Source organism: Streptomyces sp. NPDC043685, assembly GCF_056436585.1.
In genome coordinates this window covers 803687-917492 of record NZ_JBWKCH010000002.1, presented here as the reverse complement: position 1 = coordinate 917492, position 113806 = coordinate 803687, and the positions used below count along the sequence as shown (strand labels likewise).

Sequence of the window (113806 nt, the reverse complement as noted above, 5' to 3'; positions counted from 1 at the left end):
GCCCGGGCCGGTGAAGCCCTGCTCGTCGCCGTAGTAGACGACGGGGTTGCCGCGGCTGAGGAACATCAGCTCGTTGGCGAGCTTGTCCTTGGCGAGGATCTCGGCGTCCGTGGCCTTGGGGTTGTCCTGCTTCAGGAACGACCCGATGCGGCCCATGTCGTGGTTGCCGAGGAAGGTGACCTGCTCGTAGGCGTTGGCCTTGCCGGTCGTGTACTTGTAGTCGTCGCCGAAGACGCCGGCGAGCTTGCGGGCGCTGCCGCCCTGCGAGGCGTACTGGCGGGCCGCCTCCTGGAAGGGGAAGTCGAGGGTGGCGTCGAGCCGGCCCTGGGTGACGTAGGGCGCGGTGACGTTCGTGTCGGCCGAGTAGACCTCGCCGAACATGAAGAAGTCGTCCCGGCCGCGCTTCGCGGCGTAGGCGTCCAGGGCGGTGGCCCACTGCGTCCAGAACTCCATGTCGACGTGCTTCACGGTGTCGATCCGGAAGCCGTCGACGTCGAAGTCCCGCACCCAGCGCTGGTAGATCTTCTCCATGCCGCTGACGACCTCGGGCCGCTCGGTCCACAGGTCGTCGAGCCCGGAGAAGTCGCCGTGGGTGGAGCTCTCACCGGCGAAGGTGGAGTCGCCGCGGTTGTGGTACATCGTCGGGTCGTTGAGCCACGACGGGACCTTGTTCTTCCTGGTGACGACCGGGGTACGCGGGAAGGAGTCCCGGTCGACCTCCGGGAAGCCGTGCCGCCCGTCGGCGTAGTCGGCGTCGTCGAAGGGCACGCCGTCCTTCGTCAGGTAGGGGAAGGCGCCCTTGGAGAGGTAGTCGTAGGACTTCTCCTCGTAGTCGACGACGTCGGCGGTGTGGTTGGTGATGACGTCGAAGAAGACCTTCATGCCCTTGGCGTGGGCCTTGTCGATGAGGGTCTCGAGGTCCTGATTGGTGCCGAAGTGCGGGTCGACCTGGGTGAAGTCGGTGATCCAGTAACCGTGGTAACCGGCCGAGGCTCCCCCAGTGCTAAACGCCTGGGAGGTACCCCCAGTCCCGGTGCCCTGCACGGGCTGGTTCTTGAAGATCGGGGCCATCCACAGGGCGGTGGTGCCGAGGCCCTTGATGTAGTCGAGCCTCTTGGTCAGGCCCTTGAGGTCGCCGCCCTGGTAGAAGCCCTTGTCGGTGGGGTCGTAGCCGGTCGACAGGCGTGAACCGGTCAGGCCGCCCTTGTCGTTGCGCCGGTCGCCGTTGGCGAACCGGTCCGGCAGGACGAAGTAGAACTGCTCCCGGGTGGCGTCGTGCCGGGCGGGCTGGGCGGCCAGCGCCGCGTCGGAGGGAGGCGCCGGAGGGGTGGCGGCCCCGGCGGCGAGCGGCTGGACGAGTGTGGCGGCCAGCGCGGCGGCGGTGACCGCGGCGACCCGTCCGGCACGGGCGGTTCGGCGCCTGGACGGCACCGGCCATCTCGGTATCACAGATGGGCTCCTAGCGATTGCGGCTCTCTCGGGTCCGACCCCGCGCGACCGTATCGCCGCCGAAACGCTTACAGCAAGAGTCTTGAAAGCATTGGAAAGAACTTTCAACCACCGCGGCGGGTCCGGCGGCCCCGGCCGCCACGGGTCGTGCCGCCGGGGCCGCTTCACACCGTCGGGAGACGGCGCTAACAGCTCGACTTGCCCGCGTGGACCGCCAGGGCCGTGTGCGCGCCCAGGGTGGCCGTGAGCCGGCCGCTCGCGTCGACCGTCACCGGCGTGTTGTTCTGCACGTCGCAGTACGTCCCGGCGGGCAGCGAGGTCTGGTACGTCCGGGTCAGGGAGCCGGACTCGTGGTTGATGGCCACGAAGCCCTTGCCGCCGCGGCCGAAGGCGATGGCGTCACCGCCGTTGTCCCACCAGTCGGTGACGGCCTGGCCGCGGGTGGCGTTGCGGAAGGCGACCATGGACTTGATCTCCGGCCAGTCGTGCTGGCACTTCCAGCCGTCCTGCCAGCAGGCGTCGACCCGGCCCCCGTTCGGCGGCCCGGCGTCGTGGTCGGTGAACTCGTAGCCGGAGTTGACGTCGGGGGCGCCGTAGGGCCAGGCCAGCATGAAGACGTTGGCCAGGGTGTAGGTGGCGCCGTCCTTGTAGCTGAGGGTGGAGCCGTTGCGCTCGGTGTCGTGGTTGTCGACGAAGACACCGGAGACACCGCTGTTCATGTAGCCCCAGCCCTCGCCGTAGTTCTTCAGGTAGGCGAGGTTCTCGTTGGTGAAGACCCGCTTGAGGTCGTAGGCGTAGCGGAACTCCTGGACGTCTCCGTTACTCGTGTATTCAGTGGGCTGGACGGCCTCGCCGGCGCCGAATATGACCTCCTGCTTCCAGTACACCGACGGGTTGCTCAGCCGGGACTTGATGTTCGCGAGGTCGGCGGTGTCGATGTGCTTGGCCGCGTCGACGCGGAAGCCGTCGACGCCGAGGGAGAGCAGGTCGTTCAGGTACCCGGCGATCGCGCCGCGGACGTAGTTCTCGCCCGTGTCCAGGTCGGCCAGGCCGACCAGTTCGCAGTGCTGGACGTTCCAGCGGTCCTGGTAGGTGCTGATCCGGCTCGTGCAGTCGTCGAAGTCGAACGACGAGTACAGGCCGGGGTAGGCGTACTTGCTGTACGAGGAGCCGCCGGTGCCGGTGCCGTCGCCCGCCGCCATGTGGTTGATGACGGTGTCCACGACGACCTTCACACCGGCCGCGTGGCAGGTGTTCACCATGTTCCGGAACGCCGTGCGGTCGCCGAGCCGGCCGGCGATCTTGTAGCTGACCGGCTGGTACGAGGTCCACCACTGCGGTCCCTGTATGTGCTCGGCGGGCGGCGAGACCTGGACGTAGCCGTAGCCGGCGGGCCCGAGGGTGGTGGTGCACTCGCGGGCGACCGAGGCGAAGTTCCACTCGAAGAGGACGGCGGTGACGTCCTTGGTGCCAGGTGGGGAGGCCTGCGCACCAGTCGGGTTCATGACAACCACAGCCGCGGCGAGCGCCACGGCGGAGGCGAGGAATCTGCGTGCCATGCGGGGTTTCCTTCTTCGTTGAAGGTTCTTGCAGCAAGGTTCAGAAACCTTGCGGTGACGCAGATGGTAAAGGCCCGCCGCCCGAAAGGGCAGCGGGCCGTACGAAATTCAAAGGAAAAATCAGGCGCGGGCCTGTGCGGTGGCGGTGGTCCACCACACCGTCGTGTCGGCCGGCACCTTGGTCTCGTCGTCGACCTCGACGATCTCGCCGCTCGCCAGCAGCACCCGGCCGTACGCGGGCATCGCCACCGACTCGCCGGTGGTGTTGGCGACACACACGAACTCTCCGCGCCGGAAGGCCAGCACGCCCTCGGGCGCCCGCAGCCACTGAACGGACGTGCCCGCGCCGAGGTCCGCCTGCTCGCGGCGCACCGCGAGCGCGGCACGGTACAGCTCCAGCGTCGAGCCGGGCTCGCCCGACTGCGCCTCGACACTCAGCTCGCCCCAGCCCTCGGGCTGCGGCAGCCAGCTTCCGCCGTCACCGAAGCCGTACGACGAGCCCGTCCGGGTCCACGGGATCGGCACCCGGCAGCCGTCGCGGAAGCCGTCCTGGCCCGCGCCCCGGAAGTACGCCGGGTCCTGGCGCACCTCGTCGGGCAGGTCGACGACGTCGGGCAGGCCGAGCTCCTCGCCCTGGTAGATGTAGGCCGAGCCGGGCAGCGCGAGCATCAGCAGGGTCGCGGCCCGGGCCCGGCGCAGGCCCAGTTCCCGGTCGCCGGCCAGGCGGATCTGGGTGCCGAGGCCTGGCGGGTTGGCGAAGCGGGTGGCGTGCCGGGTGACGTCGTGGTTGGACAGCACCCAGGTGGCCGGGGCGCCGACCGGGCGCATGGCCTCCAGGGTGCGGTCGATGACCTCGCGCATCTGAGCGGCGTCCCAGTGGGTGCTCAGGTACTGGAAGTTGAAGGCCTGGTGCAGCTCGTCGGGACGGACATAGTTGGCGGTGCGCTCGATGGTCGGGGTCCAGGCCTCCGCCACGAAGATCCTCTCCCCCGCGTACTCGTCGAGGATCAGCCGCCACTGCCGGTAGATCTCGTGCACGCCGTCCTGGTCGAAGAACGGCATGACATCGTTGCCCAGCAGCTTCACCTGATCGTGGGATCCAAGGTCGGGCAGGCCGTCCGCCTTCACCAGGCCGTGCGCCACGTCGATCCGGAAGCCGTCGACGCCCATGTCCAGCCAGAAGCGCAGGATGGAGCGGAACTCGTCGCCGACCGCGGGGTGGGTCCAGTTGAAGTCGGGCTGCTCGGGGGCGAAGAGGTGCAGGTACCACTCGCCGGGCGTGCCGTCGGGCTCGGTGACCCGGGTCCAGGCCGGACCGCCGAAGATCGACTCCCAGTCGTTGGGCGGCAGTTCGCCCGTCTCGCCCTTGCCGGGGCGGAAGTGGTAGCGCTCCCGCAGCGGGGAGCCGGGGCCCTCGGCGACGGCCCGCTTGAACCACTCGTGCTGGTCCGAGGAGTGGTTGGGCACGAGGTCGACGATGATGCGCAGATCCAGCCGGTGGGCGTCGCGGATCAGCGCGTCGGCGTCCAGGAGGTTGCCGAACATGGGGTCGACGGCCCGGTAGTCGGCCACGTCGTAGCCGGCGTCGGCCTGCGGCGAGGCGTAGAAGGGGCTGAGCCACACGGCGTCCACGCCGAGGTCGCGCAGGTACGGCAGACGGGTGCGGACACCCTCCAGGTCGCCCATGCCGTCACCGTTGCTGTCGGCGAAGCTGCGCGGGTACACCTGGTAGATCACCGCGTCACGCCACCAGTCGCGGCGCTTGGCGACGGCCACGGCGGACGCGGCGGTGGGGGCAGGTGCGGCTGAGTGCTGGCTCATGTCGTCCTTGATGCGTAACGAGGTTGTGGTCATGGAGACGTGGGGTGGTGACGAGGCGGCCGCGGTACAGCGGGGTCGGATGGGCACCGCGGCCGCCCCGGGCTTGTGACGTGCCGTCGGGCAGCGCCCCGGGGGGCACCGGTCACCCCTTCGTGCCACCGGCGGTGAGCCCGGTCACCAGGTTCTTCTGCACGAGGTAGAAGAAGACGGCGGCCGGTATCGCGATCAGTACGGCCGTCGCGGCCATCAGATTGCGCTGTGCGTCGTGCTCGCTGACGAACGTCTGCAGACCGACGGCGAAGGTGTACTTGTCGTCGCTGAGCATGAACGTCGAGGCGAACGCGACCTCACCGAAGGCCGTGAGGAAGCTGTAGAACGCCGCGACCGCGAGTCCCGGCTTGGCGAGCGGCAGGATCAGCCGCGCGAACGTGCCGAAGGGGGTCAGCCCGTCGACGCGCCCGGCCTCGTCGATCTCGAACGGGATGGTGTCGAAATAGCCCTTCATCAGCCAGGCGCAGTACGGCACGATCGTGGTGCAGTTGACAAGGATGAGACCAAGGTAGCTGTCGATGAGCTGGAGATCCGACAGGATCTGGTACATCGGCACGATCAGTACCGCGATGGGGAACATCTGGGTGACGAGCAGCACCCACATCAGCTTGCGGTAGCCGGGGAAGCGCATCCGGGAGACGGCGTAGCCGGTGGACGCGGCGACGACGACGCCGATGAGCGTGGTGCCCAGCACGACGACCAGTGTGCTCTTCAGCCAGTCGAAGAAGCTGGTGTCCTGAAGGACGAACGCGTAGTTGTCGAGCGTCATCTTGCCCCAGATGCGCCCGGGGTGGAGGTAGTCGTCCTTGTCCGGTCCGAGGGACAGGAAGAACAGCCAGGCGACCGGGAAGAGCGCGGCCAGGCTGGCGACGATCAGCACGGCGTGCGAGGCGAGGGCGGCCGCGCGGCTCTGCTCGCCACGCCGGCGCGTGCGGGCGGGGGCGTTCGCGGGGCGCCGCCCGGTCGCCGGGGCGGAGTTCTCGACGGTGGTCGTACTCATTTCGGACTCCTGCCTCAGATCGCGAGCTGCTGCTCGTTGCGGTTCAGCCAGCGGCGGTAGAAGGAGGTGAAGACGATCAGGATCGACAGCAGCAGGATCCCGTAGGCGGCGGACTGCGCGTAGTCGCGCGGCTGCTGTCCGAAGCCCAGCTGGTAGGCCCAGGTCACGAGGATCTGCGCGTCGGGGGCGGTGTTGCCGAACAGCAGGAAGATGATGGCGAACTGGTTGAACGTCCAGATGACGCCGAGCAGGACGACCGTGGTGCTGACGGACCTGAGGCCGGGCAGGGTGACGTAGCGGAAGCGCTGCCAGGCGCCCGCGCCGTCCATCTCCGAGGCCTCGTACAGGCTCGCGTCGATGGACTGCAGGCCGCCGAGGAGCGAGACCATCATGAACGGCACACCGCACCAGGTGTTGACCATGATCACGGCGAACCGCTGCCAGAAGGTGTCCTCCAGCCACGACGGTGTCGGCAGGTGCAGGAAGTCCAGGCCGCTGTTGATGATGCCGCCGTCGGCGAGCATGAACCGCCACCCGAAGACGGTGACGAACGTGGGCACCGCCCAGGGCAGCACGAGGATCATGCGGTAGAGGGTGCGGCCACGCAGCTTCTGGTTGAGCAGCAGGGCCAGGCCCAGGCCGATGCCGTAGTGCAGGGCGACACAGGCGGCCGTCCAGAAGACCGTCCACAGGAAGTGCGACCAGAAGCGGTCGTATGAGGTCGGGCCCCACAGGATGTCGGCGTAGTTGTCCAGGCCGATGAACTTGTAGGTGGCGTCGATCTCGTTGACGCCGATCGTACGGGCGGTGTTCAGGCTGGTGGCGTCGGTGAGGGTGAGGTACAGGCCGTACCCCAGCGGGTACAGCACCAGGACCCCGAGGACGACCGCCACCGGGGCGATCATCGCGTAGGCGTACCAGTGCTTGGTGAGTCCGTTCCTCAGCCGCTGCACCGGTCCGGGCCGTGGTTCCCGCTCACCGCGCCGCTTGCCGGTCGCTCGGTCGATGGCGACTGTCATGGTTCGACACCTTCTGCAAGTTCAAGGAGTTCAGGGGGCTGCCCGGGCACAGGCGCGGGCCGGTGGCCGCCGGGTCCCCTCCCCCATGACAGGGGGACCCGGCGGCCACGCGGCGGTCACTTGCTGTAGTCCGGCACCAGCTTGGCGATGGCGGTCTCGGCGTCGCCGAGGCCCTTGTCGAGGGACTCCTTGCCACCGGCGATCTCGATGAGCTCGTCGTCGAGCGGGCCCCACAGGGAGCTGTACTCCGGCAGCGCCGGGCGCGGCTGGGCGGAGGACAGCACGCCCTGGTAACCGGCGATGCCCGGGTCGGCCTTGACCTTCGCGGTGTAGGCGTCCTCGCGCGTGGGGAGGGTGGAGTTCTTCAGCGCGATGGTCTCCTGGGCCTTGGCCGAGGTCATGAACTTCACGAACTTCAGCGAGGCCTCCTGGTGGGCCTTGTCCGAGCCCGCGTACACCGAGAGGTTGTGGCCGCCGGTCGGGGCGCCGGCCTTGCCGCTGGAGCCGGCCGGGACGGTGGCGATGCCGAGGTTGTTCTTGTCCTTGAAGGCCGAGCCCTTGTAGAAGTTCGTGATCTCCCACGGACCCTGGACGATCGAGGCGACCTTGCCGCTGACGAACGCCTCCTGGATGTGGGCGTAGGCGTCGGCGGTGGTGTCGGCCTTGTGCAGGCCCTTGCCCTTGAACAGGCTCTGCCAGGTGCCGTAGGCCTTCTTGGCCTGGGGCGAGGTGACGGTGATCTTCTTGGCGTCGACGTCGACGGTGTCGGTGCCCTCGCCGTAGAGGAAGGTCTGGGCGTAGTAGGCCTGGGTGGAGCCCCAGTAGCCGTCGACGCCGGTCTTCGCCTTGATGGTGGCGGCGGCCTTCTTCAGGTCGTCCCAGGTCTTGGGGGCCTCGACGCCGGCCTTCTTGTACAGGGCCTTGTTGTAGACGAGGGCGAGGGTGTCCGTGGTGAAGGGGACGCCGTAGGTCTTGCCCTCGTACTTGGCCTGCTCGATCAGGCTGGGCTGGAACTTGCCCTGCTCGGCGAGGGCCTCGGTGCCGTCCAGCGGCGCGAAGAAACCCTTCTTGGCGAAGGCGGGGGTCCAGCCGACCTCGGAGCGCAGCACGTCCGGGGCGCCCTTGGAACCGGCGGCGGTGTCGAACTTGTTCTGCGCCTGGTCGAAGGGGACGTTGACGTACTTGACCTTGATGCCCTTGTTGGCGGCCTCGAACTCCTTGACCAGGGCCTGGTACGTCGGCGCCTCGTTGGTCGCGTTGGAGGTGTCCCACCAGGTGATGGTGACCGGGCCGCCGGCCTCGTCGCCGCTGTCGCTTCCGTTGCAGGCCGTCGCCGCCAGGGCGAGGGACGCCACCAGCGCGGTGGCCGCTATGCCACGCCGCATGAGTTCTCCTTGAGGGTGAAGCCCGTTCGTGCTGCCGACTGCGCCGTTGGCGGCCGGGCGTCGGTGAGATTAGCCGCGCTGCAACACCTTGCGAAAGACCTTGCAGCAAAAAGTTGCAAGAGGTGCGGATGGTTACTCCGCCGTGACCTCGTCTCGACCACCCCGAAGCCCGGACTTACCGCTGTTCGGCAGGGAGTCGGACAGCTGTGCAAGACTCTGCAAGCACTTGCCATCCGTGTCCGCCGGGGGAATCATCCGTTGCGGATCGGACGCCGACCACGACTTTCGAGGGACCGCGATGACCAAGCCACCCGCAGTGGGCCGTGCGACGGCGCGCATCAGGCGTCCCGTCGGTGTGCAAGGAGAACCCCGGCCGCTACAGTCCGGTGCTGTGACCACACGGCTTGCGGACATCGCGTTGCAGGCGGGGGTGAGCGAGGCGACCGTCAGCCGCGTCCTCAACGGGAAGCCGGGCGTCGCCGCCACCACCCGCCAGTCCGTGCTGGCCGCCCTCGACGTCCTCGGCTACGAACGTCCGGTGCGGCTGCGCCAGCGCAGCGAGGGCCTGGTCGGCCTGATCACCCCGGAGCTGGAGAACCCGATCTTCCCGGCCCTGGCGCAGGTCATCGGCCAGGCGCTGACGCGGCAGGGCTACACGCCGGTGCTGGCCACGCAGACGCCGGGCGGCTCGACCGAGGACGAACTGACCGAGATGCTCGTCGACCGCGGCGTCGCCGGCATCATCTACGTCTCCGGACTGCACGCCGACACCACCGCCGACATGCAGCGCTACGACCGGCTGCGCGCCCAGGGCGTGCCCTACGTACTGGTCGACGGTTTCTCGCCGAAGGTGCAGGCGCCGTTCATCTCCCCCGACGACCGCGCGGCGATGAGCCTGGCGGTCACGCACCTGGTGTCGCTGGGGCACACCCGGATCGGTCTGGCCCTCGGGCCCAAGCGGTTCGTGCCGGTGCAGCGCAAGATCGAGGGGTTCGTGCGCTGCGTGCAGGACCAGTTGGGCCTGAGCGCCGAGACCGTCGAGACGGAACTGGTGCAGCACTCGCTGTACACCCTGGAGGGCGGCCAGGCCGCGGCCACGGCCCTGATCGGGCGGAACTGCACGGCCGTGGTGTGCGCGAGCGACATGATGGCGCTGGGCGCGATCCGGGCGGCCCGGCAGCTCGGTCTGGACGTGCCCAAGGACATCTCCGTGGTCGGCTTCGACGACTCCCCGTTGATCGCCTTCACCGACCCGCCCCTGACCACGATCCGCAAGCCGGTCCCGGCGATGGGCCAGGCGGCGGTGCGCACGCTGCTGGAGGAGATCGGCGGGACGCCCGCGCCGCACAGCGAGTTCGTGTTCATGCCGGAGCTGGTGGTGCGCGGTTCGACGGCTTCGGCCCCCGGGGAACGCGGTCGCTCCTGAGCCCTGCGGCCTGATCTCGCCGTAGGACATGCGGCCCGCACGGGGCCGCGGGATGATCGGTGGGTAAGTCCTTTTCTGGCAGACTTTGCGCCTATGGGTGAAACGACCGTAACGAAGCCGGAGAGCCTGGAAGCGGCCCTCCCGGACCCCGTTGCGGCCGATCCGGGGCGCGGCACGCTGCGCCGGCTGCGCGCCCCGCGCCGGCCCCGGTTCTGGTTCGAGATCCTGCTGATCGCGGTGAGTTACTGGACGTACTCGCTCGTCCGCAACGCCGTGCCCGAGCAGAAGGCCGAGGCGCTGCGCAACGCCGACTTCATCTGGCGGATCGAGGACCATCTCGGCATCGCCGTCGAGCAGTCGGTCAACCACGCCGTGAACGCGGTGCCTTGGCTCATCGTCGGGATGAACTACTACTACGCGACACTCCACTTCATCGTCACGCTGGGTGTCCTGGTGTGGCTGTACCGTCGCCATCCCGGCCGTTACGCGGCGACCCGCCTGGCACTGTTCGCGACCACGGCCGTCGCCCTGGCCGGTTACTACCTGTACCCCCTGGCGCCCCCGCGGCTGATGAACGGCGGCGGCTTCATCGACACGGTCATGGTCCACCAGACCTGGGGTTCGATGGCGTCAGGCGACCTCAAGCACATGTCCAACCAGTACGCCGCGATGCCGTCGATGCACATCGGCTGGTCCGTGTGGTGCGGGCTGACGGTCTTCGCCCTGGCCACCGTCCCCTGGGCGCGGGTGCTGGGCCTGCTGTACCCGGCGCTGACGCTGGTGGTCATCGTCGCCACGGCCAACCACTTCTGGCTGGACGCGGTCGGCGGTGTGCTGTGCCTGACCTTCGGCTTTACGGTGGCCCGCCTCTGGTACGGCAGGCAGCCGTACGCGCTGCCGCGGGGCGTGCCGGTGTGGGGGCCGAGGGATGCCGGGTCGCGACCGAGGTCGGGCGCGCGGGCGGACTGAGGCCGGTCGGCCGCAGAGGCCCGGCGCGCGGGCTGAGCGAGACCGGCCGACGCCGAGGCCCTGCGCGAGACCGAAGAAGCCGGTCCGCCGCAGAAGCCCCACGCGCAGGCCGGGTGAGGCCGGGAACCGCACCAGGGCCCGGTGCGCAGGCCGGTGAGGCCGGGTCGGCGCCGAGGCCCGGTGCGCAGGCCGGGTGAGGCCGGTCGGCCGCAAGAGGCCCGACGCGCGGGCTGAGCGAGACCAACCGACGCCGAGACCCTGCGCGAGACCGAAGAAGCCGGTCCGCCGCAGCAGCCCGACGCGCAGGCCGGGTAGGGCCGGTCGACGCCGGGGCCCGGTGCGGACCGGGCCGGTGTCAGCGGTCGGCGGCGCCGTAGAACAGTTCGTCCACCACACCGCGCGCCCGGCGCGCCGTCCGCCGGTACGCGTCGAGCATGTCGCCCGCGTGGCCCGGGCCGTATCCCAGGTACCTGCCCACGGCCGACAGTTCCCGGGGCTCCGTCGGGAAGGTGTCGCCGGCCCGGCCGCGTACCAGCATCACCGCGTTGCGGACGCGGGTCGCCAGGACCCAGGCCTCGTCGAGGATCGCCGCGTCCTCGTCCGACATGAGTCCGGCCGCGCGGGCGGCGGCCAGCGCCTCCCGGGTGCGGGTGGTGCGCAGGCCCGGCTGTGTCGAGCCGTGCCGCAGCTGCATGAGCTGCACGGTCCACTCCACGTCGGACAGGCCGCCGGGCCCGAGCTTGGCGTGCAGCTTGGGGTCGGCGCCGCGCGGCAGCCGTTCGGACTCCATCCGGGCCTTCAGCCGCCGGATCTCGCGGACGGCCTCGTCCGTGAGCCCGTCCGCCGGGTAGCGCAGCGGGTCGATCAGCTCGATGAAGCGGCGTCCCAGCTCCTCGTCGCCGGCGACGGGCTCGGCCCGCAGCAGCGCGTGCGACTCCCAGGTCAGGGCCCACCGGCGGTAGTACGCCTCGTACGACTTGAGGGTGCGGACCATCGGGCCGGACTTGCCCTCCGGGCGCAGGTCGGCGTCGATGAGCAGGGGCGGGTCGGCGCTGGGGATCTGAAGCAGGCGGCGCATCTCGGAGACGACCTTGTTGGCCGCCTGGGAGGCTTCCCGCTCGTCGACGCCGTCGCGCGGTTCGTGCACGAACAGGACGTCCGCGTCGGAGCCGTAGCCCAGCTCGTGGCCGCCGAACCGGCCCATGCCGATGATCGCGAACCGGGTGGGCAGCTCGTCGCCCCAGCCGTCGCGCACGACCGCGCGGAGCGTGCCGGCCAGGGTCGCGGCGGTCAGGTCCGACACCGCGCCGCCGACCCGGTCCACCAGGGCGCCCTGGTCGGCCTCGGCGGGCTGCTCCTCGGTGCCGTAGGAGCCGACGATGTCGGCGGCGGCCGTGCGGAACAGCTCGCGGCGGCGCACCCCGCGGGCCGCCGTGACCGCCTGGGCGGCGCCGTCGGCCCGGCGCACGGCGGCGAGTATCTCCTGCTCCAGATGGGCGCGCGGCCGGGGTTCCAGGCCGCCGCCGTCCCCGTCGCCGAGCAGCGCGACCGCCTCCGGGGCGCGCATCAGCAGGTCGGGCGCCAGGCGGCCGGCGGACAGCACCCGGGCGAGGTTCTGCGCGGCGGCGCCCTCGTCGCGCAGCAGCCGCAGGTACCAGGGGGTCTTGCCGAGCGCGTCCGAGACCTTGCGGAAGCCCAGCAGGCCCGCGTCCGGGTCGGCGGAGTCGGCGAACCAGCCGAGGAGCACCGGCAGCAGGGTGCGCTGGATGGCCGCCTTGCGGGTGACGCCGGAGGCCAGGGCCTCCAGGTGCCGCAGGGCGGAGGCCGGGTCGGCGTAGCCCAGGGCGACCATGCGCTCCCGGGCCGCCTCGGTGCTCAGCCGGGCCTCGCCGGTGGCGAGCTGGGCGACGGCGTCCAGCAGCGGCCGGTAGAAGAGCTTCTCGTGCAGACGGCGTACGACGGTGGCGTGCCGCCGCCACTCGCGGTGCAGGTCGGCGACGGGGTCCTTGCGCAGGCCGAGGGAGCGGCCGATGCGGCGCAGCTCGGCCTCGTCCTGCGGGACGAGGTGGGTGCGGCGCAGCCGGAACAGCTGGATGCGGTGCTCCATGGAGCGCAGGAAGCGGTAGGCCTCGTCGAGCTGGGCCGCGTCGGACCGGCCGACGTAGCCGCCGGCGGCGAGCGCCTCCAGCGCGTCCAGGGTCGTGCCGCTGCGCAGGGAGGTGTCGGCACGGCCGTGCACCAGCTGGAGCAGCTGCACGGCGAACTCGACGTCCCTGAGGCCGCCGGGGCCGAGCTTCAGCTGGCGGTCGACCTCGGCGGCGGGGATGTTCTCCACGACCCGGCGGCGCATCTTCTGCACGTCGGGCACGAAGTTCTCGCGTTCGGCGGCCTTCCACACCAGGGGCTGGACGGCGTCGACGTACTCCGCGCCGAGGTCGAGGTCGCCGGCCACCGGGCGGGCCTTGAGCAGCGCCTGGAACTCCCAGGTTTTGGCCCAGCGCTGGTAGTAGGCGAGGTGGCTGGAGAGGGTCCGCACGAGGGGGCCGTTGCGGCCCTCGGGCCGCAGGTTGGCGTCCACGGGCCAGATGGAGCCCTCGACCGTGGTCTCGGAGCAGATCCGCATCATGTGCGAGGCGAGCCGGGTGGCGGCGCGCAGGGCCTTGGTCTCGTCGGTGCCCTCGGTGGCCTCCCCCACGAAGATGACGTCCACGTCCGAGACGTAGTTCAGCTCGTGGCCGCCGCACTTGCCCATCGCGATGACCGCGAGCCGGCACAGGGCGGCGTCCTCGGGGGCGGCCGCCTCGGCGATCCCGAGGGCGGCGCGCAGGGTTGCGGTGGCGAGGTCGGCGAGCTCGGCGGCCGACTCGGCGACGCCGGTGGTGCCGCAGACGTCCCGGGCGGCGATGGACAGCAGGCAGCGCCGGTAGGCGACGCGCAGGGAGACCGGGTCGGTGGCCTGCGCCAGACCGGCCTCGAACTCGGCCACCCCGGGGTGCAGGTCGTACGCCTCGTACATGACGAGCGCCTGCCAGTCGTCCGGGTGCCGGGCGAGGTGGTCGGCGAGGGCGGTGGACGCGCCGAGGACGCCGAGGAGGCGGTCGCGCAGCGGCTTGGACGAGATCAGCGTGTCGAGCAGCTCCCGGCGGGCGCCGGGGCTCTGCTGGGCCTCCAGCAGCCGGACCAGTCCGAGCAGCGCGAGGTCGGGGTCGGCGGTGGCGCCCAGCGCCTCCAGCAGCACCGGGTCGTCGCGCAGCGGCGCGAGCTCCGGGCTGTCCAGAAGCCGCTCGGCGGCGGAGGCGTCGGTGAAGCCGTGCCGCAGCAGTCGTGTGAAGGTACTGCTCCTGCGCCCCGGCGCCGCCGTCATCCGGGCCTCCTTCGCACTGTTCCTCGGACGTCCATCGGATCAAGGCCGTACGGCTTTGAGCCTAACCGCACGGGCCCGGACGAGCGCCGCCGAGTTCGCCTGGCGGACGGGGCGCGGGAGGCACATGTGGCCACCGGGGCAGGCCGCGACGGCGGGCGGGGTACGACGGTTTCGGGAGCCGCGGGAGACGCACGAGGCCATTTCCGTCACGACGCGGGCCGGGCGCCGGTCCACTCGGTGGCGCCGCACGGCGTTTTCGGCTTCGGTGAACAGGAGCCGTTCAGCCGGTTCGCAACCGGACGAGGTGGCGGTTCCCATGAGGCCGGACGAAGGAGTCACGCCGTGGACATCACGCTCGAAGTCATCCCGCTGCCCGTGTCCGACATCGACCGCGCCCGGGACTTCTACCGGGACAAGGTCGGCTTCCATGTCGACATCGACCAGGAGGTCATGCCCGGGATGCGGATCGTCCAGCTGACCCCTCCGGGCTCCGGCTGTTCGATCGCCCTGGGCGAGTCGATCTGGCGGATGACCCCGGGCCCCACCCCGGCCCCGGGCTCGTACCAGGGCCTGCAACTGTGCGTCGCCGACATCAAGGCCGCCCACGCGGAGCTGGTGGCGCGCGGCCTGGACGTCTCGGAACCGGTCCAGTACTCCCCCGACGACGGTGCCACGTTCATGCACTTCCGGGACCCGGACGGCAACGGCTGGGCGGTGCAGGAGTACCGGCGCAGGGCGACGGAGCCGCTGCACCAGCTGCTGGCGGACCTGAAGCGGCGCCGGGCCTGACCAACCGGTCAGGAATCGAGAAGCGGGACGGCCGGGGCGCGCATAGCGTCGTCGTCATGACTTCCATCGCATCCGTCACGCTCGAGGTGGCCGACCGCGCGGCCGCCGACCGCTTCTACTCCACCGCCTTCGGTCTGGACGACCGGCTGCGCCTGGCCGCGTCGGACGCGCCGAGCACCGGCTTCCGCGGGTTCACGCTGTCGCTCGTGGTCGCCCAGCCGGCCGATGTGGACGCCCTCCTGGACGCGGCCGTGCGGGCCGGCGCGACGACGCTGAAGCCCGCCGCCAAGTCGCTCTGGGGCTACGGGGGCGTCGTCCAGGCCCCGGACGGGACGATCTGGCAGCTGGCGTCGTCGTCGAAGAAGAACACCGGCCCGGCGACCGGGCGGGTCGACGAGTTCGTCCTGCTGCTGGGCGTCGAGGACGTGAAGAGCAGCAAGACGTTCTACGTCGAGCACGGTCTGGCCGTGGGCAAGAGCTTCGGCGGCAAGTACGTCGAGTTCGCCACGGGGCCGGTCAAACTGGCCCTGTACAAGCGCCACGGCCTCGCCAAGCTCGTCGGCGTCTCCCCCGACGGCACCGGCTCCCACCGCCTCACCATCGGCAGCGACACACAGCCGTTCACCGACCCGGACGGCTTCGCCTGGACGACGGCTTCGGAGAACGCGTCGGTGTGAGCGCGGCGGGGGGTCCGCCGAGGATGGTCCGGGCGAGCCAGGGCCAGGTGAACGACTGAGGCCGGCGGTCCGATGCCCTCCGGCCTCATTCGCTACATCAGCGGGCAGCCCCTACAGCGCCGGCAGATTCTTCCGCAGCTCGAACGCCGTGACCTCGGACCGGTACTCCTCCCACTCCTGCCGCTTGTTGCGCAGGAAGAAGTCGAAGACGTGCTCGCCGAGCGTCTCGGCGACCAGGTCGCTGCGTTCCATCAGGGTCAGGGCCTCGCCCAGGTTCTGCGGCAGCGGCTCGATGCCCATCGCGCGGCGCTCCGCGTCGGACAGGGCCCAGACGTCGTCCTCGGCGCCCGGCGGGAGTTCGTAGCCCTCCTCGATGCCCTTGAGGCCGGCGGCCAGCAGCACCGCGTAGGCCAGGTAGGGGTTCGCGCCGGAGTCGAGGGAGCGGACCTCGACGCGGGCCGAGCCCGTCTTGCCGGGCTTGTACATGGGCACGCGGACCAGCGCCGAGCGGTTGTTGTGGCCCCAGCAGATGTACGAGGGCGCCTCGCCGCCCGCACCCGCGGTGCGCTCGGCGCCGCCCCAGATGCGCTTGTAGGAGTTGACCCACTGGTTGGTGACCGCGGAGATGTCCGCCGCGTGCCGCAGCAGGCCCGCGATGAAGGAGCGGCCCACCTTGGAGAGCTGGTACTCCGAGCCCGACTCGTAGAAGGCGTTGCGGTCGCCCTCGAAGAGGGAGAGGTGGGTGTGCATGCCGGAGCCCGGGTGCTCGGAGAACGGCTTCGGCATGAACGTGGCGTGCACGCCCTGCTCCAGCGCCACCTGCTTCATCACGAGGCGGAACGTCATGACGTTGTCGGCCGTGGACAGCGCGTCGGCGTAGCGGAGGTCGATCTCCTGCTGGCCGGGCGCGCCCTCGTGGTGGGAGAACTCCACCGAGATGCCCATCGACTCCAGCATGGTGATCGCCTGGCGGCGGAAGTCCATGCCGACGTTGGTGGGGGTGTGGTCGAAGTAGCCGGAGTTGTCGGCCGGAGTGGGACGGGAGCCGTCCAGCGGGCGGTCCTTCAGCAGGAAGAACTCGATCTCCGGGTGCGTGTAGAAGGTGAAGCCCAGGTCGCTCGCGCGGGCCAGGGCACGCTTCAGCACGTAGCGCGGGTCGGCGAAGGACGGGGAGCCGTCCGGCATGAGGATGTCGCAGAACATGCGGGCCGTGCCCGGGGCCTCCGCACGCCAGGGCAGGATCTGGAAGGTCGACGGGTCCGGCTTGGCGATCATGTCGGACTCGTAGACCCGGGCGAAGCCCTCGATCGCGGAGCCGTCGAAGCCGATTCCCTCGTCGAAGGCCTGCTCCAGCTCGGCCGGGGCCACGGCGACGGACTTGAGGAAGCCCAGCACGTCCGTGAACCACAGCCGTACGAACCGGATGTCGCGCTCCTCCAAGGTCCGGAGCACGAACTCCTGCTGCTTGTCCATCTTCCGCTTCCCCATCCTTGCTGGTCAGGCCGCCTGTTCCGTACCACGGGAGGCGGTCGGGCACCTGAGCATCCCACCACACCACCATTTCGTACGCGTTGCGGACCATGATCGCCCGGCCGGCCCGGGGTCGAACGCCTCGCGCACGGCAGTGAACCGCTCCTGCGCCCATAGTGCCTGCTCGCACCGGCATCCGTAACGGCCGGTTCCTCTCGGTGCGCCTCCTTAGAATTTGCATCTTATGTGCAACTTTACGTAGCGTGCCCGCAATCCAGCCCTGGGGAGCCCTGATGCTGACCGGCCGGCGGTGGGTGGAGCGGGCCGGGCCCGACGGGAAACGCCTCGACACCGGCCGGGGTGATCGGGGACGCTTCGCGCGATGACGAAAATCGACGACACACCGCCCGCGTGGGACGAACGCACCCAGCTCACCACATTCCTCGACTACACCCGGGAAACCGCCCGCGCCAAGTGCGACGGCGTCTCGGCGGAGAACGCCCGCAAGGCGCTCCTGCCGGGCTCACCGCTGATGACCATGAGCGGAGTGATCAACCACCTGCGTTGGGTGGAGTACTACTGGTTCCAGGTGATCTTCCTCGGCGAGGAGGACCTGGCCCCCATGACGGACGAGGACCCCGACCGCGAGATGCGTATCGCCGTCGACTTCCCGCTCCCGCAGTTGCTTGACGAGTACGCCGGTCAGAGCGCCCGCTACCGTGAACTGGTCGCCGGGAACGACCTGGACAAGCGGGCCGAGCGAACCATCCGCGACGGCCTCCACGTCGACTTGCGCTGGATCCTCCTCCACCTCACCGAGGAGACGGCCCGCCACAACGGCCACCTGGACATCCTGCGCGAGATGCTCGATGGCACGACCGGCACTTGATTCGGCGGAGATCACGGGGCGGAGCCGCATCGCGGAGCGGACCCGGTGTGATCAGCAGGGCCCGCCGGACAGCCCCGGGTCCTCATGGGCATCGTCGACGGCGCCCCGCGTGATCCCCAGCAGCAGCACCCCGGTCGGCTCCGCCACGATGTCCTGCACGGTGACCAGGTCCAGCGAGGCGAAGAAGGCCTCCTGGGCCCGGCGCAGGGCGCCGCGCAGGCGGCAGGCGGAGTTGAGGGGGCAGGGGGTGGGGCCCTCGCAGTCGACGACGTCTCCGCCGCCCTCGAAGGCGCGGACCACGGCGCCCACCGAGGCCGTGCGGCCCCGCTCGGTGAGGGTGAGGCCGCCGCCCCGGCCGCGGCGGGCGGCGAGCAGGCCCATGTGCTGGAGCTCGGCGACGACCTTCGCCAGGTGGGTGTAGGGCACGTTCATGCCCTCCGCGACGTCCCGGGTCGTCGGGCTCGACCCGCTCGCGACGGCGAGCCGCATCAGGACCCGCAGGGCGAGGTCGGTGGAGCGCAGCAGGCGCATGCGGGCAGCGTAGGTAATGGGAATCCGGGGTTCAAATCATCCGGGGAGGGCCGCCCCGGCCCGGGAAGCTGTCGCCCCGCTGTCGGTGCCGTATCGATTCGGCCCATTCCGGCGGCTGCCCTACGGGGCGCCCCGCCTCCCCCCTTACGATCAGCTCACCCGACCGTCACTTTCCCCCCGAAGGACACCTCATGGGCTCCGCCAACAAGACCGGCACGGACCGCAAGGCGCGCATAGAGGAGATGCGGCGTGCCGAGCAGGCCCGTGAGCGCCGCAACCGGATCCTCACCATCGCGGCCAGTGTGGTGGTCGTCGCCGGTCTCGTCGTCGGCGGCGTCGTGCTCGTACGGTCCCAGGACGACGGCAAGGGCGGTGACGCCGCGGCGGCGAGCGACACCTCGGGCAAGGGCAGGTTCGTGACGGGCAAGGACGGCGTGAAGACCTGGAAGGGGAAGCTGGCCCGCAACCACGTCACCAAGGCCGTGAAGTACGCCTCCGAGCCTCCGGTCGGCGGCGACCACAACCCGGTCTGGATGAACTGCAACGGCGACGTCTACACCGAGAAGATCAACAACACCAACGCCGTGCACTCGCTGGAGCACGGCGCGGTGTGGGTGACGTACAACGCCGACGCGAAGAAGGCGGACGTCGAGGCGCTCGCGGCGAAGGTGAAGAAGACGCCGTACACGCTGATGAGCCCGATGGACGACCAGAAGGACCCGATCATGCTGTCGGCCTGGGGGCACCAGCGCACGGTGACCGGCGCGAGCGACCCGAACGTGGACGCGTTCTTCGAGAAGTTCGTGCAGGGCAAGCAGACCCCCGAGCCCGGCGCCGCCTGCACGAACGGCCTGTCCAAGTGAGGCAGGTCGGCCTGATCGCCGGGGCCGCGGCGGCGGCGCTCGTCGCGGCCGGCGCGATCACCTACGCGGTCGCCGGGGACGACGGCGGCAGCGTGACCCCCTCCGCCGAGTCCGCCGACGCCGGGTTCGCGCGGGACATGGCGGTGCACCACCAGCAGGCCGTGGAGATGTCGTACATCGTGCGCGACCGCACCAAGGACGAGGAGGTGCGGCGCCTCGCGTACGACATCGCGCAGACGCAGGCCAACCAGCGCGGCATGATGCTCGGCTGGCTCGACCTGTGGGGGCTGCCCAAGGTGTCCTCCGAGCCGCCGATGACCTGGATGGACATGGGCGGCATGGCCTCCGGCAAGGACGGCGCGCTGATGCCGGGCATGGCGGCCAACTCCGAGATGAAGAAGCTCGGTGAACTCAGCGGGAAACAGGCGGAGATCTTCTACCTCCAGCTGATGACGGACCATCACCGGGGTGGTGTCCATATGGCGCAGGGCTGTGTGGACCGGTGCACGGTCGGGGTGGAGAAGCGGCTCGCCCAGGGCATGGTGGACGCGCAGCGGTCGGAGATCTCCCTGATGGCCGACATGCTCAAGGAGCGGGGCGCGGCGCCGCGCCCGTAGAGGGTGGGCGCGTAAGCCTCAAATCGCCCTCAGTGGCGGCCTCTTGGGCTCCTCTTGGTCTGCATGGGGTTCTTCTTGGCCTGCGTAGGGCGCTTCTTGGGTTGTGCCATTCCCTGGCATGAAGGGTTCGTCGCGAGAGTGGCGATCGTCGAGTGATCCACTCGCGACGAACCGCACAGGGGGTTCCATTGAGATCCAACCGCGCCACGGCGCGCGCCGGGGTGAGCATGGCAGTGACTTTGCCGATGCTCGCCGGTGCGCTGGCGCTCGGCATACCCGCGGCACACGCCGCCGACCACCCGGTCCGCGACCTGCTGGCCGGCACCCGGCCCGCCTGGGCCACGCCCAAGGCGGACAAGGGCGCCACCTCCGACGGTGCCCGGGTCTCGGCCCGGGTCTACCTCGCCGGCAAGGACGCCGCGGGCCTCGCCGCCTACGCCAAGGCCGTCTCCGACCCGAACTCGGCGTCGTACGGCAGGTATCTGACGGCCAAGCAGGCGCGGGCCCGCTTCGGTGCCACCGCGGCCCAGGTGGCGGCCGTGAAGTCCTGGCTGACGGCGGCCGGCCTGAAGGTCACCGGCGTCACGCGGCACTACGTCTCGGTCACCGGTGACGTGGCCGCCGCCGAGAAGGCCTTCGGCACGCAGCTGCACAACTTCGCCAAGGGCGCGAAGACCTACCGCGCGCCGGCGAGCACCGCCTCCGTGCCGCAGGGCCTGGCCGACGCCGTCCTGACCGTGACCGGGCTGGACAACGCGCCGCACATGGCCACGCACGACGACCAACTGCCGCCGCCGGACACCGTGTTCCGCAACGCCGGGCCGTTCTCCTCGTACTACGGCTCGAACACCGCGAGCACGCTCCCGGACGCGTACGGCGAGAAGATCCCGTACGCCGTGAAGGGCTACACGGGCAAGCAGCTGCGGGCCGCCTACGGCGCGGGCAAGCGCACCGGCAAGGGCGTCCGGGTCGCCATCACGGACGCGTACGCCTCCCCGACGATCGCCTACGACGCCGGCACCTACGCCAAGCGCAACGGCGACGCGGCGTGGAAGACGGGCCAGCTGCACCAGGTGCTGTCCGAGAAGTACACGAACACCGAGGACTGCTCGGCGTCCGGCTGGTACGGCGAGGAGACCCTGGACGTCGAGGCCGTGCACGCGGTCGCCCCGGCCGCGGACGTCACCTACGTCGGCGCCGCCTCCTGCATGGACGGCGATCTGCTCGACGCGCTCGGCACGGTCGTCGACCACCACCTGGCCGACATCGTCTCCAACTCCTGGGGCGAGATCGAGGCCGTGCAGACGCCGGACCTCGCCGCCGCCTACGACCAGGTCTTCCAGCTGGGCGCGGTCGAGGGCATCGGCTTCTACTTCTCCTCGGGCGACGACGGCGACGAGGTCGCGAGCTCCGGGACGAAGCAGGTCGACTCCCCGGCCAACTCGGCGTGGGTCACCGCCGTCGGCGGCACCTCGCTGGCCGTCGGCAAGAACGACACGTACCTGTGGGAGACCGGCTGGGGCACCGACAAGGCGACGCTGTCGGCCGACGGCAAGAGCTGGACCGACTTCCCCGGCGCCTTCACCTCCGGCGCGGGCGGCGGCACCAGCAGGACCGTCGCCGAGCCCGACTACCAGCGGGGTGTCGTGCCGGACACGCTGGCGAAGGCCGACAGCGCGAACGGCAACCGGGTCGTCCCGGACATCGCGGCGATCGCCGACCCGAACACCGGCTTCCTGGTCGGCCAGACGCAGAGCTCGCCGGACGGGAAGAAGCAGGCGTACGGCGAGTACCGCATCGGCGGCACCTCGCTCGCCGCGCCGACCATCGCGGCCGTCCAGGCCCTGGCCCAGGAGGCCCGCGGCAAGGCGATCGGCTTCGCCAACCCGGCGATCTACGCGAAGTACGGCTCGAAGGTGTACCACGACGTCACCGACAACCCGACGGGCAAGGGGCTCGCCGTGGCACGGGTCGACTTCCACAACGGCTACGACGCCACGGACGGTCTCGACACGTCCGTGCGCAGCCTCGGCAAGGACAGCTCGCTCGAAGCCGTGAAGGGCTACGACGACGTCACCGGCGTGGGCTCGCCCGCGAACGGCTACGTGGAGTCGTACCGGCGGCACTGACCTCCGCACGGGGACGGGGTGGTGTGGGATGACCCACACCACCCCATTGTGTCGCACTGACGATTACACTGGGCGGCGTGCCTCAACTACGTCTCGCCCTGAACCAGATCGACGCCGGCGTGGGCGACCTCGCCGGTAACACCGAGTCGATCGTCCGCTGGACCCGGCACTCCGCCGAACAGGGGGCGCATCTCGTGGCGTTCCCCGAGATGGTGCTGACCGGGTATCCCGTCGAGGACCTGGCGCTCAGGTCGTCCTTCGTGGAGGCCTCCCGCGCGGCGCTGCGCGCTCTCGCCGCGCGCCTGGCCGAGGAGGGCTTCGGGCAGCTGCCGGTGATCGTCGGCTACCTCGACCGCAGCGCCACCGCCCAGCCGAAGTACGGCCAGCCGGCCGGCGCGCCGCAGAACGCGGGCGCGGTGCTGTACGGCGGTGAGGTGGTCCTGAACTTCGCCAAGCACCACCTGCCGAACTACGGCGTGTTCGACGAGTTCCGCTACTTCGTGCCCGGCGACAGCATGCCGATCCTGCGGGTGCACGGCGTGGATGTCGCCCTGGCCATCTGCGAGGACCTCTGGCAGGACGGCGGACGCGTCCCCGCCGCCCGTTCGGCGCAGGCTGGCCTGCTGGTCTCGATCAACGCCTCCCCCTATGAGCGCAACAAGGACGACACGCGCCTCGAGCTGGTCCGCAAGCGGGCCCAGGAGGCCGGCTGCACCACGGCGTACCTGGCCATGATCGGCGGTCAGGACGAGCTGGTGTTCGACGGCGACTCGATCGTGGTCGACAAGGACGGCGAGGTCGTGGCCCGGGCGCCGCAGTTCTCCGAGGGCTGCGTGGTGCTGGACCTCCAGCTGCCGGCGGCGTCGGCGAACGCGCCGACGGGCGTGGTGGACGACGGTCTGCGCATCGACCGGGTCGTCCTCTCGGAGGAGCCGCTCGCCCCGTACGAGCCGGAGCTCACGGGCGGCTACGCGGACCGTCTGGACGACGACGAGGAGGTCTACTCGGCCCTCGTCGTGGGCCTGCGGGCGTACGTCGCGAAGAACGGTTTCACGTCGGTCCTGATCGGCCTGTCGGGCGGCATCGACTCGGCGCTGGTCGCGGCGATCGCCTGCGACGCGGTCGGCGCGCAGAACGTGTACGGCGTGTCGATGCCGTCGAAGTACTCCTCGGACCACTCCAAGGACGACGCGGCCGAACTGGCCCGCCGCACGGGGCTGAACTACCGCACGGTCGCGATCGAGCCGATGTTCGACGCCTACATGGGCTCGCTGGGCCTGTCGGGTCTGGCGGAGGAGAACCTCCAGTCGCGTCTGCGCGGCACGCTGCTGATGGCCCTGTCCAACCAGGAGGGCCACATCGTCCTCGCCCCCGGCAACAAGTCGGAGCTGGCGGTCGGCTACTCGACGCTCTACGGCGACTCGGTCGGGGCGTACGGGCCCATCAAGGACGTCTACAAGACGTCGGTCTTCCGCCTCGCCGAGTGGCGCAACCGGGCCGCCCGGGAACGCGGCCAGACCCCGCCGATCCCGGAGAACTCGATCACCAAGCCGCCGAGCGCGGAGCTGCGCCCGGGCCAGGTGGACACGGACTCGCTGCCGGACTACCCGGTGCTGGACGCGATCCTGGAGCTGTACGTCGACCGGGACCGGGGTGCGGACGAGATCGTGGCGGCCGGGTTCGACGCCGGGCTGGTCGCGAAGACGCTGCGGATGGTCGACGTGGCCGAGTACAAGCGGCGCCAGTACCCGCCGGGCACGAAGATCTCCCCGAAGGGCTTCGGCAAGGACCGGCGTCTGCCCATCACGAACGGGTGGCGGGAGTCGCTCTGAGGGAGCCGTACCGGGAGGCTTGACAGGCGAGTGAAGACTCCGGCCGAGCGTGAAGCACGAGCTCGGCATCTCGCGCCCGGCGGTCTCCCGGCACCTCGCGGTGCTGGAGGCCGCCGGGCTCGTCGGGACGAGGCGGGAGGGCCGCTCCACGTTCCACGACCTGAACACGGCCCCGCTGCGTCACCTCACCGAGAGACGGCTCGGACGCGAGGCACCCGGACCCGAGGAGAGCACCTCATGAAGATCCATCTCACCAGCGTCTTCGTCGACGACCAGGCCAAGGCACTCCGCTTCTACACCGAGGTCCTGGGCTTCGTGAAGAAGCACGACGTCCCCGTGGGCGGGACGGACCGGTGGCTGACCGTCGTCTCCCCCGAGGACCCCCACGGCACGGAACTGCTGCTGGAGCCCGCCGGTCACCCGGCCGTCAAGCCCTACCGCGACGCTCTCGCCGCCGACGGCATCCCGCTCGCCCAGTTCGCCGTCGCCGACGTCCGGGCCGAGTACGAGCGGCTGAGCGGCCTCGGCGTCCGCTTCACCCAGGAGCCCGTGGAGATGGGCCCCGTCACCACGGCCGTCCTCGACGACACCTGCGGCAATCTGATCCAGATCGCGACCCTGCCGCAGGAGTAGGCGGGCGGTCCTCGATGTCCTCGGCACGGTGGTCGACGGCCCCGGTGGCCTTCGACCGGCCGTACGGGAAGCGGCTGCCCGACGCGGCGGCCGCCGACGAGTCCGTCGCCCCAGGACAGCGGTAGCGGGACCGCGTCGGGCGGACCTGGACGCGTCCGAAGTCCTGATCACACCCACCGCTTCGGCGATCGTCGCGGCCCGGCGCGGGGCGCCCCGGTAGACGAAACGGCAGCACGCGGGACCTGATCCCACGGGCTGCCGCGGTGCCGGGAGCGGTCAGTGGCGCACCGCTTCCGCCTCCTTGGGGACATGGCCGGCCACGATCCGCTCGCGTCCGGCGACCGGGGCCCGGCGCCGGTCCACCGCGTAGGCCAGCGACGCCACGACCAGGCCGAGGACGGCCAGGGCCACACCGGCCAGGGCCGGGGAGGTGACGCCGAAGCCCGCGGCGAGGGCGAGCCCGCCGATCCAGGCGCCGCCGGCGTTGGCCAGGTTGAAGGCGGCCTGGTTGGCCGAGGAGGCCAGGGACGGGGCCGAGGAGGCCTTCTCCATGACCATCAGCTGGAGCGGGGAACCGGTGGCGAAGGCCGCCATGCCGAGCAGGACCACGGCCACGGCGGCCGTGACCTCGGTGCGCATCAGCAGCGGGAACAGCGCCAGCACGGTCACCAGCGAGACGAGTCCGCCGAACAGCGTGCCCCGCAGCGAGTGGTCGGCCAGACGGCCGCCCAGCAGGTTGCCGGCGGTCGCGCCGACGCCGAACAGCGCCAGCAGCAGGGTGACGCTGGCGTCGGCGTAACCGGCGGCGTCCGTCAGCATCGGCGTGATGTAGCTGTAGGCCGCGAAGAGGGCGCCGAAGCCCGCGACGGTCGTGCCCAGCGACAGCCAGACCGGCAGGGAGCGCAGGGCGGCGAGTTCGCCGCGCAGGCCCTGGGCGGTGGTGTGCTCGTGGTCGTGCGGGATGAGGAACGCGAGGGCGGCGATCGCCGCCAGGCCGATGGCGCTGACGCCGAGGAAGGTCGCCCTCCAGCCGAGGTGCTGGCCCATGAGGGTGGCGACCGGCACGCCCACGACGTTCGCGACCGTCAGGCCGAGGAACATCAGGGAGACCGAGCGCGCCCTGCGTTCGGGGGCGACCATGTTCGTCGCGACGACGGCGCCCACGCCGAAGAAGGCGCCGTGCGGCAGTCCGCTCAGGAAGCGGGCGGCCAGCAGCCAGCCGTTGTCGGGCGCGAGGGCCGACAGGGCGTTGCCCACCACGAACAGTCCCATCAGGCCGATCAGGACCGTGCGGCGGGACATCTTCGCGGTGACCGCGGCCAGCAGCGGGGCGCCGATGACGACGCCCAGCGCGTACGCCGACACCAGATGGCCGGCGCTGGGTATCGAGATGTTCAGGTCGTCCGCGACGTCGGGCAGCAGACCCATCATCACGAACTCGGTCGTACCGATGCCGAAGGCGCCCACGGCGAGGGCGAGCAGGGCCAGGGGCATGAAGGAGCCTTTCGAGACTTGCTTGGAGATCCGTACGCGTATGTTCAAGTACGGAACAAAGTCTCGCAGGCGCACTATTCCGCGAGGTGACGCCTGGGTGGCGGTTTTCTGACGGAAGAGCCCTGACCAGGGGTTTTCAGGACCCGCTTGTGGCAACCCTCACACGGGCCGCGACCGGCAGATGGTCGCTGCCCGTCTGCGGGAGGGTCCACGAGCTCTCCGGCTTCAGGCCCCGGACCATGATCTGGTCGATGCGCGCCATCGGGAACGACGCTGGCCAGCTGAAGCCGAACCCGTTACCGGCCGCGCCCTGGGTGGAGCGCATCTGGGACGTGACGGCGTTGAGGGCGCGGTCGTTCATGGTGCCGTTCAGGTCGCCGAGCAGGACGACGTTCCTCAACGGCTCGTGGGCGATGGCCTCGCCGAGGTAGTCGGCGCTCCGGTCGCGCTGCCGGGCGGTGAAACCGGCCTCCATCTTCACGCGCACGGACGGCAGATGGGCGACGTAGACCGCCACCTGCCCGGCCGGGGCGGTCACGGTGGCGCGCATCGCGCGGGTCCAGCCCATGTCGATGTCGACGTCCCGCACGCCGGTCAGCGGGTACTTGCTCCACACGCCGACCGTGCCCTGCACCGAGTGGTAGCGGTAGGTCGACGCCAGCGCCTTCTCGTACGTCGGGACCGCGGCCGGCGTCAGTTCCTCCAGGGCCAGCACGTCCGCGCCGGAGGCGGCCACGTCGCGGGCCGTGCCGGAGGGGTCCGGGTTGTCGGCGTTGACGTTGTGGGTGACCACCGTGAGGTCGCCGCCCGGCGCGGTCTTGTCGCTGACCTGGCCGCCGAAGAGGTTCAGCCAGACCACGGACGGCAGCAGCACCGCGATCAGCGCGGTCGCCGACCTGCGCACCAGGGCGAGGACGAACAGCAGGGCGACGGGGATCCCCAGCCAGGGCAGGAACGTCTCGATGAGGCTGCCCAGGTTGCCGATCGTGTTCGGGATGCGGGAGTGCAGGACCATGACCAGGGCCAGCAGCACCGCGCATCCCGCCAGGAACAGACCGCGCCGCCAGATCCGCGGGTCACCGCGCCAGGGGCTCGCCAGCCGGTCGAACAGGCGCCGAAGCCGGGTTCCCCGGTGCTCGGGCCCCGAGCCGCCGTTGTCCGTCTCCGTCATGTACGCCTGCTGCGCCATACCGTCGCCTCACTGCCTGCCGTGCACACACCATCGCCCCCGTGTCCTTACGACCCTAGGGGATGATCCGTTCCGTTCCCGCCGTCCCTCGACGGCCGTACGGGGGCGATGACGTTCGAGTCCCCGTGGCGAGTTCCGCTCATGCCCGCCGAAAGCGCCGTCTGTGACGAAACGCGCACACTAGGGCTCGTGGGAGAGCGAACTGACGGACGGTGAGCTGTCGGGGCGCAGCCCTTCGAGCAGGGTGTCGACTATCTGCTCGGCGAGGTCGTCGGGGAGGTCGGCGTCCGGGCGCAGCACGGCACGCACGAGCATCGGGCCGACGAACAGGTCGTTCAGCAGTTCGAGGTCGAGGTCGGCGCGCACCTCGCCGTTGCGCTGGCCGCGGCTCAGCACCTCCAGGCCGAGCCGGCGGCGCGGGGCCACGACGGTGGCGTGGTACGCCGCCCAGAGCTTCGGACTGCTCTTCATCTGGGCCTGGACGCTGTGCAGGATCGCCGAGGAGCGGTTGGCCAGGCCCCGCCGGCGCACCTGCTCCAGCAGCACCACCAGGTCGTCGCGCAGGGAGGTGCCGGGGAGCGGCGGGTCCGGCGGTTCTGCGGTGCGCACGACGTCGACGAAGAGTTCCTCCTTGCCGCTCCAGCGGCGGTAGATGGTGGCCTTCCCGACACCGGCGGTGCGGGCGATGCGCTCGATGGACAACTCCGCGAGGGGGACGCCCTCCTCCAGGAGTGCCATCACGCCCTCGATGATGGCGCGTTCGACGGCCTCGCTTCTGGGACGCCCCCTCCCGGGACCGTCGTGCGGGGGGTGCCGTTCGGCGAGGCTCACGTCGCTGCGTCCTTTCCTGACCGGGTGCAGACACTTGCTGCACGGACGGTGAATTCTCCCGCAGGCCTACGACCGGGTGGGCGCCAACTCCTGTTCCCCCTCGGCTCCCTCGGGTGCCGGCGGCCTGCCCGGCAGGAACAGCGCCACGACGACCGCTCCGACCAGGGCGACGCCCGCACCCCACAGGGCGGTGATGTGCATCGCGTGCAGGAAGGCGTCGTAGGCCGGGGTGATCAGGGACTCGCCCCGGGGGCCGAGCCCGGCCGCGACGCCGAGGGTGGCCTCGATGGACTCCCCGGCGGTGTGCCGCAGGCCCGGCGGGAGCGCGCCGAGCTTGTCCTCGATGCCCGTGCGGTAGGCCGTGGACAGCACCGAGCCGAGGACGGCGATGCCCAGGGCGCCGCCGACCTGCCGGAAGGTGTTGCTGAGGGCGGAGGCGGAACCGGCCTTCTCGCGGGGCAGGGCCTGCATGATGACGACGCTGACCGGCGTCATGATGTGCGCCATGCCGGCGCCCATCAGGAAGAAGATCACTTCCAGGATCCAGATGGGCGTGTCCGCGTCCAGGGTGGCGAAGGCGGCCAGCATGGCGGCGATGACGAGCAGGCCGGCCGTGGTGGTGACCCGGTTGCCGAAGCGGTCGACCACCAGCCGGGCGCGGGGCGCGAAGATCAGCTGTGAGGCGGCCAGCGGCAGCATCAGCAGACCGGTCTGCAGCGGCGAGTAGCCGCGCACGCTCTGCGTGTAGAAGACGGAGAAGAAGGTCACGCCCATCAGGGCGAAGAAGACCAGCGCGACGGCGGCGATGGCGGCCGAGAAGACCTTGTTGCGGAAGTAGGTGACGTCTATCGACGGGTGGTCGCTGCGCTTTTCGAAGATGACGAACACGACGAGCACGACGAGACCGGCGCCGATGGACGACAGCACGGTGGGGTCGGTGAAGTCGGCGAGCTGGCCGCCCTCGATGATGCCGTAGACGAGCAGGACCAGGCCGACCACGGACAGCACCACGCCGACGGGGTCGAGGCGGCCCGGGTTCGGGTCGCGCGAGTCGGGGACCAGCCAGGCCATCAGCGCGAGCGTGAGCACCACGATCGGCACGTTGATGAGGAAGACCGAGCCCCACCAGAAGTGGTCCAGCAGCACACCGCCGGTGATCGGGCCGATGGCGACGGCCAGGCCGACGCCGCCCGCCCAGATGCCGATGGCCTTCGGCTGCTCCTCGCGCTCGAAGACGTGCATCAGGACGGCGAGGGTGGCGGGCATGACGAACGCGGCGCCCAGTCCCATCACCGCGCGGAAGCCGATCAGCTCGCCGGGCGAGCCGGAGAACGCGGCGAACGCGGAACCGAGGCCGAACACGGCGAGCCCGCCGAGCAGCACCTTCTTGCGCCCCAGCCGGTCGCCGAGCAGTCCGGCGGTGAACAGCAGGCCCGCGAAGACGAGGGTGTAGGCGTTGATCGCCCACTCCAGCTCGCTCTGCGTGGCGCCCAGGCCGGTCGGGGCGGGGGTGGAGATCGTCTTGATGGCGACGTTCAGGATCGAGTTGTCGAGCACGACGATCAGCAGGCTCAGCATCAGCACGCCGAGGATCGCCCAGCGGCGCCGGTGCACCGCTTCCGGTACGCGGGGGCCGGTGGGGGCGGCCGGTTCGGCAGGTTTAGTCATGCGGACGAGCCTAGAACCCTTCCGATACGAGACCGTCTCGTATCGGAACACTCTTACCCGGCTCTTACGTACCCGCCACACGGGGCCCGGGGCGGAAATGGGGCCGGGGTGGAACTCACAGGGCCTCCCCTAGCCCTCGTTGACACGAGGTGCCACCATGGACGTGGTCCGGGGACGCCGTCAGGGCGCCTCGAGATGACGTGTTAGGAGCCGTGCAATGACGCAGCTTCCGGCTGCCCAGACTGCTCAGAAGAAGTCCTCCGACGGCGGCAAGGCGCTGTACGGGGGCAAGGGCACCCGCCGTATCACCGTGCGCGACATCGCCGCCGCCAAGGAGCGCGGCGAGAAGTGGCCGATGCTCACCGCGTACGACGCGATGACCGCGTCCGTCTTCGACGAGGCCGGCATCCCGGTGATGCTGGTCGGCGACTCGGCGGGCAACTGCCACCTCGGGTACGAGACGACCGTGCCCGTCACCCTCGACGAGATGACGATGCTGTCGGCGGCGGTCGTGCGGGGCACCTCGCGCGCCCTGATCGTCGGCGACCTGCCCTTCGGCTCCTACCAGGAGGGCCCGGTGCAGGCGCTGCGCTCGGCGACCCGGCTGGTGAAGGAGGCGGGCGTACAGGCCGTGAAGCTGGAGGGGGGCGAGCGGTCGCACGAGCAGATCCGGCTGCTCGTCGAGTCCGGCATCCCGGTCATGGCGCACATCGGGCTGACCCCCCAGTCGGTCAACGCGATGGGCTACCGCGTGCAGGGGCGCGGCGAGGAGGCGGCCCAGCAGCTGCTGCGGGACGCGAAGGCCGTGCAGGACGCGGGCGCCTTCGCGGTGGTGCTGGAGCTGGTCCCGGCGGAGCTGGCCGCCGAGGTGACACGGGTGCTGCACATCCCGACGGTCGGGATCGGGGCGGGCCCCGAGACCGACGCGCAGGTGCTGGTGTGGACGGACATGCTCGGCCTGACCGGCGGGCGGGTGCCGAAGTTCGTGAAGCAGTACGCCAACCTGCGTGAGGTCATGGGCGACGCGGTGAAGGCGTTCGCGGACGAGGTCGTCGGCGGAACGTTCCCGCTGGAGGAGCACTCCGTCCACTAGAGCGCACAGAGCCACAGCGGTACCACGGACAGCCCGTCGGCCTTCCCCCAGTCGACGGGCTGTCCCCTTCCCCGGGGCCGCCGACAGAGGCTGTCGGCGGCTTGTCGGTGATCTGTCGGTGGGCGCTGAGAGCGTCTGTCTCATGACGCGAATCGACACACGAACCGGCGGCGCCGCTGCGACCGTGCGGGGGCTGGTGAAGCACTACGGGGAGACCAAGGCTCTGGACGGGGTCGACCTGGAGGTGCGAGAGGGCACCGTGATGGGGGTGCTCGGGCCGAACGGGGCCGGGAAGACCACCCTCGTGCGGATCCTGTCCACGCTGCTCGCGCCCGACTCGGGGCAGGCCACCGTGGCCGGGTACGACGCCGTACGGCAGCCGCGCCATCTGCGGCGCGTGATAGGACTCACCGGGCAGTACGCCTCCGTCGACGAGAAGCTCCCCGGCTGGGAGAACCTCTACATGATCGGGCGGCTGCTGGACCTGCCCCGCAAGGAGGCACGCGCGCGTGCCGACGAACTGCTGGAGCGGTTCTCGCTGACCGAGGCCGCCAAGCGGCCCGCGAGCACCTACTCCGGCGGTATGCGGCGACGGCTCGACCTGGCCGCCTCGATGATCGGGCGGCCCGCCGTGCTGTTCCTCGACGAACCCACCACCGGCCTCGACCCGCGCACCCGCAACGAGGTCTGGGACGAGGTGAAGGCGATGGTCGGCGAGGGCGTGACCGTGCTGCTGACCACGCAGTACATGGAGGAGGCCGAGCAGCTCGCCTCCGAGCTGACCGTCGTGGACAAGGGCAAGGTCGTCGCCGGCGGGGGCATCGAGGAGCTCAAGGCCAGGGTCGGCGGGCGGACCCTGCGGATCCGGCCGGCCGACGTCACGCACCTGCGGCCGCTCGCCGCGCACCTGGACGACCTCGGCATCACCGGCCTCGCGACCACCACCGTGGACACCGAGGCCGGCACCCTGCTCGTGCCGGTGCTCAGCGACGAGCAGCTGACCGCCGTGGTCGGCGCCGTCACGGCGCGGGGCGTCACGCTCGCCGCCGTCACCACCGAACTGCCCAGCCTGGACGAGGTGTTCCTGTCCCTCACCGGCCACCGTGCCAGTGCCCCGCAGGACACCGTGCTCACCGAGGACCGCGAGGAGGTCGCCGTATGAGCGCCGCCACCCTGACCACCCCGGCGACGGCCGACGCCCGCATCACGCTGCGCGGGCACGTTCGGCACACCAGTGCCCTCGTCCGCCGCAATCTGCTGTGGATCCGCCAGGACCCGGAGTCGATGGCCGACGCGCTGCTGATGCCGGTCATCTTCACCCTGCTGTTCGTGTTCGTGTTCGGCGGCTCGATCGGGCAGGCGCTCGGCGGCGGGCAGGAACGGTACGTGCAGTACGTCATCCCCGGCATGATCGCGATGATGAGCATGACGCTCTCCCAGGGCGTCGGCACCGGCTTCAGCCAGGACTTCAACTCCGGTGTCATGGACCGCTTCCGGTCCCTGCCCATCGGACGCGGCTCGGTGCTGTTCGCGAAGATCTCGGTGGAGCTGCTGCGGATGCTGTTCGCGACCGCCGTGCTGATGATCGTCGCCGTCGCGGTCGGATTCGACATCACCAACTGGCCCGGGCTGTTCGCGACCGTGGCCCTGTCCACGGCCTTCGCCTCGTCGATCATGTGGGTGTTCCTCACCCTGGGCGTGATCATGAAGAGCGCGCAGTCCGTGCAGGCGATGGGCTTCCTGGTGCTGTTCCCGCTCCAGTTCGGCTCGTCGATCTTCGCGCCGCCCACCTCGATGCCGGGCTGGCTCCAGGCCTTCACCGACTACAACCCGCTGTCCACGCTCGCCGACGCCTCGCGCGGGCTGATGGTGGGCGGGCCGGTCGCGCACGACCTGTGGGTGACGCTGGGCTGGTCGGTGGCGATCACGGCCGTGATGGCACCCGTCGCGATCCACAAGTTCCGCACCAAGAACTGACGCACGGGCGATCCGCGTCAGAGCAGGGCGACGGCCTCTTCCAGGGAGAGGCCGTCGCCCTGCGCGTACGCGGCCTCGTACGCCGCGTCGCCGAGCGAGGCCCGGGCCTGGCGCTCGGCCCGCTCACGGGTCACCCGCTCCTGGAGCTGGGCGACGTGACCGGCCGGCAGCAGGGCGTCGAAGGCGCCAAGGCAGCGGGCCGCGTCCGCGGCGCGCCGCCCGCCGTCGAGACCGGCCAGGGCCCAGGCGCCGACGATCAGGTATCCCGAGCGCATGTGGGGCGTGATGGCCGTGGCCAGCGGGTCACCGGCCCGCTCCAGTGCCTTGCGGATCAGGTGCAGGCACTCCTCGTGCCGTCCCTCCGCGGCGTCCAGCCAGGCCTCCGCGCCGAGGATGTACGCGTCGAAGACGATGAAGTGGGCGATACGGAAGTCCTGGCGCAGCCGCCGCAGGTGCTCGCGCGCCTCCGCGACCCGGCCCGTCATGCCCAGCCGGGCGGCGAGGAACAGCCGCGCGGCGGGCATCGCCTCGCTGTGCGAGTCCGCGCGCTGCGCGATCACCTCGCGCAGCAGCCGCTCACCGCGTTCGTCCTCGCCGGCCTCCAGCAGGGCGCTGCCCAGGCGGGCGGTGAGGACGGCTGCCTGGGCGCGGGCGCCCAGGTGCTCGGCGTGGGCGATGGCCGCCTCGTAGTCGGCTGCGGCCAGGGCGTGTCGACCCTTTCGTTCATGGGCCTCGGCGCGGGCGGACAGGGCCTCGGCGGTGCCCCAGGCGTCGCCCAGGCGCCGGTAGATCTCCAGCGACTCGTCGGCGTCCCGCGCGGCGTCGCCGGCCCAGTCGGTGCGATTGGCCAGGAAGTTGGCCCGCATCTGCAGGCCGGAGGCCAGTTCCCAGTCGAAGCCGGGTGTCCGGCGGCAGGTGTCGATGGACGCGTCGATGATGACGCGCAGCCGGTCCATGTCGCCGGTCAGCATCACGGCGAAGAACCAGAGCAGGCCGGGCAGGCGGCAGTTCTGCGGCAGGCCCGGCTCGTAGGTCCGGGCGATGATCCGCAGCTTGCGCTGGGACCGGCCGTTCTGCCAGGCCTCCAGTTCGGTGTCCATGCACGCGAGATGGGCCAGGTGGATGCCGCGCCGGGCCTCCCACAGGATCTCGCCGGTCATCGGGGGCGGGGCGTCGGTGCAGCGCGGCCACACCGCGGCGGCGGGGCGGACGGGCTCGTCGAAGGGGTCCGGGCCCAGCGCCATGATCTCGCGGCACCAGTTGCGGGCCTCGATGCGCAGGTCGCGCATCTGCCAGTACCAGACGAGGGACAGCGCCAGGCACAGCGCTTCCTGCTCGTCGCGCGCGGTGACGGCGTGGCGCAGGGCCGTCCGCAGGTTGTCGTACTCCCGCTCCAGCCGGTGGATGGCGGCGAGCTGGCCGGGGCCGCGCAGCAACGGGTCGGTGACGCGGGCGAGTTCACGGAAGTAGGTCAGGTGGGCCCGCTCGGCCTCGGCGCGCTGCCCGGACTCGTCCAGCCGTTCGGCGGCGTACTCGGCGACGGTCTCCAGCAGCCGGTAGCGCATCTCCCCGTCGGCGGGCCCGTCGGGTGGGGCGGCCACGACCAGGGAGCGGTCGACGAGGGAGCCGAGCGCTTCCAGGGCGGCCGGTCCGCACACGGCCTCGGCGGCGGGCAGGTCGCAGCCGCCGGCGAACACCGACAGCCGCCGCAGGACGTCCCGTTCGTCCTCGTCGAGCAGGTCCCAGGACCAGTCGACGACGGCCCTGAGGGTCTGCTGGCGGGGCAGGACCGTGCGACTGCCGGAGGTGAGCAGGCGGAAGCGGTCGTCGAGCCGGTCGGCGATCTGGCGGGGTGTGAGCATCCGCAGCCGGGCGGCGGCCAGTTCGATGGCCAGCGGCAGGCCGTCGAGGCGCCGGCAGATCTCGGCGCACGCCTCCGGGTCGTCCTCGGTCCGGAATCCGGGCCGGGCCGCGGCGCCCCGGTCGGCGAGCAGCCGCAGCGCGACCGGCTCGGGCAGCGGCTCCACCGGGCGCAGCAACTCCCCCGGGACACCGAGCGGTTCCCGGCTGGTGGCAAGGACGGTGAGGTCCGGACAGCGTGCCAGCAGTTCCTCGGTGAGCCGGGCGGCGGCCTCGGCGACGTGCTCGCAGTTGTCGAGGATCAGCAGCATGCGCGGCCGGGAGCAGTGCTCGGCGAGCCGCTCGACGGGGTCGTCGAGCCGGTCGGCCACGGCCGCCCGGATGCCCTCGGCGCCCGCTCCGTACAGCACGGTTTCGCGGGCGCCGACGGCGGTGAGCACGGCCTCGGGGACGGCGGCCGGGTCGTCGACCGGGGCGAGTTCGGCGAGCCACACGCCGCCCGGCATGGAGTGCCGTACGGCCTCGGCGGCCTCCTGCGACAGCCGCGTCTTCCCGGCGCCGCCGGGCCCGAGCAGGGTGACCAGCCGGGCCGCCGCGAGATCCCCGCGGATGGTCTCGATGTCGGTTTCCCGGCCGATGAAGGAGGTGAGGCGGGCCCGCAGATTCCCCACGGCCCCGCCCGGTTCCCCGGGGGCGGGCACGGGGGTGTCCCCGAGGCGGAGCAACTCCGCGTGTAAACCGCGCAGTTCCGGCCCCGGGTCGGCGCCGAGACGGTCGGCGAGCAGGCGCCGCACCTCCTCGTAGGCGTCCAGTGCCTCCGCCGTACGGCCGGCGTCGCGCAGGGCCCGCAGGCGCAGGGCCTGAAGGGGCTCGTCCAGGGGGTGGCCGTCGCACAGCGCGGTCAGTTCCGGCAGGGACTGCTCCGCCCGGCCGAGAGCGAGGGCGGCGGTGTGGCGGGCGCGCAGCGCGTCCAGGCGGCGGGTGTCCCGGCGGGCCGCCTCCGCGGTGCGGTCGGGCAGGTCGGCGAGGGCGGGGCCGCGCCACAGGGCGAGGGCGTCGTCCAGGAGCGCGGCGGCCTTGGCGGGGTCGCCGTCGGCCAGCGCCCGCAGGCCCTCTCCGGTCAGCCGCTCGAACCGGTGCAGGTCGACGTCGTCGGGCGCGGCCGCGAGCCGGTATCCGCCCTCGGCGGAGGCGATCGCGTCCGGCCCGAGCGCCCGCCGCAACCGCCCGACCAGCGCCTGCAACGCCCCCGGCGCGTCGGCGGGCGGCTCCCCGCCCCACACCTCGTCGACGAGGATCGCCACGGGCACGGTGCGCCCCGCGCGCAGCGCGAGCACGGTCAGCAACGCGCGCAACCGCGCCCCACCGACCGCAACGGCGGTCCCGTCGGTGCGGAGAGCCTGCGTGGTGCCGAGGATGCGGTAGTGCACGGGCTCATTGTCTCCGGTGTCACGGGGCCGGGTCACGGCGGTTGGCGGCGCGGCGGGCGTTCAGGGCCGCCGGGGGGGGCAGGGACGGGCAGTCCCGGAGGACGGGCAGGGGCGGCGGAAAGGGGGGGCGGTTGCCGCCCCGCCCGGAACGCGCCGCCGGACGCCGGCGGGGCGGCGAGCCGTGCGGGCCGCGTGGCCGGGCACGGCGGCGCGGACCCGGGGTGGGCGGCGGTCTGGGGAGTGGAGGTGCGTCACGCGCCTTCGCGTCCGTCACGGGCCTTCGTTCGCCCCGCCCCGTGCCACGGGCCTCGAACCCGTCGGCCACCCGGCGGGGTCCGGCCGGCCGCGTCTCCTCGGCGTGCTGAGGCTGTCCAGGAGGGCCGCCAGGTCCGCTGCCGAGATGTCCCGGGTCTCGGCGCCGGGCTCCGCGTCCTGGTGGGCGATGCCCCGCATCTCGCGAATCGCGTGGGAGAGCCGGGAGTCCGTGCCCGGCACGTCCAGGGCCACCAGCAACCCCGACTCGCGGGACAGCCGGCCCCGCCCGTCCGCCGCCCGCTCCCCCTCGGTCTCGGTGAACCACTTCGGGCACCGGCCGACCGCCCGCAGCCGCCGCTGCCCGGGCACCGGCTCGTAGGAGCGCGATCCCGGCTCCGTCTCGGCCCAGGTCTGGGTCACGACCTGCACGGCCCGTACCCGTCCGCCGGCCTCGGGCCACTTCGCGCCGTGCCGTTCGACGGACAGCAGCCCGGCCGCCCGGGTCCGTCCTCCCGGCTCCGGGCGCCGGTCCGCGTCCGCGTCGGGGTCCGCCGCCAGGGCCACGGGCAGGCCCGTCTCCTCCCGGACCATCCGGACGCCGCCCACGTGCTCCACGGGCCCGGCGATCCACGTGAGCTGGTCGTGCCAGCCACCGCCCAGCACGGTCCGCGGGTCCACGAGCAGCAGCGGCCAGCTCACCTCGTCCCCCACCGAGAACGGCGTACCGCAGCACTCCATCTGCCAGTCCTCGTAGTACACGTGCCAGAGCCCCATGCCCCCACCCTCCCCGGAACCGACCGCCCGCGCGAGACGTTTTTCACCTGCGCCCAGTACTGTCGGGCCGTCCCACCCCGTGTCGATGAGTGCAGGGAGCCCCATGACCACCGCCACCACCCACCACAGCGAGCGGCGGATCAGTCCCGTGTTCGTCGGGATCGTCGCCGTCACGGCGGTCACGGGATGGGCGACCTGGACCGGCTTCGCCGAGCAGCCCGGCGTCGCCGTGTTCCTGTTCGTGACGGCCGCCTGGATCGTCTCGCTGTGCCTGCACGAGTACGCGCACGCCCGCACCGCCCTGCACAGCGGCGACATCTCGATCGGCGCCAAGGGCTATCTGACCCTCAACCCGCTGAAGTACACGCACGCGCTGCTCAGCATCGTGCTCCCGGTGATCTTCGTGATCATGGGCGGCATCGGACTGCCCGGCGGCGCCGTGTTCATCGAGCGGGGGCGGATCCACGGGCGCTGGAAGCACAGCCTGATCTCGGCGGCGGGCCCGCTGACGAACGTGCTGTTCGCCGTCGTCTGCACCGCCCCGTTCTGGCTGGACGCGCTGGACGGCGTGCCGAACGACTTCCGGTTCGCGCTGGCCTTCCTCGCGCTGCTCCAGGTGACGGCGGCGCTGCTGAACTTCCTGCCGGTGCCGGGCCTGGACGGCTACGGGGTGATCGAGCCCTGGCTGTCGTACGGCATCCGGCGCCAGGTGGAGCCGTTCGCGCCGTTCGGCCTGCTGTTCGTGTTCGCGCTGCTGTGGCTGCCGGCGGTCAACGGCGTGTTCTTCGACGTGATCGACACGATCCTGAAGGCCCTCGGGATCAGCGACTTCGAGACGTACTGCGGCCAGGAGCTGTACCGCTTCTGGCAGGGCTCGAACGAGTTCTGCTCGGCGGCCCCCTGACCGGTCAGCCGTTGAGGGACTTCTGCTGCTTGGCGCGCTTGACGTAGTACCAGCACATGTTGGACGACAGGCCCGCCAGCAGCACCCACACGATGCCCAGGAAGCTCCCCCGCGTGAAGGAGACGACGGCGGCGGCCACGGCGAGGACGCAGACGATCAGGGCGTAGAGGGCAAGGCGGGGCATGGCGGTCGGCTCCTGTCGGGGGACACTTCTGGCGCGGCTGGTACCACTGCTGCCGTCCAGTGTCCCCCACGGGCCTCACCGGCTCACACGTCGGTGACGCGCAGCCCCGCGTGCGCCTTGTAGCGGCGGTTGACGGAGATCAGGTTCGCCACCAGCGACTCCACCTGGTGGGCGTTGCGCAACCGCCCGGCGAAGATGCCGCGCATGCCGGGGATGCGGCCGGCCAGGGCCTGCACGATCTCGACGTCCGCCCGCTCCTCCCCGAGCACCATCACGTCGGTGTCGATCTCGTCGATCTCCGGGTCCTGGAGCAGCACGGCCGACAGGTGGTGGAAGGCGGCCGTGACCCGGGAGTCCGGCAGCAGGGCGGCGGCCTGCTCGGCGGCGCTGCCCTCCTCGGGCTTGAGGGCGTAGGCGCCCTTCTTGTCGAAGCCGAGCGGGTTGACGCAGTCGACGACGAGCTTGCCGGCCAGTTCCTCGCGCAGCGACTCCAGGGTCTTGCCGTGGCCGTCCCACGGCACGGCGACGATCACGATGTCGCTGCGGCGCGCCGTCTCCGCGTTGTCGGCGCCCTCGACGCCGTGGCCGAGTTCCTCGGCTGCGGCCCGGGCGCGGTCGGCGGCCCGCGAGCCGATGATCACCTTCTGGCCGGCCTTGGCGAGCCGGTAGGCCAGGCCCTTGCCCTGCGGCCCGGTCCCGCCGAGCACCCCGACCACGAGTCCGGAGACGTCGGGCAGGTCCCAGGGGTCCTTGGCGGGCGCCTTCTGGGCGTTGGCGGTGGCAGCACTGTCGGTAGAGGTCATGGCCCCGACTCTACGACCGCGCCGCCGCCCTCCACGGCTCAGGTCAGCTCCGTCACGGGCACCCGGCGGAAGGTGATCGTCTCGTAGGCGCCGAAGTCGCCGGTCTCGTACAGCAGGCCCACGGTGTCCGCGTCGATCCGCACGAGATCCGAGTAGGCGGCGGGCAGGCCGTCCACCGTGTACGCCGGACGCCAGGTGGTGCCCCCGTCGGTGGAGGCCCGGATCGTCATCAGGGCGCGGAAGCCCGGGTCGGCGGGGCCGGAGTACAGCAGCAGGTCGGGGTCGCGCAGCTGGAGGACGGCGGCCTCGCAGACGGGGGCGGTGAGTCCGGCCTGCGGGCGGAAGGGCTTCACCAGGGTCTGCCCGCCGTCGGCCGAGTGGGCGTCGGCGCGGGTGCCGGGAGAGGGCGAGTCGTTGCGGGTGTTGAAGTAGACGCGGCCGTCGGGGAGTTCGGCGGCGGTGGTCTCGTTGGCGTTGATGTAGCCGTCGGTGTCGTCGTCGACGTAGCCGATCCGCCAGGTGGCGCCGGAGTCGTCGCTGAGCAGGCAGTGGCCGCCGTTGTACCGGGCCTCGGTGCCGTTGTCCGTGCCGGTGGGCGGCAGGGAGTGGTTGGCGGGGACGACGATCCTGCCGGTGCTCAGCCGGATCGCGTGGCCGGGGGTGGTGGCGTACCAGCGCCACTCGGGCCGCTTGGCGTCCCGGGTGATCTCCCTCGGCGCGGACCAGGTGCGGCCCTCGTCGTCGCTGTGCCGCACCCAGACGCGGCGTCCCTCCGCCGCGCTCACCTTGCCGCGCCGGATGGCGTCCTCGGTGGCGGAGGCCGCGTTGCGCACGTGCACCAGCAGGACACGGCCGGAGCCGAGCACGACCGGGGCCGGGTTTCCGGCCAGGGCGTCGCCGTTGCGCGCGGCAACCTGGAGCGGCCCCCAGGTGCGGCCGCCGTCCGTGGAGCGTTTCAGGACGACGTCGATGTCGCCGAAGTCGTCGCGGGAGCCGACCCGGCCCTCGCAGAAGGCGAGCAGGTCACCGGTGCGGGTGGCGACGACGGCGGGGATACGGAAACTCGCGTATCCCTCCTGCCCGGCGCGGAAGGGGACGCTGGTCTGGGTCATCGGCGGGTTCCTCCGGTCGTTCGACGGCGGTACGGATGACCGGTCGGCCTACCCAGGCCGGGCGAATGCGGGGTGAACGTCACGTCACGGGTGACCGGCCGGGGCAGGATGCGGTGCCATGGATGCGGTACGGGTGGCACTGCTGCGGGAGGTCCTCGCCGGGACGGAGTGGCTGGGGGCCACACGGCGGTTCGCCGGGGCGTTGCGCGGTTCGGTGGTGTCGCACGGGGGCGGGCTGCTGCTCGTCGGCACCCCGGAGTACGAGCCGTGGCATCTGGCCGCGCACCTGGTGGACGAGGCCGCCTGGTCGGGCACGCCCGAGCTGGCCCCGACGCTGGTGCGGCACGCCGCCCGCCCCTCGGACCCGGCGCACCTGGCGGTCGGCCTGGGCCGGCTGGAGGCGGCCCGTCGGGGCGAGACCCTGCTGGTGGTCGCGCCCGGGAGTCCCGCCGCGCCGCTCCTGGAGCGGGTCTCCGACGCCCGCCGTGCCGGTGCGACGGTGTTGTCCCTCGGCCCGGACCGGGGCGAGCTGCCGTCCGTGGCGCACGAGACCCTGGCCGTTCCCGACGGCTCGGAACTGGACCTCGACACGGTGCAGCACCTGGTCAGCGCGGCGGCCGGGGAGAACGCGCTGCCGACTCCGCGCGGGCGACGCCGCCTGCGGGACCGGGTGGCACGGCTGGCGGAACACCTGACGGCACCGCCACCGGCCCGCTGGTGAGAGTGCGGTCGTCCCTCAGGGCCGGGCGCGCCTGACGTCAGGAACGCCCGGTGCCGCGACTGCCGCGGCACCGGGCGCCGGTGGGATCAGCGCGCGTCGTCCCCGCCGCCCGCCGGGGCGTCGTGCCACTTGGGGTCGTTCTCCCACTGGAGGTTGCGCTCACGGGCGGTCGCCATCGCGTGTTCGGCCTCCGTGCGGGAGGCGTACGGCCCGAACCGGTCCTTGTTGGGGCACTCCGGCCCCTCCTCGACCTTCTTGTGCTCCAGGCAGTAGTACCACTCACCCGGCTTGCCGACCGTGCGCTTCTTGAACAGGGCCATGACCAGCTCCTCTCGCCATCGTCATGTTCCCCCATGGCCGCTGGTTAGACTCGCTGGCATGTCTGGCCAGTCGCTGCTCGTCCCGGGGGAGCTGTCCCCCCTCCGTTCCGTGCCCGGAAACATCCGCCGCCCCGAGTACGTCGGCAAGCCCGCGCCGACGCCGTACACCGGACCGGAGGTGCAGACGCCCGAGACGATCGAGGCGATGCGCGTGGCCGGCCGGATCGCGGCCCGGGCCATGGCGGAGGCCGCGAAGCTGATCGCCCCCGGGGTGACCACGGACGAGCTGGACAAGGTCGCGCACGAGTACATGTGCGACCACGGCGCCTACCCCTCGACGCTGGGCTACCGCGGCTTCCCGAAGTCGCTGTGCACCAGCGTCAACGAGGTCATCTGCCACGGCATCCCGGACTCGACGGTGCTGCGCGACGGCGACATCGTCAACCTCGACGTGACGGCGTACATCGGTGGTGTGCACGGCGACAACAACGCCACCTACCTGGTGGGTGACGTCGACGAGGAGTCGCGGCTGCTGGTGGAGCGGACCCGCGAGTCGCTGGCGCGGGCGATCAAGGCGGTCAAGCCGGGCCGGCAGATCAACATCATCGGCCGGGTCATCGAGTCGTACGCCAAGCGCTTCGGCTACGGCGTGGTCCGGGACTTCACCGGGCACGGCATCAACACGTCGTTCCACTCGGGCCTGATCATCCCGCACTACGACAGCCCGCACGCCACGACGGTCATCCAGCCCGGCATGACGTTCACGATCGAACCGATGCTGACGCTGGGGACGCACGAGTACGACATGTGGGACGACGGCTGGACGGTCGTCACGAAGGACCGCAAGCGGACGGCCCAGTTCGAGCACACCCTGGTGGTGACCGACACGGGCGCGGAGATCCTCACACTGCCGTAACCCCACCGCCCGCCGCACCTCCCACGGCCCGTCCTCTTTCCGAGGGCGGGCCGTTCGTCCGACCGCGAGGTTTTTACCGACAGCCCGTCGGGAAAAGTCCGCCCATGGAATCCTTCTCCTCGCTCCTTCGGACCGCCTCCCGCGAGCACCACGAGGAGGTGCGGGGCTCGGCCTTCATCAGCGACCTGCTGGGACACCGCCTGGGGGTCGACGCGTTCGCGCGCTACACGGAACAGCTGTGGTTCGTCTACGGCGCCCTGGAGTCCGGCGCCCGGCAACTGGCCGGGGACCCGGTGGCCGGTCCCTTCGTCCGCCCGGAGCTGTTCCGCCTGACGGCGCTGGAGCGGGACCTGGAGCATCTGCGCGGGCCCGGGTGGCGCGCGACGGCGGACGCGCTGCCGGCCACGCTGGAGTACGCGGAGCGGATCACCGCCTGCGCCCTCGCCTGGCCCGCCGGATACATCGCCCACCACTACACCCGCTACCTCGGCGACCTCTCCGGCGGGCAGATCATCCGCGACACGGCCGAGAAGACGTGGGGCTTCGCGAAGAAGGGCGACGGGGTCCGCTTCTACGTCTTCGAGGACATCCCCAACCCGGCCGCCTTCAAGCGGGCTTACTGCGCGCTGCTGGACGCGGTGCCCGCCGACGAGCTGGAGCGGCAGCGGATCGTGGCGGAGTGCAAGCGGGCGTACGAGCTGAACAACGGGCTGTTCGAGGCGCTGGGCGAGGAGTTCCCCCTGACGGCGTGAGAAACGGGCGGGGCCCCCTCGCGCACGGCGAGGGGGCCCCGGTCCCGGCTCGGGAGTCGGCCGGACGGGTGCGCTCAGATGTCGAACGGACCGTTGTGGCAGACGGCCCCGCCCCACTCGATCTCGGCGGTCTCGGCCTCGAGCTCACCGAAGTACGGGCTGCACGCCACGTGGTGGTCGTTGCGGTACTCCGGGCCGTCGTCGTTGGCGGAGGCCGTCACCGCACCGGCGGCGGACAGGGAGGCGGTGAGGGCGACGACGGCCAGAGCGGATCGAATGCGCATGAGATTCCTCTCGCGGTGGTGCTTGGTCACGCCCAGAGGTCCCCGTTCACCGCGGTGCGCACACGCTGTTCCACCCGTACGGACGCGGTCCACCCGGGTCAGCGTTCGAGGCGGACCCGCCCGCCGACCTCGGTCCAGCCACCCGGCTGGGGCGCGGTCAGGATCTGGGAACCCGCACCCTGGGTGATGTTGAGGGCCCGGCCCAGCCGGTCGGTGAGCAGCAGGGCAGCGGCCCCGGTCGCCTCGTCCTCGTCGATGCCGTCACCCCGGCCGGGGAAGGCGCGGGCCCGGATCCGCCCGGCGGACTCGTCCTCCCACGCCCAGGCGTACACCCACTCCCCGGGCGGCGGTACGGCCAGGCCGTCGACCTCGGCGGCACTGCCGTACCGGCGCAGCGTCCGCTCCGGCACCCACTCCGCCCGTGCCTCGATCCAGCAGAACTCCCCGTCCTGCCGGGCCCCGGCCACCCCCGCCGGTGTGACCAGCTCGGGCACGTCGAGCAGCCATGCCGCCCCCACGCAGGGGTGCCCGGCGAAGGGCAGTCGCAGCGTGGGGGTGTAGATGTCGATCACGCCGCGCTCGGGGTCGTCGACGAACACGGTCTCGCTGAAGCCGACCTTGGCGGCGAACGCCTGCCGCTCGTCCCGCCCGGGCATCACGGACCCTTCACGCACGACCCCGAGCTCGTTGCCGTACCCACCGTTCGGCCCACAGAAGACGCGCAGCACGTCGTAATCAGTCACGGGGGCATTCTCGCCGGTCAGGGGGCGCGTCGTCGGCGTGGGGCCCGTGATGCGACCTTTGACCGTCCCTTGACCCAATCATTGCGGCGATTTTGAGCCACTTAGGTCATCCTTATGTGCGCTGTCTTAGGTGAGCCTCACCTACTTCCCTCCTGGAGCCTTCATGCGACCCGCCCGTCCCGCTTCCGTCGTCATCGCCGCCGCGGCGGCCCTGGCCGCCGTCACCGGCTGCACCGAGAAGAGCGACGCGAAGGACGGCGACCACGTGATCAACGTGACGGCGACGGACGACAAGTGCGAGGTGTCGAAGAAGGAGTTCCCGGCCGGGCACGTCGAGCTGGCCGTCGAGAACAAGGGCTCCAAGGTCACCGAGGTCTACGTCCTCTTCCCGGACGACCGGGTGGTCACCGAGCGGGAGAACATAGGCCCCGGCACCAAGCAGCGCGTCACGGCCGAGGTGAAGGCCGGCGAGTACCAGATCGCCTGCAAGCCCGGCATGAAGGGCGACGGCATCCGCCAGGCCGTCAAGGCCACCGGCGGCAAGGCCGTCCAGCGCGACCCCCGCCTGGACAAGGCCGTCGCCGCGTACCGGGCCTACGCGCAGCAGCAGGCCGACGAGACGCTGCCGAAGGCCGAGGCGTTCGCCAAGGCCGTCAAGGACGGTGACCTGGAGGCGGCGAAGAAGGCCTACGCCCCCTCCCGCATCGGCTGGGAGCGCACCGAGCCGGTCGCCGAGTCGTTCGGCGACATCGACCCCAAGGTCGACTTCCGCGAGGACGGCCTGGACGACGACCAGGACCCGGCCACCGACTGGACCGGCTGGCACCGCCTGGAGAAGGCCCTCTGGCAGGACAAGAAGATCGGCGACCGCGAGAAGGACCTCGCCGACCTGCTGATCAAGGACCTGAAGGACTGGCAGAACCGGGTCGGCAAGGCCGAGATCACCCCCACCTCGATGGCCAACGGCGCCAAGGAACTCCTCGACGAGGTCGCCACCGGCAAGGTCACCGGCGAGGAGGAGCGCTACTCGCACACCGACCTGGTCGACTTCAAGGCCAACGTCGAGGGCGCGCAGAAGTCGTACGACCTGCTGAAGCCGGTCGCCAAGGAGAACGACGCCGCTCTCGTCACCGAACTCGACGAGCAGTTCGCGGCCCTGGACAAGCTGCTCGACCAGTACCGCCCGAACCCGACGTCGTACGACTTCACCTCCTACGACAAGGTGGGCAAGGCCGACCGCAAGGAGCTCTCCGACGCGGTCAACGCCCTGGCGGAGCCGCTGTCGAAGCTCGCCGCGGCCGTGGTGAAGTAGCGATGACGGACACCAACTCCCCCTCCCCCAGCCGCCGTTCCCTGCTCGGCTGGGGCGGCGCGGGCCTGGCACTCGGCGCCGCCGCGGCAGGCGGAGCGGTGGCGATGGCCCGCACCGAGGACGACACCGAACCGGCCGGGTCGGCGGTCGCCTTCCACGGCCCGCACCAGGCGGGCATCGCCACCCCGGTGCAGGACCGCCTGCACTTCGCCGCGTTCGACGTGACGACCGACGACCGGGACGCCTTCGTCCAGCTGCTGAAGGACTGGACGGCGGCCGCCCGGCGCATGACGGCCGGACACCCCGTCGGCGAGGGCGCGTTCGGCGGCCTGGCCGAGGCGCCCCCGGACGACACCGGCGAGGCGCTCGGCCTGAAGCCCTCGCGCCTGACCCTGACGATCGGCTTCGGCCCGTCCCTGTTCGAGAAGTTCGACCTCGCGGACCGCCGCCCGGAGGCCCTGGTCGACCTGCCGAAGTTCGCGGGCGACAACCTCGACAAGAACCGCAGCGGCGGCGACCTGTGCGTCCAGGCCTGCGCCGACGACCCCCAGGTCGCGGTGCACGCCGTCCGCAACCTGGCCCGCATCGGCTTCGGCAAGGTCGTCATCCGCTGGTCGCAGCTCGGCTTCGGCAAGACGTCCTCGACGACGCCCGAGGCGCAGACGCCGCGCAACCTGATGGGCTTCAAGGACGGCACCCGCAACATCGCCGGCACGGAGACGGACCGCCTGAAGAAGTTCGTCTGGGTGGACGAGAAGGACGACCCGGCGTGGATGCGGGGCGGCTCCTACCTCGTGGCCCGCCGCATCCGCATGCACATCGAGACCTGGGACCGCACCTCGCTCCAGGAGCAGGAGGACATCTTCGGCCGCGACAAGGGCGAGGGCGCCCCGGTCGGCAAGGCCAAGGAGCGCGACGAGCCGTTCCTGAAGGCGATGAAACCCGACGCGCACGTCCGGCTGGCGCACCCCGACAGCAACCACGGGGCGACGATCCTGCGCCGCGGCTACTCCTTCACCGACGGCACCGACGGCCTCGGCCGCCTGGACGCGGGCCTGTTCTTCCTGGCCTACCAGCGCGACGTCCGCAAGGGCTTCATCCCGATCCAGCGCAGCCTGGCCGCGGACGCGCTCAACGAGTACATCCAGCACGTGGGTTCGGCGATCTTCGCCGTCCCGCCGGGCGTCCGCGACAAGGACGACTGGTGGGGCCGGACGCTGTTCTCGAAGGAGGCCTGAGCCGGTGTTCTCCAACTACCTCATCGGTCTGCGCGAGGGCCTGGAGGCCAGCCTCGTCGTCTGCATCCTCATCGCCTACCTGGTCAAGACCGGGCGCCGGGACGCCCTGAAGCCGATCTGGGCCGGCATAGCCGTCGCGATCGCCCTCGCGTTCGGCTTCGGCTGCGCCCTCGAATTCGGGTCCCAGGAGCTGACGTTCCAGGCGCAGGAGGCGCTCGGCGGCTCGCTGTCGATCCTCGCGGTCGCCCTGGTGACGTGGATGGTGTTCTGGATGCGCCGCACGGCCCGGCACCTGAAGTCGGAACTGCACGGCCGGCTCGACGCCGCCCTCGCGATGGGCACCGGCGCGCTGGTCGCCACGGCGTTCCTCGCCGTGGGCCGGGAGGGCCTGGAGACGGCCCTGTTCGTCTGGGCGTCGGTGCACGCGGCGAGCGACGGCACGCCGCGTCCGCTGCTCGGCGTCGCCCTGGGCCTCCTCACGGCGGTCCTGCTGGGCTGGCTGTTCTACCGGGGCGCGCTGCGCATCAACCTGGCGAAGTTCTTCACGTGGACCGGCGGCATGCTGGTGGTCGTCGCGGCCGGTGTCCTCGCCTACGGCTTCCACGACCTTCAGGAGGCCGACTTCCTGCCCGGCCTCACCGACAAGGCCTTCGACATCTCGGGCACGATCCCCCCGGACAGCTGGTACGGCACGCTCCTGAAGGGCGTCTTCAACTTCCAGCCCGACCCCACCACGCTCCAAGTAGCGGTCTGGCTTCTGTACTTGATCCCGACCCTGGCCCTGTTCCTCGCCCCGGCCCGGATCACGACACCAACTCCGGTGCGCGACAAGGCCTGAGCCCACCCCACCCCCGGCCCGACCGCCGGAGGCACCCGGTAGGGTTCGCCTCCGGAAAGGGGAAGGTGAAGGTACCCGATGAGCAGGGATCGCGACCCTCGTACGCTCCGCAGGCCCGCCCGGAGCGCCCTCATAGCGACCTCGGTGACCGCTTTGTCGCTGACGGCCAGTGGATGTGTCGTCGTGCACGGCGAACGGGAGATCCTCCCGTCCACCACCCGCGCCGAAGCCGCCGAGGCCCTCCAGGAGTTCACGACCGCGTACAACGAGGCCGACAAGGCCTACGACGGCACCCTGGACGCCGACCACACCACCGGCGCCCTCGCCGACATCGACTCGGCCCGCCTGAAGGCCGGGAAGGCGAACAACCCGGCCGGCAACCCGAACCACACCCCGCTGAAGCTGACCGACGCGAAGTTCACCATCCCCAAGAAGGCCGGCTGGCCCCGCTGGTTCGTCGCCGACGCGGCCGGCAACAAGGGCGGCGACGCCCGCTGGCTGCTGGTGTTCACCCGCAGCGGCCTCGACGACCCGTTCCAGGTGGCGTACCTGACGCTCGTCGCCCCGGGCAAGGTCCCGCGGTTCAAGAAGGACGCCGACGGCTGGGCCGAGGCCGTCCCCGCCGATTCGGCCGGCCTGGCCGTGGGCCCCGCCGACCTGAGCCGGTCCTACGCGACGTACCTGAAGAGCGGCGGAGCGGCCTTCGCGGACGGCGCCCACACCAGCCAGTGGCGTGCCCTGCGCAAGAAGAACTCCAAGAAGCCGGGCATGGTCACCCAGTACATCGACGATCCGCTGACGAACGGCGACTACGCGCCGCTGGCGCTGCGCACGGCGGACGGCGGGGCGCTGGTGTTCTTCACCACGCGCCACTACGAGAAGCAGACCGCGTACGCGGGCACCTCCGTCCCCGCGCCCGGCAAGGACGTCCTGGCCCTGACGAAGGGCGAGATCAAGCAGTCCCTCACGATGGAGTTCGTCTCCAACGAGGTGGCGCTGGACCCCAAGGGCCAGGGCAAGGTGACGATCCTGGGCCGCATCCAGGGCCTCACCGCGGCGGAGGGCTCGTAGCCCGAGGGCCCTGCGACGCCGGCATGATCCAAACGACCGGCTCTAGTGCCGTCGTGCGGGCCAGGCGCCGGCGGCGTGGTCGGTGTCCTCGTCGGCGTACCGTCCACCGACCTCCGTGAGCACCTCGAGCAGGCTCAGCGGATCCGGCAGCGGGTGCTCGGGCCCGCGGACCCAGCGCACCGCCCGGTCCTCACCGGGCAGCCGCGCCGGCGGTACCAGGACGTAGGAGCCCCGGCAGTGCCAGCGCAGCCCGGGGTGCTCGTCCGCCGTCTCGGGGTGGCAGTCCAGTTCGCAGGGCCACCACTCGTCCTCGTCCTCGGGCGTACCGCGCGTGAGGGTGAAGAAGAGCAGGCGCCCGTCGTCGCTCTCGGCGACCGGTCCGACCTCGATCCCGGCGGCGAGCAGCCGCTCCAACGCGTCGCGACCGGCATCGAGGGGCACGTCGAGGACGTCGTGCACCATGCCGGTCGCGGTGATGAAGTTGGCCTGCGGCTGATGGCGGGCCCAGCGCTCGATCTGGCCGCGGTCGGTGGTGGACTGCGTCTGCCAGGCGAAGGACACCGGGTGCCGGGCGGGAGTGGGACAGCCGACCCGGTCGCAGGAGCAGCGGTAGCCGGAGGGGTGGGCGGCGGGAGCGAGAGGCAGTCCCGCGTCGGCGGCGGCGAGCAGCAGGGCCTCACGGCCGCCGTCCCCGGCGGTTTCCTTCGGCCGGCGCCCGGCGCGCAGCCACTGGGTGAGTTTGCCCTGCAGGCCGGTCCGGCCGCCGAACTCCGCGCTCATCTATCCCCTCGCCTCGCCGTCGTGCGCAACAGCATGCCTCATGGTCCCATCTTCCCGCGCACCGGGGGGCCAGTGCCCACATCCAGGACAGGAGGGACGCAACGTACACCGGGCGTCCGATGGGAGGAGAACCGGCGATCACCGCTCCGGGCATGATCGGGTGTCATTGCCCGCTTTGCCATGACATGGCGCCCTACCGTGGTCGGCATGGTCACAAGGATCGCGCTGACGGGTCTGGCCTCCGTGGCTTCCGTGGTCTCGCTGACCCTCACCGGACCCGGCGGCCGCGCCCCGGCCCCGCTGGAGTGGGGCACGGGCCCGCTGACCGTGGCGGCCCTGCCCCGGATCACGTACGTCGCGCACCGCGGCGGTGCCCGTGAGGTGCCGGAGAACAGCATGGCCGGGCTGGCCGCCGCCTACGCGCGCGGGACGGCGCAGGTGCTGGACTTCGACACACGGCTGCTGCGCGACGGCACGCCGGTGGTGTTCCACGACGAGACCCTGAACCGCACCACGTACCTGGGCGGCGCGGTGCGCGCGCTGGACGCCCGGGAATGGCAGGGCGTACGGCTGCGCCCCAAGGACCGGCTGCCCGGGAGCTGGCGGCCGGAGCGGCCGCCGACGGTCGCCGAGGTGCTGGATCGTTTCGGCGGGCGGGTCGTGCTGATGCTGGAGGCGAAGGACCCGCGCGGCCTGGACCGGCTGGCCGAGCTGATCCGGGCCCGGGGCCTGACCCGTTCGGTCTTCGTGAACTCCAACGACCCCGAGGTGGCCCGGCGCGTCCACCGCCTCGGACTGCTCTCGCAGGTGTGGCGCTCGGCGGAGCAGCTGCGCACGGACCGCCCCGAGCGCTGGCGGTCGTTCGTGGACCTGCTGGACGTGGACCACCGGGCCCGCGACGAGGATCTGGTGCGGGCGGTGAACTCGGGGATCGCGCGGGTGTGGGCGCACACCGTGGTGACGGACGCCCAGCGGGACCGGGTGCTGGCGCTGGGCTGCGGCGGCGTGATCACGGACGCGCCGGGGCGCCTGGCCCGGGCGGCTCAGCGCGGGGCCAGGCCGTGAAGGGCGTAGTCGACGAGGGTGTCGGTGTACTCGTGGGAGATCGGGCCGGTGTGCTGGAGCCAGCGCTGGGCGAGCGGGGAGACGAAGAACTCCAGGGCGATGCGCGGGTCGATCCCGGGCCGCACCTGCCCGGCGTCCTGTGCGGCGCGCAGCCGGGCGATGTAGAGGTCGAGTGAGGGCTGCATCAGCTTGGCCACGAGCTCGCGTCCGAGCTGCTCGTTGACGACGCCCTCGGCGGCCAGCGCGCGCATGGGCGCCTCGAACCTCGGGTCGCGCAGTTCGTCGACCGTGGCCCGCAGGACGGTCTTGAGGTCGGCGGCGAGGTCGCCGGTGTCCGGGAAGGCGTACGGCGCCGGCCCGGCCTCCCCGTCGAACTGGCCGGCCAGGTCGAGGAAGGCCTCCATCAGGACGTCCGCCTTGGACGACCACCAGCGGTAGATCGTCTGCTTGCCGACACCGGCGCGGGCGGCGATGCCCTCGATGGTGATCTTCGGGTAGCCGACCTCGACGACGAGCGCGAGGGCGGCGTCGTAGATGGCGCGGCGGGACTTCTCGCTGCGCCGGGTGGAGTCGGGGGCGGGCTTGCCGGGGGCGGCGTGCTGGGCGGACTTCTGGGCGGCCATGGCTCGAATCTATCAGGTTGACAAGACGCAGCGTCTCGCGCACAGTGGAGCGACATGCACGAGACGAACCGTCTCGTCGCGCAACGGTCCCAGGGAAGGAGTCCGAGATGACCCGAGGCGGAGCCGGAAACATGCTGGGGGTCGGCGGATCGCGCCAGAACCTCAGCCGCAGGGCGCTGCGCGGCGGCGGCCGGGGCGACCGGATCGGCGGTGGTCTCGACCCGCAGGCCCAGAAGCGCGAACTGCTGCGCAAACTCCAGGAGAAACGGCAGCGGCGGGGAGCACAGGAGGAGGGCACGGCCGGCGAGGTGTCATGAGCCTCCCCCGCGCGAGGGAGAGCGCACCCCCGCGCGCGGGATCCTCCCGGGTGGTCCGGCGGATGTACTGAGGCGGTCGCGCCACGCGACCGGCGGACACCCGCCCCACGGACACCCGGGAGGACTCGGCTCATGACCGCATGGACCAGGCGACGGTTGCTCACCTCGGCGGCCACGGCCGTCCCGGCCGCGCGTCTCGTCGGCACCGCGGCGACACCCGCACGTGCGGCGGCCGGGGCACCCCGCCCCGGGGGCCTCGACGTGGCCGACGCCCTGCGAGCGCTGCCCGGACTGCGCCTGATCGAGGAGCGGCAGGACGCCGAACCGGGATACCGGCACTTCGTCCTGGGCCTGCGCCAGCCGGTCGACCACACCGACCCCGCCGCCGGCACCTTCGAGCAGCGCCTCACCCTGCTCCACACCGCCGCCGACCGCCCCACCGTGCTGTTCAGCACGGGCTACCAGGCGGTCCTCACCCCCCGTCGGACGGAAGCGGCGGTCCTGCTCGGCGCCAACCAACTCCAGGTCGAACACCGCTATTTCGGCGCCTCACGCCCCGCCGACCCCGGCTACGCCCACCTCACGATCCGCCAGGCGGCCGACGACCACCACCGCGTCGTACGGCTCTTCCGCCGGCTCTACCCCGGCGCCTGGATCTCCACCGGCGGCAGCAAGGGCGGCATGGCGACCGTCTACCACCGCCGTTTCCACCCCCATGACGTAGCGGGCACGGTGGTCCACTCGGCCCCGAACAACGTCGACGACCGCGACGACTGCGCGTACCTGCGGTTCCTGGAGACGGTGGGCACCCCCGCCGCCCGGGAGGCCCTGAAGGCGGCCCAGCGGGCGATCCTGCTGCGCCGGGCCGAACTGGCCGCCCGCTACCAGGCCTGGGCGGACGCCACCGGCGACACCTTCCGGCTCGTCGGCGGCGCCGACAAGGCCCTCGAAATCGCCGTGCTGCGCGCGCCGTTCATGTTCTGGCAGCGCGGCACCCCGGCCGACGTCGCCGCGATCCCCGGCCCCGGGGCGACGCCCGAGGAGCTGTACACCTGGCTGGACGACACGGCGGGTCTGGCCCTGTACGCCGACACGACCGCCCGGCACTACATCCCGTACTGGTACCAGATCGGCACCCAGCTCGGGTACGGCGGCTTCCCCACCACCCACCTCGCCGACCTGCTCCGCCATCCGGGCGCCGCCGAGCCGCGCAGTTTCGTCCCCCGGGACATCCCCTTGCGTTTCGACCGGGACGCGATGCCCGACATCGACCGCTGGGTCCGGCGGCGCGGCAGCCGGCTGCTGTTCGTCAACGGCACCCAGGACCCGGCCGTCGCCGAGCACTTCCGCCCCGGCGGGCCGGACTCACGGCTGCTGTGGGCACCGGGCGGGAATCACGGTGCCGGCATCGCGGACCTGTCCCCCGCCGACCGGGCGGCGGCGGAGGACGCGCTGGTCCGCTGGGCGGGTCAGGAGTACTTCACGCACACGTTGGGCACGTAGCCCACGGTGCCGCGGTAGTTGACCTTGCGCCAGTAGTGGTAGCTGTCTATCCCGCAGGTGTTCCTGTACGAACCGCCGTCGACGCCCTTGATGTCGCAGCCCTTGGTGCCCTTGTACCAGAGGCGCAGGCTGGTGGACCTGGTGCTGGCCGACTTGCGGACGTGAACGGTCGACAGGGCCGTGAGGCTCTTGCACTGCGCCGTGGCCGCGACGGTGGACATGTCGTCGCGGCCGACGGCCGCCGTGCCGGACGCGCTCGGCACGAACCCGGCCAGGGCCAGGGCCGCCACCGCCAGCGGAGCGATCAGCAGTTTCTTCAAAGGGTCCTCCCGTTTCAGTGGTACGCGTTGCTCACGCCCGAGGGCGCGAAATGATCTTATGCGTACCTGACAGAAGCTCAGGAGGGCGGCCAGGCGTCTCCCCAGTCGGCGTCCCGTGCGGCCTTGTACAGGTCGCCGTGGCGTTTGGTGACGGTGGCGCGGCGCAGGGACGGTTCGCTCTCGCACAGGTCCAGGAGGACCTGGCCCTTGCGGATCTGGGGGCGCCGGACGACCCGGGAGGGAGCCGGTTCGACGGGGAAGCGGGCGGCGGCGACGTAGGCGAACTTCTCGTCCTCGTAGGCCAGGGAGCCGCCCTTGACCTGGCGGTGCAGGGAGGAGCGGCTGACCCGGGCGGAGAAGTGGCACCAGTCCGTGCCGGGGGCGATGGGGCAGGCGGCGCTGTGCGGGCAGGGGGCGGCGATGCGGAAACCGGCGGTGATCAGCCGGTCGCGAGCCTCGATGAGACGGGCGTACCCGTCGGGGGTGCCGGGTTCGACGATCACGACGGCCTGTGCGGCGGCCGCGGCCGCGTCGACGAGGGCGGTGCGGTCGGGGGCCGTCAGCTCGTTGAGGACGTAGGAGACGGTGACGAGGTCCGTGCTGTCCAGGGTGAGGGCGGCCCCGATCCGGGAACGCTGCCAGCGGACGTCCCTCAGCTCCGGGTTGGCCGCGGCGATCTCGCGCCCGAGGGCGAGCGCGGGCTCGGCCCAGTCGAGGACGGTGACGGGCCGCCGACCGCCCCAGACCGCGTTCACGGCCCAGGCCGCGGCGCCCGTGCCCCCGCCGAGGTCGGTGTGCCCACCGGGCGCCCACTCGGGCGCGGCGTCCGCGAGGGCCTCCAGCGCGGAGCGCACCGCCTCGAAGGTCGCGGGCATCCGGTAGGCGGCGTAGGCGGCGACGTCGGCCCGGTCCCGGAGGATGGGGGCGTCGGTCGGGGTGGCCCCCCGGTAGCTGGCGATCAGCCGCTCGACCGCCTGCGCGGCCTGCCGGGGCGGCAGCCCGTCGAGCAGACCGGCGAGGGCGGCACGGAGGTTTTCGGCCGGGGGTGCGGGGGCGTTCACCCGGTGATTCTACGAGGCGCCCCAGGGCACACGCGGCGCTCACTCGGGGCGGAGCCCACCGGGGCCTCCGGCCGGGGGCCGTGGACGCCTCCGGCTCGCCCTTACCGGAGGGTCACCGCACCGCCCGCGCCACCCGTGACGCCGCCGCGGCCCTCGGGGCGCTGTCCGGGCGGCGGCGGCGCGGGTGGACGGCGTTGGTGAGGAGGACCAGGAACGTGTCCGTGGCGGGGTCGAGGACCAGGGACGTGCCCGTGAAGCCCGTGTGGCCCGCCGCGCCGCGGCCCGCCAGGTCGCCCATGAACCACGGCTGGTCGAGGGAGAAGCCGAGGCCCGGCGGCGTGAAGAGCAGCTCGACGAAGTCGGGGCCGAGGATGCGGGCGGGGCCGTGGGAGCCGCCGGCGAGCAGGGTGCGGCAGAACACCGCGAGGTCCCGGCCGGTGGAGAACAGACCCGCGTGCCCGGCCACCCCGCCCAGCGCCCAGGCGTTCTCGTCGTGCACCTCGCCCCGCAGCATCCCCCGGTCGGCCTTGGCCCAGGGCCGCCGCTGGTCCTCCGTCGCAGCCGCGCCCGGGCAGGGCCCGAAGTCCGTCGCCGTCATGCCCAGCGGCCGGGTGATGCCGTCGTGGACGAGGACGTCGAGGGTGCGTCCGGTGATCCGTTCCAGGACGTACTGGAGGAGCAGCATGTTCAGGTCGGAGTAGCGGTACGTGCCCGGCACCCCGACCGGCGCCTCCGCCTGGAGCACAGCCAGCCGCGCCGCGTCGTCGGCGCAGTCGTGGAGCGGGAGTTCGGGCCGCAGCCCGGAGGTGTGCGTGAGCAGCTGCCGTACGGTGATGCCGTGCCGGGCGGCGGCCGTGAAGTCGGGCAGGTACGCCCCGACCTTCGCGTCGATGCCGAGCGTGCCCCGCTCGATCTGCTGCACGGCGGCCACCGAGGTGAACAGCTTGGTGAGGGACGCCAGGTCGAAGGGTGTGCCGACGGTCATCGGGACCCGGTCCTCGGGGGGCAGCTCCACCCCGGCGTCGGTTTCGGGGTCGTAGGCCGCGTAGCGCACGGCCCAGCCGGCCGCCTCCTCGACGGCGATCACGGGGCCGCGTCCGACGACCAGGACGGCGCCCGGTGCCCAGGGGCGCTGCCCGGTGGTGAGGACGTTGACCTCGCGGACGAGGTGCCGCAGTTCCGCCGGGTCGAGTCCGGCCCGCTCCGGCGTGCCGTGGCGCAGTCTTGGTGCGCTCAGCTGACTGCTCCCTCCGCGCTCGGGCGGTCGCTCTCCGTCTTCCAGGGTCGGCACATTCCCATGAAGCAGCCCAGTGCCACCAGTGCGGCGGCCAGTTGGACGACGGCCATCGGGAGGGCGGTGTCCTCCCCGGCGACCCCGACGAGCGGGGAGGCGATCGCGCCGATGAGGAAGGAGGACGTGCCGAGCAGGGCCGACGCGGAGCCGGCTGCGTGCTTGGTGCGCATCAGGGCGAGAGCCTGGGTGTTGGGCAGGGTGATGCCCATCGCGGACATCAGCACGAACAGCGCGACGGCGACGGGCGCGAGGCCGACCTCGCCGAAGACGCCGAGGGACATCAGCAGCAGCGCGGTCGCGGCGGCGATGACGATCGTGAGGGCGATCCCGAGGACGCGGTCGAGGCTGACCCGGCCGACCAGGACCTTGCCGTTGATCTGGCCGACGACGACCAGTCCGACCGAGTTGACGCCGAACAGCAGGCTGAAGGTCTGCGGGGAGGCGCCGTAGATCTCCTGGACGACGAACGGGGAGGCCGAGATGTAGGCGAAGAGGGCGGCGAAGGCGAATCCGCCGGTGAGCATGTAGCCGGTGAAGGGCCGGTCGGCGAGCAGGGTACGCATCGAGCGCAGGGCCTCGCCGACGCCGCCGCTGTGCCGCTCGGCGGGCGCGAGGGTCTCGGGCAGCCGCGCCCAGACCAGGGCCCCGATGGCCACGCCGACGACGGTGAGGACGGCGAACACGCCCCGCCAGTCCGTGACCCGCAGCACCTGCCCGCCGATCAGCGGCGCGACGATCGGGGCGACCCCGGAGATCAGCATGAGGGTGGAGAAGAAGCGGGCCATGGCCATGCCGTCGTAGAGGTCGCGCACGACCGCCCGGGCGATGACGATCGCGGCGGCACCCGCGAGGCCCTGCGCCAGTCGGAAGGCGACCAGCAGCTCGACGGTCGGGGCGAGCGCGCACAGCACGGTGGCGGCCACGAACACGGCGAGTCCGGCGAGCAGCGGCCGGCGGCGCCCCCACCGGTCGCTCATCGGCCCGACCACGAGCTGCCCGACGGCCATGCCGGCCAGACACGCGGTGAGCGTCAGCTGGACAGTCGCGGCCGGCGCGTGCAGGGAACGGGTGACCTCCGGCAGGGACGGGAGGTACATGTCCATCGCCAGCGGAGGCACGGCGGTCAGGCTCCCGAGGAGGAAGGTGACCAGGAGCCCGGTGCGGCGGTGCGGTGTGCGGTCGGGCCGCCGCGTGCCGGCCGCGGCCCCCTGCGCGGTGTTCGATATGGACGCCCCACCCTCGGGCATGAGTCCCTCCCTCGACAAGTCGATCGCCACCTATGCTCTCAGCTCGTACGGATTGCTCGTACGACTGCTCGTACGGCTCGTGCGGACTGCTCGTACGGAATGGCCGTACGGCTCGTACGGAATGCCCGTACGGCTCGTACGGAATGCTCAGGGTCACGAGGTGGAGGCGGGGCGCGATGACGACGGCGGACACGGTGCGGTGGGGGATCCTGGCGACCGGCGGGATAGCGGGCGCGTTCACCGCTGACCTGATCGACCTGCCGGACGCGGAGGTCGTGGCGGTGGCGTCACGGTCGGAGGCGTCGGCGAAGACGTTCGCGGAGCGGTTCGGGATCCCCCGGGCGTACGGCGACTGGAACGCGCTCGCGCAGGACGAGGACATCGATGTCGTCTACGTCGCCACCCCGCACACGGCGCACCGGGCCGCCGCCGGGCTGTGTCTCGCGGCCGGGCGGCACGTGCTGTGCGAGAAGCCCTTCACGCTGAACCTGCGCGAGGCCGGGGAACTCGTCGCGCTGGCGCGGGAGCACGGGCGCTTCCTGATGGAGGCGATGTGGATGTACTGCAACCCGCTGGTGCGGCGGCTGAAGGCGCTGGTCGACGACGGTGTCATCGGCGAGGTGCGCAGCGTCCAGGCCGACTTCGGGCTGGCCGGCCCGTTCCCGCCCTCGCACCGGCTGCGCAACCCGGAGCTGGGCGGCGGCGCGCTGCTCGACCTGGGCGTGTACCCGGTGTCGTTCGCGCAGCTGCTGCTCGGGGAGCCGTCGGACATCGCGGCCCGGGCGGTGCTGTCGGAGGAGGGCGTCGACCTCCAGACGGCGGCGGTGCTCTCCTTCGACAGCGGTGCGCTCGGCTCGGTGCACTGCTCCATCGTGGGCGGTACGGCGACCTCCGCCTCGGTCACCGGCTCGAAGGGCCGCATCGACATCCCGCACGGGTTCTTCTTCCCGGACCGTTTCGTCCTGCACCGGGACGGGCGCGACGCCGAGGAGTTCACGGCCGACCCGGCGGACGGGCCGCGCAACAGCATGCGTCACGAGGCGCTCGAGGTGATGCGGGCGCTGCGGGCCGGTGAGACCGAGTCCCCGCTGGTGCCGCTGGACGGCACGCTCGCCGTGATGCGGACGCTCGACACGATCCGCGACCGCGTCGGCGTGCGCTACCCGGGCGAGACCCCGGACGAGGAACCCACGGCGGAGCTCACTCCGGTCTGAGCCCTGCTCCGGCAGGGCGCGCGGGGGCGGCTCCCGTACGCTGCGGGCCCATGAATGCCAAGGGAAATGCGATCGCGGTGGTGACCGGGGCGGGTTCCGGCATCGGCCGGGCGGTCGCCGTGGAACTGCTGCGTACGGGCTGGTCGGTGGCGCTCGCGGGCCGGCGTGTGGAGACCCTGGAGGAGACGGCGGCCCTGGCTTCCGGTGGCGCCGACGGGGTGGCCCACGCCGGGGAGGCTCTCACCGTGCCGACGGACGTCTCCCGCCCCGAGGACGTGAGCGCCCTCTTCGCCGCCACCGTCGAGCGCTTCGGCCGGGTCGACCTGCTGTTCAACAACGCGGGGACGTTCGGTCCCGGCGGTGTGCCGGTCGAGGACCTGCCCTACGAGGCCTGGCGGCACGTGGTGGACACCAACCTCAACGGGGCGTTCCTGTGCGCGCAGGCGGCGTACCGGCAGATGAAGGAGCAGGACCCGCAGGGCGGGCGGATCATCAACAACGGCTCGATCTCCGCGCACACCCCGCGCCCGCGCTCGGTGGCCTACACGGCGACCAAGCACGCCCTGACGGGCCTGACGAAGTCCCTCTCCCTGGACGGGCGTCCGTACCGGATCGCCGTCGGGCAGATCGACATCGGCAACGCGGCCACCGACATGACGTCCCGTATGCAGACGGGAGCGCTCCAGGCAAACGGGGAAGTCGCCCCGGAACCGGTGATGGACGTCGCGGACGTGGCCCGCACGGTGCGGCACATGGCGGAGCTGCCGCTGGAGGCGAACGTGCAGTTCGCGACCGTACTGGCGACGGCGATGCCGTACGTCGGACGCGGCTGAGCGCGCGACGGGATCGTCAAGTCGTCAACCTGCACAACCGGAATAGAATCGTCCGCCCCATTGCGGCCGGTGGGCACCTTATGCTCAACTCTCCTACACGAAAGCTTCACAGTTGGAGCAGAGAGCTTCCGTCAGCCACATCGAGGGGGGAGGCGGCAGTCGTTCCACCGCACCGGGTGGGGGTGGACTTCGCGAGGAGAGCGGAGTACGCACCGGTGCGTGTGGAACGGCTGCCGCACAGTCCGTCGAAGCGGAATCCACGCGCCTGGGTGCGGGCACGTCCTCGGCCCGGCCGAGGACCGGCAGGGTCACCGCCCGAGCAGCCGGTCCACCTCGGCCAGTTGCGCGCCGGTCAGCGCCCCCTTCTCCAGCGCCCCCGCGTTCTCCCGCGCCTGGGCGACCGACCGGAAGCCGGGGATGGGAACGGTGCGCGGGCTGCGCGCCCACAGCCAGGCCAGGGCGCCCTGGGCGAGCGTGCGGCCCTCGCTGGTGAGGACGTCCCGGAGGGCGTCGACGCGGGCGAGCCACTGTGGATCGGCTCCGGCGCCGTCGCGGAAACCCCGCTGCCAGGCCGGGGGCCTGCCGCGGATGTCCCCGGCCTCCAACGGCTGCCCGTCGGCCGCATGCCACTGTCCGCCGATCGCCCAGCAGCCGAAACCGAGGGCGCTCACCTCGATGCCGCCGCGTCCCAGCGGCCGTGTGGTCTCCATGCCGTCGCAGGCCAGGAGTTGTAGCGCACACGAGGACAAGCCCCTGGAGGGGGCTGTGGTCAGGCCTGCCCGGTCTCGAAGCGCGTGATCCGGCCGTCGTCGTCCACGGTGAAGCTCCACCGGGTGCGCATCTCGCCCCAGGTGTCGTTGCTGTAGCGGGCGATGAGGCAACGGCCGCCGTTGGACTCGTTGTCGACTTCCATGTGGCCGTGGGAGGAGAAGATCTCCCGGTCCACCCAGTCGGCGAGGTCCCGGTCGGAACCGTCGTCCGTCATGGTCGCGCCCGGTGCGAGGAGCTTCATGAAGCTCTCGCGGTCGTGGTTGTTCACGGCGGCCACGAAGGCCCGGACGGCCGGATCGCTCAGGCGCGTGGTCTGGATCGTCATGCCGCCAGCCTCGTACCGGCCACGGTTCCACGCCACCGCTGCCACCCGAACGGCGTCCAGGGCGGGTCGGCGAGAGGTGAGGGGTGCGACGGTGGAAGCGCGAAGAGGTGCGTTCCTCTGTTCCTGCTGCCTGCTCCGGGAGACGACGTGAGGCGTGACGACCGACGTGATCTGGGCCTTCTGCTGCTCCGGCTGGGAGCCGGCGGTGTGCTGGCGGCCCACGGCGCGCAGAAGCTGTTCGGCTGGTTCGGCGGACACGGCATCGAGGGCACCGGCCAGTTCATGGAGTCCGTCGGCTACGCGCCCGGCAAGGCCAGCGCGACGGCGGCGGGCCTCGCGGAGACGGGCGGCGGCACGCTGCTGGCCCTGGGCCTGGCCACCCCGGCGGCGGGCGCGGCGGCGGCCGGCGCGATGGCCGGAGCGGCGGCGGTGCACGCCCCGAACGGCTTCTTCAACCAGGGCGGCGGCTACGAGTACGCGGCGACGCTGGGCCTGACGGCCGCGGGCCTGGCCATCACCGGCCCGGGCCGCCTCTCCCTCGACCACCTGCTCGGCCACGCGGTCAACCGCGGCTGGATGATCCCGGCGGCCTTCGCGGCGACGGCGGCGGGCACGGCGGCGGTGGTGGGGGCGCGGGCACGGCGGCTGCGGAAGGCGCGGGAGGGGGAGCAGGAGGCGTTGTTCGAGGAGGAGTACATCGAGTAGGGGGCGGGCGGGCTCGGGGCGCTGGAGCTCTTGTAGATCGCCAGGCTGGTCCGCTGTCGTGGTCGGGTCGTAGCGTGCCTGGGTGCGCTACTTGGTGGAACCCTTCATCATCGGGGCCTTGAGGCGGGGCCGTTCGGTTGAGCAGTTCCTCGGGCCGGTCGGCTCGCCCGAGCGCCCCGGGGTGAGGTATGCCGAGGTCCGGGCGGCGAGAACCTCGTACGAGGTCTACGTCCATGCCGTCGAGGATGTCGGGCACGAGAACTTCCTGGACCTGGGCGAGTTCCCGCCGTTCGATCAGGACGCCGAGGAAGAGGCCTTCGGCCGACTCCTGGGCACGGCTGAGGCCCCGCAGGACGCGCTGATTCTTGCCGAGGAGCGCACGGGGGCTGTGCGCGGGCGATGGACCAACCAGGGTGTCGTGCAGGACGAGTACCGCGACTTCGTCCGGGCCGGCCGCCCGTCCGGCAGGTCTCCGGACGGGCATCCGTGGCCCGACCCGCGCACCGGCCCATGATGATCTGATCGGTGATGCGGAGGATGCTTCGAGCCGGAGCCGGTCGGGGTCGTCTCACTGTCAGACCCTCGTGCCAGGCTGCGTCCATGAGCGACCGGACACCACCCGCACCCGATCCCGGACCCGACCTGTGGGCCACCGTCGACGCGTTGACGCAATGGCTCGACACCAACCGCCCCGTCGAGGGCCGCGAGGGCTTGCTCCTGCGCATCCTGAAACTCTCGGAGGAGGTCGGCGAGGTCTCCGAGGCGGTGATCGGAGCGACGGGGCAGAACCCGCGCAAGGGCGTCACGCATACGTGGGAGGACGTGGAAGCGGAGTTGTGCGATGTCGTCATCACGGCGTTGGTGGCGTTGCGGACGCTTACGCCGGAGGCTCGGGGGGTGTTCGAGGGGCATCTGGAGCGGGTGCGGGAGAGGTCGGTGGCGTCAGCGAAGTGACTGTCCTGTCCAGCCGGGAGCGTGAAAGTGCGCACACTCCACGCAGCCGAGGCCATCGCGATCGACGCCTTCCCCCCCCCCGGGCATGAGCGAGCCTGACGCGTGCGCGGGGACACCACGGCGTCCAAAAACGATCTGCGCCAACTGCCCCATGCATTAACGTGGATGCCCGCTACGCACCTTCCCGGAGCGTACGCCGACGGTGTTCCTGGTGCCGGTCCTCGGCGATGAGCGACGAGTGGTCTCCGCCGCGTTCCACACGCGGTGTGACTGCGGATGCCCGGTAGGGCGATCCCTGCCATTCCCAGCTCACGCTCAGGAGTGGAGACCGATGAACCCCGTGGAGTACAAGCTTGCACGTCGTGACCGGATTCGTCAGATTCTGGTCGACGTCACGGTGGGAGTCATCACCAATCTGCTGGTGACGGCCCTTGCCGTGGTAGCGCGTCTGGTCTTCTGACCGGCAGGTGGCGGGCCCGGGAGCCCGCCACCCCACCTACCGGCCCACCGCCTCAGAAGAGGAACATCTCTCCGGGCGGAGTGTCCTTCTTCTGTCGCTTCCTGCGGCGGCGCCGCCCTCGGGCGGGACGGGGCAGATGCGGCTGTCGCGCCTGCTCCGGCAGGTTCTCCCAGGTGGGGCGCAGACCGTGGATCTGGACGTCGCCGACGAGCCCCTTCAGATACTCCCTGGTCTCCTCGTCCGTGGAGTAGAGCACGGTCGCCCGGCTCGCCCGGGTCATCAGCACGTGGTACGCGTGCCGGACGAGGCGGGCGAACTCGTCGTCGTCCACGCTCTTCGGCTTCACCTTGGGATCGAAGGACCCGGGGACGGCCACCCGCTTGACGCCCGCCTCCTTGTCGACCCTCTCCTTGCCCCGACGGAACACCCAGCGATCGCCCCGGCGCACCATGTCCTCACCCATGATCACGCCGCACCAGTCCCACTCCAGGCCCTGCGCGGTGTACACACAGCCGATCTGGCCGAGGCCGTTCTCGTGCACGGACCAGATCTTGGACGGCGGGACGGTCTTGTTCTCGCAGAAGGAGTCGCTGTCCGCGTTCCACGGCCGGTGCCAGTCACCGATCCGGACGTCGGGCTCAAGTCGCTTCTCCTTGCCCAGGGGCTTCGTCCAGGGCCAGCAGTATCCGGCGACCATGCGCGCGGATGCTCCCGCCCCCGCCTCGGAACGGATGATCCGCTCGAGTTCCTCCGGGCTGTCCACGACCTCGACGTGCATCAGGCCGTCCGGGGTCCACGGCTCCGGTTGCGCGTCGGACACCCCCAGCGCGCCGCGCACCCAGCGGATGTAGGCGTCGCTGCCACCGCACCGGAACTGTTCCCGCAGGCTGCACCGGACCAGTTGGGCGTCGTAGCGCCGTGCCGCGTCCTCAACGAGAGCGGCGGTGCCGACCTCCTGCGGGCGCACGGACTGCCCCTCGTCGAGGAAGAACACCGTCAGCCGGGAGGCGTCGAGCAATTCGTCCACCTGAGGCTTGGTGCCCCAGTCCTCGGGTTTCCAGAAGCGGTTGGTGGAGCGGTCACGCAGGCGGTGAGCCTCGTCGCAGATCAGTACGTCCAGCGGCGGGTCGGGCGGGGTGACGAAGTTGCTGAAGTAGGTGAACGTCTCCTTGAACTCCCGGTCGCCGTAACCGACATGCTCCTGAAGAGCACCGTTGAACGCCCGGCTGCCGCTCGCGTACTTGACCGTGCGTCCATCGGCCTCCAGCTCGGCTTTGAGCTGGAGGCCGATGGCGCTCTTGCCCGTGCCGGCACCGCCCGTGACCAGGAACACCACCCGGCGCTCGTCGGGGATGATCGCGGGTCGCTGGGGGTCGGGAAGCACCTTGGCGGCGGTGTCGAGTATCTGGTCCGCGACCTTCTTCTGGCGGCCGCGCAGAGTGAAGACCGTGTCCTCGCCGCTGGAGCGGATCATGGCGTCGAGCAACGGGGTGTTGCGCAGGCCCATGCTTCGTAGGAGGATTTCGGCCGCCGAGTCAGCACCGTCGGGGGTGAAGCTGCTCCGCAGGTCCGACAGCAGTTGGGCGCGGCGGTCCTTCGTGTAGACACGGGCATAGGAACCGGTCGGCGCGTCCACGCCGACCAGGGGGAGCGCCGACGCGTCCGTGGCATTGTGCAGATAGGCGAAGCCGCCGCACTCGTAGTCCAGTCCGTGCAGCGGTCCTCGGTCACTCGTGAACGCCTCGTAGTACTCGCGTAGTTGCAACGCCGGGTGCTTCTTCTTCCCCATACCGGGGACATGCACCAGCTCCGCGGTGGCTCGCTCCACCCGGGTCACCGTCGACCAGCGCTTGAGCTCGACGAGTTGGACGGACAGCCCGTTCTCTTCGGGGTGGTGGCCCACGAGGACGACGTCGATGAGGCGCGGGTCCCCGGAGCGGTCCGTCTCGTCGAGCGTGGCCGCGCACTCGACGACCATCTCGACGTTTCCACGGTCGGCGGCGACCAGGTCCTCGGCGAGATGCACCAGGCTCTCTGCCCAGGCGGAACGTTCCGTCAACGAGGCCTCGGTGCTGAGGAAGTGCTTCCATCTGGCGGCGAGGTGGGGGACCATACGGCGTCTCGAGTTCAGGTTCAGCAGATCCCGCGCTGCCAGTTTCAGCAGGAGCATGGACACGAGGTGGATCCCCCAGGGCACGAGTGACTCGTGCGGGTGGGGGCGTGTCCACGTGGGAAGCCCGTCGGGCCGCAATGACGCCTGTGATCTTAGGGAGGTGACGTCCCGTCCCGACGCATGTGCCACAGCGGTCGGCCGGAAGCACGGGCATCATGGCCGGATCTCACGCGCTCACCGCCGCAGGGAGGGCTCCTCGGTCACGGCAGGCCGTGGCTCCGGCCGGCCGGACACCAGTTCCCGCAGCTTTTCTCGCGTCTCCGGATCGGTCGAGTACACGATCGTGCCGACCATCCCCCGCGTCAGCAGCACCTTGTAGGTGTTCCGGATGAGACGGTCCACATCGGTGTCCGATGTGGACTTCTTGAACACCGGGTCCTTGGACGCGGTGCGGTCGGTCACCCAGCGATCAGTCCGCCAGACCAGGTCCGGGCCGATGATGACGCCGGACCAGTCGTACTCGAACCCCTGCGCGGTGTAGACGCAGCCGATCTGCCCGAAGCCCGCGGGGTCGGTGGCCCACAGCGCGGACGGGGGTGCGCCGGAGACCGATCGGTCCCCGCGCAGGTTCCAAGGCCTGGCCCAACTCCCGATGACGACGTCGGGAGGCAGTGGATCACCGGGCTTGGGCTCGGGGGACCACCGCCAGCAGTAGCCGGCGGACATCCGGGCACCGTACTTCTCGGCGCGGCGGGCGTGGAGGAACGCCTCCAGTTCCTCAGGACTGTCCGCTACCAGCAACTGCATGCGGTCGTCGGGCTCCCACATGACCGGCCCCCCGGGCTCGAGACCAAGGAGCCGGACCACCCAGCGCAGGTAGGCGTCACTGCCTCCGCAGCGGAACTGGCTGTCCAGGGGGACGACATGGCAGTCGATGCCCCGTCTGGCCGCGGCCTCACGGATCTCGTCCACGGTGCCCATCTCACCGGGACGCACCACTTGGTGCTCGTCGAGGAAGAAGACCGGTACATGGGCGACGTCGATGAGTTCGTCGATCTGTGCCCTGCCGGTCCGCAGTGCCGCGCGGGTGTAGCGGTTGGCGGACGTCTCCCGGATGCGGTGCGCCTCGTCACAGATCAGGGCACCCAAGCTGTTCTTCTCGGCGGTCATGAAGCTGTTGAAGTACTTGAAGAGATCCTGGACCTCCCGTTTCCGGGAACCGGCAACCTTGCGCATCGTCTTGGTGAACGACTGCGAGCCGGTCGCGTGGACCGCGGCCACGCCTCTCCGGTAGAGCTCGCCGAGCAGTTGGAGCGCGATCACGCTCTTCCCGGTGCCGGGGCCGCCGGTGACGATGACGACCTCCTTGTGGTCGGCGCGCTTCGCTCGCTCCACCGCGTTGAGCACCGTGCGGTAGGCGACCTGCTGCTCGTCGAGGAGGACGAACTGCTGCCGCTCCCGCACTTCCTGAGCAGCCACGGACATCAGCTGCTTCGAGGGCACGGTGGCACCTGCGAGCAACTCGTCCGCCGGACCGGCACCGGAATGCTTGTCGCTCAACTTCGACCGGAGGTACTCCAGGAACGCCCCGCGGCGCTCCCCCGTGAAGAGCCGCCCCTGCCCGTCACGCTCGATCTCCCGCAGCCCCGCCACCCCGAACTCGGTGGCGTTGTGCAGGAATGCCACTCCGTGGATCCGCTCGCCGTGCTCGGCCACCGCGCCGTTGAAGTTGACCAGGTAGTCGCAGTACCGCCGCACCTGCTCGATCGGATTGAGCACGGGATGCGCGTAGGCGTCGACATGGCACAGGGTGGGGTCGTCCTCGTGCGGAGCCGCCTGGCTCCACTGCTTCAGCTCCACCACCACGTAGGACGGCTCCCGCGTGATCGGGTGCAGGCCGGCGAGGACCACGTCGGCACGCTTGCTGTTCAGCGGTAGCGCGTACTCCAGCATGACCTCGACGTCGCCCAGGCCGGCGTCGTTCAGCGCGGCCGTCAGAAGCGGGATGCTGCGCTCCCAGGACCGCGCCTCCGAGGCTCCGGGCCGATAGCCGTGCATGTGAACGAACTTGTCGGTGAGGTGCAGGAACAGCGAACCGTCGAGTGCCATGACGGCGACCGATTTCGCGGACGCGCGGAACAGCAAGAACTTCCCCCAGGCAGCACGAAGAGACTCGTGCGGGTGGGGGCATGTCCTTCGAGACTCCACCGGAGTGGAGCGGAAGCCCGTCGGGCCGCGTTGACGATCTCTTCGAGGGTACCTGGCGGTGACCGCTGTGACGGCAGCGGACGCCGTGCCCGGTCTCCCCCACTCATGGGGAGTGAGCACCACCCGCCGGCGGGTCAGGCACGCTGCGCGGGCATCAGGCCACCGGCACCAGGTGCAGTGGGCGGCAGACGAGCCGAGCTGTACGCCGGGTTCTGTTCCCCGGGACCTCGCGGTCGTCGGGGCGACGGCCATCCATCTAGGACCGGTGTTGCCACCGGCCTCGTGCGGTCTACCCGCGGACTCGGGCGGGCAGCCCTCGATCGTCCGCGCAGAGACACCGAGGTGTCTCCTCTTGACCTTGCTCCGGGTGGGGTTTACCTAGCTGCCCAGGTCACCCTGGGCACTGGTGGTCTCTTACACCACCGTTTCACCCTTACCGAGGACCGAGGTCCCCGGCGGTCTGCTTTCTGTGGCACTGTCCCGCGGGTCACCCCGGGTGGCCGTTAGCCACCACCCTGCCCTGTGGAGCCCGGACGTTCCTCGGGAAGCTCCCCGTCAGGGGGACTCCACGCGGCCGTCCGCCCGGCTCGTCTGCCGTGTGGACCATGGTACCCGGGGGACGTCACGCTTGGGTCCCGCGGCCGTCGCCAGGACCGAGCCCGCCAGGATCAGGGTGAAGGCGACACCGATGCCGAGGGTCAGCCGCTCGCCCAGGAAGAGGGCGCCCGCGGCGACCGCCACCGCCGGGTTGACGTACGTGATCACGCCGGCCCGGGTCGGGCCGACCTCCTTGATCAGCTCCAGGAAGGCCACGAACGCGATCGCGGTGCAGACGACGCCCAGGCCGGCGAGGGCGGCCAGGACCTCGCCCGACGGCACGGTGGCGGGCCTGGTCAGGTAGGCGGCGGGGGCGTAGACGACGGCTGCCAGCGTGAGGCAGGGGGTGATCAACTGGAGGGTCGGGACGTCCTTGAGGTACCGGGCCGCTATAAGCGGGGCCGTGGCATAGCCGACGACCGTCACCAGCACCTCGGCCATCGACAGGGCGTCGCCGCCGGTGAGGTGCGGCAGGGTCAGGACGGTGACGCCCGCGAGGCCGAGGGCGAGTCCGGTGGCCCGGCGGGCACCCACCCGCTCCTGCGCACCGAAGAAGCGGGCCAGCAGGACGGCGACGATCGGGACGCCCGCGATGAGGAGACCGGCGGTGGAGCTGGACAGGTGGCGCTCGGCGTCGGTCAGGGTCCACCAGGGGCCGATGATCTCGATGACGGCGAAGGCCAGCATCGGCTTCCAGTGCGTCCGGACGGTACGGCCGAGACCGCCCTGGCGGAGTGCGAACGGGAGCAGGAGCGCGGCACCGAGGGCGCAGCGCGCGAACACCACCATGGAGGGGGACAGGTCGTCCACCGCCACCTTGATCATCAGGTAGGGGACACCCCAGACCACTCCCATCAGGGAGAACAGGAACCAGCCGCGTGCAGTCATGCGAGGAGTCTCGGCCCTCTCACCGCGCCGCGTCTTGAACGCTGTTGCGGTACGCCGCCGGGGTCACCCCCAGTACGCGGCGGAACCAGCGCGTCAGGTGCGCCTGGTCGGCGAAGCCGACGAGGGCCGCGACCTCGGCGGGGCGCAGCCCGGCTTCCAGCAGGCCCCGGGCCCGGGCCACCCGGTGCTGGGCGAGCCAGGCGTACGGCGGTACGCCCATGGTCGTGCGGAAGGCGCGCAGCAGTTGGTAGCGGGACAGGCCGAGGTCGGTGGCCAGGGCGGCCAGGGACGGGGGGTCCAGCAGCTCGTCCGCCAGGCGGTCGCGTACGGTCCTGGCGATGCCGGCGGCCCCGGGCACGATGTCGCAGGTCGCGCGGGCCGTGGAGTGGCGGCGGGCCAGGGCCGTGAGCAGCCACGGCAGCCGGGACTCGGCTTCCAGCGGGTCGGGGCAGGCGCTGATGTCGGTGTGGGCGGCGCGCAGGGCCGCCGCCAGTTCCGGGTCGTGCAGGACGGGGTCTGTGAAGTGCGGGAGGCCGCCGCCGAGGGTGCCGTCGGTGAGGAGGGACGGTTCGGCGTAGAAGGCCTGGTAGGCGTAGCCGTCGCAGGCGGCCGGGCCGCCGGTGTGCATCTCGCCGGGTTCCAGGACGACGATCGAGCCGGGGTGGGAGTGGATGTGCCCGCCCCGGTAGGCGATGACCTCCGACCCTCCGACGGTGACGCCGATGGTGAACTCGTCGTGTGCGTGGGGCGCGTAGACGTGCTGATCGAAGTGGGCGGTGAGGAGGTCGAGCGGCGGGCCGGCGCGTCCCAGGCGGGCTCTGGTCCAGCTGGTCTGTTCTCGTCTCCCCATGTCATACCCCCACCCACAGGGGATCAGAGGAGGTCGGCCGTGTCCAGCTCGAAGGCGAAGGGGTCCGGAAGCGCGATGGTCTTGCCGAAGGGGCGGGCGCAGTGCTCGCGGTAGTCGTCGTCCTTGGGCTCGCTGAACACCGTGACCTGAGCGGTGTCCCGGTCGACGAGCAGGTAGAGCGGGATGCCCGCGCGGGCGTAGCAGCGGCGTTTGGCCTCGCGGTCGGCCTGCGGCTTGGTGGAGGTCACCTCCATCACCAAGGCGACGCCGTCGCAGGGCATCCAGGAGCCGACCCCGCCGAACAAGTCCCGCTCGACGGGGCCGAAGGTGACGTCCGGAACCAAGTGGTTCTTGGGGCAGGAGCCCCCGCTCCTCATCTTCAGCCCCTTGTTTCCCGAGAAGTCCATGTCGGTCCGTGAGCGCCTGATCACTTGCCTCACGATCCTGCTGATGTACTTCTCGTGATCCCCGTCCGGCGGCGGCGTCACAACGATCTCCCCCTCGATCAGCTCGGCCCGGAAACCCTCCGGGGTGTCCAGGGCGAGAAAGCCCTCCAGCAGGACGTCTTCCTGCGAGAGCGGCTCGTGGGCCATGGCAGTCATGTCACGCCCCTCCTTCTGTCGCCCGCCAGACTGGGACATCGGCTGATCACCTGTCCGTGAGATGGGGATCCCTTCCCTCGATCGTGGCACACGATCACCGTCCTCGTCAGAAGGCCGGACGGCTCGCTTGACCCTGCCGCAGCGTCAACGTCTTCACTGGTGGCATGCGGATCGGAGAACTCGCCGCGGCCGTCGGCGTCACCACGCGGGCCGTGCGGCACTACCACCATCTGGGGCTGCTGCCCGAGCCGGAGCGGCGGGCCAACGGGTATCGGGAGTACGCGCTGCGGCACGCCGTCGTGCTGGCGCGGATCCGGCGGCTGACCGAGCTGGGGCTGGGGCTCGCGGAGGTCCGGGACGTGCTCGCGGACGACGCCGGGAAGGACCTGGTCGAGGTGCCCACCGAGCTGGACGAGGATCTGGCGCGGCAGGAGGAGGCGTTGCGGGAGCGGCGGGCGCGGCTGCGGACGCTGCTGGACGCGGAGGGCGGCGTGCCCGCCGAGGGGCCGGTGTCGCCCGAGCTGGCCGCGCTATTCGCCGGGTCCGCGCAGTTGTCGGATTCGCCGATGGCCGCCAAGGACCGCGAGGTCTTCGCCTTCCTGGAGACGGCCATGCCGGCCGGGGACCGGGAGCGGCTGGTGTCGTCGGTGGGTGAGGTGCTGGGGAATCCTGAGGCCGTGGCCCGGGCCGGTGAGGCGTACGCGCTGCTGGACGCGCTCGTCGACGCCGGGCCGGACGATCCGCGCGTCGCCGAGGCGGCCCGGGCGCTCGCCGGCTGCGTCCCGCCGGGGCTGTTGCCGCAGGCCGGGGAGCTCGACCGGGACGACGGGTTCCTGCGCGCGTTCTTCGACGATCTCGCCCCGGCACAGGCCGAGGCGGTCCGCCGCGCGCTGCGGATCCTCGTCGAGGAGCGGCGATGAGGGTGGGGCGGCTGCTGGTGGGGCACGAGATGCGGTTGTTCGCGAGTCTCGTCCTGTGGGTGGCGCGGCGTACGCACGGGGCGGGCCGTGGGCTCGCTTTCGGGTACGCGCGCGGGCAGGGGGCGATGATGGCCGGGTTCGCGTTCGTGTGCCTGGTCGAGACGGTCGCGCTGTCCGTGCTGTTGCGTCACTGGCCCGTCGTGCACGCGACGTTCCTCTTCCTGGACGTGTACACGATCGTCTTCGTCGTCGCGCTGCACGCCTCGTCCGTCGTACGCCCGCATGTGCTGGACGTGGAACGCGGTTCGCTGCGGATACGGCGGTACGTCCATGTCGACCTGTGCGTGCCGCTGGAGCGGATCGCCTCGGTGCGGCGTGAGCTGCGGATGACGCACGCGCGGGCCGAGGGCGAGCTGGACGTGGAGGTCGGCTCGCAGACCACCGTCACGCTCGAACTGACCGAACCGGTCACGCACGTCACCTTCCTCGGGCGGCGCCGCGCGGTACGGCTCGTGCGCTTCCACGCCGACGACCCCGACAGCCTGGTCCGCGCGCTGGGCCGGGCGCGCGGCTGAGCTCCCCGGACGCCCCCGTACGCTGTCGGCGGAGTTCGATCGAAGGAGTACGCGTGCTTGTCCTGCTGCCGCCGTCCGAAGGAAAGGCCTCGTCCGGTCGTGGTGCGCCGCTGAAGCCGGAGTCACTGTCCCTGCCGGGTCTCGCCGAGGCCCGGGAGGCCGTGCTCGCCGAGCTGGTCGAGCTGTGCTCGGGCGACGAGGACAAGGCCCGTGAGGTGCTGGGGCTGAGCGAGGGGCTGCGGGGGGAGGTCGCGAAGAACGCGGAGCTGCGGACGGCGGGGGCGCGACCGGCCGGGGAGATCTACACCGGCGTGCTCTACGACGCCCTCGCCCTCTCGTCCCTCGACACGGCCGCCAAGCGGCGTGCCGGGCGGTCGCTGCTGGTGTTCTCCGGGCTGTGGGGCGCGGTGCGGGTGACGGACCGGATTCCGTCCTACCGGTGTTCGATGGGGGTCAAGCTGCCGGGGCTCGGGGCGCTGGGCGCGCACTGGCGTACGCCGATGGCGTCGGTGCTGCCCGAGGTGGCCGGGGACGGGTTGGTGCTGGATCTGCGGTCCGCCGCCTACGCCGCCGCCTGGAAGCCGAAGGGCGAGGTCGCGGGACGGACGGCGGCCGTGCGGGTGCTGCACGCGCCGACGCGGAAGGTCGTCAGCCACTTCAACAAGGCCACGAAGGGGCGGATCGTACGGAGCCTGCTGACCTCCGGGGCCGACCCGAAGGGGCCGGCCGAGCTGGTGGAGGCGCTCCGGGATCTCGGCTACGTCGTGGAGGCGCAGGCTCCGGCGAAGTCGGGGCAGGCGTGGTCGCTGGACGTGCTGGTGGACGAGGTGCACTAGTCCGCGAGGGCGCGTTGCGCTGTGCGCAATGACCTTTGCGCACCCTGCGCGCCGACGGCAGGATGACGCCATGGTCTCCTCCCCCCTGCCCGCCTCCGTGCTGGACCTCGCGCCCGTCGTGCCCGTCGTCGTCATCGAGGAGGCCGGTGACGCCGTGCCGCTCGCGCGGGCGCTGGTGGCGGGCGGGCTGCCCGCGATCGAGGTGACCTTGCGGACGCCCGCGGCCCTTGGGGCGATCCGGGAGATCGCCCGGGAGGTGCCCGGGGCGGTGGTCGGGGCCGGGACGGTGGTCCGGTCCGAGCAGGTCACGCAGGCTGTGGCCGCGGGCTCCCGCTTCCTGGTCAGTCCCGGCTGGACGGACGGGCTGCTGGAGGCGATGCGGGCGTCCGGGGTGCCGTTCCTGCCGGGAGTGTCGACCGCTTCGGAGGTCGTGACGCTGCTGGAGCGCGGGGTGCGGGAGATGAAGTTCTTCCCGGCGCAGGCCGCGGGCGGTACGGCGTATCTGAGCTCGCTTTCGGGACCGCTCCCCCAGGCCCGTTTCTGCCCCACGGGTGGGATCGGCCCGGCCACCGCCCCGGACTATCTGGCCCTGCCCAACGTCGGCTGTGTGGGCGGGAGCTGGATGCTGCCGCGGGACGCCGTCGCCGCCCGCGACTGGGGCCGCGTCGAGGCGCTGGCCCGGGAGGCGGCGGCGCTCAGCGCAGGTGGGACGTGTCGTTGAGGAGACGGACGCTGGCGTTGCCGTCCGCGTAGTAGGCGACCACCGACAGGGACGCGGCCGACAGCTCCATGCGGAACAGGGACTCCGGCGGGGCGCCCAGGGCGAGCCGTACGAGTGTCTTGATCGGGGTCACGTGCGTGACGAGCAGGACCGTGCGGCCCGCGTGGGCCGCGACCAGCTTGTCGCGGGTGGCGGCGAGCCGGACGGCCGTCGCCGCGAAGCTCTCGCCGCCGCCGGTGGGCCGGGCGTCCGGAGAGGCCAGCCAGGCGTCGAGGTCCTCGGGGTGGCGCTCGCGCACCTCGGCGAAGGTGAGTCCCTCCCAGGCGCCGAAGTCGGTCTCGCGCAGCCCGTCGTCGATGCTCACGTCGAGTCCGAGCCGGGCGGCGACAATCCCGGCGGTCTCCCGCGTCCGGGCGAGCGGCGACGACACGACGGCCTGGATCGTGCCCCGCCGGGCCAGCATCGCGGCGGCTCGCTCGGCCTGCTCGCGCCCCGTGTCGGAGAGGGACGGGTCGCTCCCACCGCTCCCGGAGAACCGCTTCTGCGGCGTCAACGGCGTCTCACCGTGCCGCAGCAGCACGAAGGTGGCGGGGGCACCCATGTCGGCGGGCGCCCAGCCGGGGGCGGCCACGGCTTGGGCGGCGCGGGTGTCGGCCCGGGCGGCGTCGTCGGCGGTTCCGGGAACCTCCGAGAGCTCGGCGGCGGCTCCAGAGCCTTCAGAGACCCCGGCTGCGTCCTCGACCGCCCTGTCCAGCTCCGCCGTCGACGTCGCCTCCGACCACTGCTCGCCCCTGGCCCCCGCGTCCATCGCCTCGTTGGCCAGCCGGTCCGCGTGCTTGTTCTGCTCCCTCGGCATCCACTCGTACGTGACCCGCCCGGGTGGGAAGACCCGGGCCGCCTGTGCCGCCAGGGGCTTCATGTCGGGGTGCTTGATCTTCCAGCGGCCCGACATCTGCTCGATGACGAGCTTGGAGTCCATCCGGACGTGGACCGTCGCGGCCGGGTCCAGTTCACGGGCGGCGCGCAGGCCGGCGAGGAGACCGCTGTACTCGGCGACGTTGTTCGTGGCGACGCCGAGGTACGCGGCGGTCTCCCGCAGGGTCTCCCCCGTCGCCGCGTCACTGACCACGGCCCCGTACCCCGCGGGCCCCGGGTTGCCCCGTGACCCGCCGTCGGCCTCGACGATGAACTCCCGCACGGCAAGGGCCTCCCGGGACCTAGAGGCCGGACTCGGACGTGCGCACCAGGATGCGGCGGCAGTTCTCGCAGCGGATCACGGTGTCGGGCGCCGCCTTGCGGATCTCGGCCAGCTCGGTGATGGCGAGCTCCTGCCGGCAGCCCTGGCAGCTGCGCGCGTACAGCTTCGCCGCGCCGACACCGCCCTGCTGCTCGCGCAGCTTGTCGTAGAGCTTCAGCAGGTCGGCGGGGATCGAACCGGCGACGACCTCGCGCTCCTTGGTGACCGTGGCGACCTCGCCGTCGATCTGCTCGAAGGCCGTGTCACGGCGCGAGGTCGCGTCGTCGATCTTCGACTGGACGCTGGCCACGCGCTCGGTCAGCTCGGCGACCCGCTCCTGCGCGGACTCCCGGCGCTCCATGACCTCCAGCACCACGTCCTCCAGGTCGCCCTGCCGCTTGGCGAGGGAGGCGATCTCGCGCTGGAGGTTCTCCAGGTCCTTGGGCGAGGTGACGGCACCCGAGTCCAGGCGCTGCTGGTCGCGGGTGGCGCGCTGGCGCACCTGGTCCACGTCCTGCTCGGCCTTGGTCTGCTCGCGGGCGGTGTCGCTCTCCTCGGTCTGCGCGGCCACGAGCAGGTCGCGCAGCTGGGTGTGGTCCTTGCTCAGCGACTCGATCTCGGCGTGCTCCGGCAGCGACCTGCGCTTGTGCGCCAGCTGCTGGAGGCGGACGTCGAGGTCCTGGAGGTCGAGGAGTCGGATCTGGTCGGCGGGCGCGGCGTTCAGTTCGGGGCTCCAAGGGGATCAGAGGTGGCAGAGGCCGCGTGCGCGGTCCAGGGGTCGGTGACCGTCTTCGAGACGTGGACGCGCAGGTCCCATCCGTGCCGGTCGGAGATCTCGTCGAGCTGGCTCGCGGCCAGTTCGCACCAGGGCCACTCGGTGGCCCAGTGCGCCGCGTCGAGCAGCGCGAGGGGGCTGTGGGCGCGGGCCTCGGACACCGGGTGGTGACGCAGGTCCGCGGTGAGGAAGGCGTCGACCCCGGCGGCGCGGACGTGGTCGAAGAGGCTGTCGCCCGACCCGCCGCTGACGGCGACGGTGCGCACGAGCGCCTCGGGGTCGCCTGCGACGCGGATGCCCTGCGCGGTGGCGGGCAGCCGCTCGGCGGCGCGGGCGGCGAGCTCGCGGACGGTCAGCGGGTGGTCCAGGGCGCACACGCGGCCGAGGCCGCGGCGGCCCTCGGGGTCGGCCGGGTCCGGCACGAGGGGCCCGGTGACCCGCAGGTCCAGTGCGCCCGCGAGGGCGTCGGAGACACCCGGGTCGGCGGTGTCGGCGTTGGTGTGGGCGACGTGCAGCGCGATGTCGTTCTTGATGAGGGTGTGGACGACCCGGCCCTTGAAGTGCGTCGCCGCGACCGTCGTCGTGCCGCGCAGGTAGAGCGGGTGGTGGGTGACGAGCAGGTCGGCGCCCAGTTTCACCGCCTCGTCGACGATCTCCTGGACCGGGTCGACGGCGAACAGGACCCGGGTGACCTCCTGGTCCGGGTCGCCCACGACGGTGCCGACCGCGTCCCAGGACTCGGCCCGCTCGGCGGGCCACAGGGTCTCCAGCGCGGCGATGACTTCAGACAGACGGGGCACGGGAGCAAGGCTACCCGCCTGATCTGTGGCGTTGCACCGCCGCCGTCCGCTCCCGGCACCCGTCGCCCCGCTCAGCACATTCGCCCCCTTTTCCTCAGGCGAATCGTTCCTGGAACACCCTTATGTGTGAAGCCTGCGCCCGAGGAATTCCACGCCCGTGCGTGCGATACCTACGTTCGTCACTGGAGGTGACCGAACGATGACGGCCTGTGCGATCGAACCTTCGGCGGGACGCGAGGGCCCTGGGGGACACGAGGACTCCGCGGGACAGGAGTCCGCGGGGCACGAGGACGGGAGCGCGCCGGCAGGCTGCACGCTCAGCGCGGACGGTGCCTACGGCGCGCGTCTGGCGTCGGCCGGCGGCTCCTGGTTCCCGGAGCGCTGGACCCTGGACGGCCCCGAGCCGTACGCGGTGCCCCTGCCCCGCAACCAGCCCGAGGAGCCCGGCACCGAGGTGCAGCCGATGGGCGACGGGCGGGTCCTCATCCACCGGGTGGTGGCCGGGCGGCACGCCTTCGCGCTGCTGTACCCGACCGGGCCGGGCACGGGTGAGCTGCCGCTGGGCGCCGTCGAGTGCCCGGACCGGAACGCCCGGCTGCGCCTGCTGCCCCCCGCCCCGGGCGGCGTACGGGCCTACGCCCTCGCGGTGGGGCCGCGGTCGACGTCGGTGTGGCTGGTGGCGGGCGGCGCCTTCGGGCCCGAGCGGCTGGCCCAACTGCCCGGCCGCTGCTCGGGCGGGGTCTGGCTGGACCGGGCGGGCCGGCTGCTGGCACTCGACCGGGAGACGGAGGGCCGCACCAAGACCGTCGTGGTGGACCTGGACGGCGGCGGCGAGGTGTCGCCGCTGCTCCAGATCGCCGCCGAGAGCGACGACCGGCTGCTGCTGGCCGACCTCGACAGCGGACTGCTGATCGTCCGCTCGGACGCGCCCTCGCCGGGGCGGGCGAGGCTGGGCTGGGGCGTGCTGGGCAGCACACTGCCGGTGCGCTTCCCGGAGTGCCTGCGGCTGCGGGACTGCTCCGTCACGCCGTTCGCGATCCAGCCGGGGCAGGTGCTGACGCCGGAGAGCTGCGCGGTGGCGCTGCGGGTGGACGGGCCGACGGGCAGCTGGGTCGGCGTGTGGCGGCCGGCCGAGCGGCGGATGCACCATCTGCGGGCGCCCGAGGGGTGGCTGGCGGGCGCCGGCCTGTGGACGCCGGAGGGGGTGCTGCGGCTGCCGTACGCGACACAGGCCGTGCCCTGCGGGGTGGCCCGGCTGAGCCCGCCCCCGGCGGCGGAGCGCGAGCCCGGGGCGACCCCCGCCCCCGAGCCGGAACAGGAGCCTCCGGCCCCGGTCGCGGACCACCCCGGACAGCCCGCGACACCCTCGGCTCCCCGCCCTGTGCCCTTGCGGGAAGCGCCGTTGGGACGCCTTGTAACGAACTAGTGCCGGTTGGCGTGGCCGCCTGGATCCGGGGTCGGGGGAGCCGGTTAGACTCACCCGGCTGTAAAAAAGATCATGTTACGGGGTGAATTCCATCCGATGAGCGACGCCAGCACGAACCAGCCGCGCCATACCGACGTCCAGCAGTCCTCCACCGGCCCGGGCCGGCACCGTGGTGAGGTCTCCACGCGGGACGGCGAGACGGCTCCGCGCGGACGTCACCGCAAGCCGGTGACGGAGACCGAGCAGGTAGTGACTGCGGTCTGACGGGACGTCAGTCACCAGACGGCGAGCGGCCCTTCCCGCCACAAGCGGGGAGGGCCGCCCCGTGTCTTGTCACCGAGCGGGGAGGGCCGTTCTCAGTCCTGCCACCGAGCGGGGAGGGCCGCCCCGTGTCTTGTCACCCGCGCTTCAGACCCAGCACCTCCGCCGCCGCGAACGTCTCCCCGGCCGGCCGGTCCGCGTAGTACGGCCCGAGGACGGCCTCCAGCTCGTCGTACGTGAAGGTGTCCTGCTTGCTGTCGAACTTGGCGGCGATCCGCGGCCGTTCGACGACGGCGACCGTCCCGCCGTGCACCACGAGGAGCTGCCCGGTGACATGGGCGGCGGCGGGTGAGGCCAGGTAGCCGACGAGGGGGGCCACGTGCTCGGGGGCGAGCGGGTCGAGGCCGCCTCCCGAGGGCCGCTCGACGCCCGCGAAGACGTCCTCGGTCATCCGGGTGCGGGCGCGCGGGCAGATGGCGTTGGCCGTGACGCCGTATCTGCCCAGGGCGAGGGCGGTGGAGGTGGTGAGGCCGACGATGCCGCCCTTGGCCGCCGCGTAGTTGGGCTGCCCGGCGGAACCGGCGAGGAACGCCTCCGAGGACGTGTTCACGATCCGCCCGAACACGGGCTCCCCGGCCCGCTTGGACCGCTCACGCCAGTGCGCGGCGGCGAACCGGGTGGTGTTGAAGTGGCCCTTGAGGTGCACGCGGAGCACAGAGTCCCACTCCTCCTCGGACATCGAGAACACCATGCGGTCGCGCAGGATGCCGGCGTTGTTGACGAGGATGTCGAGCCGGCCGAACGCGTCGACCGCCGACTGGACGAGCGTGCGCGCCTGCGCGAAGTCGGAGACGTCACCGGTGTGCGCGAGGGCGGTCCCGCCGGCCGCGCGGATCTCGGCGGCGACCTCCTCGGCGGGCCCGGCCGAGGCCTCGCCCGTGCCGTCGCGGCCGGGCTGTCCGTAGTCGTTGACGACGACGGCGGCGCCGAGCCGGGCGAGTTCCAGCGCCTCGGCCCGGCCGAGCCCGCGGCCCGCGCCCGTGACGATCGCGGACAGTCCCTCCAGGGGCAGCGCCATGGCGTGGGCCCTCACATCTCGACGCAGGTGCGCAGGGCGGTCCCGGTGCGCATCTGATCCAAGGCCTCGTTGACGTCGGCGAGCGGGACCCGGTGGGTGATCAGGCCCGCGAGGTCGACCCGGCCCGCGCGCCACAGGGCGATGGTGCGTTCGTAGGAGCGCAGCACGTCTCCGCCGCCGTACAGGGAGGGCAGGATCCGCTTCTCGTCGAAGAACAGCTCGAACATGTTGAGCTGGAGGAAGTCGTCCATGGCTCCGGCGCCGACCACCACGAGGGTGCCGCCGCGCCGGGTGGTGTCGTAGGCGGTGCGTGCCGTGGCGGCCTTGCCGACGACCTCGAAGACGTGATCGAAGCCCTCGCCGGCGGTGATCCGCTGTGTGCAGTCGGGCAGTTCGTCGGGTGAGACGGCCCGGGTGGCGCCGAAGGCGAGCGCGGACTCGCGGCGCGCGGCGATCGGGTCGACGGCGACGATCTCGGCGGCGCCCCTGAGCCGGGCGCCCTGGATCACGGAGATGCCGACGCCCCCGCAGCCGATGACCGCCACCGACGAACCGGCTTCCAGGTCGGCGGTGTTGAGCGCGGCACCGAGGCCGGTCGTCACTCCGCAGCCGATGAGGGCGGCGATGTCGAAGGGCACGTCGTCGGGTATCGGCACCGCGCAGCCGGCGTCGACGACGACCTCCTCGCTGAAGGTGCCGGTGCCGGCGAAGCCGAAGACGTCCCCGCCGGGGCGTGTGAAGTTGGGTGTGCCGGCGTTCATGAACCCGGCCAGGCACAGCTCGGTCTGGCCGCGCTTGCAGGCGGGGCAGGCCCCGCACGCGGGCAGCCAGCACACCACGACCCGGTCGCCGGCCTTCAGACGGCTCACGCCCTCGCCGACCTCGATGATCTCCCCCGCTCCCTCGTGCCCGGGCACGAACGGCGCGGGCTGCGGCAGCACCCCGCTCATCGCGGACAGGTCCGAGTGGCACAGTCCCGTGGCGCGCACCCGGATCCGCACCTTGCCGGGTCCGAACCCCACCGCCTCGACGTCGTCGAGGACCTCCAGCTTGTCCTGGCCGATCTCGTGCAGTACGGCTGCGCGCATGGTGCGGGCTCCTTCGTACGGCGGTGTGGACTCAGGTGTGTTCGACGACGGTGTCGGCGAGGACGGGCGCGTCGTCCCGCTCCACGGCGCCGACGGCGACCCGGGTGGCCCCGGGCGTGTGCCACATGCGGATCCGCAGGGTCTCCCCCGGGTACACGACCCCGGCGAACCGGGTGGTGTACGAGCGCACCCGGGTCACGTCCCCGCCCAGGAGGGTGTCGACGACGGCCTTGAGCGTGATGCCGTAGGTGCACAGGCCGTGCAGGATGGGCCGTTCGAAGCCGGCGAGTTTGGCGAACTCCGGGTCGGCGTGCAGGGGGTTGTAGTCGCCGGAGAGGCGGTAGAGCAGGGCCTGGTCCTCGCGGGTCGGCCGCTCCACGGTCCGGCCGGGTTCCCCGGTGGGGGGTTCCAGGCGGGCCGAGGGGCCGCGGTCGCCGCCCCAGCCGCCCTCGCCGCGGATGAAGATCTGCGCGTCGTTGGTCCACAACGGGCCGCCCGCGTCGGTGACTTCGGTGCGCAGCACGAGGACGGCCGCGGTTCCCTTGTCGTAGACCGCGGCGATCCGGTTGACCGCGGTGGCGGTGCCCGCGGCCGGGAGGGGCCGGTGCAGGACGAGGCTCTGGCCGCCGTGCAGGACGCGGGCCAGGTCGACCTCGATGCCGGGCATGGACAGTCCGCCGGTCACGCCGGGCTTTCCGCCGCCGGCGACGGTGGCGAAGCTCGGCAGGACGTGCAGCCGGGACTCCAGGGTGTAGCGCAGTTCGTCGGGGTCGGTGGCGGGGCTGCCCGCGCCGATGCCGAGGTGGTAGAGCTGCACGTCCTTGTGGTCCCAGGCAAGCTCGCCGGTCCGGGGTTCGGCCGCGAGCGCCGTGGCTGCGTCGATGGGCATGAGGCTCCTGATCGCCGGAGGAAGGACCTCGGTACGGCCGTCCGCACCGTCGGCCGCACCGAGGCCGTCTGGCACCGAGACCGGAACACGCACCCGGGACCCGGACTGGAACGCGTTTCAGTCTCGCGCCCTCTGTATAGCCGAGGCCTCGGCACTTGTGAAGCCTCCTGACGCCGTGTCAGCTGCACAGGCCGCCGGAGGCCGGCAGGCCCCACCGCGGACGACGCCGGAGCTTCCGCCGGCGCGGGAGAGCCACCGCCCGCGGGGGGCGGGACGTTCCCGCGGCGAGGCGGACGTGTACGTTGGCCGGTGGTTCGCGCCACCACACGTCGAGAGCGCCGGCAACGGCTGGGGGAACGGGAGCACATGGGACGCGTCGCCGTCATCACCGCACCGAACATCGGGTACCGCAACACGGGCATGCTCACCGTGGACTTGGCGTTCGAGTCCCTGCGGCGGCGGATGGACACGGCGTTCGACGCCACCTGGTACACGCTGCACACGCCGGAGACCGTGCCGCTGCGCGACGGCGCGCGCGGCACCGGCTTCCCGTTCCGCTTCCACCCGCTGGCCGAGCACCTCGACACGCTCCGGGACCATGACGCGGTCGTCTTCTGGGGCGACTTCCTGCACACCCGGCACTACCTGGCGCAGGACGCGACGAACCGGCTGCTCGACTTCGGCTTCGCCGCGGACCGGGACGAGGCCCGGGACCAGCTGAACCGGGCCCTGCTGTTCGCGGACCAGCCGGACGAGGTCCTCGCCCGCACCCTCAGCTACGGCGGGACGATCCTGCACAACACGCAGTCCGACTACGAGGACAAGGAGTACGGCCCGCTGTTCTCCCGGCTGGTGCGGCACACCCACCGGATGTGGGTGCGCGATCCGCTCTCGGCGGCGAAGATCGCGCATCTGCGCCGGGACCGGACGACCGACCACTTCGGTTCGGACGCGGCGCTGCTGTCCCGCCCCGGCGACCTGGATCACCTCCCCAGGACGCCCTGGTCCCGGTCGGTCCCCGACGGCGGTGCGATCGGGGTCTTCCTCGGTGCCCGTACGCCGATCCCCGACTGGCTGCCGGGCTTCTGCCAGGGCCTGGCCGACCGCCTGGGCGCCCCGTTGGAGTGGCTGCCCTGGTTCGACCGGGACGTCCCCGCCGAGGTGAGCCACATCCGGGCCCGCCCGGGCAACCCCACCGTCGGCGACCTGGTCGGCGTCCTGCCCCGCTACCGGCTGGTCATCACCGACACGTACCACCTGGCCGTCAACGCGTGGGGCGCGGGCACCCCGGCGGTGTGTGTCGGCGCGCCCGAGCCGACGCCCAAGACGCACGACGACTATCTGACGCTGAGCGATGTGAAGAAGCACGTCTTCCACATGGCGTACGACGCGACGGACTTCTATCTGACCACCCGGCAGGGGCACGGGCAGGACCAGGAGCAGGACAGGATCGTCCGCCTCCTGGAGGGCGGCGGCGCCGAGGCCGTGGCGGCGCGCATCCGCGACCACGCCGACCATTCGGCGACGTCGTTCACGCGGACCCTGGCCTCGCTCCTGGAGACGCCCCGCCCCTGACCAGGGCCCCGTGGTCGGCCGCGTCCCTCACGGGGCCTGGGGGGCCGTCCGCGGCAGCCACACCCACATCAGCACCGCCCCGGCCGCGAGCACCCCGGCCCCCACCCGGAACGCCAGGGCATAACCCGCGGTCAGGGCCTGCAGGGTGCCGGCGCCCGCCGATTCGGACGCCGCGAGGGTGGACAGGACCGCCAGGCCCAGGGAACCGCCCATCGTGCGGGAGGTGTTGACGAGGCCGGAGACCAGGCCCGCCTCCTCGGGGGCGGCGCCGGACGTGGCCAGGGAGGCCAGGGGGGTCGCCGCCAGGCCCGCGCCGAGCATCATGAGGACGCCGGGGAAGAGGATGGCGGTGGCGTAGGAGCCGTCGGGGGTCATCGTGGACTGCCAGGCGAAGCCGGCCACGGCGACCAGGGTGCCCAGCGCGGCGACGTTGCGCGGGCCGACCGGCCGCATCAGGCGGGGCGCGAGCTTGGAGCCGAGGATGACGGCCAGGGAGCTCGGGACCAGGGCGAGGCCGGCCTCGATCGGGGTGTAGCCGAGGACGTTCTGCGCGTAGAGGGTCATGAAGAACCACATGCAGAACATCGCCGAGCCGCACAGGAACATGGAGACGTTCGCCGAGGAGACCGAGCGCACGCGCAGCAGGCCGAGCGGCATCAGGGGGCTCGCCGTGCGGGCCTCGACCGCCAGGAACGCCCCGAGCAGGGCCGCCCCGGCGAGCAGCGGCAGCAGCGTGGCCGGGGCCGTCCAGCCCGCCGCCTCCGTCTGGGAGATGCCGTAGGCCAGCGTGCCGAGGCCGGCCGTGACGAGCAGCGCGCCGGGCAGGTCGAGGCGGCGGCCGTCCCCGGCCCGGCCCTCGGTGAGGAACCAGGCGGCGGCACACAGCACCACGGCTCCGACGGGCACGTTGATCAGCAGGACCCAGCGCCAGGAGAGCGTCTCCACCAGCAGCCCGCCGACCAGGCCGCCCGCCGCGCCGCCGCCGGCCCCGACCGCCGTCCAGGTCCCGATGGCCCGGGCCCGGGCGGCGCCTTCGGGCAGCGAGGCCGTGAGGATCGTCAGGGTCGAGGGCGCCAGCACCGCCGCGCCCAGCCCCTGCACGGCCCGGGCCACGAGCAGGTGCCAGTCGTCCTGTGCCAGCCCGCCGGCCGCCGAGGCGAGGGTGAACAGGCCGAGCCCGACGAGGAACATCCGCTTGCGGCCGTAGAGGTCTCCGGCGCGTCCGCCGAGCAGCATGAACCCGGCGAAGGCGATGGCGTAGGCGTTCACCACCCATTGCAGGCCCTGCTCGCTCAGTCCGAGGCCGGTCCGCATCGACGGCAGCGCCACGTTGACGACGGACACGTCCAGCACGACGAGGAACTGCCCGGCGCAGGTGAGCGCCACGACGAGCCACATCGGGGGCACGCCGCGCGGACGCAGTCGGGACAGCCGGGATATGCGGGCGGTGGCGGCATCGGCGGATTCGAGCATGGGTGTCATGCTCTCAACCGCCTTGGGCCCCTTGCATCGGGATTTGGCCCCGCCGGGCCCTCGGTCCCGGGACCTAGGTCCGCTGCGGGGCTCCTGCCAGGGACTTCCGCAATCCCCCGGCAAGACCAAGGAAAGGTCAAGTTTTCGTTAGGGTGCCAAAGCAACGGAATAGTTGCCTGGACATACGAGGTTCAGAGTCCATGTAATCCGACGCTCCCCGGCCTGGAGGCCCTCCTCAATGACGCAGACGACGACAGACCGCCCCGCCGGCAGAGCGAGCGGGGCCGTGGTCCCGGTGCTCGCCTTCGCGGGCATCGTTGTCGCGGTGATGCAGACCCTGCTCGTCCCGGTGATCAAGGACCTGCCGCAGCTGCTGGACACCGCCCCCAGCAACGCCACCTGGGTCCTCACCTCGACCCTCCTGTCGGGCGCGGTGGCCACCCCGATCATGGGCCGCCTCGGCGACCTCTACGGCAAGCGGCGCATGCTGATCCTGAGCCTGGCCGTGATGGTCCTCGGCGCGCTGGTCAGCGCGCTCACCAGCGATCTGCTGCTGATGATCACCGGCCGTACGCTCCAGGGCTTCGCGATGGGCGCGATCCCGCTCGGCATCGGCCTGATGCGCGACATGCTGCCCCGCGAGAAGCTCGGCTCGGCGATGGCCCTGATGAGCTCCTCCATCGGCGTCGGCGGCGGCCTCGCCCTGCCCGCCGCCGCCCTGGTCGCCCAGCACAGCGACTGGCACGCCCTCTACTACGGCGCCGCCGGTCTCGGTGTGCTGGCGATCGCCCTCACCCTCCTCGTCGTACCGGAGTCCCCGATGCGCGCCGAGGGCAGCTTCGACCTGCCGGGCGCGCTCGGCCTGTCCGCCGGGCTGGTGCTGTTCCTGCTGCCGATCACCAAGGGCAGCGACTGGGGCTGGGCCTCGGGCACCACCCTCGGCCTGTTCGCCGCGTCGGCGGTCGTGCTCGTGCTGTGGGGCGTGATGGAGCTGCGCGTCAAGGCCCCGCTGGTCGACCTGCGCACCACGGCCCGGCCGGCCGTCCTGTTCACCAACCTCGCCTCGATCATGGTCGGCGTCTCCTTCTACGTCGTCTCGCTGGTCCTGCCGCAGCTGCTCCAGCTGCCGACGTCCACGGGCTACGGCCTCGGGCAGTCGATGGTCGTGGCGGGTCTGCTGGTCGCGCCGCTCGGCCTGACGATGATGTTCACCGCACCCGTCTACGCCCGGCTCTCCGCGAAGTACGGCCCCAAGTTCACCCTGATCCTCGGCCTGCTGATCATCGCGATCGGCTACGGCGCCGGCCTGGGCCTGATGAGCGCCGCCTGGCAGAGCCTGGTCATCTCGGTGCTGCTGGGCGCGGGCATCGGCCTCGCCTACTCCTCGCTGCCCGCGCTGATCGTGGGCGCGGTCCCGGCGTCGGAGACGGGCGCGGCGAACGGCCTGAACACCCTGATGCGCTCCATCGGCACCTCGGTGTCGAGCGCCGTGATCGGCATGGTGCTGGCGAACACCGCGGACAACGTCGGCGGCGTCGAGATCCCGACCATGCACGGCTTCCGGGTCTCCTTCCTGATCGCGACGGGCGCGGTGGCCGTGGGCCTCGTGCTGGCACTGTTCCTGCCCGGCCGGCGGCCGTCGAACAAGCCGCAGTTGCGCGCCGGTAGCGAGGAGGACGCGGTGCTGGAGCGCGCCGAGCAGGTGCTGCGCGGCTTCCGCGGCCGGGTACTGGGCGCCGACGGCTCCCCGGTCGCCCGCGCCAAGGTCACGCTGATCGACCGCCGGGGCCGCCAGGCCGGGGCGACGCTCACCGCCGAGGACGGCAGCTACGCGCTCTCCGTACCCGCCCAGGGCTCCTACGTCGTGGCCGCCCGCGCCACGGGCCACGGCCCGCTCGCCTCGTCCGCGACCCACGCGGGCGACGAGCGCCCGGTCGACCTGGACCTGTCGCTGCCGGGCGAGACGGTCTCCGCCTGACCCGCCGCCCCGTCGCGCTCCTCGCCGGTACCCCCTGTCGCCCCCGCGGCGGGGGGTACGGCACGATGGCGCCCTGACCGTCGTACGACCGAGAGGAACCCGATGCCCGCGGCCCCGAAGCCCGAGATCCTGGCCGCGTTCGAGGCGGCGAAGGGGTTCATGCCCACCGGCGAGGGCCTGGCGCTGTACGCGGCGGCCGTGGAGGCCGGGCGGCTCGGGCTGCCGCTGCTGGAGGTCGGCACCTACTGCGGCCGGTCCACGATCCTGCTCGCCGACGCGGCCCGCGAGGCCGGGATCAGCGCGCTCACCGTCGACCACCACCGCGGCAGCGAGGAGCAGCAGCCGGGCTGGGAGTACCACGACCCGGAGACGGTCGACCCCGAGATCGGCCTGATGGACACCCTGCCCACGTTCCGCCGCACGCTGCACCGGGCGGGCCTGGAGGAGCACGTGGTGGCGCTGGTCGGGCGCTCCCCGCGGATCGCCGCGTTCTGGCGGACGCCGCTGGGGCTGGTCTTCATCGACGGCGGCCACACCGACGAGCACGCCACGGCCGACTACGAGGGCTGGGCGCCGCACGTCGCCGAGGGCGGTCTGCTGCTCATCCACGACGTCTTCCCCGACCCGCGGGACGAGTTCACCGGCCAGGCCCCCTACCGGATCTACCTCCGCGCCCTCGCGTCGGGCGCGTTCACCGAGGTCTCGGCGACGGACTCGCTGCGGGTGCTGCGGCGGACGGGGCCGGGCATCTGACGCACCGGCACGCGCCGGGCGGCTGGGCGGGTGAACCGCGCCCCGTCCGCCCCTTCCCGGTCGGCCCACGGGCGGCGTGGCGAGTCGGAGCCCGGCCGCCGCTGACCGAGGATCCGGGCGCGTGGCACACACCTTCGCAGAGCTCGTGGAGAAGCAGCGCGCGGCGGACGAGGCGTACGCCCGCGTGCGTCAACTCCAGGACGCCTACGGGCCGCCCACCCAGACCAAGTGGAGCGACCAGCAGACCACCACCTGGGAGACGGCCTGGCGCGCCTGGCGCGATCTCGCCCGGGACGTCCAGGCGGCGGTGACCGGGTACGCGCAGCAGGAGGGCACACCGCGCCAGGAGGTGGAGGCGCGGGTGAAGGAGGCGGTACGGCACGGGGGCGGCGACGGGAACGGGGCGTAGCCGCCACCCGCCGGGCCGTCCTCGGGCCGCCGCCCCCGCGCACGGCCGCTAGGGTGGCTGGCGTGTCGTACGTAGGCCCGGACTTCGAACCTCCCCAGCCCCGCCGCCGTCGCGGCCCCCTGACCGTCGCGCTCGCCGCGCTGGTGCCGGGGGCGCTGCTCGGCTGGCTGGTGTACGAGATGGTGGGCGGCCCGGGGGACGACGGGGGTTCGGGGCGGGCGAGCGTGCGGTCCTCCCCACCCGCCGCGTCGAGCGCGCCCTCCGACGACGCCAAGGAGCTGCCGAGCGCCTCCCCGGAGCCCACGACCTCGCCCTCGGCCTCCGCGCCCGCCGCCTCCGGCCCGCTCAAGGGCAAGGTCGTCGTCATCGACCCGGGGCACAACGCGGGCAACTTCCGGCACGCCGCCGAGATCAACCGCAAGGTGGACATCGGGACGAACTCCAAGGAGTGCGACACCACGGGCACATCCACCAACGACGGTTACACCGAGGCGAAGTTCACCCTGGACGTGGCGCACCGGATGCGCGCGCTGCTGGAGAAGCAGGGCGCCACGGTGAAGCTGACGCAGGACGGCGACCGGCCGTTCGGGCCGTGCGTGGACGAGCGGGCCCGGATCGGCAACCGGGCGAAGGCCGACGCCGTGGTCTCGATCCACGCGGACGGCTCCGGCGCGGGCAACCGCGGCTTCCATGTGATCCTGCCCGGCGCGGTCCACGCGGGCGCCGCGGACACCCGGGCGATCGTCGGCCCCTCCCGGGATCTCGGCGAGCGCGTCGCGGGCCGCTTCGTGGCCGTCACCGGCAGCGCGCCCTCCAACTACGTCGGCGACGGCGGCGGTCTCGTCACGCGTAAGGACCTGGGCGGTCTCAATCTGTCAACGGTTCCCAAGGTGTTCATCGAGTGCGGCAACATGCGCGATAGCAAGGACGCGGCGTTGCTCACCAGCGGCGCCTGGCGACAGAAGGCGGCGCAAGGGATCTCTGAGGGAATCGTGAGTTTCCTGCGCGGGTAGTCCCGTACCGGCAGATCCCGGCGGACACCCTGACCGGGCGGACGATAGGGTCCTCCTTACGATGAGGGGCCACCCCCGCGCTTCACACCGAGTCCGGACGGCGGCATGGTGACAGCGACGCCTCTACCGACGATGAGACGACCTACGAAGGACCTGAAGTGAATATCCGCTCCCTCACTCGGGGCGACGGCGTGGTGATCGGAGCAGCGGTATTGCTGTTGATCGCGTCGTTCCTCGACCTCTACTCGTTCGACAATGTCCCCGACAGCGTCGACCTCCCCAGCCTGTGGGGCAGCGGCCCGGTCGTGTTCAGCGTCGTGCTGGCCGGGATCATCGGCGCGGCGCTCGTCGTCGTCGCGCGTGGTCTGCCGCAGGCCCCGAAGATCGCGGGGATCGAGCTCGGCCAGTTCGGTGCCGCCTTCACGGTGTTCGCCGCGTGGAGCGCGCTCGGCAACGTCTTCGACGTGCCCGGCGGCTACGACAACATCGAGGGAACCCGCGCCGACTTGGTCCCGAGCCCCGGCATCGGCGTGATCCTCGCCCTCGTCGCCACGCTGCTGATGGCCGCCGCCGCGATCGCCACCCCCCTCGTCCCGGCTCTCAAGGGCGCCCTCGTTCCGGCCCCGCGTCCGGCCGCCCCGCAGCCCTACGGCGCCCAGCCCCCCGGCGGCTACGGCTACCCGGGCGCGCAGCAGCCCGGTGGCTACGGCCAGCCGCAGCCGGGGCAGCCCTACGGCCAGCAGCAGCCCCAGCCCGCGCAGGCCCAGGCTCCGCAGCCGCCGGCCGGGGACTTCTCCCCGTTCTGGTTCGCGGTGCCGGTGCCGCGGCCGCTGTTCGCCGAGGACGGCTCGCCCACGCCGATCGCCGAACTCGCGCCGGGCACCTGGTACCTGGCCGTCGAGCAGCGCGGAGCGGCCCTGGTCGCCCAGACGCAGGACGGCCGCCGCGGCGTCCTCCAGGACACCTCGGGCATCCAGCGCGGCTGAGCCCGCACTCCTCGCGCACGGCCCCTCGCCCTTCCGGGCGGGGGGCCGTTGCCGTACAGTCGTCGCCCCCGTCAGCTGACACACCGTCAGGAGGCAGGCATGCGGCTCGGTCTCGCGCTCGGCTACTGGGGTCGCGGCCCCTCCCCCGGTCATCTGACCCTCGCGCGGGAGGCCGAGCGGCTCGGCTACGACTCGGTCTGGACGGCGGAGTCCTGGGGCTCGGACGCCTTCACCCCGCTCACCTGGATCGCGGCGCACACCTCCCGCATCCGCCTCGGCACGGCGGTCGCGCAGATGGCGGCCCGGTCACCGGCCACGAGCGCGATGCACGCCCTCACCCTGGACCATCTCTCCGGCGGCCGCGTGCTGCTGGGCCTCGGACTCTCCGGCCCGCAGGTCGTCGAGGGCTGGTACGGCCGCCCGTTCCCCGCCTCGCCGCTCACCGCCACCCGCGAGTACGTCGACGTCCTGCGGCAGGTGCTGCGCCGCGAGGGCCCCGTGGAACTGGCGGGCCGCTTCCACCCCCACCCCTACCGGGGCCCGGACGCCACCGGCCTCGGCAAGCCCCTCAAGCCGATCACGCACCCGCTCCGCGCCGGTCTGCCGATCCTGCTGGGCGCGGAGGGCCCGAAGAACGTCGCCCAGACGATCCGGATCGCCGACGGGTGGCTGCCGCTGTACTGGTCGCCGAGCCGTCCGGAGGTCTACGGCCCGGCCCTGGCCGAGCTGCCCGAGGGCTTCCTGGTCGCGCCGATGGCCCGGGCCCGGGTCTGCGACGACGTCGCCGAGGGCCTGCTGCCCGTCAAGGCGATGCTCGGCTTCTACATCGGCGGCATGGGCCACGCCGCCCGCAATTTCCACGCCGACCTGATGGCCCGCATGGGCTACGAGGCAGAGGCCCGCCGCATCCAGGAGCTGTTCCTCTCCGGCCGCAGGGAGGAGGCCGTGCTGGCCGTCCCCGACGCCTTCGCCGACGAGATCTCCTTGGTCGGTCCGCGTGAACGGATCGCCGAGCGACTGGAGGAGTGGCGCAAGGGCCCGGTGACCGACCTTTTGGTGCTCAGCCCCGACCCGCACACCCTGCGCGTTCTCGCCGAGTTGAACTCCTGAGCGATTCCCCGGGTTTCATCCAGAGTTCAAGGGCAATCCGGAAACCATGTCCCCTCGATATCGCAACGGTGCGAATCAGGCCGGCACGATCGTCGCGGTCGTGGCCGACATCATGGCCCTCATCCTGGGCCTGTGGATTGTGATGTACCTGCTGGAAGCCAACCCCGGCAACTCGTTCGTCCAGTTCATCCACGACGCGGCCCGCTGGCTCGCCGGCTGGTCGCACGACCTGTTCACGTTCGACGAGGCGTGGGCCCGCGTGGTCTGCGGCTACGGCCTGGCAGCGGTGGTGTACCTGTTCGTGGGCCACGCCATCGCCAACCGCGCCCACCGCCACTGAGACGCCTTCAGGGCCTCGCCTTCAGGGGGCGCGGGGAACTGCGCGATCAACCACGCACACCCCGCGCCCGCACAACCGGCGAACTCCCCGAGCTCCTAGGCGCAGCAGTCCGACTCGAGCCCGACGGGCAACTCCGCGCCACCGAACACCCGGCACGTCGCCTCGTGACCGCCCAGCGCGGCGACCGCCAGCAGCAACGACCCCGCGGTCCACGTGGTCAGCTCCCGCGGCCAGATCGCCTCGTCGTCGAAGACGTACCCGGTCCAGTACAGCCCGCTCTGCGGATCCCGCAGATGCTGGATCGACTGAAGGATCTCCAGCGCCCGGTCCGACTCCCCCATCGCCCAGAGCGCGAGCGCGAGTTCGGCCGACTCGCCTCCCGTGACCCACGGGTTGGGCACCACGCAGCGCACGCCCAGCCCGGGGACGACGAACCGGTCCCAGTCCTCCTCGATCCGGGCCTTGGCCTCCGCGCCGGTCAGCGCGCCGCCGAGCACCGGGTAGTACCAGTCCATCGAGTACCGGTTCTTGTCGAGGAACCGCTCGGGGTGGTGGCGTATGGCGTGCCGCAGCGCGCCCGCCGCCAACTCCCAGTCCGGTTGGGCCTCTTCGCGCTGCTCGGCGATGGCGAGAGCGCAGCGCAGCGCGTGGTGGACGGAGGAACTCCCCGTCAGCAGGGCGTCCGTCGTCGGGGTGCCGTCGTCGTCGCGGCGCCAGCCGATCTGCCCGCCGGGCTGCTGGAGGCGCAGCACGAACTCCACCGCCGCGTACACCGCCGGCCACATGCGGTCCAGGAACGCGTCGTCGCCGGTGGAGAGGTAGTGGTGCCAGACGCCGACGGCTATGTAGGCGACGAAGTTGGTCTCCCGGCCCCGGTCGGCGACCGCGTCGAACGCGCCGTCGGTGTAGGCCGCGTACCAGGAGCCGTCCTCGTTCTGGTGCCGGGCCAGCCACAGGTAGGCCCGCTCGGCGGCCTCGTGCTCGCCGGCCGCGTCCAGGGCCATGGCGGCCTCGACGTGGTCCCACGGGTCGAGGTGGTGCCCCCGGAACCAGGGGATCGCCCCGTCCTCGCGCTGCACGGCGAGAATGCCGGCGACGGTCGCGGCGGCCTCTCCCGCGGTGAGCACCCCGGGCAGGACCAGATGTTCCGTCCGGGACGTGGTCACCTGGCGTCCGCCCCGTTGTCGGCCAGACGCGGCAGGTGCGGCTTGGTCGCGTACGCCACGAAGCTCTTGCCGATCAGCGGGTTCAGCGCCTGCTCGGCGACCCGGGTGGCCAGCGGCTTCTTCATGATGTCCCAGACCAGCAGCTTGTGGTACGCGCGCACCGGCAGCGCCTTGTCGTTGTCGACGCCGAACGCGCACTTGAGCCACCAGTAGGGCGAGTGCAGGGCGTGGGCGTGGTGCGTGCCGTAGGGCTCCAGGCCGGCCTCGCGGATCTTCTCCAGCAGTTCGTCCGCCTTGTAGATGCGGATGTGGCCGCCCTCGACCTCGTGGTAGGCGTCGGAGAGGCTCCAGCAGACCTTCTCGGGGCCGTAGCGCGGGACGGTGACGGCGATGCGGCCGCCGGGCTTGAGCACCCGCACCATCTCGGCGAGGACGCCCTTGTCGTCCGGGATGTGCTCCATGACCTCGGAGATGATCACGACGTCGAAGGACTCGTCGGGGAAGGGCAGCGCGAGGGCGTCGCCCTCCATGGCCGTGGCGGTGGCGCCCTCGGGGGCCTCGCCGGCCTCCTTCATCGCCGCGAACCACTTCGCGACCTCGCGGATCTCCTCGGCGTTCTGGTCCAGCGCCACGACCTGAGCGCCGCGCCGGTAACACTCGAACGCGTGCCGCCCGGCACCGCAGCCGAGGTCCAGGACACGGTCACCCGGGGCGAGCGGGAACCGGGAGAAGTCGACGGTCAGCACGTGGCCCTGCTTTCGGAGTTGACGCCTTCTACATCTGCCGGAGCTGCGGTGACAGCACCCGCCGTGCCCGCGGGGGCGGGTACGGCACGGGTCGCGGGGGCCGGACGGCCGGCGGTCCGCTGCGGGGTGCGGGTCCCGGCCCGGTCGATGGCCTCGCGGTAGCGGGCCACCGTGCCCTGCGCCGCCCTGGCCCAGGTGAAGTTCCGCAGGACGCGTTCGCGGCCGGCCGCGCCGAGCCGTGCGCGCAGCCGCGCGTCGGCCAGCAGCCGGTTCAGGCCCGCGGCCAGCGCGCCCGCGTCGCCTGGCGGTACCGCCAGGCAGGTCTCGCCGTCGCGGCCGGCGACCTCGGGGATGGCGCCGCCGGTCGTGGCGAGCAGCGGTGTGCCGGTGGCCATGGCCTCCGCGGCCGGCAGCGAGAAGCCCTCGTAGAGCGACGGCACGCACGCGACCTGCGCCGAGCGCACGAGGTCGACGAGCTCCGCGTCGGAGATGCCCTTGACGAACTCGACGGCCCCGGCGAGCCCGTAGCGCTCCATCGCCTGGGCGACGGGCCCTTCGGCGGGCCGCTTGCCGACGACGACGAGATGGGCCGCGGGGTGCTCGGTCCGCACCTTGGCCAGCGCCTCGACGAGATGGACCAGGCCCTTGAGCGGCACGTCCGCGCTGGAGGTCGTCACGATCCGGCCCGGCACGACCGGCACCGACGGATCCGGCGAGAACAGGTCGGTGTCGGCGCCGATGTGGACCACGTGGATGCGGTCCTGCCGGACACCGAGGTGGTCGACGATCTCCTGCCGCGAGGTGCCGGAGACGGTGAGCACGGACGGCAGGCGCCGCGCGACGCGCTTCTGCATGCGGGTGAAGGCGTACCAGCGCCGCACCGAGTACCGCCGCTGCCATCCGTCCGCCGCGTCCAGCTCCAACTGCCGGTCGACGGTGATGGGGTGGTGGATGGTGGTCACCAGGGGGGCGCCGACATCGCCCAGCAGGCCGTAGCCGAGGGTCTGGTTGTCGTGCACGACGTCGAAGTCGCCGCGGCGGGCGCGCAGATGGCGGCGGGCGCGCAGGGAGAACGTCAGCGGTTCCGGGAAGCCGCCCGTCCACATCGTGGCGACTTCCAGCGCGTCGATCCAGTCGCGGTACTCGCCGCGACCCGGCGTGCGGAAGGGATCGGGCTGGCGGTACAGGTCGAGGCTGGGCAGCTCGGTGAGGCTCAGGCCCTCGTAGCCCTCGTCGAGGACGGGGTAGGGCTGGGAGCCGATGACCTCGACCCGGTGGCCGAGGCGGGCCAGTTCGCGCGAGAGGTGCCGGACGTAGACGCCCTGGCCGCCGCAGAACGGGTTCCCTTTATAGGTGAGGAGCGCGATGTCGAGCGGTCGCAAGCCGTCGGCGGCGGGGTCCTCCGGGGCCCCGGCCTTCCTGGCCTCAGCGGTCACTCCGAGCCCCCTTCTCCCTGCACTGTCCCGCGAGATTACGCCGGGACGCTAATCTAGAACAAGTTTCAGACTTGATCGTTCGGAGGCTCCGAATCTACCGGCAGGTAAGAGCGCTGTGACCAGTGGATCAGGTGATTCACGCCACGGCCGGTGCCGTGCCATGCTGTGTGATCACTCGTCCTCACGGACGGTCACGGAACGGGACCGACTCATGCCCGCGGAAGCCCAGGTGAGCGCCAAGGTGAACAAGCCGGCCAAGGTGGAAGCCGGAGCGGCGGCCCCCGGCGCCGCTCCTCTGACGGAGCGCCAGGAGGCCCGTCGGCGCCGCATCCTGCACGCGAGCGCGCAGCTGGCCAGCCGGGGCGGCTTCGACGCCGTGCAGATGCGGGAGGTCGCGGAGTCCTCGCAGGTGGCCCTGGGCACGCTGTACCGCTACTTCCCGTCCAAGATCCACCTTCTGGTCGCCACGATGCAGGACCAGCTGGAGCACATGCACGGCACCCTGCGCAAGAAGCCCCCGCAGGGCGAGACGGCCGCCGAGCGGGTCGCGGAGACCCTGATGCGGGCCTTCCGGGCGTTGCAGCGCGAGCCGCACCTGGCCGATGCCATGGTGCGCGCGCTGACCTTCGCCGACCGCAGCGTGAGTCCGGAGGTCGACCAGGTCTCCCGCCAGACGACGGCGATCATCCTGGACGCGATGGGCCAGGAGCACCCGACCCCGGAGCAGCTCTCGGCGGTCCGGGTCATCGAGCACACCTGGCACTCGGCGCTGATCACCTGGCTGTCGGGGCGGGCCTCGATCGCCCAGGTGAAGATCGACATCGAGACGGTGTGCCGGCTGATCGACCTGACGTCGCCGACCGGTCCCTGACCCGGGCACGGGAGGACCTACGAGACGGGTTCCCTTCGCCGGCATGGTCCGGATCAGGTGATGGGGGTCGCCTTCCGGCCGCCGGGTTTCGGCCCGGCGCCTTCCGGCCTCTCAGCCCTACCGTCGCAGTCGGCACCAGCGGAAGCCGAAGCCTCCTGCCGACGTCGGCCACTCCGGTCGGACTCCCTCACTCGCCTCGTAGGCCGATTTCCAGGATAGAACGCCCAAAGGGTATGAAAACCCCTCTCGCCATGATTTTTTCGGGCGCTATTCCTCCGGCGGGAACACCGCTTCCCCGCCGTCCCGCAGGGTGATCGTGATCGCCTCCGTGGGGCAGCACTCCGCCGCCTCCAGGACCCGCTCGTTGGCGTCCATGTCCGGGGTGAGCGGACGGGACCGGCGGGCGGTGTCCAGGCGGAAGCCGTCCGGCGCGTGGTGGAGGCACTGCGCGGAGCCGACGCACAGGGAGCGGTCGACCTCGATGTGCCAGCGGTCGCCCATGGCTAGGCCTGCGCCGGGAGGTGGATCATCTTGTGCTCCAGGTACGCGCCGTACCCCTCGGGCCCGAACTCCCGCCCCAGGCCCGAGTTCTTGTAGCCGCCGAACGGGCCGAGCATGTCCAGGCTGAAGGTGTTGACGGAGTAGGTGCCCGTGCGCACCTGCCGGGCGATGTCGATGCCGTGCTCGACGTCGGCGGTCCAGACGCTGCCGCTCAGGCCGTAGTCGGAGTCGTTGGCGATCTTCACGGCGTCGGACTCGTCGTCGTAGGGCAGCAGGCAGATCACCGGGCCGAAGATCTCCTCGCGGGCGATGCGCATGGAGTTGTCGACGTCGCCGAAGAGGGTGGGCTCGACGTACCAGCCGCGGTCGAGGCCGGCCGGGCGCCCGCCGCCGGTGAGGATCTTGGCGCCCTCCTCCTGCCCGATGCGGATGTAGTCGAGGTTGCGCTGCTGCTGGCGCCGGGCCACCAGCGGGCCCACCTGCGTGGCCGGGTCCAGCGGGTCGCCGACCGTGAGGGCGCCCGCCGCGGCGGCGAGGGCGTCGGCGAACTCCTCGTAGCGGGAGCGCGGCAGGAGGATGCGGGTCTGGGCGACGCAGGCCTGGCCGTTGTTCATCCAGGCCGCGGGGGCGATGCCCGCCACGGCCGTCTCGACGTCCGCGTCGGGCAGGACGACGGCCGCGGACTTGCCGCCCAGTTCGAGCGTGACCCGGGTGAGGTTGCGGGCGGCCACCTCCATCACGCGCTTGCCCGCCGCCACCGAGCCGGTGAAGGAGACCTTGTCGATCCCGCGGTGCCCGACCAGGTACTCGCTGACGTCCCGGTCGGCGGGCAGGATCGACAGCACGCCCTCAGGCAGCCCGGCCTCGCGGGCGATCTCGCCGAGCAGGTAGGCGTCGAGAGGGGACTCGGGCGAGGGCTTGAGCACGACCGTGCAGCCGGCGAGCAGGGCCGGGGCGAGCTTGGCGGCGGCCACGAACTGCGGGACGTTCCAGGGGACCACGGCCGCCACGACCCCGACCGGCTCGCGGCGCACGAGGATTTTGCCCAGGACGCCGTCACGCCGCTCCTCGTGGGTGAAGCCGCGGGCGACGGTGATCGCCGAGTCCCAGACCATCACCGCGCCGAGGGCCTGGGCGAGGACGCTCCAGGAGTAGGGCGAGCCGTTCTGGGCGGAGATCAGGCGGGCGATCTCGTCGTGCCGGGCGGCGACGGCGTCCTTGATCCGGCCGACGACCTCGATCCGCTCGTCGAGGCCCATGCGCGGCCAGGGCCCCTCGTCGAAGGCCCGCCGGGCCGCCGCCACGGCCCGGTCGACATCCGCCGTCGAGGCGTGCGGGACGCGCCCGATGACCTCCTCGGTGTGCGGCGAGATCACCTCGATGACGTCCTGGCCCAGGGGGTCGGTCAACTCCCCGCCGATGAACAGCTGTCCGTGTTCCACGAGCTCGGTCATGGCGTCTGCCTCCCGGGGGACGGCGCCCTTCCTGACGGGGCTTCAGAACTGATACCAGTTCTAGTTCAAGTAGTCCACGGACGGGACGAGAATCCTCTGATCATCGGTTCCTCGGTGATCAGGAGCGGACTCGGAACGCGTGCGCTTCTGGGCGCGGATTGCCGGACGCGGGCTCGACTCCACTCCGCATCAGGGCGGACACCAGCAACCGGTTGCGTCGCAGCACGGGGGCGGTGGCGGCGCGGGCACCTGGTAGGGATTGACAGAAGGAGACTCCGGAGCCGTGCATGTCGACACCAAAGTCAGCAGGAAGACAATCGCCGCCAGGAATTCGACGAAGATGATGAACTGGCGCATCTGCTCGCGGTCCTCCTCATGGACGGCACACAACTCGCTTTGTCCTGACGCCCTTTGGCCTGGACAGAAGCGACGATTGCCGCATGGCACGCTCAACATCGCTGGTGCGTGTGGGCGCTGGTCAGGTGTCTTCCTCCCGGCGCATCGCTGCGGCAGCCGAGGGAGCACGCTGTGCACGCTACGGACCGATGTCGCGGGGGGATACCAGTGATGTCCCTAGCGGTGCCGGGTTGCCGTATCGGCAGCGGTACCCCACTGCGCCTCACCACTTCCTGCGGTGTCCCTCATGAGGAATCGTGCGTGTCAACGGCCAGACGACTGACGAGTTGGACTCGGGACCGAACGCGCAGTTTGGCGTAGATGCGGCTGAGGTGGTACTCGACTGTCTTGGCGGACAGGAACAGCGTCGCGGCCACTTCGCGGTTGGTGTGACCCTTGGCGACGAGGACTGCGACCTGCGTCTCTCGCTCGGTCAGTGCGACAGGCTCATGACTACGACGAGTGGGGGTCTCGAATCCGGCCGCTCGAAGTTCCCGCTCGGTGATCCTCGTCCACGGATCCGCGCGGAGGCGCTCGAACACCCGTACGGCGGCAAGGAGGGGACGACGGGCGGCACCGCGCTTCCTCGCCCTCCGCAGGAATCGTCCGTACGCGAGGTCGGTACGGGCTTTCGCGAAGGGATCCGGCAGTAGCTCGTGATACCGCAAGGCCTCCATATAGGCGTCTTCGTCGGCGTGAAGGAGCCCTCGACACCGTGCGGTCACCGCGTGTCCCCACGAGGACGGCGCCCGCTGGACCTGGCCCATGAGTTCACATAGCGCCCCCTCGGCGCCGGAGGGGTCGTCTGCGGCCAGGCATGCTTCGATCAGGTCGGGCTGGTGCTGCAAGACGGCCGGTTCCCTGAGCCCCGAGGCGGCCACCTGCTGTTTCAGGTCATGGAGGCGGGCTGCGGCTTCGGAGTCCTTGCCGCTGCCCAGGTCGAGGAGACCGACTGCGGCTTCCATGTACGGCGTGACCAGATCCGCCCCCCGGCCCTCCACCAGTCCGCGAAACTGGCGGGCATGTTCGATGCACTCCGCGGTGCGCCCCTGAGCAGCCTCTATCCGGGCCGAAGTGGAGATTGCGTAGGCCCGCAGGACCGGCTGTCCCACCTCGGCGGCCAAGGCGGCCCCTTCGCCGGCCAGGGCATAGGCGTCGTCCCAGCAGCCGGTGCGCAGCTGTAGGTCGGCCAAGACGGTCAGGTAGGGGACGAGTCGCTCGGAGGCGCCGATCCTGCGTGCACACCGGATGGCTCGTTCCAGCAGCGTCCGTGCGGCGGGGAACCGCTCGAGCCACATGAGATCCATTGCGGAGAAGCTCGTCGTCTCGACTCCGATGGAGAGCGGGTCGGTCTCAGTGAGGAACTCTTCACAGGAGTCGAATACGGCGGCGGCCTCGCGGCGTTCGCCGGAGAGCATCATCGTGTGGGCCCGCATCAGGGCCACCGGTTGGTCGAACGATGCGGCCTCACCCTGGCGGGCGAATGCGCAAGCCCGGTCGGCGGTCACGCGCGCTTGGGCGATCCCGCCGCCCATGCATGCCGCACCCGCGGCGGCGACCAACAGCGGCACCGCATGCGCCGTCTCGAGTCCCTCGGCCATGTCTACCAACTGGTCGTGGACACGGCGCGGTGGCTGGCGCAGAAGCAGGATCTGACTGCGCAATCCGGTCGCCCCGGCGCATACCGTCGCGTCGTCGGTGGCGTTCGTCGCGGTCTCGGCCAGTGTCAATGCCTGATCGCCTTGGCCGGCGAGCTGTGCGACCTCGGCGGCTGCCAACAGGTAGCGCCCCCGGTCGACCGGGAGGGGCGAAAGATCGGCGGCACGCTCGTAGGCGCGGACTGCCGCGGGCAAAGCGCCCCGGCCGCGGGCCCTGGCCGCGGTGTCAGCAAGCGCCACCGCCGCGGTACGGTCCGCCGCGGCCGCCGCGGCGGCGAGATGCCAGCTGCGTTGTTCGCTGTCCACCGGGCCGGTTCGGTCAGCGAGCGCCCCGGCCAGGGCTCGGTGGGCCTCACGTCGCTGCTCGGCTCCGGCCATGTGGTAGGCGGCCGCGCGCAGCAAAGGGTGCACGAACGTCACCTTGCCGCCCGACCGGTCGATGACGTGCGCTGCCTCGAGTGCCTGCAGAACCTCGACGTTCAGGGCGAGTTGACGCAGCGCTGCCGTCAGCACCGCGGTCTCCTCGGTGTATGCGGCTGCCGCAACCGTCAGCGCGCGGCGACTGGCCTCCGGGAGGGTTGCCAGCCGGGCCGAAAAGGCGGCGGTCAGCCGCGGGCCCACCGGCAGAGGCCCGTCGAGTACCTGAGCGTCGGGCAGGGCGGACGCTGCTTCGAGGAGGGCCAGAGGGTTGCCTGCCGTCTCCCGGTAGAGCCGTTTGAAGGGTTCGCTGTCTGCGGGTACGTCAGCCACCCGTTGTACCAGCGCGGCGGCTGCCGCCGGCTCGAGACCGGTGAGTGGCACCGTCGGCAACCCGGCCGCGGTGAACGGGCAGTCCTCGCCGTCGCGTGCCGTGACCAGCACCGCCACCGCCTCGGCCTGTAAGCGCCGAAACGCGAAGAGCAGGGCCTTTGCGCTGGCCTCGTCCATCCAATGCGCGTCGTCCACGGCGACCAGGACAGGAGTTGTGGCTGCGGCATCCGTGAGCAGCGTCAGTGCGGCCGCCCCCAAGGTCAGCCCGTCCGGAGTGTGACCCTCCTCAAGTGACAGGGCGGTGCGCAGGGCGCGTGCCTGTGCCGAAGGCAGCCGATTGATCAGGTGCTCCACGGGACGCACCAGCTCACCGAGTCCGGCGAAGGCGAGTTCGGCTTCCATTTCGATGGCTGTGGCCCGCAGCACCACCATCCCCGCGGCCTCCGCCACCGCCTCCTCCAGCAGGGCGCTCTTTCCGATTCCCGGCTCGCCCTGCAACACGAGAACTCCGCTTCGCCCCCGTCGGGCATCCGCGACGAGTTGCCGCAGACGCGCCCGCTCCTCCGCGCGCGACAGCAGCCCCCGCCTTCCCCCCAGCGTCTCCACGACATCCCCCGAACAACAGACGACCGATCCCAGTGACGACGCCTCTACGCCGCGTGACGAGTGTGGCCGATCCCTAGGCGCGCCCGCAGGAACTAGGGAACATCCTGATTCGTGCTGCGCTCGGCCCTGGCACGGTGGTACGGCGGCCGCTCGTTGCCCGCGGGATGAGAGAAACGAGGGGATCTCGGATGAGGTACCGGTGCACCGGCCCATGGCCTGTCTCCGCCCATGGCCACCGGCCGATCCGTCAACGGCCTTCGCTCCTGCGGGGGTTGCCGGCGGCACGCTTGAGACCTCGAGCGGGTTCTCGGGAACCAGCAGCCACGTACCTGACGCCTTGACGCCCTGCGGGGCGCACAGCGGCAAAGGGCGGAGCGGGCGCTGCCACGCCGCGCTCCGGCGGCTCCTGTGACGACTCCCTCACGGGCACTGGCGGTCGTACGGTGGGCTCGCAGGCCGCCTGGGTGCACCGGGCCCTTCCGCAACGGCCCGATGCGCCGCGTCGCTCAGGTGACATGCGGCCGTCCGTCTGCCGACGGCATCGGGGACAGGGAGCGATCTCGGGGACACGGAAGCAGGGGGGCACGGGTCGCATGACGGAACTCCACAACCTGGCCACGCACTTCTTCGAGGTGCAGGCGCAGTACTGGCAGGCGGCTGACGCAGGGCGGCCGACCGGTGGGCTCTTTCAGCAACTGACCCTCCTCGGACGGCAGCTGCTTGCGGTGCTGGGCCGGCCCGGCGGTTCCACACCGGGCCCGGTCAAGGCGTCCGACATCGCGGGGATCCTGCTCGACGTCCACGGGCGCGAGCTGACCACCCACCCGTCCGGAGTCCGGACGTACCGGGAGGTCGAGGAGCTCTGGGCGGCGGCCGAGGAGTTCACGTCCCAGGCGACCCCGGACCAGCTCCGCAACTTCCTGGCGAGCAAAGCACAGTACGAACTTCAGGAGGGCCGGGCCGGCGAGGCCCTGGCTCTCGTGGACCAGGCCACCCGCCTGCCGGGCGGTCCTGCCCTCCCACCGCCCTCCCCTTACGGCGACCTGCGGGTGCTGCGCGCCGAGGTACTGCACCGGCTTCACGATCACGAGACCGTTCTGGAGGTGCTGGCGCCTTTGGAGACGGAGCTCGCCGCCCTCCTCCCTGGCGGGCCGATCGACGAGACCGACCCCGAAGCGATGCGCCTTCTCGCGGCCCACCTCGGCCGCGGCGGCGACGGACCGGCGACGGCCGCCCGGCTGCTTCAGGCATCCACCGTCTATGTGCGGCTGCTGGATGTGAAAGCGGGCGCGTTGCGGGACACGGGCCGGCCGGAAGCGGCCGAGCGGGCGTATGTGAGGTGCATGCCGCACTACACGGCGTCCGGTCTGACGGAAGTGGGACTGCTGCAATTGGCCCGTTGCGCGCTCGACCGCGATGCGGTGGCCGAGGCACACCGGCTGCTGGATTCGGCCGCTCCGTTGTTCGAGGGGGCCGACACCGGAGACCGGACGTCGATGCGGGCACATCTTCGGTTGGTGCGCGGCGCGGCGTACTGCCGCCTGCGTGCCGAGGCTGCCCGGCTGGGGAGCGGGGACGAATGGTGGAAGGAGTCGCTGCGCTGGTGCGACCGCGGTGAGCGCTGCACGGCAGACCATCCCGACGACCTTTTGGCGGCCGGCCTGCACGCCGAGCGCGCCCGGGCCCACCGCGCCACTGGGGACCATGCAGGTGCGGTGCGTGCTTATCGCCAGATGGCACTCGCTCTCGACCGGTTGCTGCGCGTGCCGCTGGGGCACCGCTTCGACACACTGCATCTGCGCTTCCACGAGCCGTTGTTCGAAGAGGCGCAGGCCTTCGCCGAGGAGACCGGCGATGCGCAGCTGTGTGCCGTCGTCACCGAGCTGCTCAAGGCCCGCGCATTCTCGGCACGGTTGTCCCTGCTTCGCTGGGAAGAGCGGCGCACGCAGGCCGCCCCGGCCGACACCACTGGGCGGGACGCACGGCACGGACCGGAGCACGGCGCGTTCACGGAACTGAGCCGGCGGCTCGCGAGCGCCCAGCGACACGGCGCCTCGAAGGAAGCCGATCGGTTGCGCATCGAGCGTGCCGAACTGCTCACCAAGATCCGCGCGATCGATCCTCGCTGGCGTCTGATCAGGGTCGATCCGCCCTTCGACCTCGACAGGCTCAGCCGCTTCCTGGCCGCCTACGGCACCGCCGCCACGGGCGGCAACCCCGGCCGGTGCGTGGCACTGAGCCTGTACGAGCGCCGCGACAGTGTCCTGGCCGTGCTGGCCACACCGGACGCCGAACTGCGCATGGGCACCCGCCGGTTGGACAAGAGGGTGCTGAGCGCGCTCGAGGCACATCAGCGCGAACTCCACAATGAGCCCGCGCCTCTGGATTTCTGGGGTCATCGCGGTATCGGCTTGGCCGACCTGATCCCTCCGGCCTTCGCCGACGAGATCGCCGACAGCGGCACCTGTCTGCTGGCTCCGCACGGACGCTTGCACACCCTGCCCTGGACGGTCGTCCGCCACCATGGCCATCACGTGATTCGCCGAACGGCCATCGGCATCGTCCCCAATCTGTCCTGTGTGCCACTCCTGGACCACCGCCCCGCCGGACCGGTCCGGGCCACACTGCTGGGCGTCACCCGACAGCCCAAGGGCAAGGAGCTGCCGGAAGCAGGGAAGGCGGTGCGCAGCCTGGCCGAGTACCTGGGAGCGCACCGGCTTCGCGAGGATCCAATCACCGGTCACCATGCCACCGTTGCGAGGCTACGGGACCTGCTGCACTCCGGGCCGCCCGACCGCGGCATCACGGACGTACTCCACATCGTCACCCACGGCCTGGCGGCCCCAGGGGCACCTTTCGACGCCGGGGTGCAGCTGACCGACGGCGAACTCGAAGCGGGCGAAGTCCTCATGAGCCGCATGTGCTTCCAAGAGGTGCTGCTCACCGCATGCAGCACCGGTCTGCGAGCCACGGCCGACGACAGCGGTGGGCATGGGGCACTCGCATCCCTGACGCCCCTCACACCACGCCCGCTCGAACTGGCCGGTGACGTCGCCAACGCGCTGGTTCACGCCTTCCACGAGGCGGGAGCGGCCTTTGTCCTGGCCAGCCCCTTCCCCATGCGGTCGAGGCTGGCGACTCACCACTGCGTCGAGTGGGTCGTCCACCGCTGTCGCGGCAGCGCCCCGCTGGAAGCCGCTCGACGGGCGGCGGTGGCACTGCTGGACGAGGACGACTCACCTGAGCAGACCGACAAGTGGGCCGGCATCACAGCCTATGGAGCACGGTGACCAGCCCTTGAAGGACGACGATGACGGACGACTACGAACAGGAAGGACGACGATGACGGACGAGACGGAGCCTCAGCCGACACCGCCCACGCTCTCCGCGGAAGAGGAGGCCAAGGCGATACGGAGCCGACTGGACAGGAACGCCGAAGCGGACGAAGACCGCCCCCTGGGCGGCATCAAGGGCCAGTACACACCCGCCGACCGCCGACCGGCACCGCCTTCTCCGCCGGTTCCACCAGCTCCCCCGACACCCCCAGCCGCCGAGTGACCCTTCATGCCCTCCAGCCTCGTGGGGCTCACAGCCCTGCTGTTCGCGGCCGTCCCCGGCTATCTCTACCTCATCCGCTACGAACGCCACGGCCTGCGTGAACGGCCGGGCGCCACAAGGGAAATCGCCGAGTTGTTCACGGTCGGCACCTTCGCGTCGCTTGCCACCGCGGCGGGCGTTCTCGCCCTCGCCGAGAACGTGCCGGGCCTCGCCACGCTCGACGGCGCCCTGTCCGGCGCCGCCTATGCCCGCTCGCATGCCTGGCACCTCGTCCGGTCCGGAGTCCTCATCCTCACCCTCAGCACCGTCACCTGCGTCGTGCTGGGGGAGCTGCGCGGCCGTCACAGCGGCGCGAGCAGTTGGTCCACCACGCCCGGCACCGTATGGGCCGAACTTCTCAAACCCCGGCGAGGGGAGGCCGACCCCGAGGTGCACGTGCTGATGGACGACGGCACGCTGGTGTACGGCAGTGGACACATGGTGTCCGACGAGCGGGACACCTCCTACCGTGATGTCGCCCTGCACCACCCCATCTCTGTCCGCAGACCCGGCGAGGACCACCCGCGACCCATCGACGCGGACTACATCATCATTCCCGGTGGCCACATTCGCCTCATCGAGATCACTGCGGTCGCCCTGAATCGTGTCCCGGATTGAATGGCACTCGGCATGCCGCCAAAACGCCGTGAACTCGGCGCTTTTCCAAGGGTCCACTGGTGCTGAGTTCCGGGTGCCGACTTCCTTGGTTCTCTCGCAGAGAAAGAGCTCGACGGTAACAGTGAGGACGAAATGACAACTGCGCAACGCGGCTTGCTGGGACAGCTGATCAAGGTGTTGAGCCTGCTGGCGCTCATGGTGGTGTATGTCGGCAGCCTCTGGGCCACGTACCGGCAGTTGGACGCCGAACCCGTCTTCGACGGAGCACTCGGTGTCCCCAGTTGGGGCCATGCGGCACTCGTCATGGGACTCATGGTGTGCGGCGGATTGGGCATCACGGCGGCCATCATCGACGGCCGGCAGGAATCCTCCTCTTGGCTTCTCACCATGACGGGCGTGGCGGCAGCGCTTGCATGGAGCCTGTGGGCCTCACTCAGCGAGGAAGACGACGTAGTAGGAATGCTCTTCGCCGCCCTCTCTCCCCTGATCAGCCTGTTGGCTCTCGTCGAACTGATGCGCCGATTCCGCACCCGGGCCGAGTAGGTGACGCCAGAAACGATCAAAGCCGCCCGCAGCCGGGCCGCGCCCGGGGGGCGACTTTTGTAACCAGTTCTAGTTACAGTGGGCCCTGGTCGTTGGGCGGAGGGCGGAGGGCGGAGGGCGGAGGGCGGAGGGCGGATGGAGAATAGCCGGACCGCGCCGGTACGGGACCACGGCGGAGGCGTCCACTCCCTGCGCGTCCCCATCCCGGACAACCCCCTCGGCCACACCCTGGTGTACGTCGTCGGCACCGACCGCGGCCCGGTGCTGATCGACACCGGCTGGGACGACCCGGAGTCCTTCGGCACCCTCGCGCGGGGCCTCACGGCGTGCGGTACCTCGGTCGCCGAGATCCACGGCGTGGTCGTCACCCACCACCACCCCGACCACCACGGCCTGTCCGGCCGGGTCCGGGAGGCGTCGGGCGCCTGGATCGCGATGCACGCGGCGGACACCGCGGTCGTACGGCGGACCCGTCAGGCCCGCCCCGAGCACTGGTTCTCCTACATCACCGCCAAGCTCGCCGCGGCCGGCGCGCCCGAGGAGCACATCGCGCCGCTGCGCCGGGCCGGGCCCCGCGCCCTGCCCGGGCTCTCCCCCGCCCTGCCCGACCGCGACATCGTCCCCGGCGAACTGCTGGCGCTGCCCGGCCGCCGCCTGCGCGCGATCTGGACCCCGGGGCACACACCGGGCCACGTCTGCCTCCACCTGGAGGAGACCCACCCCGCCCGGCTCCCGGGCCACGGGCGCCTGTTCTCCGGCGACCACCTGCTGCCCGGGATCACCCCGCACATCGGCCTCCACGAGGACCCGGAGAACCCGGGGGAGGTCACCGACCCCCTCGGCGACTACCTCGACTCCCTGGAACGCGTCGGACGCCTGGCCCCCGCCGAGGTCCTCCCGGCCCACCAGCACCCCTTCTCCGACGCGACCGCCCGCGTGGGCGAGCTCCTCACCCACCACGAGTCCCGCCTCACGGCCCTGCTGGCCCTCCTCGCCGAGCCCCTGACCCCCTGGCAGCTCGCCGAGCGCATGGAGTGGAACCGCCCCTGGCACGAGATCCCCCACGGCTCCCGCACCATCGCCGTGTCGGAGGCGGAGGCCCATCTGCGCCGGCTGGTGAAACTCGGCCGGGCGGAGGCGGAGGCGGGGAGCGAGCCGGTGAGGTACGTGGCGGTGTGAGGGCCGCTGCGCCGGACGGGCCCCTGCCGGGCCCCCTCGGGCCGCTGTTCACGCCCGGGTACAGTAAGCGGGTCGTCATCACACCGTACGGGGGGAAGCCGGTGCAATTCCGGCGCCGACCCTCCCCCGAGTTCTCGACTTCGCTCGAACCGGGGAGACCCCTTTCGTGAACCGCCCGCCGCGGCGGTGAGCCGGATCGCTTCGTACGGTCTCGTGACCGGCTCACGCGCCCGGCAGCCCGCCGGTGCGCGGCACCGTCGAGGTACACGGAGCCGAGCCGCCCGGGGGGTGCCCCGTGCTGTCCGGCTCCCCCACAGGGAGAGGCACCCGCCGATCATGAACGTCCGCCGCAGCGCCGCGGTCCTGGCCGCCGCCGCCGTGATCGGCGCCGCCGCCCCGGCCGCCGCCGACCCGTCCCCGTCGCCCTCCCAGGCGTTCCCCTCCGCCCTGTACGGCGGCACGGACCCCAAGTACGACGGTGTGTGGCGCCAGTCGCTCGCGTTGCTCGCGCAGGACACGGTGGGTGTGAAGCCGGCCGCGAAGTCCGTGGCATGGCTGGTGCGCCAGCAGTGCGCGGACGGCTCGTTCGCCTCCTACCGCCCCGACCCCACCACCGCCTGCGACGCCAGGACCATGCGCGACACCAACGCCACGGCCGCCGCCGTGCAGGCCCTCGCCGCGCTCGGCGGGCACGACGGCACCACCGGCAAGGCCGTCGGCTGGCTCAGGTCCGTCCAGAACAAGGACGGCGGCTGGGGCTACGCGCCCGGCGGCGCCAGCGACACCAACTCGACGTCGGTCGTCATCGGCGCGCTCAGCGCCGCCGGCGACAAGCCGGACCAGGTCGTGAAGGACGGCACGTCGCCCTACGACGCGCTGCTGAAGCTCGCCCTGTCCTGCGGCGGGAAGGGCGACGGCGCCTTCGCGTTCCAGCCGGACAAGAAGGGCGAGCTCGCCGCCAACGCGGACGCCACGGCGGCCGGTGTGCTCGGCGCCCTGGGCAAGGGCATGGTCGTCGAGCCCGGCAAGACGTCCGACGCGGACTGCGAGAAGGCCGGGACGCCGGAGCAGGCGGCGGCGAACGGCGCGGCCTACCTGAGCGCCGCCCTCGCCGAGGACGGCGACCACCTCATGTCCGCCCTGGCCGGCGCCGAGCCGCAGCCCGACTTCGGCAACACCGCCGACGCGGTCGTCGCGCTCGCCGCGCGGGGGAACACCGCGCAGGCGCGGAAGTCCGTGCGCTGGCTGGAGAAGAACTCCGCCTCCTGGGCCGCGCGCAGCGGTCCGGCCGCCTACGCGCAGCTCATCTTCGCCGCCCACGCGACGGGCACGAACCCGCGCGACTTCGGCGGCGCCGACCTCGTCGAGCAGCTCAACGCGACCGGCCCGGCCCCGCGGACGGCCGCGAAGGCCAAGGCCTCGGACGACGAGAAGGACTCGGGCTCCTTCTTCGGCGTCTGGTGGTACGTCGGCGTCTGCCTGGTCGCCGGGATCGGCATCGGGTTCCTGTTCACCGGCCGCAAGAAGCAGCGGCAGCCGTGATCCGGCGGGGCGTTCTCCTTCTTCTGGCCTCGCTCCTGCTGTGCGCGGGCACGGGCCCGGCCCAGGCCGCCGGTTACCGGTACTGGTCGTTCTGGGAGCGTGAGGGCGACCGCTGGGTCTACGCCACCCAGGGCCCGTCCGTGGCCCGCCCTTCGGACGGCGATGTCCAGGGCTTCCGCTTCGCGGTGAGCGAGGACTCCGCGGACGCCACCCGGCCGCGCGGCACGGCCGGCTTCGCAACGATCTGCGCCGAGACGCCCGCGCGGGACGGCCGCAAGCGGGTGGCCCTGGTCATCGACTTCGGCACCCCGTCGGACGCCCCCGAGGGCGAGAGGCCGCCCGCCGCCCGCACGGCCTGCGCCCGCGTCTCCCCCGACGCGACGACGGCCGAGGCCCTGGCGGCGGTGGCCGGGCCGCTGCGCTACGACACCAACGCCCTGTTGTGCGCGATCTCGGGCTACCCGGAGCGGGGCTGCGGTGAACAGGTCTCCCGGCGGCAGGGTCAGGAGCGCGAGCCGGCGGCCGGGGAGAAGTCCCCCTCGGACGGCGGCCCGTCCCTGGGTCTGGTCGCGGGCATCGCCGTGGTGGCGCTCCTGGGCGGGGCGGCGGTCTGGCAGGTACGACGGCGTGGCTAGCGGCACCCCGCGCGGCCACCGGGCGCAGCTGCACCCCGGCGCCTGGTGGCTGTGGTCCCTCTCCCTCGGCACCGCGGCCACCCGCACCACCAACCCGCTCCTCCTCGGCCTCCTCATCGCCGTCTCCGCCTATGTCGTGGCCACCCGCCGCCCCGACACCCCCTGGTCCCGCTCCTACGGCGCCTTCGTCAAACTCGCCCTCGCCGTGATCCTGGTCCGCCTGCTCTTCGCGATCGTGCTCGGCTCCCCCGTCCCGGGCACGCACACCCTCCTCGCCCTCCCGGAAGTGCCCCTCCCCGCCTGGGCGCAGGGCATCCGCCTCGGCGGCGAGGTCACCGCGGAGGCCCTCGCCTTCGCCCTGTACGACGGGCTGAGGCTGGCCACCCTCCTGATCTGCGTCGGCGCCGCGAACGCCCTCGCCAACCCCTCCCGCCTCCTCAAGTCCCTTCCCGGCGCCCTGTACGAGACGGGCGTCGCGGTCGTCGTCGCCCTCACCTTCGCCCCGCACCTCATCGCCGACGTCCAGCGCCTGCGCGCCGCCCGCCGTCTGCGCGGCCGTCCGGACAAGGGGGTCAAGGGGCTGCTGCACGTGGGACTGCCGGTCCTGGAGGGCGCGCTGGAGCGCTCCGTCTCGCTCGCCGCCGCGATGGACGCCCGCGGCTACGGCCGTACCGCGCAGGTCCCGCCCGCCGTGCGGCGCACCACCGCCGCCCTCACGCTCGGCGGCCTGCTCGGCGTCTGCGCGGGCACGTACGGCCTGCTCACGGCCGAAGGCGCCGCCTACGGTCTGCCCGTGCTCCTCGTGGGGCTCGCCGCCGCCCTCGCGGGTCTCAGGCTCGGCGGGCGCCGCTCGCCGCGCACCCGCTACCGCCCGGACCGCTGGGACGTGCGCGCCGGGCTGGTCGTCGCCTCCGGTGTCGCGGTCGCGGCCCTGCTCGCCCTCGCCGCGGCCCGCGATCCCGCGGCCCTGCACCCGGGCGTGGTCCCCCTGGTCGCACCCACGCTGCCCGTGTGGCCGGCAGCGGCCGTCCTGCTCGGCCTGCTGCCCGCGTTCGTCGCCCCCGATCCCAAGGAGCCGTCGTGATCCGCTTCGAGGACGTCTCGGTCACCTACGACGGGGCCGCCGAACCCACCGTCCGGGGCGTCGACTTCGAGGTCCCGGAGGGCGAACTGGTCCTGCTGGCCGGTCCGTCCGGTGTGGGCAAGTCCACCGTGCTGGGCGCGGTCAGCGGACTCGTCCCGCACTTCACGGGCGGCACCCTGCGCGGCCGGGTCACGGTCGCCGGCCGCGACACCCGCACGCACAAGCCGCGTGAACTGGCCGACGTGGTGGGCACGGTCGGGCAGGACCCGCTCGCGCACTTCGTCACCGACACCGTCGAGGACGAACTGGCCTACGGCATGGAGTCGCTGGGCCTCGCCCCGGACGTGATGCGGCGCCGTGTCGAGGAGACGCTCGATCTGCTCGGTCTCGCCGCTCTGCGCGACCGGCCGATCGCCACGCTCTCCGGCGGCCAGCAGCAGCGCGTCGCGATCGGCTCGGTCCTCACCCCGCACCCGAGCGTCCTCGTCCTGGACGAGCCGACCTCCGCACTGGACCCGGCCGCGGCCGAGGAGGTGCTGGCCGTCCTCCAGCGGCTCGTCCACGACCTGGGCACGACGGTCCTCATGGCCGAACACCGGCTGGAACGCGTCATCCAGTACGCCGACCGGGTCGTCCTGCTGCCGTCCCCGGGCGCACCCCCGGTCCTGGGCGACCCGGCCGAGGTGATGGCGGTGTCCCCGGTGTACCCACCGGTGGTGGGCCTGGGCCGCCTGGCGGGCTGGTCCCCCTTGCCGATGACGGTCCGCGACGCCAGGCGCAGGGCGGGGGATCTCAGGCAACAGCTGGAGTACGTCCCTCAGGGGCGCGGGGAACTGCGCGATCAACCACATGCGGCCCGCACCCGCGAACGCCCCGCACCACCCACCCCGGAAGGCGCCGCCCACATCCAGGCCCTCTCGGTCACCCGCGGCCGCATCCAAGCCCTGAGCCACATCGACCTCACCATCACCCCCGGCGAGACGATCGCCCTCATGGGCCGCAACGGCGCCGGAAAGTCCACCCTGCTCAACTCCCTGGTCGGCCTGGTCACCCCCAGCTCGGGAACCGTCCGCCTCGGCGAAGCCGTACCCCACCGCACCGCCCCGAAGGACCTCGTCCGCAAGGTCGGCCTGGTCCCGCAGGAACCCCGCGACCTGCTCTACGCCGACACCGTCGCCGCCGAGTGCGCCGCGGCCGACCAGGACGCGGGCGCGGACCCCGGCACCTGCCGGGCCCTGGTCGCCGAGCTGCTGCCGGGCGTCAGCGACGGCACCCACCCGCGGGACCTCTCGGAGGGCCAGCGGCTGGCTCTCGCCCTGGCCGTCGTGCTGACCGCCCGGCCGCCGCTGATCCTGCTGGACGAGCCGACCCGGGGCCTGGACTACGCGGCGAAGGAGCGCCTGGTCACGGTGTTGCGCGGCCTGGCCGGCCAGGGGCACGCCGTCGTCCTGGCCACGCACGACGTGGAGCTCGCGGCCGAGCTCGCCCACCGGGTGGTGCTGCTCGCGGAGGGTGAGGTGATCGCGGACGGCCCGACGGCCGGCATCGTGGTCTCCTCACCGTCGTTCGCCCCGCAGGTGACCAAGATCCTGGCCCCGCAGCAGTGGCTCACGGTTTCCCAGGTGCGCGCGGCCCTCGCCGACGGGGGCACCTCGTGAGCCCGCGGCGGCAGGCCCGGGCCGTCCGTCTCGGTCCCCGCTCCGTCGCCGCCCTGGTCCTGGTCAGCGCGGTGGGCGTGGCCGGCTTCGGCTGGCCCTTCCTCACCCCGCCCACCTCGCGCATCGGCGCGCACGCGCAGGACGCGCCCTGGCTCTTCGCCGGTGTGCTGGTGCTGCTCGTGGCGGTCGTGGCCGCGGCGATCTCGGAGTCGGGTCTGGGCCCCAAGGCGGTGGCGATGCTCGGTGTGCTGGCGGCGGCGGGGGCGGCGCTGCGGCCGATCGGTGCCGGCACGGCCGGTATCGAGCCGATGTTCTTCCTGATGGTGCTGAGCGGCCGGGTGCTCGGGCCGGGTTTCGGCTTCGTCCTCGGCTCGGTGACGATGTTCGCGTCCGCGCTGCTCACGGGCGGGGTCGGGCCGTGGCTGCCGTTCCAGATGCTGGCGATGGGCTGGTTCGCGATGGGCGCGGGCCTGCTGCCCGGCGCGGACCGGCTGCGCGGACGGGCCGAACTGGCGGTGCTCGCCGGGTACGGCTTCCTCGCCGCGTTCGCCTACGGCACGGTGATGAACATGGCGGGCTGGCCCTTCATGAGCGCCCTCGCCTCGAACGTGGCCTTCGACCCGCACGCCCCGGTCGCGGCGAACCTGGCCCGTTTCGTGGCGTACTGCGTCGCCACCTCGCTCGGCTGGGACCTGGGCCGGGCCGTCGTCACCGTCGTCCTGACGCTCACCGTCGGCCCCGCGGTGCTCAGGGCGCTGCGCAGGGCCACGCGCCGGGCTGCCTTCGAGACGCCGGTCACGTTCGACACGGCCGGCAGGTGAGGTCCCCCACGTGACCCGGGTCATGTACGAGGCGGGGCCGTAGGGACTAGGCCCGGTCACGGCTCCGGTCCTCCCGGCACGTGCGGCCATGGGTAGTACACGGGGTCGTTGCACGCGTCCGGTGCGGCTGTTTCCGTGGACGCGTGGACGACCACGACAAGGACCGCTACGGCGGCGCGTGCGGCGCCGGGGACTTCCGGCAGGCCGGCCACCGGTACTGAGCAGGCCCACCCCACAGACCGAAGGCGGCGGCCCCCTGATCCCCGGGGCCGTCGCCTTCGCCATGCCCAGCGGGCCTGTCAGCCGGTGCTCACCGGCAGTTCCTTCACCCCGTTGATCCACGCGGACCGCAGCCGGCGCGGATCCCCGGCCAGCCGCAGCCCGGGCATGGCGTCGGCGACGGCGTCGAAGATGAGGTTGATCTCCAGTACGGCGAGGGACTTGCCCAGGCAGTAGTGGGGACCGCCGCCGCCGAAACCGAGGTGCGGGTTGGGGTCGCGGGTGATGTCGAAGGTGTCCGGGTCGTCGAAGACCTCGGGGTCGTGGTTGGCCGAGGCGTAGAACAAACCGAGCCGGTCGCCCGCGCGGATGCGCTTGCCGCCGAGTTCGGTGTCCTGGGTGGCCGTGCGCTGGAAGGCGGCGACCGGGGTGGCCCAGCGCACGATCTCCTCCGCCGCCGTCCGCGGGCGGTCGCTCTTGTACAGCTCCCACTGGCCGGGGTGGGTGAGGAAGGCGTGCATGCCGTGGGTGATGGCGTTGCGGGTGGTCTCGTTGCCCGCGACGGCCAGCATCAGCACGAAGAAGCCGAACTCGTCGGAGCCGAGGTTGCCCTCGTCCTCCGCGGCGACGAGCTGGGTGACGATGTCGTGGGCCGGGCACCGCTTGCGGTCGGCGGCCATGTTCATCGCGTAGGCGATGATCTCCGTGGCGGACTCGGCGCCGATCTCCGCGGTGATGGCGTACTCGGGGTCGTCGTACGCGATCATCTTGTTGGACCAGTCGAAGATCTTGTCGCGGTCCTCCTGGGGGACGCCCATCAGCTCGGCGATGGCCTGGAGGGGCAGTTCGCAGGCGACCTGGGTGACGAAGTCGAACGGCCCGGTGCGCGCGCGGGCGGAGGCGACGATGGCGTGGGCCCGGTCGCGCAGGCGCTCCTCCAGGGCGCGGATCGCCCGCGGCGTGAACCCGCGCTGCACGATCTGCCGGACGCGGGTGTGCTCCGGCGGGTCCATGTTCAGCAGGATCAGCCGCTGCGCGTCGATGGCGTCGCGTTCGATCTGCTCGTTGAAGCGGATGATCGCCGTGTTGAGGTACGACGAGAACAACTCGGGGTGCGTGGAGACGTACTTGACGTCGGCGTGCCGGGTGACCGCCCAGTAGCCCTCGTCCTGGAAGCCGGCGAGACCGGCCGGCTGCGGCACCCAGCAGACCGGTTCGGCCCGGCGCAGCTCGGCGAACTCCGGCAGGGGCACGCGGTGGTGCAGCAGGTCGGGGTCGGTGAAGTCGAACCCCTCGGGCAGCGCGGGACAGGGCATGGGCGGCTCCCACCACTCGTACCGACTCATCGGTCTGACGGCCCATCAGCTGTGCGGAGTTGCGGTGACGGTAGTAACGGGTTCTACAAGTGGCAAGGGGCACGGGCCCGCCAATTGCCCGCACGACCCTTGCGGTCACCGAGCGGGCCTCAGCACACTGCATGCAGAACTAGAACGCGTACTAGTTCCGCTGAGCCTCCCGGAGAGGACCCGCACCCATGGCTGCCGAACCCGTGATCGTCGAAGCCGTACGCACCCCCATCGGCAAGCGCGGCGGCGCGCTCGCCCCGTTGCACCCCGCCTACCTCCTGGGCGAGACCTACCGCGAGCTCCTCGGCCGCACCGGCATTCCCGCCGACTGCGTCGAGCAGATCGTCGGCGGTACGGTCACGCACGCCGGGGAGCAGTCCATGAACCCCGCGCGCACGGCCTGGCTGACCATGGGACTGCCGTACGAGACGGCCGCGACGACCGTCGACGCGCAGTGCGGCTCCTCCCAGCAGGCCTCGCACATGGTGGCCAACATGGTCGCGGCCGGCGTGATCGACGTCGGCATCTCGTGCGGCGTGGAGTCGATGTCGCGGGTGCCGCTGGGGTCGGGCTCCAAGCACGGGCCGGGCAAGCCGTTCCCCGACGAGTGGAACGTGGACCTGCCGAACCAGTTCGAGGCGGCCGAGCGGATCGCCCGCCATCGTGGCCTGACCCGTGAGGACGTCGACGCGCTGGGCCTCGTCTCGCAGGAACGGGCCGCGCACGCCTGGGCGGAGGAGCGTTTCAAACGGGAGACGTTCGCGGTCCAGGTCCCCACGACCGAGGAGGAGCAGCACGCCGGGCAGGGCATGTGGCGCCTGGTCGACAAGGACGAGGGGCTGCGCGACACGACGGCGGAGGCGCTGGCCGCCCTGAAGCCGATCATGCCGACGGCGGTGCACACGGCGGGCAACTCGTCGCAGATCTCCGACGGGGCGGCGGCGATCATGTGGGCGTCGAAGAGGATGACCCGGGCGCTGAAGCTGCGCCCCCGGGCCCGGATCGTGGCCCAGGCGCTGGTCGGTTCCGATCCGCACTTCCACCTCGACGGCCCGATCGACGCGACGAACGCCGTGCTGGGCAAGGCCGGGATGTCGTTGAGGGACATCGACCTCGTGGAGATCAACGAGGCGTTCGCGTCCGTGGTGCTGAGCTGGGCGCGGGTCTTCGACCAGGACCTGGAGAAGGTGAACGTCAACGGCGGCGCCATCGCGCTCGGGCACCCGGTGGGAGCGACCGGGGCCCGGCTCATCACGACGGCGCTGCACGAACTGGAGCGCGCGGACAGGGAGTTCGCGCTGATCACGATGTGCGCGGGTGGCGGTCTGGCCACCGGCACGATCATTCAGCGGTTGTAGAAGCCCAGTTGACGAAGGTGGTGAAGGCGGCGGGGTCGAGGGTGAGCATCGGTCCCGCCGGGGTCTTGCTGTCGCGTATCGCGATGGTGGCAGGTGCTTCGGCGACCTCTACGCAACTGCCACCCTGATCGCCGCTGTAAGTGGACTTACGCCACTGGGTCCCCGCCGGGATCACAATGCTCGCCATAGCGTTCCTCCATCACACGCCGGATCAACTCCGCCGATTCCCTGAGGGAGAGCGCGGCGGCCTGCAGGTGATCGTAACGGAGCGAGCAGTCCTTGACGGTGTCCGGGTTTGCGGTCGGATGCCCGCTGCCGTACCCCTCGGTGTAGACGATGTCGGGATCGCCATGGAAGCGAAAGAGGTCGAATGAGCCTTGGAGTCCCGCGTGACCTCCAGATGAGAA

102 protein-coding genes, 1 other RNA gene and 4 pseudogenes (1 of these 107 only partly in view) are annotated in these 113806 nt (G+C 71.8%); 56 read left to right on the top strand and 51 right to left on the bottom strand.

Annotation, left to right across the window (positions count from 1 at the left end; translation table 11 throughout):
* From pulA to AC0665_RS08880, 6 genes are all read right to left on the bottom strand, one after another.
* Positions 1-1449, bottom strand: the 5' end (the start) of a protein-coding gene (gene pulA, locus AC0665_RS08905) for a pullulanase-type alpha-1,6-glucosidase (RefSeq protein ID WP_478704684.1). The gene continues 3978 nt to the left of window position 1, outside the view; 1449 of the gene's 5427 nt are visible here — the first part of the coding sequence; the start codon lies at positions 1447-1449; its stop codon lies beyond the left edge, outside the window.
* 185 nt (positions 1450-1634) lie between these two features.
* Positions 1635-3008 carry an alpha-amylase gene (locus AC0665_RS08900; protein WP_478704683.1) on the bottom strand — a complete coding sequence of 458 codons (1374 nt, stop codon included), beginning with the start codon at positions 3006-3008 and terminating at the stop codon, positions 1635-1637.
* 120 nt (positions 3009-3128) lie between these two features.
* Entirely contained in the window at positions 3129-4829 is a 1701-nt protein-coding gene (locus AC0665_RS08895; protein ID WP_478602696.1) for a glycoside hydrolase family 13 protein, read from the bottom strand.
* Between the two features lie 142 nt (positions 4830-4971).
* Positions 4972-5880, bottom strand: a complete 909-nt coding sequence (locus AC0665_RS08890) for a sugar ABC transporter permease (protein ID WP_468413578.1) — start codon at positions 5878-5880, stop codon at positions 4972-4974.
* Between the two features lie 14 nt (positions 5881-5894).
* Entirely contained in the window at positions 5895-6899 is a 1005-nt protein-coding gene (locus AC0665_RS08885; protein ID WP_478704682.1) for a carbohydrate ABC transporter permease, read from the bottom strand.
* A 116-nt stretch (positions 6900-7015) separates the two neighbouring features.
* Positions 7016-8284, bottom strand: a complete 1269-nt coding sequence (locus AC0665_RS08880) for an extracellular solute-binding protein (RefSeq protein ID WP_478602692.1) — start codon at positions 8282-8284, stop codon at positions 7016-7018.
* Between the two features lie 391 nt (positions 8285-8675).
* Between AC0665_RS08880 and AC0665_RS08875 the strand changes: the two genes are divergently transcribed.
* Together AC0665_RS08875 and AC0665_RS08870 are read left to right on the top strand one after the other, a co-directional pair.
* Entirely contained in the window at positions 8676-9710 is a 1035-nt protein-coding gene (locus tag AC0665_RS08875) for a LacI family DNA-binding transcriptional regulator (protein ID WP_363120794.1), read from the top strand.
* Positions 9711-9803: 93 nt separating this feature from the next.
* A complete protein-coding gene (locus tag AC0665_RS08870; protein WP_478704681.1) occupies positions 9804-10679 on the top strand; it encodes a phosphatase PAP2 family protein in 876 nt (291 codons plus the stop codon).
* Between the two features lie 355 nt (positions 10680-11034).
* On the opposite strand, the gene AC0665_RS08865 is transcribed toward AC0665_RS08870, so the two are convergent.
* On the bottom strand, positions 11035-14043 hold the full coding sequence (locus AC0665_RS08865) for a bifunctional [glutamine synthetase] adenylyltransferase/[glutamine synthetase]-adenylyl-L-tyrosine phosphorylase (protein ID WP_478602688.1): 3009 nt from the start codon (positions 14041-14043) through the stop codon (positions 11035-11037).
* 342 nt (positions 14044-14385) lie between these two features.
* Between AC0665_RS08865 and AC0665_RS08860 the strand changes: the two genes are divergently transcribed.
* Both AC0665_RS08860 and AC0665_RS08855 read left to right on the top strand, forming a co-directional pair.
* Positions 14386-14832 (top strand): VOC family protein, encoded by a 447-nt coding sequence (locus tag AC0665_RS08860; RefSeq protein ID WP_478507611.1) that lies wholly within the window; start codon positions 14386-14388, stop codon positions 14830-14832.
* A 56-nt stretch (positions 14833-14888) separates the two neighbouring features.
* Positions 14889-15509 carry a glyoxalase gene (locus AC0665_RS08855; RefSeq protein WP_468638034.1) on the top strand — a complete coding sequence of 207 codons (621 nt, stop codon included), beginning with the start codon at positions 14889-14891 and terminating at the stop codon, positions 15507-15509.
* Positions 15510-15620: 111 nt separating this feature from the next.
* On the opposite strand, the gene glnA is transcribed toward AC0665_RS08855, so the two are convergent.
* The gene (gene glnA / locus AC0665_RS08850) at positions 15621-16982 is read right to left on the bottom strand and encodes a type I glutamate--ammonia ligase (RefSeq protein WP_363120788.1); all 1362 of its coding nucleotides are present in this window, start codon (positions 16980-16982) and stop codon (positions 15621-15623) included.
* Between the two features lie 379 nt (positions 16983-17361).
* On the opposite strand from glnA, the gene AC0665_RS08845 reads away from it, so the two are divergent.
* A complete protein-coding gene (locus AC0665_RS08845; protein WP_478507614.1) occupies positions 17362-17868 on the top strand; it encodes a DinB family protein in 507 nt (168 codons plus the stop codon).
* A 51-nt stretch (positions 17869-17919) separates the two neighbouring features.
* On the opposite strand, the gene AC0665_RS08840 is transcribed toward AC0665_RS08845, so the two are convergent.
* Positions 17920-18399 carry an RrF2 family transcriptional regulator gene (locus tag AC0665_RS08840; RefSeq protein ID WP_478704680.1) on the bottom strand — a complete coding sequence of 160 codons (480 nt, stop codon included), beginning with the start codon at positions 18397-18399 and terminating at the stop codon, positions 17920-17922.
* A 191-nt stretch (positions 18400-18590) separates the two neighbouring features.
* On the opposite strand from AC0665_RS08840, the gene AC0665_RS08835 reads away from it, so the two are divergent.
* The 6 genes and pseudogenes from AC0665_RS08835 to AC0665_RS08810 all read left to right on the top strand — a co-directional run bounded on the left by AC0665_RS08835 (position 18591) and on the right by AC0665_RS08810 (position 24473).
* Positions 18591-19262: a DUF3105 domain-containing protein gene (locus tag AC0665_RS08835; RefSeq protein WP_468413560.1), complete on the top strand. Its 672-nt coding sequence runs from the start codon at positions 18591-18593 to the stop codon at positions 19260-19262.
* Positions 19259-19879, top strand: coding sequence for a DUF305 domain-containing protein (locus tag AC0665_RS08830; RefSeq protein WP_478602683.1), 621 nt, complete (start codon positions 19259-19261; stop codon positions 19877-19879). The genes AC0665_RS08835 and AC0665_RS08830 overlap by 4 nt, the downstream gene beginning before the upstream one ends.
* Positions 19880-20106: 227 nt before the next feature.
* Entirely contained in the window at positions 20107-22008 is a 1902-nt protein-coding gene (locus tag AC0665_RS08825) for a S53 family peptidase (RefSeq protein WP_478704679.1), read from the top strand.
* A gap of 77 nt (positions 22009-22085) precedes the next feature.
* Positions 22086-23840 (top strand): NAD+ synthase, encoded by a 1755-nt coding sequence (locus AC0665_RS08820; protein ID WP_468413554.1) that lies wholly within the window; start codon positions 22086-22088, stop codon positions 23838-23840.
* Between the two features lie 40 nt (positions 23841-23880).
* Positions 23881-24081 (top strand): annotated as a pseudogene (locus AC0665_RS08815) (ArsR/SmtB family transcription factor); the annotation flags it as partial.
* The gene (locus AC0665_RS08810) at positions 24078-24473 is read left to right on the top strand and encodes a VOC family protein (protein ID WP_468413552.1); all 396 of its coding nucleotides are present in this window, start codon (positions 24078-24080) and stop codon (positions 24471-24473) included. The pseudogene AC0665_RS08815 and the gene AC0665_RS08810, both read left to right, overlap by 4 nt.
* Before the next feature lie 276 nt (positions 24474-24749).
* Here the strand turns inward: AC0665_RS08810 and AC0665_RS08805 are convergent, their stop codons facing one another.
* The 4 genes from AC0665_RS08805 to AC0665_RS08790 all read right to left on the bottom strand — a co-directional run bounded on the left by AC0665_RS08805 (position 24750) and on the right by AC0665_RS08790 (position 29655).
* The gene (locus AC0665_RS08805) at positions 24750-25967 is read right to left on the bottom strand and encodes an MFS transporter (protein WP_468413548.1); all 1218 of its coding nucleotides are present in this window, start codon (positions 25965-25967) and stop codon (positions 24750-24752) included.
* A 136-nt stretch (positions 25968-26103) separates the two neighbouring features.
* Positions 26104-27156 (bottom strand): endonuclease/exonuclease/phosphatase family protein, encoded by a 1053-nt coding sequence (locus AC0665_RS08800; RefSeq protein WP_468413546.1) that lies wholly within the window; start codon positions 27154-27156, stop codon positions 26104-26106.
* Positions 27157-27336: 180 nt separating this feature from the next.
* Positions 27337-27987 carry a TetR/AcrR family transcriptional regulator gene (locus AC0665_RS08795; RefSeq protein WP_468413544.1) on the bottom strand — a complete coding sequence of 217 codons (651 nt, stop codon included), beginning with the start codon at positions 27985-27987 and terminating at the stop codon, positions 27337-27339.
* 66 nt (positions 27988-28053) lie between these two features.
* Positions 28054-29655, bottom strand: a complete 1602-nt coding sequence (locus tag AC0665_RS08790) for an MFS transporter (protein WP_468638041.1) — start codon at positions 29653-29655, stop codon at positions 28054-28056.
* Between the two features lie 217 nt (positions 29656-29872).
* On the opposite strand from AC0665_RS08790, the gene panB reads away from it, so the two are divergent.
* The 3 genes from panB to AC0665_RS08775 all read left to right on the top strand — a co-directional run bounded on the left by panB (position 29873) and on the right by AC0665_RS08775 (position 32725).
* Positions 29873-30748: a 3-methyl-2-oxobutanoate hydroxymethyltransferase gene (panB, locus tag AC0665_RS08785; RefSeq protein ID WP_468413540.1), complete on the top strand. Its 876-nt coding sequence runs from the start codon at positions 29873-29875 to the stop codon at positions 30746-30748.
* 142 nt (positions 30749-30890) lie between these two features.
* Entirely contained in the window at positions 30891-31910 is a 1020-nt protein-coding gene (locus AC0665_RS08780) for an ATP-binding cassette domain-containing protein (protein WP_478704678.1), read from the top strand.
* The gene (locus AC0665_RS08775; RefSeq protein ID WP_478704677.1) at positions 31907-32725 is read left to right on the top strand and encodes an ABC transporter permease; all 819 of its coding nucleotides are present in this window, start codon (positions 31907-31909) and stop codon (positions 32723-32725) included. Before AC0665_RS08780 ends, AC0665_RS08775 begins: the two co-directional genes overlap by 4 nt.
* Positions 32726-32742: 17 nt before the next feature.
* Here the strand turns inward: AC0665_RS08775 and AC0665_RS08770 are convergent, their stop codons facing one another.
* Both AC0665_RS08770 and AC0665_RS08765 read right to left on the bottom strand, forming a co-directional pair.
* Entirely contained in the window at positions 32743-36015 is a 3273-nt protein-coding gene (locus tag AC0665_RS08770; protein WP_478704676.1) for a BTAD domain-containing putative transcriptional regulator, read from the bottom strand.
* Between the two features lie 270 nt (positions 36016-36285).
* Positions 36286-37044, bottom strand: a complete 759-nt coding sequence (locus AC0665_RS08765; protein ID WP_478704675.1) for a DUF6578 domain-containing protein — start codon at positions 37042-37044, stop codon at positions 36286-36288.
* A 103-nt stretch (positions 37045-37147) separates the two neighbouring features.
* Here AC0665_RS08765 and AC0665_RS08760 point away from each other — a divergent pair, with 103 nt between their 5' ends.
* Positions 37148-37948: a site-2 protease family protein gene (locus AC0665_RS08760; RefSeq protein ID WP_478704674.1), complete on the top strand. Its 801-nt coding sequence runs from the start codon at positions 37148-37150 to the stop codon at positions 37946-37948.
* 4 nt (positions 37949-37952) lie between these two features.
* Here the strand turns inward: AC0665_RS08760 and AC0665_RS08755 are convergent, their stop codons facing one another.
* The 3 genes from AC0665_RS08755 to AC0665_RS08745 form a co-directional block, all read right to left on the bottom strand.
* Positions 37953-38132 carry a hypothetical protein gene (locus tag AC0665_RS08755; RefSeq protein WP_468413528.1) on the bottom strand — a complete coding sequence of 60 codons (180 nt, stop codon included), beginning with the start codon at positions 38130-38132 and terminating at the stop codon, positions 37953-37955.
* A gap of 83 nt (positions 38133-38215) precedes the next feature.
* A complete protein-coding gene (gene npdG / locus AC0665_RS08750) occupies positions 38216-38935 on the bottom strand; it encodes an NADPH-dependent F420 reductase (protein WP_363120769.1) in 720 nt (239 codons plus the stop codon).
* Positions 38936-38973: 38 nt separating this feature from the next.
* Positions 38974-40047 carry a sialidase family protein gene (locus AC0665_RS08745; protein WP_478704673.1) on the bottom strand — a complete coding sequence of 358 codons (1074 nt, stop codon included), beginning with the start codon at positions 40045-40047 and terminating at the stop codon, positions 38974-38976.
* A gap of 118 nt (positions 40048-40165) precedes the next feature.
* Here AC0665_RS08745 and AC0665_RS08740 point away from each other — a divergent pair, with 118 nt between their 5' ends.
* A complete protein-coding gene (locus tag AC0665_RS08740) occupies positions 40166-40768 on the top strand; it encodes a hypothetical protein (protein WP_363120767.1) in 603 nt (200 codons plus the stop codon).
* Positions 40769-40854: 86 nt separating this feature from the next.
* Here the strand turns inward: AC0665_RS08740 and AC0665_RS08735 are convergent, their stop codons facing one another.
* A complete protein-coding gene (locus tag AC0665_RS08735) occupies positions 40855-41088 on the bottom strand; it encodes a hypothetical protein (RefSeq protein ID WP_468413524.1) in 234 nt (77 codons plus the stop codon).
* Between the two features lie 58 nt (positions 41089-41146).
* Between AC0665_RS08735 and map the strand changes: the two genes are divergently transcribed.
* Together map and AC0665_RS08725 are read left to right on the top strand one after the other, a co-directional pair.
* Positions 41147-42004 carry a type I methionyl aminopeptidase gene (map, locus tag AC0665_RS08730; RefSeq protein WP_468413522.1) on the top strand — a complete coding sequence of 286 codons (858 nt, stop codon included), beginning with the start codon at positions 41147-41149 and terminating at the stop codon, positions 42002-42004.
* Positions 42005-42108: 104 nt separating this feature from the next.
* Positions 42109-42756 (top strand): biliverdin-producing heme oxygenase, encoded by a 648-nt coding sequence (locus tag AC0665_RS08725; protein ID WP_478602664.1) that lies wholly within the window; start codon positions 42109-42111, stop codon positions 42754-42756.
* Between the two features lie 74 nt (positions 42757-42830).
* Here the strand turns inward: AC0665_RS08725 and AC0665_RS08720 are convergent, their stop codons facing one another.
* Together AC0665_RS08720 and AC0665_RS08715 are read right to left on the bottom strand one after the other, a co-directional pair.
* The gene (locus tag AC0665_RS08720; protein ID WP_468638049.1) at positions 42831-43040 is read right to left on the bottom strand and encodes a hypothetical protein; all 210 of its coding nucleotides are present in this window, start codon (positions 43038-43040) and stop codon (positions 42831-42833) included.
* A gap of 98 nt (positions 43041-43138) precedes the next feature.
* The gene (locus AC0665_RS08715) at positions 43139-43783 is read right to left on the bottom strand and encodes a PhzF family phenazine biosynthesis protein (RefSeq protein ID WP_468638050.1); all 645 of its coding nucleotides are present in this window, start codon (positions 43781-43783) and stop codon (positions 43139-43141) included.
* 163 nt (positions 43784-43946) lie between these two features.
* On the opposite strand from AC0665_RS08715, the gene efeO reads away from it, so the two are divergent.
* The 4 genes and pseudogenes from efeO (at position 43947) to AC0665_RS08695 (ending at position 48242) form a co-directional block, all read left to right on the top strand.
* Positions 43947-45095: an iron uptake system protein EfeO gene (gene efeO, locus AC0665_RS08710; protein ID WP_478602662.1), complete on the top strand. Its 1149-nt coding sequence runs from the start codon at positions 43947-43949 to the stop codon at positions 45093-45095.
* Between the two features lie 2 nt (positions 45096-45097).
* Positions 45098-46333 (top strand): iron uptake transporter deferrochelatase/peroxidase subunit, encoded by a 1236-nt coding sequence (efeB, locus tag AC0665_RS08705; RefSeq protein ID WP_478602660.1) that lies wholly within the window; start codon positions 45098-45100, stop codon positions 46331-46333.
* 4 nt (positions 46334-46337) lie between these two features.
* A pseudogene (gene efeU, locus AC0665_RS08700) lies at positions 46338-47287 on the top strand (iron uptake transporter permease EfeU); the annotation flags it as partial.
* The gene (locus tag AC0665_RS08695) at positions 47250-48242 is read left to right on the top strand and encodes an SCO2278 family lipoprotein (protein WP_468638053.1); all 993 of its coding nucleotides are present in this window, start codon (positions 47250-47252) and stop codon (positions 48240-48242) included. The pseudogene efeU and the gene AC0665_RS08695, both read left to right, overlap by 38 nt.
* A 42-nt stretch (positions 48243-48284) precedes the next feature.
* On the opposite strand, the gene AC0665_RS08690 is transcribed toward AC0665_RS08695, so the two are convergent.
* Positions 48285-49022, bottom strand: a complete 738-nt coding sequence (locus tag AC0665_RS08690; RefSeq protein WP_468413508.1) for a bifunctional DNA primase/polymerase — start codon at positions 49020-49022, stop codon at positions 48285-48287.
* A gap of 207 nt (positions 49023-49229) precedes the next feature.
* Here AC0665_RS08690 and AC0665_RS08685 point away from each other — a divergent pair, with 207 nt between their 5' ends.
* Positions 49230-50087 (top strand): glycerophosphodiester phosphodiesterase, encoded by an 858-nt coding sequence (locus tag AC0665_RS08685; protein ID WP_478704672.1) that lies wholly within the window; start codon positions 49230-49232, stop codon positions 50085-50087.
* Here AC0665_RS08685 and AC0665_RS08680 read toward each other — a convergent pair.
* The gene (locus tag AC0665_RS08680; protein ID WP_468638055.1) at positions 50066-50710 is read right to left on the bottom strand and encodes a TetR/AcrR family transcriptional regulator; all 645 of its coding nucleotides are present in this window, start codon (positions 50708-50710) and stop codon (positions 50066-50068) included. The genes AC0665_RS08685 and AC0665_RS08680 overlap by 22 nt on opposite strands.
* Positions 50711-50817: 107 nt before the next feature.
* On the opposite strand from AC0665_RS08680, the gene AC0665_RS08675 reads away from it, so the two are divergent.
* Together AC0665_RS08675 and AC0665_RS08670 are read left to right on the top strand one after the other, a co-directional pair.
* Complete coding sequence (locus tag AC0665_RS08675) at positions 50818-51027, top strand: DUF6243 family protein (protein ID WP_478704671.1); 210 nt, start codon at positions 50818-50820, stop codon at positions 51025-51027.
* 132 nt (positions 51028-51159) lie between these two features.
* Complete coding sequence (locus AC0665_RS08670) at positions 51160-52530, top strand: S28 family serine protease (RefSeq protein WP_478704670.1); 1371 nt, start codon at positions 51160-51162, stop codon at positions 52528-52530.
* On the opposite strand, the gene AC0665_RS08665 is transcribed toward AC0665_RS08670, so the two are convergent.
* The 4 genes from AC0665_RS08665 to AC0665_RS08650 form a co-directional block, all read right to left on the bottom strand.
* Positions 52497-52850 carry a hypothetical protein gene (locus AC0665_RS08665; RefSeq protein ID WP_478704669.1) on the bottom strand — a complete coding sequence of 118 codons (354 nt, stop codon included), beginning with the start codon at positions 52848-52850 and terminating at the stop codon, positions 52497-52499. The genes AC0665_RS08670 and AC0665_RS08665 overlap by 34 nt on opposite strands.
* Positions 52851-52927: 77 nt before the next feature.
* The gene (locus tag AC0665_RS08660) at positions 52928-53911 is read right to left on the bottom strand and encodes a small ribosomal subunit Rsm22 family protein (RefSeq protein ID WP_478704668.1); all 984 of its coding nucleotides are present in this window, start codon (positions 53909-53911) and stop codon (positions 52928-52930) included.
* A 112-nt stretch (positions 53912-54023) separates the two neighbouring features.
* A complete protein-coding gene (locus tag AC0665_RS08655) occupies positions 54024-55202 on the bottom strand; it encodes a serine hydrolase domain-containing protein (RefSeq protein WP_478704667.1) in 1179 nt (392 codons plus the stop codon).
* Entirely contained in the window at positions 55145-56452 is a 1308-nt protein-coding gene (locus tag AC0665_RS08650; RefSeq protein WP_478704666.1) for a multidrug effflux MFS transporter, read from the bottom strand. The genes AC0665_RS08655 and AC0665_RS08650 overlap by 58 nt, the downstream gene beginning before the upstream one ends.
* 176 nt (positions 56453-56628) lie before the next feature.
* On the opposite strand from AC0665_RS08650, the gene AC0665_RS08645 reads away from it, so the two are divergent.
* Complete coding sequence (locus AC0665_RS08645) at positions 56629-57666, top strand: Gfo/Idh/MocA family protein (protein ID WP_478704665.1); 1038 nt, start codon at positions 56629-56631, stop codon at positions 57664-57666.
* Positions 57667-57716: 50 nt separating this feature from the next.
* Positions 57717-58499, top strand: coding sequence for an SDR family oxidoreductase (locus tag AC0665_RS08640; protein ID WP_478602648.1), 783 nt, complete (start codon positions 57717-57719; stop codon positions 58497-58499).
* A 308-nt stretch (positions 58500-58807) separates the two neighbouring features.
* On the opposite strand, the pseudogene AC0665_RS08635 reads toward AC0665_RS08640, so the two are convergent.
* Positions 58808-59113 (bottom strand): annotated as a pseudogene (locus AC0665_RS08635) (aldo/keto reductase); the annotation flags it as partial.
* Between the two features lie 155 nt (positions 59114-59268).
* Entirely contained in the window at positions 59269-59595 is a 327-nt protein-coding gene (locus AC0665_RS08630; protein ID WP_468638063.1) for a nuclear transport factor 2 family protein, read from the bottom strand.
* A gap of 147 nt (positions 59596-59742) precedes the next feature.
* Between AC0665_RS08630 and AC0665_RS08625 the strand changes: the two genes are divergently transcribed.
* From AC0665_RS08625 to AC0665_RS08610, 4 genes are all read left to right on the top strand, one after another.
* Complete coding sequence (locus AC0665_RS08625) at positions 59743-60300, top strand: DoxX family protein (RefSeq protein WP_478704664.1); 558 nt, start codon at positions 59743-59745, stop codon at positions 60298-60300.
* Positions 60301-60382: 82 nt separating this feature from the next.
* Positions 60383-60814, top strand: coding sequence for a hypothetical protein (locus tag AC0665_RS08620; protein ID WP_478704663.1), 432 nt, complete (start codon positions 60383-60385; stop codon positions 60812-60814).
* Between the two features lie 86 nt (positions 60815-60900).
* On the top strand, positions 60901-61254 hold the full coding sequence (locus AC0665_RS08615; RefSeq protein WP_478704662.1) for a MazG-like family protein: 354 nt from the start codon (positions 60901-60903) through the stop codon (positions 61252-61254).
* Between the two features lie 331 nt (positions 61255-61585).
* Entirely contained in the window at positions 61586-61714 is a 129-nt protein-coding gene (locus AC0665_RS08610) for a DUF6408 family protein (protein WP_363120744.1), read from the top strand.
* A 52-nt stretch (positions 61715-61766) separates the two neighbouring features.
* Here the strand turns inward: AC0665_RS08610 and AC0665_RS08605 are convergent, their stop codons facing one another.
* The 6 genes and pseudogenes from AC0665_RS08605 to AC0665_RS08580 form a co-directional block, all read right to left on the bottom strand.
* The gene (locus tag AC0665_RS08605; protein WP_478704721.1) at positions 61767-63884 is read right to left on the bottom strand and encodes a DUF2075 domain-containing protein; all 2118 of its coding nucleotides are present in this window, start codon (positions 63882-63884) and stop codon (positions 61767-61769) included.
* A gap of 177 nt (positions 63885-64061) precedes the next feature.
* Complete coding sequence (locus AC0665_RS08600; protein ID WP_478704661.1) at positions 64062-65972, bottom strand: DNA/RNA helicase domain-containing protein; 1911 nt, start codon at positions 65970-65972, stop codon at positions 64062-64064.
* A gap of 248 nt (positions 65973-66220) precedes the next feature.
* An RNA gene (gene rnpB, locus AC0665_RS08595) (RNase P RNA component class A) lies at positions 66221-66625 on the bottom strand.
* A 115-nt stretch (positions 66626-66740) separates the two neighbouring features.
* Positions 66741-67457 (bottom strand): annotated as a pseudogene (locus AC0665_RS08590) (DMT family transporter); the annotation flags it as partial.
* Positions 67458-67539: 82 nt separating this feature from the next.
* Positions 67540-68370, bottom strand: a complete 831-nt coding sequence (locus AC0665_RS08585) for an AraC family ligand binding domain-containing protein (RefSeq protein ID WP_478602603.1) — start codon at positions 68368-68370, stop codon at positions 67540-67542.
* Positions 68371-68393: 23 nt separating this feature from the next.
* On the bottom strand, positions 68394-68963 hold the full coding sequence (locus tag AC0665_RS08580; protein WP_478704720.1) for a Uma2 family endonuclease: 570 nt from the start codon (positions 68961-68963) through the stop codon (positions 68394-68396).
* Positions 68964-69136: 173 nt separating this feature from the next.
* On the opposite strand from AC0665_RS08580, the gene AC0665_RS08575 reads away from it, so the two are divergent.
* The 4 genes from AC0665_RS08575 (at position 69137) to eda (ending at position 72024) form a co-directional block, all read left to right on the top strand.
* Entirely contained in the window at positions 69137-69892 is a 756-nt protein-coding gene (locus AC0665_RS08575; protein ID WP_478704660.1) for a MerR family transcriptional regulator, read from the top strand.
* On the top strand, positions 69889-70467 hold the full coding sequence (locus tag AC0665_RS08570; RefSeq protein WP_478704659.1) for a hypothetical protein: 579 nt from the start codon (positions 69889-69891) through the stop codon (positions 70465-70467). The genes AC0665_RS08575 and AC0665_RS08570 overlap by 4 nt, the downstream gene beginning before the upstream one ends.
* 53 nt (positions 70468-70520) lie before the next feature.
* On the top strand, positions 70521-71303 hold the full coding sequence (gene yaaA, locus AC0665_RS08565; RefSeq protein WP_478704658.1) for a peroxide stress protein YaaA: 783 nt from the start codon (positions 70521-70523) through the stop codon (positions 71301-71303).
* 70 nt (positions 71304-71373) lie between these two features.
* The gene (gene eda, locus AC0665_RS08560) at positions 71374-72024 is read left to right on the top strand and encodes a bifunctional 4-hydroxy-2-oxoglutarate aldolase/2-dehydro-3-deoxy-phosphogluconate aldolase (RefSeq protein WP_478704657.1); all 651 of its coding nucleotides are present in this window, start codon (positions 71374-71376) and stop codon (positions 72022-72024) included.
* Here the strand turns inward: eda and AC0665_RS08555 are convergent.
* Genes AC0665_RS08555 through AC0665_RS08545 form a run of 3 tightly spaced genes read right to left on the bottom strand, consistent with a single transcriptional unit; the run spans position 71999 to position 74836 of the window.
* The gene (locus tag AC0665_RS08555; RefSeq protein WP_478704656.1) at positions 71999-73222 is read right to left on the bottom strand and encodes a bifunctional RNase H/acid phosphatase; all 1224 of its coding nucleotides are present in this window, start codon (positions 73220-73222) and stop codon (positions 71999-72001) included. The genes eda and AC0665_RS08555 overlap by 26 nt on opposite strands.
* 19 nt (positions 73223-73241) lie before the next feature.
* Positions 73242-73985 (bottom strand): zinc ribbon domain-containing protein, encoded by a 744-nt coding sequence (locus AC0665_RS08550; RefSeq protein WP_478602816.1) that lies wholly within the window; start codon positions 73983-73985, stop codon positions 73242-73244.
* Entirely contained in the window at positions 73982-74836 is an 855-nt protein-coding gene (locus tag AC0665_RS08545; protein ID WP_478602591.1) for a Nif3-like dinuclear metal center hexameric protein, read from the bottom strand. Before AC0665_RS08545 ends, AC0665_RS08550 begins: the two co-directional genes overlap by 4 nt.
* 199 nt (positions 74837-75035) lie before the next feature.
* Between AC0665_RS08545 and AC0665_RS08540 the strand changes: the two genes are divergently transcribed.
* Positions 75036-76262 (top strand): hypothetical protein, encoded by a 1227-nt coding sequence (locus AC0665_RS08540; RefSeq protein WP_478704655.1) that lies wholly within the window; start codon positions 75036-75038, stop codon positions 76260-76262.
* A gap of 96 nt (positions 76263-76358) precedes the next feature.
* Positions 76359-76526, top strand: a complete 168-nt coding sequence (locus AC0665_RS08535; RefSeq protein ID WP_363120734.1) for a hypothetical protein — start codon at positions 76359-76361, stop codon at positions 76524-76526.
* Between the two features lie 133 nt (positions 76527-76659).
* Here AC0665_RS08535 and AC0665_RS08530 read toward each other — a convergent pair whose 3' ends face one another.
* The 3 genes from AC0665_RS08530 to AC0665_RS08520 are packed head-to-tail and all read right to left on the bottom strand — an operon-like array spanning position 76660 to position 79578.
* A complete protein-coding gene (locus tag AC0665_RS08530; protein WP_478704654.1) occupies positions 76660-77601 on the bottom strand; it encodes a 3-oxoacyl-ACP reductase in 942 nt (313 codons plus the stop codon).
* Positions 77602-77612: 11 nt separating this feature from the next.
* Positions 77613-78689: a Zn-dependent alcohol dehydrogenase gene (locus AC0665_RS08525; RefSeq protein WP_468413464.1), complete on the bottom strand. Its 1077-nt coding sequence runs from the start codon at positions 78687-78689 to the stop codon at positions 77613-77615.
* Between the two features lie 31 nt (positions 78690-78720).
* On the bottom strand, positions 78721-79578 hold the full coding sequence (locus tag AC0665_RS08520; protein WP_478602583.1) for a MaoC/PaaZ C-terminal domain-containing protein: 858 nt from the start codon (positions 79576-79578) through the stop codon (positions 78721-78723).
* 366 nt (positions 79579-79944) lie between these two features.
* On the opposite strand from AC0665_RS08520, the gene AC0665_RS08515 reads away from it, so the two are divergent.
* Positions 79945-81153 (top strand): hypothetical protein, encoded by a 1209-nt coding sequence (locus AC0665_RS08515; protein WP_478602581.1) that lies wholly within the window; start codon positions 79945-79947, stop codon positions 81151-81153.
* Between the two features lie 27 nt (positions 81154-81180).
* Here the strand turns inward: AC0665_RS08515 and AC0665_RS08510 are convergent, their stop codons facing one another.
* Entirely contained in the window at positions 81181-82635 is a 1455-nt protein-coding gene (locus AC0665_RS08510) for an MFS transporter (protein WP_478704653.1), read from the bottom strand.
* Between the two features lie 229 nt (positions 82636-82864).
* Here AC0665_RS08510 and AC0665_RS08505 point away from each other — a divergent pair, with 229 nt between their 5' ends.
* The 7 genes from AC0665_RS08505 to AC0665_RS08475 all read left to right on the top strand — a co-directional run bounded on the left by AC0665_RS08505 (position 82865) and on the right by AC0665_RS08475 (position 89215).
* Entirely contained in the window at positions 82865-84604 is a 1740-nt protein-coding gene (locus AC0665_RS08505) for an MFS transporter (RefSeq protein ID WP_478602579.1), read from the top strand.
* A gap of 102 nt (positions 84605-84706) precedes the next feature.
* Entirely contained in the window at positions 84707-85357 is a 651-nt protein-coding gene (locus AC0665_RS08500; RefSeq protein ID WP_468413455.1) for a class I SAM-dependent methyltransferase, read from the top strand.
* A gap of 121 nt (positions 85358-85478) precedes the next feature.
* A complete protein-coding gene (locus AC0665_RS08495; RefSeq protein ID WP_468413453.1) occupies positions 85479-85766 on the top strand; it encodes a hypothetical protein in 288 nt (95 codons plus the stop codon).
* Between the two features lie 62 nt (positions 85767-85828).
* The gene (locus tag AC0665_RS08490) at positions 85829-86779 is read left to right on the top strand and encodes an N-acetylmuramoyl-L-alanine amidase (protein ID WP_478704652.1); all 951 of its coding nucleotides are present in this window, start codon (positions 85829-85831) and stop codon (positions 86777-86779) included.
* Positions 86780-86937: 158 nt separating this feature from the next.
* Positions 86938-87765, top strand: coding sequence for a hypothetical protein (locus AC0665_RS08485; RefSeq protein WP_468413449.1), 828 nt, complete (start codon positions 86938-86940; stop codon positions 87763-87765).
* 99 nt (positions 87766-87864) lie between these two features.
* Positions 87865-88875 carry an LLM class F420-dependent oxidoreductase gene (locus tag AC0665_RS08480; RefSeq protein ID WP_478704651.1) on the top strand — a complete coding sequence of 337 codons (1011 nt, stop codon included), beginning with the start codon at positions 87865-87867 and terminating at the stop codon, positions 88873-88875.
* A gap of 46 nt (positions 88876-88921) precedes the next feature.
* Positions 88922-89215, top strand: coding sequence for a hypothetical protein (locus AC0665_RS08475; protein WP_468413445.1), 294 nt, complete (start codon positions 88922-88924; stop codon positions 89213-89215).
* A gap of 95 nt (positions 89216-89310) precedes the next feature.
* Here the strand turns inward: AC0665_RS08475 and AC0665_RS08470 are convergent, their stop codons facing one another.
* From AC0665_RS08470 to AC0665_RS08460, 3 genes are read right to left on the bottom strand one after another with little or no spacing between them, the layout of a single operon-like run.
* Entirely contained in the window at positions 89311-90381 is a 1071-nt protein-coding gene (locus AC0665_RS08470; protein WP_468638092.1) for a prenyltransferase/squalene oxidase repeat-containing protein, read from the bottom strand.
* Positions 90378-91127: a class I SAM-dependent methyltransferase gene (locus tag AC0665_RS08465; RefSeq protein ID WP_468413441.1), complete on the bottom strand. Its 750-nt coding sequence runs from the start codon at positions 91125-91127 to the stop codon at positions 90378-90380. The genes AC0665_RS08470 and AC0665_RS08465 overlap by 4 nt, the downstream gene beginning before the upstream one ends.
* Complete coding sequence (locus AC0665_RS08460; protein WP_478704650.1) at positions 91121-92563, bottom strand: glycosyltransferase family 4 protein; 1443 nt, start codon at positions 92561-92563, stop codon at positions 91121-91123. Before AC0665_RS08460 ends, AC0665_RS08465 begins: the two co-directional genes overlap by 7 nt.
* A 211-nt stretch (positions 92564-92774) precedes the next feature.
* Here AC0665_RS08460 and AC0665_RS08455 point away from each other — a divergent pair, with 211 nt between their 5' ends.
* A complete protein-coding gene (locus AC0665_RS08455; protein WP_468413437.1) occupies positions 92775-93434 on the top strand; it encodes a TetR family transcriptional regulator in 660 nt (219 codons plus the stop codon).
* Between the two features lie 267 nt (positions 93435-93701).
* Here AC0665_RS08455 and AC0665_RS08450 read toward each other — a convergent pair whose 3' ends face one another.
* From AC0665_RS08450 to AC0665_RS08440, 3 genes are all read right to left on the bottom strand, one after another.
* Positions 93702-93935 carry a ferredoxin gene (locus AC0665_RS08450; protein ID WP_468413435.1) on the bottom strand — a complete coding sequence of 78 codons (234 nt, stop codon included), beginning with the start codon at positions 93933-93935 and terminating at the stop codon, positions 93702-93704.
* A 2-nt stretch (positions 93936-93937) separates the two neighbouring features.
* Positions 93938-95389 (bottom strand): aldehyde dehydrogenase, encoded by a 1452-nt coding sequence (locus AC0665_RS08445; protein ID WP_478602571.1) that lies wholly within the window; start codon positions 95387-95389, stop codon positions 93938-93940.
* Between the two features lie 641 nt (positions 95390-96030).
* Positions 96031-99012 carry an AAA family ATPase gene (locus AC0665_RS08440; protein ID WP_478704649.1) on the bottom strand — a complete coding sequence of 994 codons (2982 nt, stop codon included), beginning with the start codon at positions 99010-99012 and terminating at the stop codon, positions 96031-96033.
* Between the two features lie 419 nt (positions 99013-99431).
* On the opposite strand from AC0665_RS08440, the gene AC0665_RS08435 reads away from it, so the two are divergent.
* The 9 genes from AC0665_RS08435 (at position 99432) to AC0665_RS08395 (ending at position 110476) form a co-directional block, all read left to right on the top strand.
* Positions 99432-102089 (top strand): CHAT domain-containing protein, encoded by a 2658-nt coding sequence (locus tag AC0665_RS08435; protein ID WP_478704648.1) that lies wholly within the window; start codon positions 99432-99434, stop codon positions 102087-102089.
* Between the two features lie 274 nt (positions 102090-102363).
* On the top strand, positions 102364-103014 hold the full coding sequence (locus tag AC0665_RS08430) for a DUF6338 family protein (RefSeq protein WP_478704647.1): 651 nt from the start codon (positions 102364-102366) through the stop codon (positions 103012-103014).
* A gap of 132 nt (positions 103015-103146) precedes the next feature.
* A complete protein-coding gene (locus AC0665_RS08425) occupies positions 103147-103557 on the top strand; it encodes a hypothetical protein (RefSeq protein ID WP_478704646.1) in 411 nt (136 codons plus the stop codon).
* A 135-nt stretch (positions 103558-103692) separates the two neighbouring features.
* Complete coding sequence (locus tag AC0665_RS08420; protein ID WP_478704645.1) at positions 103693-104736, top strand: MBL fold metallo-hydrolase; 1044 nt, start codon at positions 103693-103695, stop codon at positions 104734-104736.
* 336 nt (positions 104737-105072) lie between these two features.
* Positions 105073-106278, top strand: coding sequence for a prenyltransferase/squalene oxidase repeat-containing protein (locus AC0665_RS08415; protein WP_478602569.1), 1206 nt, complete (start codon positions 105073-105075; stop codon positions 106276-106278).
* Entirely contained in the window at positions 106275-106913 is a 639-nt protein-coding gene (locus tag AC0665_RS08410) for an SCO2322 family protein (protein ID WP_468413430.1), read from the top strand. Before AC0665_RS08415 ends, AC0665_RS08410 begins: the two co-directional genes overlap by 4 nt.
* Entirely contained in the window at positions 106906-107997 is a 1092-nt protein-coding gene (locus AC0665_RS08405; RefSeq protein WP_478507657.1) for an energy-coupling factor transporter transmembrane component T, read from the top strand. The genes AC0665_RS08410 and AC0665_RS08405 overlap by 8 nt, the downstream gene beginning before the upstream one ends.
* Positions 107994-109655 (top strand): ABC transporter ATP-binding protein, encoded by a 1662-nt coding sequence (locus tag AC0665_RS08400; RefSeq protein ID WP_478704644.1) that lies wholly within the window; start codon positions 107994-107996, stop codon positions 109653-109655. The genes AC0665_RS08405 and AC0665_RS08400 overlap by 4 nt, the downstream gene beginning before the upstream one ends.
* Positions 109652-110476 (top strand): ECF transporter S component, encoded by an 825-nt coding sequence (locus tag AC0665_RS08395; RefSeq protein ID WP_478704643.1) that lies wholly within the window; start codon positions 109652-109654, stop codon positions 110474-110476. Before AC0665_RS08400 ends, AC0665_RS08395 begins: the two co-directional genes overlap by 4 nt.
* Before the next feature lie 299 nt (positions 110477-110775).
* Here the strand turns inward: AC0665_RS08395 and AC0665_RS08390 are convergent, their stop codons facing one another.
* The gene (locus tag AC0665_RS08390) at positions 110776-112011 is read right to left on the bottom strand and encodes a cytochrome P450 (protein WP_468413422.1); all 1236 of its coding nucleotides are present in this window, start codon (positions 112009-112011) and stop codon (positions 110776-110778) included.
* Positions 112012-112229: 218 nt separating this feature from the next.
* Between AC0665_RS08390 and AC0665_RS08385 the strand changes: the two genes are divergently transcribed.
* Entirely contained in the window at positions 112230-113399 is a 1170-nt protein-coding gene (locus AC0665_RS08385; protein ID WP_478704642.1) for a steroid 3-ketoacyl-CoA thiolase, read from the top strand.
* Here the strand turns inward: AC0665_RS08385 and AC0665_RS08380 are convergent.
* Both AC0665_RS08380 and AC0665_RS08375 read right to left on the bottom strand, forming a co-directional pair.
* Positions 113383-113586 (bottom strand): DUF397 domain-containing protein, encoded by a 204-nt coding sequence (locus AC0665_RS08380; protein ID WP_478704641.1) that lies wholly within the window; start codon positions 113584-113586, stop codon positions 113383-113385. The two genes, AC0665_RS08385 and AC0665_RS08380, sit on opposite strands and share 17 nt — an antisense overlap.
* Positions 113546-113806: Scr1 family TA system antitoxin-like transcriptional regulator (locus AC0665_RS08375; protein WP_478704640.1), on the bottom strand; the 261-nt coding region annotated here is incomplete at its 5' end. The genes AC0665_RS08375 and AC0665_RS08380, both read right to left, overlap by 41 nt.

Coding starts and splice junctions, on each gene's coding strand:
- AC0665_RS08500 (WP_468413455.1), top strand. CDS start 84,707: ATGCCCGCGGCCCCGAAGCCCGAGATCCTGGCCGCGTTCGAGGCGGCG.
- AC0665_RS08720 (WP_468638049.1), bottom strand. CDS start 43,040: ATGCGCATTCGATCCGCTCTGGCCGTCGTCGCCCTCACCGCCTCCCTG.
- AC0665_RS08640 (WP_478602648.1), top strand. CDS start 57,717: ATGAATGCCAAGGGAAATGCGATCGCGGTGGTGACCGGGGCGGGTTCC.
- AC0665_RS08895 (WP_478602696.1), bottom strand. CDS start 4,829: ATGAGCCAGCACTCAGCCGCACCTGCCCCCACCGCCGCGTCCGCCGTG.
- AC0665_RS08835 (WP_468413560.1), top strand. CDS start 18,591: ATGGGCTCCGCCAACAAGACCGGCACGGACCGCAAGGCGCGCATAGAG.
- AC0665_RS08585 (WP_478602603.1), bottom strand. CDS start 68,370: ATGGGGAGACGAGAACAGACCAGCTGGACCAGAGCCCGCCTGGGACGC.
- AC0665_RS08735 (WP_468413524.1), bottom strand. CDS start 41,088: ATGGCCCTGTTCAAGAAGCGCACGGTCGGCAAGCCGGGTGAGTGGTAC.
- AC0665_RS08580 (WP_478704720.1), bottom strand. CDS start 68,963: ATGGCCCACGAGCCGCTCTCGCAGGAAGACGTCCTGCTGGAGGGCTTT.
- AC0665_RS08610 (WP_363120744.1), top strand. CDS start 61,586: ATGAACCCCGTGGAGTACAAGCTTGCACGTCGTGACCGGATTCGTCAG.
- AC0665_RS08790 (WP_468638041.1), bottom strand. CDS start 29,655: ATGACTAAACCTGCCGAACCGGCCGCCCCCACCGGCCCCCGCGTACCG.
- AC0665_RS08425 (WP_478704646.1), top strand. CDS start 103,147: ATGACAACTGCGCAACGCGGCTTGCTGGGACAGCTGATCAAGGTGTTG.
- AC0665_RS08535 (WP_363120734.1), top strand. CDS start 76,359: ATGAGCGACGCCAGCACGAACCAGCCGCGCCATACCGACGTCCAGCAG.
- AC0665_RS08780 (WP_478704678.1), top strand. CDS start 30,891: ATGACGCGAATCGACACACGAACCGGCGGCGCCGCTGCGACCGTGCGG.
- AC0665_RS08575 (WP_478704660.1), top strand. CDS start 69,137: ATGCGGATCGGAGAACTCGCCGCGGCCGTCGGCGTCACCACGCGGGCC.
- AC0665_RS08670 (WP_478704670.1), top strand. CDS start 51,160: ATGACCGCATGGACCAGGCGACGGTTGCTCACCTCGGCGGCCACGGCC.
- AC0665_RS08420 (WP_478704645.1), top strand. CDS start 103,693: ATGGAGAATAGCCGGACCGCGCCGGTACGGGACCACGGCGGAGGCGTC.
- AC0665_RS08810 (WP_468413552.1), top strand. CDS start 24,078: ATGAAGATCCATCTCACCAGCGTCTTCGTCGACGACCAGGCCAAGGCA.
- AC0665_RS08475 (WP_468413445.1), top strand. CDS start 88,922: ATGTCCCCTCGATATCGCAACGGTGCGAATCAGGCCGGCACGATCGTC.
- AC0665_RS08840 (WP_478704680.1), bottom strand. CDS start 18,399: ATGCGCCTGCTGCGCTCCACCGACCTCGCCCTGCGGGTCCTGATGCGG.
- AC0665_RS08900 (WP_478704683.1), bottom strand. CDS start 3,008: ATGGCACGCAGATTCCTCGCCTCCGCCGTGGCGCTCGCCGCGGCTGTG.
- efeB (WP_478602660.1), top strand. CDS start 45,098: ATGACGGACACCAACTCCCCCTCCCCCAGCCGCCGTTCCCTGCTCGGC.
- AC0665_RS08430 (WP_478704647.1), top strand. CDS start 102,364: ATGCCCTCCAGCCTCGTGGGGCTCACAGCCCTGCTGTTCGCGGCCGTC.
- AC0665_RS08510 (WP_478704653.1), bottom strand. CDS start 82,635: ATGACACCCATGCTCGAATCCGCCGATGCCGCCACCGCCCGCATATCC.
- AC0665_RS08800 (WP_468413546.1), bottom strand. CDS start 27,156: ATGGCGCAGCAGGCGTACATGACGGAGACGGACAACGGCGGCTCGGGG.
- AC0665_RS08760 (WP_478704674.1), top strand. CDS start 37,148: ATGACCACCGCCACCACCCACCACAGCGAGCGGCGGATCAGTCCCGTG.
- AC0665_RS08855 (WP_468638034.1), top strand. CDS start 14,889: ATGACTTCCATCGCATCCGTCACGCTCGAGGTGGCCGACCGCGCGGCC.
- AC0665_RS08605 (WP_478704721.1), bottom strand. CDS start 63,884: ATGCTCCTGCTGAAACTGGCAGCGCGGGATCTGCTGAACCTGAACTCG.
- AC0665_RS08390 (WP_468413422.1), bottom strand. CDS start 112,011: ATGCCCTGTCCCGCGCTGCCCGAGGGGTTCGACTTCACCGACCCCGAC.
- AC0665_RS08870 (WP_478704681.1), top strand. CDS start 9,804: ATGGGTGAAACGACCGTAACGAAGCCGGAGAGCCTGGAAGCGGCCCTC.
- AC0665_RS08885 (WP_478704682.1), bottom strand. CDS start 6,899: ATGACAGTCGCCATCGACCGAGCGACCGGCAAGCGGCGCGGTGAGCGG.
- AC0665_RS08480 (WP_478704651.1), top strand. CDS start 87,865: ATGCGGCTCGGTCTCGCGCTCGGCTACTGGGGTCGCGGCCCCTCCCCC.
- AC0665_RS08570 (WP_478704659.1), top strand. CDS start 69,889: ATGAGGGTGGGGCGGCTGCTGGTGGGGCACGAGATGCGGTTGTTCGCG.
- AC0665_RS08675 (WP_478704671.1), top strand. CDS start 50,818: ATGACCCGAGGCGGAGCCGGAAACATGCTGGGGGTCGGCGGATCGCGC.
- AC0665_RS08530 (WP_478704654.1), bottom strand. CDS start 77,601: ATGGCGCTGCCCCTGGAGGGACTGTCCGCGATCGTCACGGGCGCGGGC.
- AC0665_RS08805 (WP_468413548.1), bottom strand. CDS start 25,967: ATGCCCCTGGCCCTGCTCGCCCTCGCCGTGGGCGCCTTCGGCATCGGT.
- AC0665_RS08445 (WP_478602571.1), bottom strand. CDS start 95,389: ATGACCGAGCTCGTGGAACACGGACAGCTGTTCATCGGCGGGGAGTTG.
- AC0665_RS08680 (WP_468638055.1), bottom strand. CDS start 50,710: ATGGCCGCCCAGAAGTCCGCCCAGCACGCCGCCCCCGGCAAGCCCGCC.
- AC0665_RS08865 (WP_478602688.1), bottom strand. CDS start 14,043: ATGACGGCGGCGCCGGGGCGCAGGAGCAGTACCTTCACACGACTGCTG.
- AC0665_RS08845 (WP_478507614.1), top strand. CDS start 17,362: ATGACGAAAATCGACGACACACCGCCCGCGTGGGACGAACGCACCCAG.
- AC0665_RS08385 (WP_478704642.1), top strand. CDS start 112,230: ATGGCTGCCGAACCCGTGATCGTCGAAGCCGTACGCACCCCCATCGGC.
- AC0665_RS08685 (WP_478704672.1), top strand. CDS start 49,230: ATGGTCACAAGGATCGCGCTGACGGGTCTGGCCTCCGTGGCTTCCGTG.
- AC0665_RS08630 (WP_468638063.1), bottom strand. CDS start 59,595: ATGACGATCCAGACCACGCGCCTGAGCGATCCGGCCGTCCGGGCCTTC.
- AC0665_RS08880 (WP_478602692.1), bottom strand. CDS start 8,284: ATGCGGCGTGGCATAGCGGCCACCGCGCTGGTGGCGTCCCTCGCCCTG.
- npdG (WP_363120769.1), bottom strand. CDS start 38,935: ATGACCTCTACCGACAGTGCTGCCACCGCCAACGCCCAGAAGGCGCCC.
- AC0665_RS08650 (WP_478704666.1), bottom strand. CDS start 56,452: ATGCCCGAGGGTGGGGCGTCCATATCGAACACCGCGCAGGGGGCCGCG.
- AC0665_RS08520 (WP_478602583.1), bottom strand. CDS start 79,578: ATGCCCATCGACGCAGCCACGGCGCTCGCGGCCGAACCCCGGACCGGC.
- AC0665_RS08540 (WP_478704655.1), top strand. CDS start 75,036: ATGACGGCCTGTGCGATCGAACCTTCGGCGGGACGCGAGGGCCCTGGG.
- AC0665_RS08695 (WP_468638053.1), top strand. CDS start 47,250: ATGAGCAGGGATCGCGACCCTCGTACGCTCCGCAGGCCCGCCCGGAGC.
- AC0665_RS08755 (WP_468413528.1), bottom strand. CDS start 38,132: ATGCCCCGCCTTGCCCTCTACGCCCTGATCGTCTGCGTCCTCGCCGTG.
- map (WP_468413522.1), top strand. CDS start 41,147: ATGTCTGGCCAGTCGCTGCTCGTCCCGGGGGAGCTGTCCCCCCTCCGT.
- AC0665_RS08415 (WP_478602569.1), top strand. CDS start 105,073: ATGAACGTCCGCCGCAGCGCCGCGGTCCTGGCCGCCGCCGCCGTGATC.
- AC0665_RS08690 (WP_468413508.1), bottom strand. CDS start 49,022: ATGAGCGCGGAGTTCGGCGGCCGGACCGGCCTGCAGGGCAAACTCACC.
- AC0665_RS08745 (WP_478704673.1), bottom strand. CDS start 40,047: ATGACCCAGACCAGCGTCCCCTTCCGCGCCGGGCAGGAGGGATACGCG.
- AC0665_RS08890 (WP_468413578.1), bottom strand. CDS start 5,880: ATGAGTACGACCACCGTCGAGAACTCCGCCCCGGCGACCGGGCGGCGC.
- AC0665_RS08825 (WP_478704679.1), top strand. CDS start 20,107: ATGGCAGTGACTTTGCCGATGCTCGCCGGTGCGCTGGCGCTCGGCATA.
- AC0665_RS08505 (WP_478602579.1), top strand. CDS start 82,865: ATGACGCAGACGACGACAGACCGCCCCGCCGGCAGAGCGAGCGGGGCC.
- AC0665_RS08740 (WP_363120767.1), top strand. CDS start 40,166: ATGGATGCGGTACGGGTGGCACTGCTGCGGGAGGTCCTCGCCGGGACG.
- AC0665_RS08615 (WP_478704662.1), top strand. CDS start 60,901: ATGAGCGACCGGACACCACCCGCACCCGATCCCGGACCCGACCTGTGG.
- AC0665_RS08450 (WP_468413435.1), bottom strand. CDS start 93,935: ATGGGCGACCGCTGGCACATCGAGGTCGACCGCTCCCTGTGCGTCGGC.
- efeO (WP_478602662.1), top strand. CDS start 43,947: ATGCGACCCGCCCGTCCCGCTTCCGTCGTCATCGCCGCCGCGGCGGCC.
- eda (WP_478704657.1), top strand. CDS start 71,374: ATGGTCTCCTCCCCCCTGCCCGCCTCCGTGCTGGACCTCGCGCCCGTC.
- AC0665_RS08645 (WP_478704665.1), top strand. CDS start 56,629: ATGACGACGGCGGACACGGTGCGGTGGGGGATCCTGGCGACCGGCGGG.
- AC0665_RS08775 (WP_478704677.1), top strand. CDS start 31,907: ATGAGCGCCGCCACCCTGACCACCCCGGCGACGGCCGACGCCCGCATC.
- AC0665_RS08765 (WP_478704675.1), bottom strand. CDS start 37,044: ATGGGGCTCTGGCACGTGTACTACGAGGACTGGCAGATGGAGTGCTGC.
- AC0665_RS08455 (WP_468413437.1), top strand. CDS start 92,775: ATGCCCGCGGAAGCCCAGGTGAGCGCCAAGGTGAACAAGCCGGCCAAG.
- panB (WP_468413540.1), top strand. CDS start 29,873: ATGACGCAGCTTCCGGCTGCCCAGACTGCTCAGAAGAAGTCCTCCGAC.
- AC0665_RS08515 (WP_478602581.1), top strand. CDS start 79,945: ATGGGACGCGTCGCCGTCATCACCGCACCGAACATCGGGTACCGCAAC.
- AC0665_RS08725 (WP_478602664.1), top strand. CDS start 42,109: ATGGAATCCTTCTCCTCGCTCCTTCGGACCGCCTCCCGCGAGCACCAC.
- AC0665_RS08440 (WP_478704649.1), bottom strand. CDS start 99,012: ATGGGCCGGTGCACCGGTACCTCATCCGAGATCCCCTCGTTTCTCTCA.
- AC0665_RS08525 (WP_468413464.1), bottom strand. CDS start 78,689: ATGCGCGCAGCCGTACTGCACGAGATCGGCCAGGACAAGCTGGAGGTC.
- AC0665_RS08380 (WP_478704641.1), bottom strand. CDS start 113,586: ATGGCGAGCATTGTGATCCCGGCGGGGACCCAGTGGCGTAAGTCCACT.
- glnA (WP_363120788.1), bottom strand. CDS start 16,982: ATGGACAAGCAGCAGGAGTTCGTGCTCCGGACCTTGGAGGAGCGCGAC.